The following is a 115343-nucleotide window of genomic DNA, read 5'->3' on the forward strand; positions in this document are numbered from 1 at the left end:
CAAAGCAGGACAAACATCCATAACCGTCAAAGGAAAACAAATTGTTGCGTTGCCTCCCGGCCCGCGGCACTGGACAAGAAACATAATCACCAATGCGGCTAAAAATAAAATTTACATCGCTGTTGGCTCTTCGAGCAATGTTGCGGAGAATGGGATAGACAAAGAAACACACCGCGCCAACATCCTTGAAGTTAACCTCGACGGAAGCGGCGAACGGGTATATGCAAGCGGCCTGCGCAACCCGGTTGGCATGGACTGGGCGCCCGGCACAAATACTTTATGGACCGCAGTAAACGAACGCGATGAACTGGGCGACGACCTCGTTCCCGATTACCTTACCGGCGTGCAGGATGGCGGCTTTTATGGATGGCCCTATTCTTATTTCGGCAAACACGAAGACCCGCGTCTGAAAGATAAGAACCGCCCCGACCTCGTTTCAAAAGCAATTGTACCCGATGTTTCACTGGGGAGCCATACCGCTTCTCTCGGACTTGCATTCTATACCGGCAACAGCTTTCCCGCGAAATACAATGGCGGCGCGTTCATTGGCCAGCACGGCTCATGGAACCGCTCTGTGCTGAGCGGATACAAAGTGGTATACGTTCCGTTCAAAAACGGGAAACCTTCCGGTAAAATGGAAGACTTCTTATCAGGTTTCATCGCAACCGGGAACGAAGTATATGGCCGGCCCGTGGGTGTTGCCGTTGCAAAGGATGGCTCTTTGCTGGTGGCAGACGATGGGGCGAATATCATTTGGAGAGTAAGTAAAAAGTAGGCGATTTTATTTCGTACACCGCCGTCATTACTGCAATGAGGGCGGTGTACTTATAGGAAATCCATAACCGCTTTGATGAACCGGTCAAACGCTTCTACATGCGGCAAATGCCCAACACCATCAAGCTCCACCAGTTTTGAATTTTTGATCTTTTGTTGTGTCAGCCTGCCCAACACCGGGTAATTGCCAAGCGTTTCCTTTACCCCGGCGGGCGCGGCGTCTTTACCTATTGCGGTCCTGTCTGCCTGGCCAATGATGAGCAGTGTTGGCACCTTCAGGTTTTCAAACTCATAACAAACCGGTTGCGTAAAGATCATGTCTGATGTTAACGCACTGTTCCATGCGATCAGCGGATAATCTTTGCTCAACGTCCATCCGGCCAGCAGGTTGAGCCATTCATCGTAAGCAGGTTTCCATGTGTTGTGGTAATAATTCTTGAGCTGGTATTGTTTGAGAGAGTCGTAATCCTGTTTCAGCTCCTTCGCGAATTGTTTGTCAACAGACGCATAAGGAACTTTTGTTTTCCAGTCTTCGAGACCGATGGGATTGGCGAGGATCAATTTCGCTGTTCTTTCCGGGAACATCAATGCAAACCTTGTTGCCAGCATCCCGCCCATCGAATGCCCGAGAACGGTAACGCTTTGGATCTTCAATGAATCGAGCACCGCCTTTGTGTTTTGCGCGAGTAACTGAAAACTGTATTGCAGGTGTGCAGGCTTAGACGATTTGCCAAACCTGACCTGGTCTGGAATCACCACCCGGTAACCATTTGCGGCCAGTGCCTTCGCCGTCTGTTCCCAATAAGCGCCGTTGAAATTTTTACCATGGAGCAACAAAACGGTCTTCCCGTTTGGGGCAGCAGGTTTCACATCCATAAAAGCCATCACCAGCGATTGCTTCTGGATCTCCAGTGTAATGTATTGAACAGGGTAGGGATAGGTGTAGTTGTCAAGATTCACATCCAGGCTACGGAGCTTGTCTTGCTGCGCCTGCAGCGAAACAAGGGAAGCGAGAAAAAAGAGGGTGGATAAGATCTTTTTCATAACGGGATATTTAGGGAATATCCAGCTAAATAATCATGCCTGTTTGGAAGGCCTGACGTGTTAAAGGTTCCTGGGCTTTTACAACAAAGGTTGCACGACTGGGGCTCAACGCACTCTCAAGGAAGATTCCCTTACCTGGAGCTCCACCGGCAGGATGCGTTTCTCGAATTTTGTTGGCGGGCGTTTGGTTTCGATCAGTTTGATGAGTAACTCTGCCGCGGCCCTGCCAATCTCAAATGCAGGCTGGTGAATGGTAGTGAGCTCCGGTTGAAAAACCTCCGGCGCGCTGAAATTGCTGTAACCCACGATGGCAATTTGTGAGGGGATGCTGATGTTTTTCTTCTTAAGAATAGCCAGCGCACTGATCGTGATCCTGTCTGATGCCGTGATCAATGCATCGGGCATCGGCTTCATCGCCAGCAATTGATCAATGGCTTCTTCAACTTCATCACGGTCCTTCCCGCCATGGGCGCAGTATTTCACGTAATCGTTGTTGAAGAAAATATTTTTCTCTTCAAGCGCATTCTTGTAGCCGATCAAACGCTCCTGCGTGATCGATAATTCTTTTGAACTGGTGATGTGCGCAATGCGGGAAAAGCCATTCTCCAGCAGGTGCATGGTTCCTTTGTATGTGCCATCTACGTTATCTGAAACAACCTGGTGCGTTTTTATTTCATTGGTAACGCGATCGTAAAAAACAATGGGAATACCAGACTCGTGCACTTTCTTGAAATGATCGATGGATTGTGTTTCTGCAGAAAGCGAAACAAGCAAACCATCTACCGCCCTCCAGGTGAGGTGCTCGAGGTTCTTTTTCTCGCGCTGCAAAGATTCCAGGCTTTGTGTGATGATGAAATGATAATCCTTCTGAAACGTAACCGACTCCATCCCGTTCAATACATCGCTGAAAAAATTATTGGGGATCGCACCGATGATCACGCCAATGCTCCTCCCGTTCTTGTGCCGCAGCATCTGGGCCATCAGGTTGGGGCGGTATTTGTGCTTCTCCGCGTAGTCGCAAACTCGCTGCTTTGTTGCCGGGCTGATCTCATGACTATCCCGCAAAGCCTTCGACACCGTTGCAATCGAAAGCCCCATTGCGCGGGCAATGTCTTTAAGCGTTACGGTTTGAGGACGAAGCTTCATCAATTAATAATGAGTAATTAGGAATTAGAAATTTTAGTAAGGAATAACAACTGGTGAATACATCCGCAGGGTTACCAATTCCTCATCTGCTCCTTGACTACCCGTTCGGGATCTTTGATCTTGTGTTCGCGCCAGTTGTGATCGTATTTTACAAACCAGCTCAGCCACAGTACGCGCGACATGCGCATAAGCACGGGCTGTAATGCAAAAAGCAGGGTAAAAGAAGTGGCCATCCAGTAAAAGATCCTGTTGTCGTCTATCGAAAAAGTGACGCCGATCAATACTTTCCATGCCACAAAACTCGCAACCAGCACGGCAATACTGAGTGCATAACTTACATACCCGGTGCCATAGTAAAAACCAACTTCAATTTCGGTGGGTTGTCCGCACATAGGGCACCGCTCATGCATCTGGGTGCTGTTCTTTTTATAGGCGCTGTCTTTCACAAACACTTTCCCTTCACGGCATCGTGGACAACGGTTGGTGAGCACACTCAACAGGTAACTTCTTTTCGATTGCGGCATAGGCAAAGGTAGTGATATAAGAAACAAGGCACAAGTAGACGATGTTCAGGAAGGCGATACAGGCATGGACAGCACAAAAGGGATGCTTTATCCTTTTTAATCAATCCAGTATTCTCTCCATCTTCATGCTCCTCGATCCCTTGATCAATATATGTGTGTTTGAAAAATGCTGGTTTGCATACCATTCCCTGGCCTGTAACGAATCGGCAAAGAAAATAAACCCGTGATCGATCTTTTGAAAATCGCCGCCCACGAGCACAACATCTTGCCACTTGTATTTTTTGATAAGGGCGATGATGTTTTTGTGTTCTTCGATGCTTTCATCCCCAAGCTCCATCATGCCGCCCAGCATCAGCACTTTTTTTTCTGCTTTCAGGTGCGCGAAATTTTCGATCGCAGCTTTCATGCTTGTGGGGTTTGCGTTGTAGGCATCGAGAATTATGGAATTGCTGTCTTTCTGCACCAATTGCGACCGGCTGTTGGATGGCGTGTAATTTTCGACTGCCTGTTTGATCTTCTCCTGCGGAACAAGAAAGAAATCGCCCACTGCTACCGCGCACAATACATTGGGTAGATTGTAATCGCCCACCAGTTTTGTCTGTATCGTAAACGCTTCGCCCTGTTTGATCGAAACGGAGATGGTAAGAAAGGGTTCATTCGAAACGATGTGCCCCTGTACTACGCCATTCCTTCCCGTTGTGCTGTAAGGAACAAAGGTTTGCACGTGTTTGGCCATCTCCCACAAATATTCATAATCGTCGAAGATGAATGCGATGCCATTGTGTTCGCCCAGGTAATTGTATAACTCTGCTTTTCCCTTCCGCACGCCTTCTTCACCACCAAATCCTTCCAGGTGCGCTTTGCCCGCGTTGGTGATCACGCCGTGTGTGGGTTGTGCGTACACACAATACCCTTCAATTTCTTTCTGGTGGTTGGCGCCCATTTCAATCACCGCCATTTCCGCATCCTGCTTAACGGCCAGCAATGTGAGCGGCACGCCGATGTGGTTGTTGAGATTGCCCTGCGTTGTATAGGTTTTGTAATGTGACGAAAGCACGGCATAGATGAGTTCTTTGCTTGTTGTTTTTCCATTGCTGCCCGTAATGCCAATGAAAGGGATCCTGAACTGCTCGCGGTGGTGTTTGGCGAGTAATTGTAAAGTGGTAAGCACATCGTCGAACAACAATACCCGCGGATCGCCGTCGCCCACCTTTTCATCCACCACGGCATAGGACGCGCCCATTTCCAGCGCCTGTTTTGCAAAATGGTTGCCGTTGAAACTCGGCCCTTTCAGCGCAAAGAAAATATCACCCTGTTTTATTTTCCTGGTATCTGTTTGCACCGAAGGGTGCCGGAGATAGTATTGGTATAATTCGGAGATGGTCATATGCAAAGGTAAGGAAAGCTGTAAGCCTTACCAGCTGCGAAAAGCGTTCGTTCATTCTCTAATGTATAAACAAAAAAAACCACCCCTTATCCAGGGATGGCTCTTTTGCTGTAATTCTACCTTTTCCTTATCTTATACCAGATCGCTCCGGTGTTGTTATCTTTTGTTTCTCCTGTTAGGGAAGAAGGTTCCGTTCTGTGCTTTTTTAGAAGTTGATTCTGCCGCACCAAAATGGCTCATCGCGCAGCGGAAGCCAAGTGTGCTTGTACTCAGGTCCTCTTCAAGAAAACGGCGTGCACCGGGGCTCAGCCAGTAGGCCCTGTCGTCCCAGCTGCCTCCTTTGTAAACCCTTGATTTATCAGAGATCAGTGTGGTGATACCGTAGTTGTAGACCGCATTGCTGGATGAGTCTCCATCAAGGTAATTGGTTGCATAAGACTTCTGGTAGTTTCTCCTGTTGCGCAAAGCCGAATCCGATTCAGGTACATATTTGATACGGCCCTTATCGTCTCTCAGGTTACCTGCGCCACCCGTCATATCCACTTTCTGAAACACGTTACCACGGTATGGGTTGAAATCATCATCGCCCGCATTTGTGATCGGGCGGTATACATCTGCCACCCACTCATTCACATTACCGCTCATGTTATACAAACCAAAGCCGTTTGGTATGAAGGAAGTAACTTCTGCAGGGATCGCCGCGTTATCGTTCAAGCCGCCGGCAACTCCCATGTTATCACCCGCACCACGTTTGAAGTTGGAAAGGAAAGCGCCCTGGAAAGCACTTTTCTTGGTATAACGGAGGTTATCAAAACCATCGTTCTTCCACGCATAGATCTGTTTGTTGGATATAACCTCTTCACCACGTGAAGAACCTTTCTGTTTCCTTTGCGGGTTCTGCATGATGTAACCGTATGCAGCATATTCCCACTCTGCCTCTGTTGGCAGGCGGTAATCGCTGAAGAGGATGCCGTCTTCAAATTTCACAAGCGTTCTCGGGCGGCCCTGTGCATCTTTCAACGGGTTGCTTTTTGATGTTGCGGTTTTACCCGGCGTTGCCTGGTATTCGCCCATCAGGTAAGCTTTTGTATCGAAGTTGTCCTGGCCCGCGCCGTTCAGTTCTTTCTTGATCTGGCTTTTCTTATCGAGGTAGCCTTTGTTGATCAAAGCCAGCTCATTCACACGGCCCGTTCTCCATTTGCAATACTCTGTTGCCTGTACCCAGCTCACACCCACTACAGGGTAATAATTGTAAGAAGGGTGGCGGAAATAATATTCTACATAAGGCTCGTTGAACGCGAGCTCGCTTCTCCAAACCAATGTATCGGGTCTTGCCTGGTCAACAACCGAATCCATACCCGCCTGTCCGAACACATTTTCCAGCCAGTACAAATACTCGCGGTAATGCACGTTCGCTACTTCTGTCTTGTCGATAAAGAATGAGTTAACCGTGATACGGCGCGGGATGTTGTTCCAGTCGCCCATCACATCTTCCTGGGCCGCACCCATGGTAAAGGTACCGCCCTGCACAAACACCAGGCCCGGTGCCGTGTTTACGTCTTTGGGCTTGGCAACTGAGAAATTGCCCTGGTCCTTATCATTGTAGTTCCAACCGGTTGCCGTTGATTTGTCTTTCTTTTTATGGCACGATGCTAACGATCCCGCCACTGCCAACAGCAACACAAGATTCCTGGTTGAGGTCAATAACTGCATTTTCTAGTAGATTGAATGAAGTAGAATTTCTTCAGATATTCGAATTAGTCTATGCGAATATAGAAGATTTCTGTTAATCACCTAACCCCTGTTTTGGCTTTGGTGTTAGCAAAAACCTAATTTTAAGCCCGGGTCTGCACCGCTTTCCGGCCTGGCCTCATTTTATTCACGATCTTGGCATTTATATGAAGGGTTGGGCGATTTTCCTCTGTTTTTTACCGGTTTTTGTACAAAAAGCCACCGCCCAGCGCGTGTATGCCCCCAATTCTGTGCTTGCCACGGGCAACTGGTACCGCATCGGCATCAAACAGGAAGGCGTGTATAAGGTGGATGTGGCCCAGCTCTCCGCCCTCGGTATTCCCACCGGAAACCTCCCGTCTGCATCCATCCGGCTTTACGGAAATGGTGGGGGAATGATCGATGAAAACAACGCTTCCCCGCGGCCCGACGACCTTTTTGAGAACCCGGTTGAGATGGTTGATGGCGGCGATGGCATTTTTAACGGCAACGACTATTTTTTATTCTATGCCCCGGGCCCGCACCGATGGCTCAAAGACAGCGTCAATGCAGGCTTCAGGCACAAAAAGAACCTGTACGCCGATACCTGTTACTATTTTATCACCACCGGCGGAGCCGGGAAACGCATCCCGCTCAGGCCGGTTACACCGGCCATTACGGTTTCGATAAACACATACGACGACCACTATTTTTACGAAACCGACCTCGTCAATTTCCTGAACAGCGGGAAAGAATGGTACGGCGAAGAATTTAATCTGAACGCAGGTGGCAGCGCAACAAGAAATTTCCCGGTAGAGTGGGCAGGCCTCGTTACCAGCCAGCCGGTTACGCTCGTTACCAACCTGGCCTCGAGAAGCGTAGGAGCGCCCGGTAATTTTACGGTGCGGTTAAACGGCACGCCTGTTCAGACTTACAACCTGCCCGCTGTGAATGGTGGCTTACTGGACGCTTATGCATCTGCTGCGGAACAAAGAACCGCTTCAGCCGTTTCGCAGGGTTTACTGAATGTTACGATTACCTATACACCAACAGCGGCGGGCGCGAAAGGGTGGCTCAACTGGTTTGAAATACTGGGGCGTAGAAATCTCGCTGTAAGCGGGAATGCGCAGTTGTTTTTCCGCGACTGGCAATCGGTTTCCCCAGGCGCGGTTGCAGGTTTTACGATCGCAAACGCAGGCGCCGCCACAAGTGTATGGGAAGTAACAGACCCGTTGCAGCCGGTTAAAATGAACGCTTCGGGCAACAATGCACAAACCATTTTTGAGAACGATGCGTCGCGCCTGCGGGAATACGTGGCCTTCAGCAATACAAATGCCATGGCGCCGTTGGCGATGGGGAAAATCGCCAACCAGGACCTGCACCATGGATCCGCCGCAGACCTCATCATCATTACCCATCCTTCGTTGCTCAGCGAGGCGCAAAGGCTCGCACAGTTTCACGTACAGCGGAACGGCTATCAAACCGTTACTGCAACCACCGAACAGGTGTACAACGAATTTTCAGGCGGCAGTCCCGACCCCGGTGCGTTGCGCGATTTTGTAAAAATGTATTTTGACAGGGCGGCTTCGGCGCCATCGCAGCGGCCGAAATATCTTTTGTTGTTCGGCAGCGGATCGTACGATTACCGTTACCGTACCACCGGCAATGCCAACCTTGTTCCGGTATACGAATCCGTTTCCTCGCTCGAGCCCTTGCTTACGTATACTACGGATGATTTTTTTGGATTGCTTGATCATACAGACGACATCAACCGCGACGACCCCAACGAAACCATCGATATCGGCATCGGCCGCATACCTGCGCGCACGCTGCTTGAGGCGAAAACAATGGTTGACAAGATCATCCATTACCACGATACCGCCAGCCTCGGCGCCTGGCGCAACCAGTCTGTTTTTGTGGCCGACGACCAGGATGCAAACCTTCACCTCGACGACGCGGAAAATGTTTCGGCGGCGGCCCATGTGGCCAACCCGCTGATCAATCAATACAAAGTTTACCTCGATGCTTATCCCGTTGTGAGCAGCAACGGCGGTGCGCGTTACCCGGTGGTGAACGATGAGATCGTAAACCAGGTGTTTAAGGGCGCGCTGGTGTTGAATTATACGGGCCATGGCAGTTATTCGCGGCTTGCAGAAGAAGCGGTGGTTACGCAGGAAGAACTGAACCGTTTCAGGAACCCCGATAAACTCCCGCTCTTTATTACGGCCAGTTGTGATTTTGCGCCGCACGATGATCCTTCAAAAAACTCATTGGGCGCAGGCATCTTAACAGGAAGCGCAAACGGCGCGATCGCCCTGCTCACCACTACCCGCCTGGTGTTTGCGGCCAGCAACCGCATCATCAATGAAAATTACATGCAGATCGGCCTGAAAGCCTTGCCAGGCGGGCAGTACATGACCCTGGGTGAATCGGTACGGCAAACAAAAAACTATACGTCATCCACAACGGGCGACCTGCTCAACAACCGGAAGTTTACCTTGCTGGGCGATCCCGCCATGCGCATCGCTTTTCCTGAATTGCGTTTGCGCTTAACGGAAATGAACGGATCACCGATCACTGGCTCAGACACGCTGCGGGCACTGCAGAAATACACATTTACAGGCATCGTAACCGACGGCAACGGAAACCCCGTAACCGATTTCAACGGAACGTTGCGCCCGACCGTATTCGATAAACAACAAACCGTGAAAACGCTGGGTAATAACCCCTCGAGCCCAGTTACCGGGTTTAACCAGCAGGCAAGTGTTTTGTACAAAGGAAATGCAACCGTTGCCAACGGCCGTTTCAGTTTTTCGTTTATCGTTCCGAAAGACATCAATTACCAAAGCGGGCGCGGCAGGATCTGTCTTTACGCAGACGATGGCAGGCGCGATGCCAATGGCGTGGATACCGATTTTTTTGTGGGAGGAATTGGTGCGGGTATTCCAGACAATGCAGGGCCGATTATCAAACCCTATCTTAACGACGAACGGTTTATGGATGGTGGGCTGACGCATGAGAACCCCGTTCTCCTTGTTAAACTGTCCGACACATCGGGCATCAACACCTCTGGCAACGGCATCGGCCACGATATCACAGCAGTGATCGATGGCGATGAAAGAAATGTGCTGGTGCTGAACAATTTTTATACGGCTTACCAGGATAGTTACCAGCAGGGGCAGGTGCTCCTACAGCTGCCAACCCTGTCGGAAGGGGTGCACACCATACGCATCAAAGCATGGGATGTGGCCAATAATTCAAGTGAGGTGGTATTGACCTTTACGGTAGTGAAGCAGGAAAAGCTTTCTATCACCAACGTGCGCAATTTTCCCAACCCGTTCAATGTTACCACCACGTTTGCCTTTGAGCACAACCAACCGGCTACCGACCTGTATGTAACCATCAACATTTACAACAACGGCGGGGCACTGGTGCGGCAGATCAAAAAAGTAGTAAACACGGGCGGCACACGCAATTGCCAGATAAATTGGAGCGGCGACAGCCAATCAGGTGCAAAACTGGCAAAAGGTGTATATATTTACAAAATAATAGTTGTTGCCGGCGGTGCAAAAACCGAAAACGCCCAACAACTGATCGTATTCTAAATCGTCTGAATGGTTTGATCTCTACTCATTATTAAGGTTTTTTACTTAATCGTTTTAACTAATATCATTGTATTACCTTTAGATCCGGTTTCGGGAGGGTCTGAGCAAACCAAGGCTGACTGGGAAAAGGTTCGCTATCTTTTTTCTTACGGCAAGCGGTTGTGGTAATTTGATGCTCTATTACATTATTAAATTAAAAATCAAATTCTATTTTGATGAGTCCGATCGCTAAAAAGGTAATGACAGGGTTTGCCGCCCTTGTATTTTTCGCAGGAACCGTTCAGGCACAAGATTCGATCAATATTGTTTCCACGGCCGTTCCGTTCCTTCGTATTTCGCCCGATGCCCGCGCAGGCGGTATGGGTGATCTTGCCATCGCCACTTCTCCAGACGCAAATGCGCCGTTCTATAACCTCGCAAAAGTTCCTTTCGCAAAGAAAAATGCAGCCATTGCGCTCAACTACACGCCGTGGTTGAAGGATCTGGGGTTAACGGATGTTTACCTAGCCAGTCTCGCAGCCTATTACAAACTGAGCGACCAGGATGCGATCTCAACTTCGCTTCGCTTTTTCAGTCTAGGTAACATACAGTTAACGGATTACTCCGGAAACATACTCAATACGGTTAAGCCAAGTGAGTTTTCCATAGATGCCGGCTATTCACGTGTGATCAACAGTAAACTCAGTATTGGCGTGGCTTTGCGTTACATCAATTCAAGACTGGTGGTGGGCGATGTGGGAACAGGTGTTGTATACAAGGCAGGCACATCGGTTGCCGGCGATGTATCGCTTTATTACAACGGGCTCGACGACCAGGGTTCAGGTCTCGCATGGGGCGCCGTTCTTTCAAACCTCGGCGCAAAGATTGGATATACCAACGATTCGCGTAACAAGGATTACATCCCGGCGAACCTGGGCATCGGCGCAACCTATACTTCGGCGATCAATGAAAGCAATAAGATCACTTTCGGGCTGGATGTAAACAAACTGCTTGTTCCAACAGCGCCCTCTGCTACAGGAACGTATTCGGTTGATTCGGCACGACTCGCAGAATACCGTTCCACCAGCCTGATCTCGAGCTGGTTCAAATCGTTCAGCGATGGAACCAACCAGTTGAATTCACTCACTGCATCATTGGGTGCGGAGTATGCATACAACGAGCAGTTCTTTGTTCGCGCAGGGTATTTTTATGAGAACAAAAACCGCGGAAACCGCAAATTTTTCTCAGTGGGCGCGGGCTTTAACATGGATCAACTGAACATCAATTTCTCTTATCTTGTTCCTTCCGGAAGCGGCGTAACAAGGAATCCCTTGTCAAATACCTTGCGTTTCGGAATCGTATTTAACCTCGGCGGCGCCTCGGAAAGCGGCGGAGTGGGCAGCAAATAAACCAACGGCATCTGATCATTTTTATCAAAAGAATATGGGTTTACGGATAGGCTATGGCATCGATTTTCACCAGCTTGTTACAGGGCGCGAGCTGTTTATAGGCGGCGTAAAAATTCCACACGACAAAGGCGCCCTTGGCCACAGCGACGCCGATGTGCTGCTGCACGCCATTTGCGATGCCCTGCTGGGCGCGGCCTGCCTGGGCGATATCGGTGTTCACTTCCCGGATACTTCGGCGGAGTTCAAGAACATCGACAGCAAGATCCTGCTTGCCAAAACCAATGAACTGATCAAAAAAGAAGGCTATTCCATCGTCAATATCGATTCAACGCTTTGCCTGGAAGCGCCCAAGATCAAACCTTACGTGGCGCAGATGCAGCAAACCATTGCCGGGGTGCTCGGTATTTCTGTGAAAGATATTTCCATCAAAGCCACCACCACTGAAACCATGGGTTTCGTGGGGCGCAAAGAAGGGCTCGTGGCACATGCAGCGTGCCTGATCCAATCCTGACAATATCCCAAAACCACAACCCGCCGCGGAACAATATTGCGCGCTGATTTCCGTTGTGTAGTAATCCATATCCAGGCAAACTTTCGTACGCTTTCAACCGTTATGATACAGCGGAAGACAGCACCTTATATGCCGGACTGCCGGGCCGGGAACCGTGAATCGCGGATCATGAACCGATGATCCATTTCAAGAACGATGATCCGGGGCCGGCAACAGGGCATCCAGGTTAATAAATATTATCTTACGTACCTATATTAAGACTAAATTTGAGCGGTTGATCACGACCACTTTGTGAGTGAGATAGGCCATGCCATGCCCCGTCGATAAATTTATCCAATCATTTCATTTTCAACTGTTTCCGTAGAGCGTGTATGGAAAAGGGCACACTGAAAAAATTACTGTTCATTGTTGAAAGTCCGTTCAGAAAAAAAGCGGCTGTTCTACAGGTATACCTGTTGATAGGCGTATTGTTTGAATCGGTAGGGCTTGGCCTGATCATTCCGCTGGTCCAGGTGATCATGGACCCCAAAGGTTCGGAGCAAAGTATTGTGATCAGGATCATCAGGAAAATAACAGGCGATATAGGCACACAGCAACTTGTGTTGGCGGTGCTCGTGGCTTTTGTTTTGTTCTACGTGATCAAAACCGTATTCCTTTCGTTCCTCGTTTTGAAACAGTCGGAATTTACGCAGGGATTATCCAGAAATGTTTCTTCCCGTTTGTACAAAGGATATCTATTTCAACCCTATGCTTTTTTCCTCGACAAGAATTCCGGTGTACTGATGAAGAACATCACTACCGAGATCAGCGCCTTTACAGCCTTTGTGCAGGCGGTCATGTATATGCAGGTTGAACTTTCAGTGCTCGCGGGCATTGTTGTGACCCTGTTTTACCTGCAACCCGTTGGCGCTTTGATCATCTTTGCGTTTGTTGGCGGTGTGAGCTACCTGCTGTTCAGTTTTTCGAAGAGAAGGATCTCTGTCTGGGGTAAAGAAAGACAGCTATACGATGGTCTGCGTTCCAAAAATCTATCGCAGGGGCTAACGGGTATTGCGGAGCTTAAACTCTTTCACAAAGAGAATTTCTTCCTGGGCAAATACGATGCATTCAATAAATCATTTTACAGCTCACAACGGCGCGTTCAGTTTATTCAGCAGGTGCAGCGGTTTTACCTTGAGCTGGTGCTGATCGTAAGCATCGTACTCATTGCCCTCGTGGTGATCCTGCAGGGAAAATCGGTTTCAACCATACTGCCCTCGCTGAGCGTATTTCTTTTCGCTGCGCTGCGGTTGCTGCCGTCATCCAACAGGGTGATCTCAAACCTGCAGCAGATGCGCTATCACAAACCTGCGATAGACCTGGTGTACAACGAATTCAAAACATTCGAAAAAGAAAACAGGGAAGTGCCATCCGGCTTGCCTACTGTTAAAAAGATCCATTCGGAGATCAGGTTGCAGAATATCTCTTTCGATTATCCCGGCGCAACAAAGAAAGCACTCGACGATATCAACCTCACCATTCCCGTAGGTTCTGTAACAGGCATCATCGGCCAAAGCGGTTCGGGAAAAACAACTTTGGTGAATGTGCTCACAGGATTGCTGCAGTCTTCATCAGGAAAAATAATGCTCGATGATACAGACATCACCCACAAAACATACGAACTGCAGAAATTCATCGGTTATGTTCCGCAGCATATTTTTTTAGTGGATGACACGTTGAAGAACAACATCGCCTTTGGTATCCCGGAAGAGCAGAAAGATGAACAACGCCTTCGTTTTGTGATCGATGCCGCGCAGCTTAATGAGGTTGTTGAGAATGCTTCTGAAGGACTCGACACGATCGTGGGAGAGCGCGGCATCAAATTATCCGGTGGGCAAAGACAACGGATCGGCATCGCGCGTGCACTGTACAACGATCCGTCTGTTTTAATTCTTGATGAAGGAACGAGTGCACTTGATACCGAAACAGAAAACTATATCATGGAATCGGTGGCGCATTTGAAAGGGAAACTGACGATCATATTGGTTGCGCATCGCTATTCAACACTTCATTTCGCGGACGTGGTATATAAAATGCAAAACGGTGCTATCGTTGCAAAAGGCAAACTTGAAGAACTGGCATAACAGGCTTGAGCGTTTTATAAATTCCAGTTACAGCGTACCAGTCCAATTCATACACTTTGTAATCCTGAATGAAAAAAAAGATATTATTCACCGGAGGGTCGGGTTTGCTGGCCACCAACTGGGCGCTCGCGATTGCGGACGAGTTCGAGGTGTTTGCCGGGCTCCACAACAAAATGATCGCGCTGCCGGGTGTTGAGGCATTGGTGATCGATATGGAAAGCGTAGAAGCTTTTGCTGAAACACTCAAGGTGGTCCATCCTGATGTTGTTATTCATTGCGCCAGCCTGACTACTGTGGAGGGTTGTGAATCTGATCCCGGCCTTGCAGAACACACCAATATTGATCTGGCTGTTAATGTTGCACTGGCTTGTAAGCAATACAATGTCCGGTTCGTAAATATCTGTACGGATCACCTGTTCGCCGGTAAAAAGCCGTTGGCCACAGAATCAGATCCCGTGGAACCACTGAACGAATACGGCCGTACGAAAGCATTGGCGGAGCAGAAAATACTGGAAGTGTCTGAGGACTTCCTTTCGATCCGTACCAATTTTTATGGGTGGGGAACGACGTACAGGCATTCTTTCAGCGACAGCATTCTTTCTGCATTGAGAAATGGAAAGAATATTTCTCTGTTTGACGACATTCACTATACGCCGGTGCTGATCGAAACACTTGCGCATGTTGTGATGATACTGATCGAAAAAAATGCAAAAGGAATTTACAATGTCGTTGGCAATGAACGCATTTCGAAATACGAATTCGGGATGCGGGTGGCTTCGGTCTTTGGATTGAACGACTCGCTGATCACGCCTTCCAGTTTTGCCGACAGGAAAGACCTTGTTCAGCGCCCTTTAGATCTCAGTCTTTCCAACAAAAAAGCAGTGGCCTTCGTCGGCGCAGATTTTGGGAACATCGATGACGATATCAGGAGATTGCAAAAGCAGGAACAGGATGGTTTCGCAAACACCATAAAAAACATTTGATCCTTGCCGCAAGCCGTAACCGGAAAAAAGATTGACACCTTACTGATCATCCGCGGGTTACTTGCCATTGCAGTGGTAGTATTTCATTCAGCCACGATGCACGAGAATACCACGGCATTCATCAATATCCCCGGCAGAACGGCGGTATGGATGTTCTTTGGTATTTCGGGATATGTGATCGGTTACGGATTTTTTACAGAACGTTACCAGTTCACCAAAAAAGACCTTGGCGTTTTTTACCTGAACCGGTTTTTAAGGATATACCCTTTGTTCCTACTGTTATCGTTGCTCGCATGGATAACAGGGTCGTTGGCCAGCGGACAATCTTCCCTTCATTTTAAGGATGTTCTCCCGCAACTGCTCATGTTCCAGTTCAACCACGATTACATGTTCAGCCGGGTATTCTGGACCCTGGGCATTGAGGTACAGTTTTACATCATCGCGCCTTTGCTGGCGGCTTTTATCATGGGAAGGTTCCCGTATAAATGGTTTCTGCTGGCAGGTGTATATTTTTTGTTTGTTTGCTGGGTTCCGTTTGCATTTTATTTATTCGGGCAAAGTTTCGACGGGCGCAACCTCCCGGCCAACCTTTCTCATTTTTTCATCGGCATGCTCGCATGTAAATTGATGCTTGAGAAAAAACTGCCGGCCATAAACAAGGCATTGCTTATAATAATCATATTGGCATTGCTGGCCGTTACCAATTACCTGTACGCGCACCATATCGATTATTACTGGACCGCCGGTTCCGTAACGATCGACTTTATCATCCTTCTTTGTGTTTTGCTGCACAAGGAAGTTTCAGGTACAACCTATGGCAGTAAAAATTACCTGTTGCGCGCGTTCTCATTTTTAGGGGTGATATCGTATGGTGTGTATGCATGGCACCCGTATTTTATACAATACACGCCGCAGATCGAAAGAAAAACACTAATCCTGATCCTGGTATCGGTATCCGCCGCATTTCTTTCTTATCAATTCGTTGAAAAACCGGTACTTTCTTTAAAAGGAAAAAGAAGAAAAGCAGGATTCGGCAATTGAACATTGCCAACACCAGATCATGACAGGATTGCTTGCGAAACTTTTTGGTTGTTCGTTTGATGCATTGGATGCATACAAAAAAACAGGTGCGTTTGAAGAATGGGTGAGCGCGAAAAACAAGATCAACCTGGAGATGAACACGCTGGTCTTTACGCATCTCTCCAACGCGAGAGCCGGCGAAAACGCTCAGGCGCAGCAGTTTTACGTTGATGCGGTTTCTTCGCTGCTGAAAAAACACTATACCCGCCGGCTGAAAATATACAATGCGGTAAAACAGCGGCAACTGTTTGTCATCACCTGTGTTTTGATCGCATGGGTTGATACGTTGGCCAGGCTTTTGCTGTCGCTGAGCAGGTTTCAATACCGTTTTTTTTTACAGAATGAAGTGAAAGTTGCTGAAACGGATGTCTGCATCCGATTTCCCATGCACGCTTTTTCTTATGAAGCGGGTTCGGTTTCGCATTCAAGGTCGTTTGCCGAGTTCCTGGTGTCGGTAGAATACGCCGGCCTTGGGTTTCAGCACATGTTGAGTGTTGATGAGTATGAAAGGGCGAGCAAAAAACACGAACGGGGAAGACCAGGTGATTTTGTTCAACCGGATGTTTACCCGCACGAGCCGGCGCTACTGGTAAGAACAAAACAAAGCTTTGGAAAAGCGGCCGCTGAATTTAGGTCGGTCCGCGGCTCATTCCGGAACATGATCGCGCGGCGTAATTTGTTTTTGCTGCAGGAATACTTCAGCCAGTACCATGTATCAAAAAAATATGTTTCGGTTTTTGAACAGTTGGAACAAAGGAAGGTAAGCGTACGCAGGATCTATGTCATGTCGTTTTTCGATATCGGCCTGCTGAAATACGGTTCTGTTTACAACGACCGCATCCGCGTTTTTTCTTACAGCCAGAATCTATTTGTACCGCCGGCCACCGCCATTTCTGCGGCTTTGCTAACGGGTGTGATGGATGTTACGTTAAAGCAGGCTTTCGAGGAATGCGAAACGTTGCTTTTCTCCTATTACACACACAACCACATTGGCCTTACGGAACACAGCTATGCGTTGAATTATTTTAAATCGCTCATCAACCGTGAATTTGGTTTGTCGCTCCCGGTGAATTTAAACCGTTTGAAAAGCGAGCCCGCCAATGGGAGCTATGAATCGTTGTTCAATATTGAGATCAATGATACTATCAAAAACATCATGCTATTCGATGTTCCTAATGAGTCGACTGAAAGGGGAATCGCCAGGACATCAGTGGGAGACAAGGCAGCGAGCGAAGAAATTGTCAGGGCATTTTACAACGATATCGTTTCCCTCGCGATGAAATACAATTGCAGGATGCTGTTGAAACCGAAATATTCATTGTCGTCTCCCGATTTCCCTGCATCCTACACAGCGTTGCTCAGGGAAGTGCAGGAAAAGGCAGGCGACCAGTTTGTTGTGCTCGATCCCTATGTGGCGTTGAATACAGTGGGAGGCAAGATCGACCTGGGGATCAGCTTTCCTTTCACCTCTACATTTTATACAACGGCAAGTATTTGCAAGCGTTCGGTTTTTTATGCACCCACCAATTTTGAAACAGCATTTGCAAAAGGATTGGGAACAAAACTGGTACTGGGCAAGGGCGACCTGGAAAACATCATTCAATCATTATAATCATTAAACCTTAACATATGGCAAAGGCAGGCGACAACATTACTGCAAGCAATGCAAACTGGAAATTTTCCGGGGAGATGGTGGATGCATTTGACGATCATGTATCGAAATCCGTTCCTCTTTACAACGAGGGGCATGCGCAGATCTGTCAGTTCAGTGATTATTTCATCAAGAAGGATTCTACAGTGTACGAGTTGGGCTGCTCAACGGGAACGCTCACCTTCAAGCTGTTTAACCACACCAACCACAAGCAGGCAAAATTCATAGGTTACGATATTGAAGCGGATATGGTGGCGAAGGCGAATGAAAAACTGGCGACGATCGGCGCAGGCACAAACATCAAGTTTGAGGCTGCAGACATTACGCTCGTTGATTTTGAGCCGAGCGACCTGGTGGTTTGTTATTACACGCTGCAGTTCGTTCACCCCAAAGAAAGACAGTACCTGGTGAACCGCATTTACGAAGCGCTGAACTGGGGCGGTGCATTCATACTGTTTGAAAAAGTGCGTTACCCTGATGCTCGCTTCCAGGACATCATCACCACTTTGTACAACGATTACAAACTCGAAAGAGGGTATTCATACGAAGAGATCGTTACCAAAACGCGCAGCCTTAAAGGCATACTGGAGCCTTTTTCTTCCAATGCAAATGTGGATATGCTGAAACGCGCCGGGTTTGTGGATATATGTTCGATCCAGAAATTTTTGTGTTTCGAAGGTTTTTTGGCCATCAAATAATTTCATTCTTACAATGGATAATTTCAAGGAACAGCTTGCGTATTTTATTTCAAAGTCGCCCGATTTTTTCAACGATGGCTCGCTCCCCGAGATCGATAGCAAACACCAGGGGATTGTAAGCAGCGCCTACGACCTGCTCAATTCTGATTTCTCCATCGAAAAACTCCGGAACTGGAGCGGCCAGTCTGATATGGGCATCAAACGAAAATTCAATTCGTTCTATGCGGCGATGGTGGGGATGAAGGATTACTCATGGCTCTCTAAACTGATGAGCCCCATTGCGGGTAAAGTAAATTCCCTGATGCAGGGCGGGCTCACGTTTTCCATGCACCTCGATGATATTGCCATCATCGAATCGATAGGTGGAAAGGACCTGCTGGTAGACAATCCGCAAAATGCAACACCGGGGGCGGCCGACTATCCGCTGATCAATGGCTATTCCGTTTCTACACGATGGCTGCGTTATATTTACCTGCTCACAAGAATGCGCGGGAAAAAATTACTGTCGAATGATGAAGTATGGGTCGATATCGGTTCGTTTTACGGCGGGTTGCAGGGCCTGGTAAAAAAATACCATCCGTCGGCCAGAATCATCCTCGTCGATTTTCACCACCAGTTGTTGCGCAGTTATATCTACCTGAATACCTTGTACCCGGGCAGCCAGCATTTTCTTCCATCGGAGATAGAAAATTTCAAAGATTTTTCGGAGATGCCGGAAGGTTCGTTTATGTATGTGCCGGTGAATGATTACCATAAGATACAATCGCACAGAGCCAATCTTGTTTCCAATTTTTTCAGCCTCGGAGAAATGAGGCGTGAACATTTTGAAGGTTATTTCAACAGCAGCCTTTTCCAGGGTGCAGACAAGATCTACCTGGTGAACCGGTTTGTCAGCAGCCCGTTCTTCGAAAAAACATACGACACGGACATCACGGTTAAGGATTATCTCAATACCAGCAGGAAGCAGGAATACTTTGATGTGTTTCCTGTGAATCATTATTTATCCATCCGCAGGAACATGTTCGGAAGAAATTATTTCCGCAACCTGTCTTCTTCCTATTTCGAACTGATCTACTAAAAAAGATAAAACAACACCATGACCATCGATCAACTTCAGACAAAAATATACGCCGACGGTGCCGAACTGGGCGGTATTGTTGAAATGGCTAAAAACCCGGTCATCAAAGGTTTCACCACAAACCCTACGCTCATGCGCAAGGCCGGGATCTCCGATTACAAAAAATTTGCACAGGATGTGCTGGCTGCAGTGCCCAACCTGCCGATATCGTTTGAAGTGTTTTCAGATGACCTGGAAGAAATGTACACGCAGGCCGTTGAGATCGCCTCCTGGGGAAAGAACATCAACATCAAGGTTCCGGTTACCAATACCAGGAATGAGTTTGTGGGCGATGTGATCAGACGCCTCTCTGCACAAGGCATTTTTGTAAACGTAACCGCATTGATGACGCTCGAACAGGTGAACAAGGTAATGGACAGCCTGCAGGGCGATGCGCCTGCTTATATTTCGGTATTTGCAGGCAGGATCGCGGATACGGGAAGGGACCCGATGGACATTATGTCGAAAGCCGCAGCGATCTCAAAAACAAGGGCCAACACAGAGATCATCTGGGCGAGCCCGCGTGAGTTGCTCAATATATTCCAGGCAAATGAAGCGGGTGTGCAGATCATTACCGTTGCAAACGACCTGTTGAACAAACTTCCGCTCATTGGAAAGGATCTTGATGCGTATTCACTCGAAACAGTGAAGATGTTCAGGAACGACGCCGTGAAAGCAGGTTACACCATCTGATATTTTTTTTGAATGGATCACAATTACAAAGAAGCTGTTTGCCCCGTTTGCGCCAATGCAGACAGCTACCTCATCCGGAAATACAAGTACCAAAACCCGATCTATGCAGATTGTGCGCTGGTGGGTTGTAACAGCTGCACGATGGTTTTTGCGTATCCGCTGCCGGATGCGGATGCGTTACGTAAGTACAACGAAGGTTATTTCGATAACGCACACGGCGGTATGTCTACACACCCGCTAACGGTAGCTTTTTATTCCGCGATCAGTCTTGTAAGAATGCTGCATGTACAGGCATTCCGCGATAAAAACAAATGTGAAGTAAAAACAGTGCTCGAGATCGGACCGGGTGCCGGTTATTTTGCAAAACATTGGATGGAAAGAAACCCATCCACCGTTCAATACACGGGCGTTGAATCAGACGCTACCACGCACGCAAACCTCAGGAATTACAAGGTGGATGTGTATGCAAAACTTGATGAAGTGCCCCATGACAGGGATTTTGACCTCGTGGTGATCTCGCATGTGCTTGAACATACAACGGACCCTGTCTCGTTCATTAACGAGTGCACAAAAAAATTATCGCCCGGCGGCATTTTATTCATTGAGGTTCCGTGCAACGATTACCAACACAAATCGCTTGATGAACCGCATTTGCTTTTTTTTGATAAAAAGCCGATGCAACTGCTGCTGCAGAAAACAGGTTACGGTGCCATCAAACTTTCTTATCATGGTAATACGATCACGGATCTTTCAAGGGGCGTTTCCGCGGTTGGTAAGTTCAAGAGCCGCCTGAGGAATTTTTTATTGAACAGGGGATTTGTAAAATTATATTCTGCTACGGTGAGCGGACTTGAAGCTGTTCCGGATCCGATGGAGCGGGCGGTGATCAAACCTTTCAAGGCCTATATCGAACAGAACGCGCCGGCCTGGTGGCTGCGTGCAACAGCAATAAAAAAGTAGAATTTTTATATGAGAAGTTATTTAGAGGATCTTTTTAACGTTGAAGGAAAAGTTGTTCTGCTTACCGGCGCAGGCGGACATCTTGTTGGAGAGATGTCGCGCAGCCTTGCAAAAGCAGGGATGAAAATTGTTTGCTGCGATTTCAGTAAAGAAGCGGCAGATAAAGTGGTGACCGATATCAAAGCCGCAGGCGGCGATGGCGTGGCGGTGCAGATGGATGTGCGTCTTGCAGCAGATCACCAGCGCGCATTGCAGGTTGCCCTCGATACTTATGGCCAACTCGATTGTGTGTTGAACGGTGCAGGCTCCAACGCACCTACAGACTTTTTTGAAATACCGCTTGAAGAATGGAACAACATCATTGCCGTGCAGTTAACAGGAACGATGCTTGCCTGCCAGGTGTATGGTAAGTATATGGTGGAGAGAAGAAGCGGGTCCATCATCAACATCAGTTCTGCTTCATCGGGCCCGCCGTTGTCGAAGGCCTTTACGTATTCCGTTGCCAAATCCGGCGTAAAGAACCTTACACAAAACCTCGCGCGCGAGTGGGGCACCATGGGCGTGCGTGTGAATGCATTGCGGCCCGGGTTCTTCCCTACTGAATGGTCGATGCAGCATTTCATCACACCGGAAAGGGAAGCGGCCATACTGGGCCACACCGGGATGAAACGCTACGGAAAACCCAATGAACTCGTGGGTGCGGTACTCTGGATGTTCTCCGATGCCGCAGGGTTTGTAACAGGGGCAGAGATCGCGGTAGACGGCGGTTTTACTGCAATGACCATTTAATTTTCATCAATCATTACCATGCATACCATTGTTGTAACAGGCGGATCAAAAGGATTAGGCGCAACCATCACCAAAGCCTTTCATGCTGCGGGAAACCGCGTTGCCATCGTTTCGAGAAACGATTCCGGGCTGGCCGCAGATCTGGGGGATCGTGCGAGATTCTTTCATGCCGACGTAAGCAAACCCGATCAGATCAAAACTGCTTTTTCAGAGATCATAAAGTGGTCGGGAAGCATTGATGTGCTTGTGAACAATGCGGGCTACTCGGGCTGGCAACCCCTCGAAAAAATTACGGAGGAATTTTGGGACCAGATGATCGATACGAACCTCAAAAGCATTCTCTTCACTTCGCAGGCAGCGGTGGCTGCGATGACGCGCGGTGGTGCCATCATCAATATTTCCAGCCTTGCAGGCAAAAGAGGAAGCGCAAACAATTCCGTTTACTGTGCCAGCAAGTTTGGTGTGAATGGCATCACGCAGTCGCTCGCCAAAGAACTCGGCGGCAGGGGCATCCGCGTAAACGCTGTTTGTCCGGTATACCTCCGCACACCAGGATTGGAAGAGGCGCTCCAGGAAAAAGACTCGCCCACCAAAGGTGGAGACCTTACTTCGTACCTCGATGAATTTGCAAAAACGCAAACTGCATTGGGTGTATTGCCAACAGAGCAGCAGGTTGCAGATACCTGTGTGTTCCTTGCTTCTGCGGCGGCGGGCGCCATCACGGGGCAGTGTATCAATGTGGATTGCGGTGTGTTACCTCAATAAAAAAAGTTATGGCAGATAATATTACGATCGTTATCCCGGCGCGCATGGCCTCATCGCGTTACCCGGGTAAACCATTGGAATCTATTTTGGGATTGCCGTTGGTGGAGCATGTGCGCAGGAGATCATTGCTTGCAGGAAACAACCTGGTAGTGGTGGCAACCTGCGATACATCTATCAAAGAAGCGATAGAGAATTTTGGCGGCAAGGCAGTAATGACAAAGGACACGCACGAACGCTGCACCGACCGCATTGAAGAAGCGATGGAACACCTGCCGGGTGATATCATTGTAATGGTGCAAGGCGATGAGCCACTGCTCATGCCCGAAGCCATCAATGCAGTGGCCGCGCCATTGCTGGAAGATCCGTCGCTGCCGATCGTGAACCTGTTATCGCCCCTGCAATCGCAGGACGATCACACCAACCCCAATATCGTAAAAGCAGTTTGCAAACTCGATGGAGATGTGATCTATTTTACCCGTTCATCCATTCCTTATTACAGGCAGCAGGTTGCGGTGCCGGTATACAGGCAAACGGGTATCATGGCCTTCCGGAAAGATGCATTGAATAAGTTCAGCGCGCTTACGCCAACCGCAATGGAGATCGCGGAGTCTGTAGACATGCTGCGTGCAACAGAACATGGAATGCGCATCCGTGGCGTGGTGGCAGATTATCCAACGATAGGCGTAGACAATCCATCCGATGTTCCATTGGTGGAAGAATGGATCAGGAACAACAAGGTGCAGCACGAATTATACAAATCAATTACCCGGTAAGTATACGCATGAGTACAAAAATAAAAACAGGTATTGTTGGTTTCGGTTACATGGGCGAGATCAGGTTGCGCAATGTGATGGAACATCCCGGTATGGAACTGGTAGGGATCTGCGATCCCAACCGGGAAGAACAGATCGCTGCAAAGAATGTTGCGGTTTACAAAGACTGGAAAAAGCTCGTTCACGACAGCGATGCGGTGATCGTATGCACACCCAATTTTGCGATACCCGAAGTGGCGATCTATGCAATGAACCATGGCAAACATGCATTCTGCGAAAAACCACCGGGCCGCAATTACAACGACATCAAAGCGATCCGCTACGCCGAAGTTGCAAATCCGGGTGTGAAGCTGATCTTTGGTTTTAACCACCGACACCACCCCGGCATTACAGACGCAAAAGCGATCATTGATTCAGGATCGCTGGGAAATATCCTTACCCTGCGCGGTATGTATGGAAAAGGTGGCGGATACGATTACCACACCTCCTGGCGAAACGACGAAGCGGTTTCGGGCGGTGGTATCCTGCTCGACCAGGGCATTCACATGCTCGATCTCTTCCGGTATTTTGTTGGCGATTTTGTTGAGGTGCACGGCATGCGCGCCATTACGGCGTTCGACATAGAAGTGGAAGACAATGCAGTGGTGATATTGCGCACCGCCGCAGGGCAACTCGGGCAACTGCATTCATCGGCAACATCCTGGAAGCATACGTTCCGTTTAGAGATCGGTTGTGAAAAAGGGTATGCGGTGATCTCGGGGTTGTTGTCGAAAACCGGGAGTTATGGAAGGGAAACGCTTGTGATCGGCAGAAGGCCATCGCAGAACGAAAAAATGGCTGTTGGCAACCCGCGCGAAGAAACGATCTACTACGATCACGACCCGTCATGGAACATCGAGATCGCACATTTTGCAGAATGTATTCTTGAGAACAGGCCCATTGAAAAAGGAACATCCAACGATGCATTGAAAGTGATGGAGATCATCGATAAAGTATACCAATCACCCATCATCCCTTCGGATAAAAGAAATTAATATGAAAACTGTTGTATCTGTAAACGAGATCTCAGAGTTTGAAATAAAACCCAGGGCGGAACTTGCGCAATGGAAAAATGCGGTGGCGGAAGAGATCAAAACACGCTGGGCCGGGAAAAAAGATTGGGTAAAAGTTGATTGCCCTGTTTGCGCCAGCAGCGCATCCAACCCGGCGTTCGACAAATCGGGATTTGTATACGTGGAATGCAGCAATTGCAAAACATTGTACGCAAAAGAGCGCCCTTCGGAAAATGAATTGAACTGGTGGTACAAGGAGTCGGCTTCAACGGAATTCTGGACAAATAAATTATTGAAATTAAGCGCTGCATCGCGTGATGAAAAGATCATCGAACCGCGTGCCAACTGGATCATGGATGGATTGTCGGAATACTTGCCGGGACAATCGTTTTCTGCCATTCAGTACACAGACATCTCCTTCTTCGGAAAAGCACTGATCGAAAAAGTAGCCGGTTATGCAAAAGGGATGAAGATCGTTTCCGCCGGTTTAACGGACGGCGACGTAGACTTTGAAAACAATGTTCAGAAAGCCGGGAGCAGGTCGCTGGACGACTTTTCTTCCCTGGATAAAACAAATGTATTGGTTGCAATTGATGTACTGGAAAGGATCTCGGGCATATCAAAATTTTTAGGGCAGGTAGAAGATGTTGTGCTGCCCAACGGGCTTTTGTTTGCAACATGCCCTGTTTCGAGCGGATTTGAGATCCAGTCGTTGTGGGAGCGTTCACCTTCGGTGATCCCGCCCGACAAACTGAACCTTCCCTCAGTGCAGGGACTGATCGATCTTTTTACAGCTTCCGGCAAATGGAAAATACTTGAACTCAGCACACCGGGTATGTTTGATGTGGAAATGGTAAAACAAACCATCGCTCAATTGCCCAACGAACAATGGCCGCGCAGTTTGCGCGCATTGGTTGATACGATCAGCCCGCAAGGGGTGGCGATGTTTACAGAATATTTGCAATCGCAACGGTTGTCCTCTTTCGCGCGCATCGTTCTGCGCAGGATCTAAATACAAAAACATGCTTGCAGAAAAGATCAAACAAAAGCTAAAGGAAAAAAAACCTTCTATTGGTACCTGGATGTCGATGGCCCATCCTTCCATTGCTGAAATACTGGCAATGGCAGGTTACGATTGGGTTGTGGTTGAAACAGAACACACCGCGATCGATGTTTCAGAAGTATTGCGTTTGGTGATCGCGATCGAACAGCGCGGATCCATACCATTGGTAAGGCTCGCTTCCGTTGATCCTGTACAGGCCAAGGCAGTACTGGATTCCGGCGCAGCCGGCGTGATCGTTCCCATGGTAAACACAAAAGTAGAAGCCGAACTGGCAGTCGCCATGTGCAAATACCCGCCTATGGGAACGCGGGGCGTAGGGCTTGCACGTGCGCAGGGATATGGCGTTGACTTTGATGCCTATGTTACAAAAGCAAATGAAAAAACATTGGTGATCGTTCAGATCGAACACATCGATGCGGTGAATAATATAGATGAGATCCTTTCTGTTCCGGGTATCGACGGAACATTCATCGGGCCTTATGACCTGTCGATGTCGTTGGGAATACCGGGGCAATTATCCCATCCCAAAGTGATCGAAGCAAAACAAAAAGTGCTCAAAGCCGTGCTCGCAAAGGGATTGGCAGCGGGCATCCATATGGTGCAGCCGTCTACTGCGGTACAGGATTGTGAGAACGCAGTTAAAGAAGGGTATACGTTTATAGCAGTGGGAACAGACATCCTGTTCCTGGGCGACAGTGCGCGCAAAATGCAGTCGGATCTGGAAAAATCGATCGGATAAGTGCTGTTTGACGGAAAGATAGAAATTGTGATACTTGATTTTGACGGCGTGATCGTTGAATCGAATGACATAAAAGACCGTGTATTTGATGAACTGTTCAAACGTTTCCCGGAACAATACGAGGCTGCATTGAATTACCATCGTACACATGTTTCCGTATCGCGTTTCCAGAAGTTTGATTTCCTGCTCGCGCAATTGGGAAGAACGGACGATGCGGTATTGAGGCGGCAGTTGCTGGAAGAGTTTTCTTCCCTAACGCTGGAGAAAATGAAAAATGTTTCTTTCGTGAACGGCGCAGTGGATTTTTTAAAGACGATGAAGCCGCATTATCCCCTGTACCTCGCATCCGTTACGCCGATACATGATCTCGAGATCATACTTGACCATTTGCAGATCCGGTCTTATTTCAAAAACGTATACGGTTGCCCGCCATGGACTAAGATCGATGCGGTATACGACATACTTTCAAAGGAAAACAGTTCCGCGCAAAATGCGGTATTGATCGGCGATTCGTATGGCGACCAGAGAACAGCCTTTCAAACAGGTGTTCATTTTATCGCAAGGCAAAGCGGGCTGCACTTCGACGATCCGCAACCTGAGATAAGCGTTGACGACCTTAACGGCCTTGCAAATTTATTTTTGAATTGACAGAACCAGCATGGACAATATTTTAATAGCCCTTTCCACCTTCGCTGAATTTGATGCAAAACCGTTGGAGTTGTTGAAAGCGTCGGGCATTCCCTATACCATTCATTCAACAGGGAAAAGAATAACGAAGGAGGAATTGTTGCAGGCAGGAAAAAATGCAACCGTGATCGTAGCCGGTGTTGAACCATATGATGCGGAAGTGCTTTCAGCGCTTACCAACCTGCGCTGCATCTCCCGCTGCGGCGTTGGGGTGGATGCGATCGACCTGGAAACGGCAAGTGAAAAAGGCATCACGGTTTTAAATACACCCGATGTTCCCACGATCGCTGTTGCCGAACTTGCTATCTCACTTTATTTTTCCCTGAGCCGCAACCTGCGTGTGCAGGCAAACAGCATGGGAAATAAGAAATGGGAGCGGCTTGAATCGCATCTTGTGAGTGGCAGAACCATTGGCATCATTGGGTTTGGAAGGATCGGCAGAAAGATCGCCGAGTTTCTCAAGCCGTTCAACGTGAAGATTCTCGTGGCGGATCCTTTCCTGGCGAAAGAATCTGTTGGCAACCTGGGCGCAACCCTGGTTGATAAAGAAACGTTGTTGCGCGAATCGGACATTGTTTCAGTTCACGCCGCAAAATCAAATACACCCGTGATTGGTGCCGATGATTACAGCAGGATGAAGAAAGGCGCACTTCTTGTTAACCTGTCTCGCGGCGGAATGATCGATGAGGATGGATTGTTGAAAGCCATCCGATCGAAACACCTGGCCGGTGCGGGTCTCGACGTGTTTGCCAAAGAACCCTACAACGGTCCATTGTGCGATCTTGAAAATGTGATCCTTACCCCGCACAACGCTACATCAACAGTTGAGACACGCGTTGCCATGGAAGTGGAGTGTGTTGAGAACGCCATTCGTTTCACCAAAGGTTTGGTAACAGCGGATGAGAAAGTCGTTTAAAACATTGATGTTCCATGGCGTTGCCGATGATATGAGTGAACACTGCGTGTTCATGCCAAGCAGGAACTGTTTTGTACGCACGGACGATTTTGAAAAAGCGATCGATTATTGCAGCAGCCGTTTTAAAATTCTTCGTCCCGGTGACCTGGATGCGTATTTTGATGGAACTGCTTCAGACGATGGTATATTTATTACAGTTGACGACGGGCTTCAATATTTTTTCGATCATGCTTTGCCCGTTTTAAAAAAATACAATGCGCCGGCAACGGTCTTCATTACATCAGACTGGACAAACGAGGGAATAGAGCCTGCGATATTCGCGCTTGAATATCATTTGTACAGCAAACTGCCCGCGAAACTTGTTGTTAAAAAAAACGAGCTGCATTTCGAACGACAAGTGACCGGAAAAAGCGGTATCAATGCAGTGTTGAATGAATTGTGGAACGAGCTTTTTAACAGGAAAATCTCCGCAAATTCCATCCGTGCAAACGAGATATCCCTGAATGGCGTTCCAATGAATGAATTAACGGATGAGGGCAACCCCGGGTACTGGAAACCCGCATCATGGGAAACCATTCGCGCCGCGCACCTAAGCGGCATCATCGATATTGGCGGGCATGGAAAAACGCATACCCCTTTTTCATGGTTGCGTGCGGATGAGCTGGAACAGGAGATGGCCGAAAACAAAAAAGAGATCCAAACGCATTTGAATACAGAAGCAGTTGTTTGCACATTTCCGCACGGTATGTATGATGAGAAAACACTTGCCGTGGTTGGGAAACATTTCGCTTACGGGTTTACAAACAGGGTGGTGCCGGCTGCTGTTGAAACGAGGACGTGCCTATCGCGTTACAATGTTCCATTTCAGAGGCCCAATTCAATCCCGTCGTTATTGTCGTACCCCTTTGCAGGAAAGATATTGCGCAAGGCGGGGGCGGTAAGCGGCTGGTATTGATTTAATTTCAGGAATCGTTATAAAAAAGAAACAATGACAAGAGCAGAAATCAATGACATCGTTATCGCCACTTTCAAACGGGTGATCAACGACAGCGATAAAACAATAGACAGTGAGCCAACACCGGATACGGCGATCATGGGCAGCGAAAGCATCTTTGATTCGGTAGACCTGGTAACTTTTATCGTGGCATTGGAACAGACGCTGGAAGATGACCACAACATATCGATCACGCTGGCAGACGACCGTGCTTTGGGACAAGCGGTGAGCCCGTTTAAAAGCATAGGCACGATCCGCGACTACATTGAAGTATTGGTAAACGAAAAATAATCTACTGCATGGTCATTTTGATAACAGGCACCAGCCGCGGTATCGGCAAAGAACTGGCGCAGCATTATCTTGCTGCGGGGCACGCTGTTATTGGATGCAGCCGGAAGGTTGTTGATCACGGCGATGACAAGTATACACATTACGTTCTCGATGTTACGGACGAAAGATTGGTGAAAAATATGTTCAGCGAGATCCGGAAAAAACATGGGAGGCTCGATGTACTCATCAACAATGCTGCGGTAAACCAGACCCTTGCACCTGTGTTGCTGGTATCTGTACAGGCAGCGATCAATACGATGCATACAAATTTTATCGGAACATTTCTTTTTTCTCGCGAAGCCGCAAAACTGATGATGAAAAACCATTCGGGCCGCATCATCAACCTCGGAAGTATGGCCATAAGGCATGAAGAGAAAGGTGAGGCGATCTACACGGCGTCAAAAGCAGCGGTTGTTTCGTTTACAAGGGTGTTTGCCAAGGAAGTGTTCCAACATGGGATCACCTGCAATGTTGTTTCGCCTTCGGCGATCGATACCGACCTCCTGAAAAACATAGACAGCGATGCATTGCAAAAAGTGTTGCAGCGAAATGCGATCCCTGAAATGGGTACAACGGGAGAGCTGGCGCATACCCTGGACTGGCTCATCGATCCTGCCAGCGATACAATAACCGGACAGCATATTTACCTCGGAGGTGTTTGAGAAAATGGAGATCAGGAGAATTGTAAACGGGAAATGGGAGGAGAATTGTTACATCGTTTCCGATGGGCAGGATGCAGTGATCATTGATCCCGGTGGAAATTTTGAGGAGCTGGAAGAATACACCAACGGGAATGGTTTAAAAGTATGGGCGGTAATAAACACACATGCCCATTTTGACCACATTGTTTCGGTAGCGGATGTGGTGGATGCGTTCAAGTGCCCGTTTTACCTGCATTCGGCGGATAAGCGTTTGTTGCGATCCGCAAATCTTTATATGTCGCTTTTTATGGGCGAAGCGCCGATCCGGGTTCCTGTTGTAGATCGTGAATTGGACAACACTGCGTTGCCGCTAGTATTCGGCAACTTACGAATAGAAGTGATGCATACACCGGGGCATACAGATGGCGGTGTTTGTTTCCTGATCGGCGATCACTTGTTCACGGGTGACACCTTGATGAAAGGATCGATCGGAAGGCTCGACCTTCCCGGCGGGAACAAAGAAAAAATGAAAATCTCTTTACAGAAAATCGCGTCTATGCCAAACGGGTTGAAAATTTATCCTGGCCATGGCGAAACATCAACCATCGCAGCAGAGCTTGAACACAATGAGGCTTTCAAGAGTTTTTTAAAATGAATGGAACGATCAAACATATCGAATACCACCTTCCTGCCAGGATCGTGACCAATACGGACCTGCGCAACGAGTTCCCGGATTGGGATGTAGACAAGATCGAAAAAAAATCCGGTGTGGAACAAAGGCACATTGCATCGGCTGAAGAAACCGCTTTCGACCTGTCGGTTAAAGCATGCGAAAAATTATTTGAACAGTTCGACCGGGAAAATATCGACGGCATCATCTACTGCACACAGAGCCCTGATTACATCATGCCTTCGAATGCGTTTTTGCTGCAGCGTCATTTCAAACTCAGCGAACGCGCGTTTGCTTTTGATTTTAACCATGCCTGCACCGGCTATATATATGGTTTGATGATGGCCGATTCATTCATCCGTTCTGGGGTAGCGAAGAATATACTGCTGGTGAATGCGGATACCTATTCAAAATTCATCAACACGAAAGACCGGTCCACGCGCGTATTGTTCGGTGACGGCGCAGCGGCGTCTGTTATTGGTGTTTCAGAAAACGGAACGGGCATCAAAGATGTTGTTCTTGCAACGCATGGTGATGGGTATGATAAGTTTATGATTCCCGCGGGCGGTATGCGTTTGCCAAAGTCGGCAGCCACCGCCATCGAAACCGCCGATCATGCCGGCAACATCAGGAGCGCTGATGATATCAGGATGGATGGCCTTGCCGTTTGGTCGTTCATCAATTCAAAAGTACCGCAACAGGTAAACGAATTGCTCGGGTGCAACGGCCTTGCGCTCGCAGACATCGATCTCTTTATTTTTCACCAGGCAAGCCTGATGACGATCGAATCGTTGGTAAAGAAAATGCAATTGCCGGGTGAGAAGGTTTTTATGAACATCGGTAAGATCGGTAACACGGTTTCTGCATCCATACCCATTGCCATAAAAGACGCGATGGATTGTGGTAAAATGCGGCCGGGGCAAAAGATAATTCTCTGCGGGTTTGGCGTAGGGCTTTCTTACGGAACCCTTTTGTTAAACACATGATCATGCAGGAAGAGAACAGCATTTCATTTTTGCTGGAACGATTTGACGCCCACCAACATGAGGAATCCATAATCTGGAATGACAAGTCATTTTCGTACCAATGGCTCATGGAGCGGGTTGTTTTTTTCGAGGAATATATCTCGCAAAACGACATCGCCGAAGGGACTGTTGTTGCACTGAAGGGCGATTTTACGCCAAACAGCATCGCCTTGTTCCTTGCGCTCGTTAAAAAAAATGCGATCGTGGTTCCCTTGGTTGCTACGGTAAAGAACGAAGAAGAATTGGTAACGATCTCGGGCGCCGGTGCTGTTTTTACGATCGATCAAAACGACGAATGCAGTGTTGTAAAGAACGGCCGGCAGGCCACTCATGCGTTTTACGATATCATAAGGGACCGCAGGCATCCGGGCCTGGTTTTGTTTTCGTCGGGAACTTCAGGGGAGCCAAAATGCGCGGTGCACGATTTCGCAAAACTGCTCGACAAGTTCCGCACAAAACGGACGGCGCTGCGGACATTGAATTTCCTGTTGTTTGATCATTGGGGTGGATTGAATACGATGCTGCATATTTTATCGAACGGCGGCGTAGTGATTTCCACCAAAGACCGTTCGCCGGCAAACATCTGCCGTTTGATAGAAAGATACAAGATCGAATTGTTACCCGCTTCCCCAACTTTTCTGAACCTCCTGCTGCTAAGCGAAGCGTACAATGAATTTGACCTGGGCAGCCTTAAAATTATTTCTTACGGAACAGAGCCCATGTTGCCATCAACGCTCCGGCGTTTGAAAGAATTGTTCCCGAACGTGAAGCTGCAGCAAACCTATGGCCTGATCGAATTGGGCGTGCTGCGTTCAAAATCGGAAAGCGACGAATCGCTTTGGGTAAAATTGGGTGGTGATGGATACGAACTGCGCGTGGTGGATGGGCTGCTGGAGATAAAAGCTGCTTCGGCTATGCTTGGATACCTGAACGCACCGAGCCCTTTTACAGAAGATGGATGGTTCAAAACAGGTGATGCTGTTGAAGTGAATGGAGCGTATTTCAGGATACTGGGCAGAAAGTCGGAGCTCATCAATGTAGGAGGCGAAAAAGTATATCCTTCCGAAATAGAAACGGTGATACAGGAGATGCCAAACATAGCAGAAGTTATGGTATATGGCGAAAAAAGCCCGATCACGGGGATGATCGTGGTTGCCCGCGTAAGGTTGTTTGAAGAAGAAGATAGAAAAGATCTCGCCAGCCGGGTAAAAAAACATTGCAGGCAGGTGCTTGCGCCTTATAAAATTCCGGTGAAGATAGTTGTAGACAACGAAGTACAATATGGCGACCGCCTGAAGAAAACAAGGGTGTCGTAAACAGATGAAGAGGCCGCTTTCACTTACCCAGTCACAATTTCAATACATCGTTGAACAATCGGAGGCGATCCTCGAAAAACATGCATCCGATTTTTCAATCGTTGGCAATGCATGGTTGAATGTATTACATAGCCATCCATCGATACAGGAGCGTTACGTTCGTGTGTTCCATAAAAGGACGGTACCTGAATTGATCACAGATGTGTTGCGGGGAGCAGTAAATATTTTGGCCGGCCTCATTCGGTCGCTTACCATGATTTTTAAAACCCCTGGCCTGAGTAAGATCAAACCGCAAACGGATGTGCTTTTTATATCTCATCTGTTGAATGCATCCACACCCAAACATGCGCCTGATTTTTATTTCCAGGAATTACCGGACTACCTGCAGTCGCAGGGCTACCATGTAGCAGTTGGGCTGATGAATCATGTTCCGGCTTTCAAAGGATGGGTGGATGATGAGACCGCTTCGGCGCAACCAGAGAAGTTTGTATTGCCATTGCAGCTTGCTCCTGTTGCCGAATTAAAGATCATAAGCAGGGCTTTGCGGACAGCGTTTTTTTTCTTCCGGCAATACCTCGAAGAGAAGGATCCGTTGCGAAAATCGTTCTTAAGGGAATTATCCGGGAATACACTTTCACCGCACACGCTCCGAGCTTACCGTTTGTACGAAACGCTGGTGCCCGTGATCAGACAAACCAATATAAAAACGATTGCGTTTACATACGAAGGACACTCATGGGAAAGGATGGCTTGCCATGCAGCAAAAACGGCTCCGCGTAAAATAATGGCAATAGGATACCAGCACACCATATTGTTTCCAAGTTCACATTCCATAAAAAAATCGCGTGGGGCCGCTTATGATCCTGATTTGATACTCACGGTTGGCGGAGTTACACGCGGTATACTCATGGCCTCGGGTGAATTGAGAAATACGGCCATCCTGGAATACGGCTCACCAAGATTAAAGCGGGAGCCCGTATATACACCAGTTGGGGAGACCGTCAACGCGTGCCTTGTTACACCCGAAGGTTTGGTCAACGAGTGCATGGCTTTGTTCGGGTTTGCTGTGAAAGCGGCGATAGCGATGCCGGAAACAAGTTTTATTTTCCGCACGCACCCAACGATCCGTTTTACAGACCTGCAGGAAGAAGAGCCCCTGCTTCGCGAGTTGCCGCCGAATATTATTCTTTCGACAAATAAAAACATCGACGACGATTTTAAAAGATCAAGCTGGTTGTTGTACCGTAACTCATCCGTTGCTTTTTTTGCAGTGCTTTCCGGTTTGCGGCCCCTGTACCTGCAGATAGGCGCTGAAATTTCAGATGATGTGTTGTATGCGCTGAAGAGCTGGCGCAAAACGGTTACGGATCTTAGCGATCTGGAAAAGATTTTTGCGCAGGATGCACATACTTCGTCGGAAGAGAGAACTGCAGAACGTGAAGAGGCCTTCGCGTTTTGCAGGAAGTACATGATCCCATATGACGTAAAGGTTTTCGAACAGTTCATCAAAGAAGGAGCGATGCATGCCTGATTTCAGCATCACCCATATTGTAGCGGCTGATATCCCGCGGGTATCGCAATACCTTGAAACAAAATCGGGTGGTGTTTATACAAAGCAGGATTGGATGCGCATCCTGGAATGGATCTGGATCAACAATCCAAATGTTGAAACGAGTACGATCCTCGGCTGGTCGATCACTGACGAGAACGATACGATACACGGCGTGCTCGGGAACATTGCTGCGAAATGTGTGGTTGATGGTGTTGTACATCCATCTTACTGGGCCACAAGCTGGTTTGTAGATGAGGATGCACGCAAACACAGCCTTGAATTATTTATGAACTATGTTAAACAAGGCGGGCTGCTGATGAGCAATACACCCAATCCTTCTGTTGAAACGATGCTTGTAAAAGCATTCAAATACAAACGTGCGGATTCACCTTGGTTTACGGGCTCGTTCCTGTTCCCGGTCAAGCCTTTGAAAGATTTTTTCAGTGCCAGGAAAAACAATGGGTCGCTGTTGAAACGCGCTGCGCTTACAGCGGCATCGGTTCTGTTGAAGATCCCGCAGGCATTTGTTTTTTTTAAGGGCAGGGCCAACAAAACATTCCGCGGGATTTCTGTGGCATGCGTTGATAATTTCTCGAGCGAAACCGACGAATGGTTTGAGGCGTTCAGCCGGCAACACCGTTTTGCTATGAACCGCTCGGCGGCGATGTATCGCTGGATCTTCCTTGACCGCAGCAACCGTTCTTCCTTCAAGCCATTTGAAATAAGACACGCGGGAAAGATCCTCGGTTACCTGGTCTTCAAAACAAAATACAACGCCACTTCCGGTTTTCATTACATGGAACTGGTTGATGAGGCTTTGCTGCCCATGGACGATGCACTTTTGCGGCAGGTGATCATCAAAACATATTACAAGGCAAACCTGCACGCCTCACATGAAACGTTTCTGATCATGCGTTCCAATAATGAAAAGGTAAAACAGGTGTTGCGTGGTTTGTTTGGAATAGCGGTGAACAAGGTAGAGAAGACCTATTATAAACAATCTTTTCTTAAGAGGGACGAACAACCCTTCCTTACTTCGCTGGATGGCGATAGCATTTTCTTCTGACAACTCATTATTTATCAAAAACAAAACCAAAGTGAGCAACCAATTCGCAAAACAGTACCTGCAGGAAGCCGCAGAGATCATCTCGAAAATTGATGTAGACCAGATCGATAAAATGACAGCGCTGCTGCTTGAGCTGCGCAACAATAAGGGCCGCCTTTTTTTGGTGGGCGTAGGTGGCGGAGCGGGCCATGCGAGCCATGCAGTAAATGATTTCAGGAAGATCGCAGGTATAGAATCATATTCGCCGAGCGACAATGTGAGTGAACTCACCGCACGCACCAACGACGAAGGTTGGGAAACAACCTATTCTGCATGGTTGCAGGTGAGCAATCTCAGTTCCAAAGACATGCTGTTCGTTTTTTCAGTGGGTGGCGGCGATGCCGAAAGGAACATCAGCGCGAACATTGTGAATGCATTGAAACTCGCTAAAGAAACGGGCTGCAAAATAATAGGTGTGGTTGGCCGCGATGGCGGGTACACGGGCAAGGTTGCAGACGCATGCGTTATCGTTCCAACCGTTAACAAAGATTACATTACACCGCATACCGAATCTTTCCAGGCATTGGTGTGGCACCTCATTGTGTCTGATCCACGTTTGCAGCAGATGAGCAATAAATGGGAATCGCAGAAATAATGCAGGCTATCCGCAATCGTTCCCTAGCAGGCGCAAAAAATAGATTTCTGTCTTATACAACCATGTTGATCCTGGTCAGCCTTGTTGTAAGACTGGCCGTTTACTTTCTGCTGCCGCCTTCGGCCGACCTTAACAAGTACCAGAATTCCGGCCCCTTGTATTATTCGGCGCTCACGGAACATTTTGCAGACTACCTCGCGTTCAGCACAAATATTCCGCCAGGCACATTTATCGTGCATGCAGCAGTGCTGAACATAGTGGATCTTGAAACAGCAACATCTGCCAGGATCTTCCTTATGCTTGTTTCGATACTGGATGTGATCGGGATCGTGTTGTTGTTCAGGTCGGCATTGCGCATCGGTGCCAATAAAAAATTCGCGTTTATCATCTCGTGTATTTTTTCAATCGCCCTGGTCTCTTTCGAGATCTGGCGCGACGGGATGCATTACGACCATCTTACTTTTGTGCTCACTTCCTTGTTCGCCTGGTCGTTGGTGAAGGCCATTCAAGACGAATCAAATCTGTTGAACGCATTGTGGGTGGGCATTGCAGCCGCTTTACTGGTATCTCAATCGGCCGCCAACGCTGCGATTGCGCCTTTTTCAATTGTTTTGATATTTGCATTGTTGTATTTGCCGCGTAAGCAGTTTCGTAAAATGCTGGCTGCTTTGGCAATCAGTATTTCACTTCCGCTGGTTTTGATGGTTATCATAGGCAGGAAAAATGCAGCCGAAACAAACGAGTCGCTTACCAGCAACAAGGCCGGTCCCGCGATGATGATGGTTGTTCAGCGTGCCTATGGATACGATGTTGCAGCAGTGCGATCGATCATGCAACGCGGCGGAGCACCGGGTTGGTACCTGTGGGCATACGATCATGCCACACCATCGGTAGATTATAACACCCTGCAGCCGTTTACCGCAACCATTCCATTATCGCAGGCTTTTGGCATTTGTTTCTTTGCAAAACAGGCAACGGGTTATTGGAATTTTGATTTCAATCCGTTGATCGGTTATTTATCCGCAAACGGCCCCAAAAAGCTGTTGCCGGTTGTTAAGGCTGACGCGGCCGATGCGGTTTATAAACCCTATCGCTTTTCAGGATTTTCTTCAGAATTGAGTCCGCGGTGGATCGGCGTATACGGCAGTGTTTCCAAAAAAATATATTTCAAAGCACTGCAAGACAATCCCTGGGGCATGTTGAAAGCGTTTGCAAAACAACAATCTGTTTTCGGAATTTGCGGCCCGCTGTTTATGTACAATGTTTCACAAAGCAAACCTAATTTCTTGGCACGCGGCGCTTTACGTACGATGAAGGAGAAGCTGCCACTGCATCTATTGATCGAACCCGCAGCGCTGGTTTTTGCCGGTGTCGCTTTGTTTGTTTATATATTGTCGTTGGGCGCCATTCCCTTTGCATTGATCCGGTCTGTGAAAAACAAAAGCAGGCGCTTGTTTTACCTGCAGCACCCGTTTGTACTGTTATCGATCCCGGTTGTTTGTATTGCCGTTGTCTATTCCTGTTTGGTAGGCGGAGAGAACGATCGCTATTTTATGCAGGCAACGCCTTATATATTGATCATGGCCTGTTACCTCACGGTACTGTTTAAAAGATACATCCGGAAGTTTCCAATTTTGCAGCAGTTTATTTGATAGTTCATGAACCTGATCCCCACAAACCCCAATTCGCCCCATTGCCGCATCGGTATTTTTGTGATCGCATATAATGCGGAGAGCCATATCGAAAAGACATTGAGCCGCATTCCCGAAGCGGTGTGGCAGAAGCTTACGGTGGTATACATTGTAGACGACTGTAGTTCTGACGAGACCACTTTAAAGGCGCTCGACTTCCATCACCCGCATTCCGCGAAGATCGTCGTGATCAGGAACCGCGTGAATCTTCGTTACGGCGGCAACCAGAAACTGGGTTATCAATGGGCCATCGACCAGCAATTGGATATAGTGGTTATGCTGCATGCAGACGGACAATATGCGCCGGAGTTCCTTGAGCAAATGTATACGCCGATCATGAACAACGAAGCGGACGTGGTCATTGGTTCGAGGATGATGACGGCCAAAACTGCGTTGCAGGGTGGTATGCCGAAATACAAGTATTACGGAAACAAGATCCTTACCCGGATACAGATCGCCCTTACGGGTTTGAAATTATCAGAGTACCATTCCGGCTACCGCGCATACAGCGTAAAATACCTGAAGAGTATTCCATTCTGGGAAAATTCAAACGAATGGCATTTTGATACGCAGATCCTGCTGCAGAATTACCAGGTGAATGCGCGCATCAGGGAGCTGCCGATACCAACTTATTATGGCGACGAGATCTGTCACGTAAACGGCATCAGCTATGGGCTCAACTGCGTGCTCACGTCTACCGGCTTTGCATTGTTCAAAAGCGGCATCTATTACAGCCGCAAATACGATGTGAACCTGAAGGGGCAACGTTATTTCGATAAATTTGATGATCCATATTCAAGCCACTCCATCATTTATAAATATTTACTCAATCACGGTGTTGACGGTAAAAAGATCCTTGAGCTGGGTGTTGGCGACGCATCGCTGACCAGGAGGTTAAAAGCAAATGGCGCAATGATCGATGGCGTTGAGCTCGACAAAGTTTACATTGAACAGGCAGAACCGTATTGCCGGCAGATCTTTACAGGCGACCTCAACAAAATAGAAACGCTCGGGCTCGATACCGATTACGATATCATTGTGGCCGCAGACATTCTTGAACACCTGGTTGACCCGGAATATGTTTTGTCGAAACTGAAGACCCATCTCAAAAAAGACGGGCTGCTGGTTGTTTCGTTGCCCAATGTTGCAAATATTTACGTACGGATGAGTTTGTTGTTCGGGCGTTTCAACTATCATTCCAAAGGGCTGCTTGATAAAACGCACCTGCATTTTTATACCATCAGCACCGCATCGTCTATGCTGGCAAAAACAGGATGGAAAATACAGGGTAAAAACGTAACGGCCATTCCATTGGCGATCGTGTTTCCTTTTCTGCGGTTGACTGCGTTCAGGTGGATGTTGCAGTTGTTTTACGGCCTTACCAGGATATTCAGGGGCTTGTTTGCGTACCAGAGCCTGTTCTTTTGCACCAATCCAAACAGCACCAGGTTATTATAATGGCGGAGAACGGTAATCAAAACGTGTCGGTAGTGATCGCAACATTGGGCGGCGATTTTCTACAGGGAACGATCACGGCCCTGATGCAGGGATCGTTGCCGCCAGCTGAAATATTGATCTGTATTCCCACAGAACACGCTCACAAAACGCAACACCTCGCAAACGATGTTGTAAAAAACCTGGCGATCGATATCCGGGGGCAGGTAAAGCAACGTGCCTATGGTTTTACGCAGGTACAAAACGACATGGTTCTCCAGCTTGATGATGATACCCATGTGGAAGCGCGTTCGTTGCGCGAAATGGTTGCGGTATTGCAAAAGCTGGGTAAGGGTAATGCAGTTGCCCCGATCTTTTATGGGCCACATACGAAGACCTGTATACATACATTGCAAAATGGCTTGTTGAAAAATATTTTTGATTACATTGTTTGCGGGGCCCCCTGGGGCAAAAAGAAAATGGGGGTGATTACATCCATCGGACTGAACTATGGTGTGGATGACAAATATGCAAGCACGGATCTGGTTTCGGTTGGATGGCTGCCAGGCGGATGCGTGTTGGCATATAAAGACGACCTGGTAACGGAAAACTATTTTCCTTTCAAAGGGAAAGCGTATTGTGAAGACATTCTGCACTCTTTTTTCAAAAAACAAAAGGGCACACGTCTTTGGGTTGCAACGCGTACGCGGGTTTATACTGATGAACCGGCGTCAAGATTGAGCAGGGCCATTGTTGACAAAGAGATACCAATCAGACGTTATTACGTGTCTCTGAGCAATGGACCCATGTGGCGGTTGTTTATTTATGAGACCTTTTGCAAGATCAGAAGCTTCTTCTATTCCTTTACACACAACACCGAACAATAGGCACATTGTAAATCAGAATGCTGATTCATTCATCAAAAAGAGTATTACCTGTTGTACAATGGTAATGCATACGTAAAAACATGTATAACATAGCAATCATTGGAGCTGGTCAACTAGGAAGCAGGCACCTGCAGGGTTTGATGAAGAGCACGCTTGATCTGAACATTGCTGTTGTGGATCCGCTTGAGTCTTCGCTGGCAGTTGCAAAACAACGCGCCGGGGAGATTCCGCGGGGAAAGAATAAGATCAATGTAAACTATTTTACAGTCATTAGTGAATTACAGCGGACGATCGACTTTTGCATCGTTGCAACAAATTCGGATGTAAGGTTACGGGTGTTAAAGGAAGTGGCGGATAGAAGCGATGTTAAAAACATGTTGCTTGAAAAAGTGTTATTCCAGGATTTGGCCTCTTATGATATCGCACAGGATTTGCTGACCGAAAAGAAGATCAAAGCATGGGTGAATTCCGGATGGAGGAATTTTCCTTTTTTAAAAGAAATCAGGAATGAAGTGAGGGCGCCATCGAAAATGACTTATGTTGTGACGGGGGGTAGGTGGGGATTGGCATGCAACACGATTCATAATATGGACCTGTTGAGCTGCTTGAGCGGTATCCAGGATTTTACACTGGATATTTCTGCCATTGAAAAAATCATCCCCAGCAAAAGAAATGGTTTTTATGAGATGATCGGAACATTGATCTGCCGTCAGTCGAATGGTTCAGTAATGCTCTTGAATAGCCGTGATATTGATTCGATAGATATGAACTTCCATATAACGTCAGACGACTATGAGTGGAATATAGATGGAATACGGTTGTCTGCAATCCGGACATCAATGGTATCGGCTGAACCTGTTGTGTCGAAACCTTATTCATATCCCTATCAAAGTGACACAACCAATATTCAATGCCATAATGTCTTATCAGGCAATGACCCCGATCTGCCTTCGTTTTCGTTTTCCGCAAAACAACATAAAACAATGATTACTGCATTTACTTCAGTGTTTCAAAAATTCGGCATCCCGGGATGTCCCATAACTTAATATAAAATGAATTACGATTGCTGGTTGTTGGGTGCAGGTAATATGGCGAAGGAGTATGTGAAAGTACTGCAAGAACTACAGGTGAAGACCCTCGTGATAGGCCGCAGTAAAAAAAGCGTGGATGATTTGCTCGCCGAATTTACCCTAGACGCAGTATACGGCGGGCTTGTTTCCCATAAAAACCTACTTGAATATCCGTTGCCGGAATTCGCAATTATAGCCGTGTCGAATGAGCAACTAACAGATGTTGCACTACAGTTGATCGGCTTGGGCATTAAAAACATCCTTGTGGAAAAGCCCGCAGGTTTACACTTCGATTCGGTTTTGCTATTACAGGAAGAAGCAAAAAGAACAGGCATCCGGTTATATGTTGCGTACAACCGACGGTTTTATACATCCGTAAACTACCTGAAAGAAAGAATCGCGGTTGAGGGAGGGATTGCTTCTGTGAGTTTTGAATTTACAGAGTGGGTGCATACGTTCGATACCAATCTGTATCCTCCAGAAGTATTGAGTCGTCTTTTGATCGTCAATTCAAGTCATGTACTCGATACTGTTTTTCATCTTGCGGGAAAGCCGCGTGAGTTGCATGCGCATGTAGGCGGTAACGCGGTGGTCTGGCATCCTGCAGGTTCTGTCTTTACAGGTTCCGGGCTTACGGAAAAAAATATTCCTTTTTCTTATGCGTCCAACTGGGGCGCGCCCGGACGTTGGGCTATCGAGATAACGACCCGGCAGAAACGGTATTATCTGAAACCGCTCGAGCGCTTGGCTGTGCAGGAAAAAGGAAGTGTGCAAGTGAACGAGATGGAGCTTGATTATTCGAAAGACATCGCGTTTAAACCGGGTTTGCTTGAGTTAACCAAGGCTTTTTTTAGAAACGATGCTTCGATCCTGTGCACGATCGATGAACATGTTGTGAACTTTGAGTTTTACGAAAAGATTGGAAATTACAGGTAGCATTAACAATCGCCAATGTCAGGAGCCAGGTTGCGTTATTCAGTTGTTATCCCCGTTTACAACGGGCGGCATTTTATCGGCAAAGCAATTGAAAGTTGTTTGGGGCAGACCATGCTCCCTGACGAAATAATTGTAATTGATGATGCAAGCACGGACGAAACGGTTTCCATTGTACAGTCGTTTCAATCGCCATTGATAAAAATTGAGCGAAATCAAGAAAACCGGGGTCCTTCCTTCAGCAGAAATAAAGGAATGAAACTTGCAGAATCGGATTGGATTCTTTTCCTGGATGCAGATGACCTTTTTCATCCTGAAAAGATCAGGATCGTGGACGATTGTATCAGGTCGAATGGAAAAATAAGAGCGTTCGGACATTCATATAACATTGCAGGGCTTGGCGGAGCACATCTGGGAGAATCTGTTCCGATACCGGAACGAATAACCTTGTGGCAGGTATTACTCAAGAATCCGGTGGTAACACCTGCGTTGTGTGTGCGTGCAGGGAACGATATTTTGTTTAATGAAGCGATGGGTTACGCAGAAGACCATGATTTTATCCTGCGCACGGCAGAACAATATGGCTTGTGGTTCATCGATCTTCCATTGTGTGTTTTACAAAGGGCGCCGCTTACAGGCGGCGGTATCAGCAGCCATAAATGGAAGATGAGAAAAGGTGAAATGAAAATGTATATGAACTATGGTAAAAGAAACAATCGGTATCTTTTGATTCCGTTTTTGCTGTTTTTTTCTTTGATGAAGCACGGCAGGCAAATTCTATTCAAACGAAAGCATAACGCACTGTGAAGGAAGCAGACAAAAAACTCGCCTCGGTTGCCGTGTTAATGGCCACTTACAACGGTGAGCGGTTTATAGAACAACAACTGGATTCCATCCTGGCGCAGGAGGATGTAGATGTGCATGTATTTGTGCGTGACGATCATTCTTCAGACCAAACGAGGCAACTGGTCCTGGCCTACCAGGAGCAAACGAAACGCGTTCTGTTACTAAACGACGTTCCTTACCAATTGTATGCCGCGAAAAATTTTATGAGTCTTGTGAAAGATGTGGATATCTCCGCTTTTGATTACATGGCTTATTGCGATCAGGATGATGTGTGGCTCCCGGGCAAGCTAAGCGAATCAATCGCAAAGATAAAGAAGGAAAAAAGGGATTGTTATGCATCCAATTTATTAATGGGCGATGCGGACGCGAATGTCATTCCAAACAGGTCATTGGTTAAAAAAATAGCTGCGTATCTTTTGAATTACAAGCGGAATAAAAAAATGCGTTACGACTTTTATTTTGAATCCGCTTCTGCCGGCTGTACACTGGTTTTAAACCAGCGTGCTGCGGTCTACCTCAAGAAAATATTCACCGAAGAGTTTGAACGTATCCCGGTGCGCGCATCTCATGATTGGTCAACTTATGCGGTTACGCGGCTAGGTGGATTCGAATGGTATATTGACAGCCGCTCGTTCATCATTTACAGGCAGCACTCAGAGAATGCATATGGTGCTAATATTGGTAGAAAGGCGATTGGCAAATTACTTAAGCTTTTTACTTCAGGATGGTATCGGCAACATATTTTGATGATCGATGAACTTTATAACCGTACAGGAACGCACCCTTCGTTTATAGAAGCAGTGAGGTCGTATCAACATACATCAATTCTCTCGAGATTCCGCATGGCATTCGCGGTTTCGTCTCACCGGCGCAAATGGGTTCACCGCGTGATGTTGTTTTTCCTGATCATCTTCGGTTATTGCAAATAAATTATGTACCGATTTTTTTTTAAAAGAATGGTAGATGTGCTGGTATCTCTATGCCTGTTGTTGTTGTTATTGCCTTTTTTCTTGATCATTGTAGTATGGATCCCAATAGCAACAGGCGAGCCCCCCTTTTTTTTCCAGGTGCGCCCGGGTAAAAACGGTCGCTTGTTCAAACTGGTAAAATTCAAAAGCATGAATGAAAAAAAAGATGCAGAAGGAAAATTATTGCCCGATGACCAGCGTTTTACAAGAACGGGCATTTTCCTCCGGAAAACATCGCTGGATGAAATTCCGCAGCTGCTGAATGTGCTGAAGGGAGATATGAGCCTTGTTGGCCCGAGGCCCCTGCTGGTTGAATACCTTCCGCTGTATAACTCCACGCAATCAAAACGGCACGAAGTATTACCGGGCATCACGGGATGGGCACAGGTAAACGGGCGCAACACAATCGGGTGGGAACAAAAATTTGAGTACGACGTCTGGTATGCAGAACATGTTAGTTTTGCCCTGGATGTGAAGATCATTTTCCGGACACTTGCCAGGGTTTTCAAAAGAGAAGGAATAAACGCATCGGCAACTGTTACCATGGAGAAGTTTACAGGAACAAAAAAGCCCCAATGAAAGAGATCGCATTAATCGGTGCCGGCGGACATGCCAAAGTAATCATTGAGATTATTGAAGAAATGGACGGCCGTATTGTGTTTGTAAATGATGACGAAAGCTCTGTAACAACGGTACTGGGATACTCGGTAAGCGTTGAAAAGCCGCCGGTAAATGTGGCTGCGCTGATAGCGGTAGGCAATAACCGCACCCGAAAGAAAATCGCACTCGAAGCAAAGAACCCGTTTGAAACGGCTGTGCATCCCAGGGCAAATCTTTCATCACGTTGCAAAATAGGAGAAGGCACAGTTGTAATGGCCGGGGCAACAATTAATTCAGAAACAAGAATCGGGAAGCATTGCATCATTAACACCAATGCATCCGTTGATCACGATTGTGAAATCGAAGATTTTGTTCACATAGCGCCTGGTTCCTCGGTGGCTGGAGGTGTTAGCATCGGCGAAGGCACTTTGGTGGGAATAGGAAGTGCCATTGTTCCTGGCATCCGAATAGGGAAATGGGCAACCATAGGTGCTGGATCCGTTGTTATTGAAAACGTACCCGATTATGCGGTGGTTGTGGGTGTTCCCGCCGACATAATCAAATACAACCAGTAGTTGAACATTCACGAAATAAAAACCATTCTACAGACCAATCATCCACCAGCAGATGCCAATTAGTAAGAATATATCACAGTATGTTGTTTTTTCTGAGGACAGCCTCAGTTTTGCGCTTCACAAAATAACGGATAACCGTTTCGGTTTTGTGTTTATCGTTGACCAGAGCGGGGTACTTGAAGGAATACTGACAGATGGAGATTTCCGCAGATGGCTCGTAAACACGACCAATTGGGATCTTAACCAACCCGTAACAATCGCCGGAAACAAAGAATTCCTTTCCTGCCAGGAGGATACGGCCATTGAAGAGATTGAATCACTCTTTTCGCGCGAGATCAATTTTATACCCATTGTAGACAAACGCAGGCGACTCACCGCCATCGCGATCAACAAAATGCAGGATCTGATCATCGGTAAGTTTGTGATCGCAGAGAACCAGCCTGTATTCATCATCGCGGAGATCGGCAACAACCACAATGGAAGCATTGAAATGGCAAAGGAACTGGTTGACAAAGCTTTTGAAGCCGGCGCCGACTGCGTTAAGTTCCAGATGCGCCAGATGGATAAAATGTACCGCAAAACAGGTGAGCACGAAGGCAACGCTGGTGAAGATCTCGGAGCGGAATATACACTTGACCTGCTTTCCCGCTTCCAGTTGCCCAATAAACAGTTATTTGAGGTGTTTGACTATTGCAAAAAGGTTGGCATTCTCCCACTTTGCACACCATTTGATGAAGAGAGTCTCGCACTGCTTGAAGGATATGGCCTTGAAGCGTACAAACTTGCTTCCGCAGATCTCACGAACCACGATCTGATCAAAAAAATGGCTGCAACGCGTAAGCCTATGATTTGTTCTACCGGGATGTCTTCCGAATCAGAAATACTTGCAGCTGTTGAATTAATGAAGCGCAACGGGGCGTCATTCGCTTTGCTGCACTGCAATTCTACTTACCCTGCACCGTTTAAGGATGTAAACCTGAATTACCTGCCCCATCTCAAAAAGATCGGAGGCAATTGCCAGGTTGGTTATTCCGGCCATGAGCGTGGTTACGCCGTTCCCATCGCAGCCGTTGCAAAAGGAGCGCGCATCATTGAGAAACACTTTACGATCGACCGCAATATGGAAGGCAATGATCACAAAATCAGTCTGCTGCCAGAGGAATTTGCCGAGATGGTACGCTCCATACGTGAGGTGGAGGAGTCGCTGGGATCCGGTGATATACGCCGCGTTACACAAGGCGAAATGATGAACCGCGAATTTCTCGGCAAGAGCCTCGTGGCCGCAAGGCCCGTAAAAAAAGGAAACGTCATACTTGAAGATGACCTCGATGTCAGAAGTCCGGGAAAAGGATTGCCGCCATACCGACGAAATGAACTGGTTGGCAAACGGGCGCCACGCGATTTTGAAACAGGCAGCTTTTTCTACCTGCGTGATCTGAAAGAAGAAACAGTTGTAGCGAAAAGGTACGCTTTCAAACGCCCTTTTGGAATTCCGGTTCGTTACCACGACTTCAACCAGGCAGTGAACAGTTCGAATCTCGATTTGGTTGAATTTCATTTGAGTTACAAAGACATGGAGATTGATCCTTCAAAATACTTAGACGGAAGTTACAACCTCGATTTTGTTGTGCACAGCCCCGAACTTTTCGCAGGCGACCATATCATGGATCTCTGTTCTGACGATGCTGCCTACCGGCAACATTCTATGAAAGAGCTGCAACATGTGATAGATATCACACGTTCGCTAAAAAAATATTTCAAAACCAAAAAACCGTGCATCATCATCAACGCCGGCGGCGCCACGCAGAATGAAACTATGCCACACTCTGTGAAACAGGCAAAATATGCATTGATCTCAGAAGCAATTAGGTCGCTCGATACAGAAGGAGTTGAACTTATTCCGCAAACCATGCCGCCTTTCCCCTGGCATTTTGGCGGACAGCGATACCATAATCTTTTTATGTCCGCTGAAGACATCGCTGACTTTTGCCAGGAGAACAACAGCCGCATTTGCCTGGATATATCGCATTCTAAATTGTATACCAATAAAGAACACCTGTCTTTCATTGATTTCTTAATACAGACAGCCCCATACGCTGCGCACCTTCATATTGCCGATGCAATGGGTGTAGATGGGGAGGGGCTGCAGATTCACGAAGGAGATATAGACTTTAAACTGGTGGCAAATGAGCTCAACAGGCATTGTCCTGCAGCGTCATTCATACCTGAGATCTGGCAAGGACATAAAAACGATTGTGAAGGGTTCTGGATTGCGCTGGAGCGGCTGGAGAATTATTTATAAACTGGTTAATTATAAAGTATGGACATACGTGTTGACTGGCCCATGCGGGGTCATGAGTTTACAGAGGAGGAAATTGCTGCGGTTGCGGAAGTTATGCGGGAAAGCAACAAAGCACTTACACAGGGCGCCCGTGTGCAGCAGTTTGAAAAAGATTTTGCCGCGTATCTTGGGGCGCCTAATGCTTTTTCGCTTATGAGTGCCGCACATGGTCTTGATATCGCCGCCATGTTGATTGAAATACAACCCGGTGATGAGGTGATCATACCGGCACATACCTATTGTGCCACAGCTCTTGCATTTGCAAGGCGGGGCGCAGTGATCAAATGGGCAGACATAAGGCCAGACACTTTTACGGCCTCATTAGACAATGTGAAAAGACTGGTCACAGAAAAAACAAAGGCGATCGTTTTGGTGCATCTGTACGGGTTGATGAGCCCGGAAACAGAACAGTTTGCTGCAATGGCAAAAGAAAAAAACATATTTCTAGTAGAAGATTGCGCCCAGTCGCTTGGTGCGAAATGGAACGGACGTTGTTGTGGTACTTTCGGAGACATTGGCGTCTACAGTTTTCATGCACAGAAAAACTTGACAACGCTTGGCGAAGGTGGCGTGATCAATGTTGCCAACCCGGATCTCGCCAGAAAGGTTGCCGGCCTCAGGCTTAATGGCCATGCGCCTTTTCAAAATAAAATCGAATACTGGCTGCCCGCGATGGTAAATGTGGATCAAGACATCGACGGTATCTGGCCCGTCAAATCAACCATGAATGAAGTGCAGGCAGCGTTGGGTTCGCATCTGATAGCGAGACTCGACGAGCTTACAGAACGAAGGAGAAAAAGAAGCATGCAGATCAGGGAAGCGTTGAAAGATATCCCTGAAATTATTTTTCAAAGCATTTATGCGGCGGAAGCCCACAGCCATCACCTATTGCCAGCGCGTGTTGCAAGTACAAAATGGCACAGGGACGCATTGATCAAATTGTTGTTTGATGAATACGCGGTAAAAACGATCATACAATTCTACCCGTTGTACCGCTACGACCTTTTCCGCAAAAATGGAATGGGTGCAGCCGATGTTCCTGAAACAGACCGCTTTTTCGACAATATGATCTCGTTTCCTTTCTCATTAACTATGTCAGAAACAGATATACTCTACCTCATTGAATCTGTGCGTTCGGCAGTGAACAAACTCAATAATAGATAACCTATGCGTCTTGCAGTAATACCCGCCAGGGGAGGGAGTAAAGGATTGCCTGGTAAAAATACAAAGGTGCTGAACGGTAAACCCCTTGTTGCATGGTCGATCGAATCGGCGCTGGCATCGGAACTTATAGACAGGGTGGTCGTGTCAACAGACAGTGAGGAGATCAAAACGGTGGCACTCCGGTTTGGTGCCGAAGTGATAGACAGGCCGGCCGAACTGGCTACCGATGAAGCCACAACAATTGCGGTACTCGAACATACTGCGAAAGAAGTGCCGGCCGCCACACAGATTATCGTTTTGCAGCCCACGTCGCCGCTGCGCGACAAGGGATTGCTCGATACATGCATCCGTCTTTATGAGTCGGGCGGTTATACCAACCTGGCAACCGGCTTCTGGTGCAAATACCAGGAATTCGGATCACATAACAATATGCGCAGGCAAGATTACAAAGGTTTTTTTTATGATGATGGCAACGTATATATTCTACCGAGAGAACTTGTCTTAACCGGGCGGTGGAGCGGTAGCAATCCATGCAAATTTCCAATTGAAAAACACATGAATTTCGAGATCGACGATGCAATAGACTTTATCGTTCTGGAAGCCTTGATGAAAACGGTTAAAAAGTAAAAAAATGGAAACAACCTTTCGGATTTTCAAGCAGGTGCCAAGATTGATCTTCGGCGCGGGTTCACTCAGAAGAATCGGTGAACTCGTTCCCCCCAAAAATGAAGGTGATTATTATGTTTATGTGATAGATGATGTACTGAAGAACGGAGTCGTGGAAGATTCACTATCCATCGATGAGAACGATCTGGTTGAATGGTTCCCTGCAACCAGAAAAGAACCTTCTACTATTCAGGTGGATGAATTGCGTGATAAAGTAATAAAGGAGAAAGCCGGTAAAATGCCGTTGTGCATTATTGGCATCGGCGGTGGCAGCACAATGGATGTTGGAAAGGCGCTTTCTGTTATGCTCTGTAACGAAGGTTCGTCCAGGGTGTACCAGGGATGGGACCTTGTGGCCAATCCGGGTATCTTCAAAATCGGGGTGCCTTCGATCGCGGGGTCCGGCGCAGAAGCAAGCCGCACCGCGGTATTAATGGGCGCAGACCGGAAATTCGGAATCAATAGTGATCACAGCATGTTCAACGCCATCATCATGGATAGTTCACTGATCAAAACAGTGAAAAAAGACCAGTGGTTTTACTCGGGAATGGACTGTTTTATTCACTGCGTCGAAAGTCTTGAAGGCACCATGATCAACGAACTCGCAAGAGGTTATGCAGACAAAGCACTTGAACTTTGCAAACGTGTGTTCATGGGAAATGGCGATGATGATATGCTTATGACCGCTTCGTACATGGGCGGCGTTTCGATTGTGAATTCGGAAGTGGGCGTTTGCCATGCATTGTCGTACGGATTGAGTATCGAATTGGAATACCGACATGGATATGCAAACTGTATCGCGTTCAATGTGCTCGACGAATACTACGGGAAACATGTTGCATCATTCAGGGAGATGCTTAAAAGGCACGACATACAACTTTCCACGAACGTGTGCAGCAACCTGGATGATAGTGCAATGAATCGTATGATCGATATGACACTCCGGATGGAACGTCCCCTTACCAATGCCCTCGGCGAAAACTGGAAAGCGATTCTCACCCGAGATAAGATCAGGGAACTGTATTTAAAAATGTAATAGACCGCGTTTGATGAGCAAAAAAAAGAAAACCCGTTACCAGGATTATGTGATCAAAGACGGCCGTTTGGTGGGCAGATTCGAAGAGATGTACCGTGATCACACCGATCCTTGGCACCAGAGCAGCCGGGAAATATTCTCTTCCGAGAAAGCCGTGGGCATTAATCTTATTCAACGCCTGCAACGCAATATGTATATACAGAAAGCCGTGGAACTCGGTTGCGGTTTCGGCGAATACACCGCACGGATCGCAAGAACGGGATTGCAAACGCATGGACTGGATATCTCAGAAACGGCTATTGCCAAAGCACGGGAAAGACATGCAGGCATGCTGTCCACCGGACGATTGAATTTCTCAGTGGCACGGTTTGATGATTTTGATTTCCTGGCGTCATATAAACCCGACATCATTGTGATGCCCGAAATAACATGGTATGTGCTTGATGACCTTGCGGGGTTTATTCAATTCCTGAAAGAAAAACTGCCCGACACATTTCTGTTGCACATGCTCATGACGTATGAGCTGGGAGTCCAGGCATATGGAAAAAATTATTTTACCAACCTGGAGGAGATCCTATTGTTTTTCAACATGAAATACCTCGAATCGGGTAAGGTGAACCTGATAACAGGCGGTAGCCGTACATGGTTCCTTGGAACGAATAATGAACAATACTACCAAAAGTGGTTAAAGGAGGCGGAACAGTAATTGCCGCACTACAAATAAAATCAATGGAATAGACAATGAAAAAAATCTGGTTGTCATCACCACACATGGGAAATGCTGAAAGAGCGTTTGTGGAGTCTGCTTTCGACACGAATTGGGTGGCGCCCCTCGGACCAAATGTTGATGGTTTTGAACAGGACCTGTCCTTATTTACAAATGTTCCCTACGCAGCTGTATTAAGTTCGGGTACAGCCGCCTTACACCTTGCCCTGATCCTGGCAGGCGTGGAGAAGGAGGACAGGGTGCTTTGCCAGAGTTTTACTTTTTCTGCATCGGCTAACCCGGTAGTATACCTTGGTGCAACGCCCGTTTTCATTGATTCGGAAGCGGATAGCTGGAATATGGATCCGGAACTGCTTGAAAAAGCGATCAGGGAATGCATCGGCCAAAAAAAGAAGCCGAAGGCGATCATACCGGTACACCTGTATGGTATGCCGGCAAAGATGGATGCGATCATGAGGCTCGCCCGTAAATACGAGATAACTGTAATAGAAGATGCGGCAGAAGCATTGGGCTCCATGTATCAACAAAAACAATGTGGTTCTTTGGGAGATATGGGTGTTCTGAGTTTCAATGGAAATAAGATCATTACAACATCAAGCGGTGGTGCTTTATTGTCGGCGCAGGAGACCTGGATTACGCACGCTCGTTTTCTCGCAACACAGGCCCGCGATCCTGCGCCTCATTACCAGCATAGTCATATTGGCTACAATTACAGGATGAGCAATATTCTCGCAGGTATCGGCCGCGGGCAAATGAAAGTATTGGGGGAGCGCGTCCAGCAACGCAGGCGTAATTTTGAAACCTATCGCAATGCATTTGCGCAATTTGATGGTATTGCATTTCAACAGGAAGGTCCAGACAGCTTCAGTAACCGTTGGCTTACTTCCATTATCATTGATCCGGCAAAGCAGAAGGGTATCACGAGGGAAGACATAAGGCTGGGTCTCGAAAAAGAAAATATCGAAACCCGCCCGCTCTGGAAACCGATGCACAGGCAGCCTGTTTTTGCAGACGCGCCTAGTTATACAAATGGAACGTCTGAAAAATTATTCAACAACGGCTTGTGTTTGCCCTCGGGTTCAAATCTCACATCAGAGGATCTTGATCGCGTTATAAAGGCCATTCAAAAAATCCTAAAATAGCCATGTTCAAACAGATCAACATATTACCAAGGTGGGCGATCTTCATCATCGATATCTTCATTTGCATTCTTGCATTTTTTCTCGCCTATGTGATAAAGGGAGATATGAGTTTCGATGTAATTAACAAGGCCATATTTCTGAAGAACACACTGGTCCTTATATGTGTGTGTGCACCTGTTTTCCTCATACTGAAAACATATACGGGTATTGTAAGGCTCACTACCATACAGGATGCCTTCAAGATATTGATAGCAGTGACCTTGATCAACGGGGGCTTCATTGCAATTTACATGGTTACCACTATCTTTTTTCATTCCTCTTTTATTTCTATTACCACACTCGTGATCAATGGGTTCATCGAATTCGTGCTGCTGCTTGTGTACAGGCTTGGCATCAAGTACCTTTTTTCCTATTTCAGGAACCCGCGTATCGAAACAAAACATATCGTAGTGTACGGCGCAACAGATGAGGGTATCGCTACCAAACGGGCACTCGAAATGGACACACGTATATACAATCGCGTAATCGCTTTCATGGATGACGATCGATACAAGACCCGTCTTTCGGTTGACGGTATTCCCGTTTTTCAATCATCCGATTTTGAACTGTTACTGGAGAACGAACACGTGGATGAAATGATCATCGCCTCAACATCCATATCCGCTGGAAAGAAAAATGCATTGGTAGATATCTGCCTCGATAGGAACATAAAGGCCATGCTTACGCCACCCGTGAAGGAATGGGTGAACGGGCAATTGTCGTTGCGCCAGATCCACGACATACGCATTGAAGAATTGCTGGAACGCGCGCCGATAGAAATTCACAATGATATCATCGAAAACCAGGTGAAAGGTAAACGGATCATGATAACGGGTGCGTCGGGTTCGATCGGGAGCGAGATCGTAAAACAGTTGGCCCGTTTCAAACCAGCGCTCATGGTGCTGGTGGATATCGCAGAAACACCCATGTATGAATCGGAGTTACAGTTCAGTGAATACAAGACAGAAACTGTATTCCGTTATTTCATCGCCGATGTCCGCAACCGGCGCCGGATGGAGCAGATATTTCGTGAATGCAAGCCTCACTATGTTTATCATGCCGCAGCATATAAACATGTTCCCCTCATGGAGCAACACCCTTATGAAGCGGTGGCAACAAATGTGCTGGGTACAAAAAACGTAGCCGATCTTTCATTGCAGTACGGGGTGCAGAAATTTGTTATGATCTCCTCAGACAAATCTGTGAACCCTACAAATGTGATGGGCGCCAGCAAACGGATTGCAGAAATTTATGTGCAGTCGCTGCACAATCATCACGTTGCAGAAACAAAGAAAAGTAAGGACGCAGGTCTGGCAACACAAACGCTCACCCGTTTCATCACCACGCGGTTTGGCAATGTGCTCGGATCGAATGGGTCGGTGATACCGCGTTTCCGTATACAGATCGCGCAGGGAGGGCCGGTCACGGTTACGCATCCGGATATCAGTCGGTATTTCATGACCATTCCTGAAGCCTGCCAATTGGTGTTGGAGGCAGGAAGCATGGGGAAGGGCGGTGAAATATTTGTGTTCGAAATGGGCAAACTGGTCAGGATCGTCGATCTGGCAAACAAGATGATCAGGCTGGCGGGATTGTCGCCCGGAGTAGACATCGATATCAAATACACAGGCCTTCGCCCCGGTGAAAAACTGCACGAAGAGTTGTTGACGAGCGATGAAAACACCATTGCAACTTACCACAACCAGATCATGATTGCAAAAGTGCGGGAGTATGATTATGAGCAGGTGCGGCAGGTAATCGATCGGATAATCACACTTATTGAAAACGTGGCCGACGAACTGGAGATCGTAAAACTGATGAAGGAAATCATTCCCGAATACATCAGCAATCATTCCGTTTTTGAAAGTCTGGACAAGCGCGCATCGCAATAGCACTTGTCAATAATTGTATACCTTGCAAAACTCTGAAAATAATACGAATGAAGAAAGCTCTGGTAACCGGGATCACCGGTCAGGATGGCGCATACCTCACCGAGTTCCTGCTGAAGAAGGGATACGAAGTGCATGGCATCAAAAGGAGAAGCTCGCTTTTTAATACAGGGCGGATAGATCATTTCTATGAAGATCCGCATATTCCCGGCCGGCATCTTTTTTTGCATTATGGCGATCTTACGGATTCAACCAATCTGATACGGATTATCCAGGAAGTACAGCCTGATGAGATTTACAACCTGGCCGCAATGAGCCACGTACATGTTAGTTTTGAAACGCCTGAATATACAGCCAATGCAGATGGTATCGGAACACTGCGGATACTGGAAGCAGTGCGGTTACTTGGTCTGGTGAAGAAAACGAAAGTCTACCAGGCCTCCACCTCAGAGTTGTATGGACTGGTTCAGGCAGTACCGCAGAATGAAACGACGCCTTTTTACCCGCGTTCCCCTTATGCAGTAGCCAAACTGTATGCGTACTGGATCACGGTAAATTACCGGGAAGCCTATGGTATGTTCGCTTGCAACGGAATCTTGTTTAATCATGAATCACCATTGCGCGGCGAAACGTTTGTAACCAGGAAAATCACCCGCGCAGTTGCTAAGATCGCGTTAGGATTGCAGGAGACTTTGTATCTGGGCAACCTTGATGCACAACGCGACTGGGGCCACGCCAAAGACTATGTGGAAGGCATGTGGCTCATGATGCAGCAGGAAACCCCGGAAGACTTTGTACTGGCCACCGGCATCACTACACGTATACGTGATTTCGTGATACGTGCCTTCGGGGAGGCGGGTATCGAACTCGAGTTCGAAGGGCAGCATGAGAATGAAACCGCAAAAGTGAAAGCATGCCATGGCAGGTTCGCATTACCGGTTGGTAAAGTAGTATTGAAGGTTGATCCGCATTATTATCGTCCAACCGAAGTTGACCTTCTGATCGGAGACGCAGGCAAGGCCATACAAAAACTAGGGTGGAAGCCACGTTATACACTGAATGAAATGATCGCAGAAATGGTAGCCAGCGATATTCAGTTGTTCGAACGCAGCCTGTTTCTCAAATCCAACGGGTTCAATACAAAAAACGAGCATGAGTAGAATGGAACTGAATTCAAAAATTTATATAGCCGGGCATCGCGGAATGGTAGGCAGCGCAATCCTTAGAAAACTCCGCGAAGTAGGATATTCAAATATCATTTACCGAACCTCTGCAGAACTGGATTTGCGGAACCAGCAGGCTGTGAATGATTTCTTTGCCACGGAAAAACCGGAGTTCGTTTTTCTTGCAGCAGCAAAAGTGGGAGGGATCGTTGCAAACAATACCTACCGCGCAGACTTTATCTACGAAAACCTTATGATCGAAGCCAACCTGATCCATGCGGCTTACGTTCACAAAGTGGTAAAATTGCTGTTCCTGGGTTCCTCATGCATTTATCCCAAAATGGCCCCACAGCCATTAAAAGAGGAATATCTTTTATCGGGCTTCCTGGAAGAAACCAACCAGCCCTATGCCATCGCTAAAATAGCCGGGATCGAATTGTGCGATGCTTACCGGAGACAATATGGATGTAACTTCATTTCTGCCATGCCCACCAACCTGTACGGGCCGAATGACAATTACGATCCGGAGACTTCTCACGTTTTGCCGGCTCTTTTGCGCAAATTTTTAACCGCACAAAAAAAACACGAAAAATCGGTGACCCTTTGGGGAACCGGTACGCCTCGCCGTGAATTTCTGCATGTGGATGACCTCGCCGCTGCCTGCCTTTTGCTGATGGACCGGTATGACCAAAGCGGTTTTCTCAATATCGGAACCGGTACCGATATCAGTATCTATGAACTGGCTGAAATGATTGCAGCGCTAACCGGTTTCGATGGTGAAATTGTACTCGACCGAACCAAACCGGACGGAACACCCCGCAAATTGATGGACGTGACCCGCCTCGAATCCATGGGCTGGAAACCAACTATTTCACTGCACCAGGGAATAGCCGGAGTGCTTCAGGATATACAGCACCATGGTCGTTTTGATAGCAGTTTGGGCTAATTCATTTTTTTGAAATTATCAGTCGTTATATCCATATATTTGCAATCCATAAAGCTGGTGTCCTAATCCCCCTTAAGCGCCTAAGTCTTTGATAATGACTACTCAAAAACGCTTTTTTGGTCATCGCCTGTATTTAAAAGACACGCTGTAACTAATCGTAGATGGCTGGCGGTTTAAGTAGGCTTTTTAATCTCATGTAAGTGAGGAGGGCGGAGCCCTGTCTTTTAAAATAAGTCTGTTATGCTAAAGAAATTTCTGAAAGTTACCGGGACATTTATTTTACTTTTTGTTGCAACAAACCTTTATGCGCAGGATCTTTTCAGGGGTGAGGATCTGAGTAAGCTGAAGGTTGACCAGCTCACTGAGACTGATATCTCTAAGTTCAAAACGCAGTTGACCAATATGGGTATGACCTTGGACCAGGCCGAAAAAATAGCCGTTTCAAAGGGAATGCCGCTTGGGGAATTTGATAAACTGCGCCAGCGCATTGCAGCATCTACAAACAGATCTTCAGGCCCTAATAACCCGGATCGCAACAGCAACGGTTCCGATTCAACGGCTAAACCCCAGTATCAATCCGAAAGGCCTAGATCGTTGATCGATTCATTGATATTTGGTTCTGAACTCTATACATCGGTTGCACCCAGTTTCGAACCCAACCTGAACATGGCAACTCCGTTAAATTATATCCTCGGATCCACAGATGTGGTATCCATTTCAATCTATGGCGTTCAGCAATACGAAGGGGAGCACCGGATCTCTGCGGAAGGGAGCATTCAGATACCGAATGTAGGGCAGATCAAACTGGCTGGGCTCAGCTTTGAGGAAGCGACGGAGAAACTGAAAACAGTTTTGGGCAACAGTGCATACCCTTACCTGAAATCCGGCGGATCGAAATTGGCGCTGTCACTCGCTAAAATACGTACGATACGGGTGAATGTGATCGGCGCAAACTTTCCGGGGAATTTCAATGTGTCATCGTTGACCACGGTGTTCAATGTATTATACCTTGCCGGCGGTCCATCTAAATTCGGAAGTTTCCGCGAGATCGAATTGATGCGTAACGGCAAACTTATTACCAAAATCGATCTATACAGGTTTTTGCTCAATGGAGACCAGTCTGATAACATTGGTCTTAAAGACAATGACGTGATCAGGATACCTCCTTATAAAAAACGCGTGGAACTGAGGGGCCAGGTTAAAAGACCGGGAATATTCGAGTTGCTTCCCGGCGAAAATTTTTCAAATGTGATAGAATTCGCTTCTGGCTTTACAGATTCTGCATACACCGCCAGCGTGAAGGTATACCAGCAAACCGACCGGGAAAGAAAAGTAACAGACATCACATCGGAACAATACACAACATATACACCCAAATCCGGAGACCTCTTCATCGTATCAAAAATCCTGAACCGGTTTGCGAACCGTGTACGCATCAGCGGCGCCGTATTCCGTCCTGATGTATATGCTTTAACACCGGGGATGACGGTTGCCGATCTGATCAGGAAAGCAGACGGTATACGGGAGGACGCCTATACGGGGCGTGCGCAGGTTATGCGTTTGCAGGACAACCTGCAGCCGTCCATTCTTTCCTTTGATATCAAAAAGGCGCTTTCCAATGATCCTGAACATAACTTCGTACTCAAGCGAGAAGATGAGGTGCTGATCGTTTCGGTGCAGGATCTGCAGGACAAATTCAAAATTACCATCCAGGGAGAAGTCCGGCTGCCAGGCGAATACAACTATGTCGCTAACCTTACTTTAAAAGACCTGATCCTGAAAGCCGGTGGTTTTACAGATGCGGCCTACAAAAACATAGAGATATCAAGGTTGCTGAAACGCGATAGCATCAGTTCCAATGATTTTCGTTCGGCGCAACTGATCACTACACAGATCGAGGCCGATGATCTGCAATCTGCAGCGGCGAATGTAAAATTGGAACCATACGATGTTGTAACCATAAGACGAAAAGCGGGTTACCAGTTGCCTGAGTCGATTACGGTGATCGGGCAGGTGCAGTTTCCTGGTCCTTATACGCTTAACAGGATCTCTGAACGGGTGAGTGATATTTACAATCGTGCAGGAGGCGCATTGCCGGATGCTGATCTAACCGGCGCTTATATCAAAAGGTTTCGCACGCAGATGGAAATAGAGGCGCTGAATAACAAGACGATGAAAATTCAGAAAGATGTAAAGGCCGACACCAGCAATTCAACAACTGTGGTGAAGGATTTTGATCAGATTCCATTGGATCTGCCTTATATCCTTTCGCACCCAGGCTCGATCGAAGATATTTTCATGAAGGAAAAAGACCAATTGGTCATACCAAGGTACGATGCGCAGGTGAAGGTTAGTGGTGCCGTATTGCTGCCTACCCAGATCACTTACCGGGCAGGCAACAAACTGGAGGATTATATCGATGCTGCCGGAGGTTATGCGTACAATAGCATGAAAAGAAAATCATTTGTAATCTATCCAAATGGCAAAACAGCGGTTACCAAGCATTTCCTGTTTTTCAGTTTCTCGCCTAAAGTAACTGCCGGCGCGGAGATTGTTGTTCCTTACAAACCGGAAAAACGGCCGTTAAGTACGACTGAAATAATTGGCCTTTCCAGCGTTCTGGCCAGCCTGGCAGGGGTTGTTCTCGCACTTTTACGTTTGTAGCACACACGAAGTATCCGGCCGTATTGCCATGAATGTTAACCATATAAAATGTCGCAGTTAAACGAGTTAAAACGATCAAACGGATCCGATGGCTTTTCCATCAAGGAGTTCGTACCGGTTTTAAAAGCATGGTTCCTCTACCTGAGAAGGAAATGGTACATCGTTGTATTGCTGGGTCTTACCGGCGGCGGCATCGGTTTTTACTATGCCTATAAACAGAAAACACAGTACATTGCCACGCTCAGTTTCGCGCTGGAAGAAGATAACGCCAAAGGCGGTGGCGGTATCAGCGGTTTGGCGAGCCAATTGGGTTTTGACTTCGGCGGGAGTGCAGGCGGCGCATTTTCCGGATCCAATCTTTCTGAACTGATGAAGTCACGCAGCCTGGTAGAAAAAACCTTATTGAATCCCATTACCGTCAATGGCCGTGAGATCTCGTTGGCTGAATATTACATACAGTTGTACGACCTGCGCAAAGGATGGGAAAACATTCCCGGGCTTGCCGGCCGTTCGTTCAAAGTAAATGATGACAGAAGCAAATTTACGCTGCAGCAGGATAGTGTGCTTGGGATCATTGAAAAGGACATTACCACTGAAAAATTGAATGTTGGTCCGAAAGATAAAAAGATCAACATTACTTACATCGATGTGAAATCAGCTGACCAGCTTTTTTCAAAGGTCTTTGCGGTCACATTGGCAAAAGTGGTATCAGACTTCTATGTTCAGACAAAAAGCAGGAAATCGCAGATTTCGGTGGATATTATGCAGCACCAGGTAGATTCACTCCGCGCGCAGCTGAATTCGGGTATTGCGGGTGTTGCGGCGGCATCAGACAATGTATTCAATCTCAATCCCTCCATGAATATTATGCGGGCGCCGTCTGCAAGGAGACAAATTGATGTGCAAACGAATACGGCCATGTTGATGCAGCTTGTACAGAATCTTGAAGTGGCCCGGATGTCGCTGCGAAAAGAAACACCACTGATACAGATCATCGACGAGCCGATATTGCCCCTGCCGCGCATCAAACCCAGCAAGTTAAACTACCTCATCAGGGGTGGGCTGTTAGGTGGGTTTATTGCAGTGATCGGATTGATCGGTTTTTACTGGTATAAGAAAACGTTTTCTTCATTTACATAAAAACGCTATGGCTTTGGATAACAAATTGGCGGAATACAAAATTGCTGTGATAGGCCTCGGGTACGTTGGATTGCCGCTGGCCGTGGAATTCGGCAAGCAATACCAGGTACTCGGTTTCGATATTGATCAAAAAAGAATTGCAAGTCTGAAACAAGGCTACGATGTCACCAAAGAAACATCGGAAGATGAGATCAGGTCGGCTATAAAGCTTTCCTTTTCATACGATCAGGAAGAGCTTAAAAAATACAACGTATTCATCATAACGGTTCCTACCCCGATCGACCAGTTTAAAGTACCAGATTTGAAACCGCTGTTAAAAGCAACAGCCATGATCGGTTCGGTTCTTAAGAACGGGGATATCGTTATTTACGAGAGCACGGTGTATCCAGGTTGTACCGAAGAGGATTGCGTACCTGTGCTCGAAAAAACAAGCGGACTGGTATTCAACCGCGATTTCTACTGCGGTTATTCTCCTGAAAGGATCAATCCCGGAGACAAGGTAAATACCCTTACAAAAATCGTAAAGGTTACTTCCGGCTCAACCCCCGAAATCGCTGACATTGTTGATGGATTGTACAGCAGCATCATTGTTGCGGGTACACACAAAGCGGCAAGCCTAAAAGTAGCGGAGGCATCAAAAGCGATCGAAAATGCGCAACGGGATGTAAATATCTCATTTGTGAACGAGTTGGCGCTGATCTTCGACAGGATGGGTATCGATACCAACGACGTACTTACTGCAGCCGCTACCAAATGGAATTTTCTGCGTTACAGTCCTGGGTTGGTAGGAGGGCATTGCATAGGTGTGGATCCATATTATCTTTCCTACAAAGCTGAAGCACTTGGTTATTATCCACAGGTGATTCTGAGTGGTAGAAGGGTCAATGATATGATGTCTACCTTTATTACCAACAAGGTGATCAAGTTGCTGATCAAAAATGACCATACGATCAACAAATCACGGGCGTTGATCCTTGGAATCACATTCAAGGAGAATTCGACTGATATTCGTAACACGAAAGCCGTTGATATTTATCGCGAACTCATCGAGTTTGGAGTAAAGGTAGATGTGTTCGACCCCAATGCCAATGCCGAAGACGTTATGGAAGAATACGGTGTTAGAATGATCAGCAACATAGAAGGTAAATACGATGCCATCATTGTTGCCGTGTCGCATGCGGAGTTCAGGGAACTCGATTACAACGCTTTGAAATCAAGCGCCAACTCGGTTATTTTTGATATTAAATCATTCCTCCCACGATCAATTGTTAACGCAAGATTATAATCACATACTATGGTACTCACAGATAAGTCAATTCTAATTACCGGTGGTACGGGCTCGTTTGGTAAAGCGATGGTTAAATACATCTTTACCAACCATCCGGATGTAAAGCGCGTGATCGTTTTTTCGCGTGACGAACAGAAGCAGTTTCAGATGGCTCAGGATTTTCCTGTTTCCAAGTATCCACAGATCCGCTTTTTGATCGGTGATGTGCGTGACAAAGAAAAAGTAAAAAGGGCGTTCCAGGGTGTCAATTATGTGATACATGCTGCGGCGATGAAGCATGTGCCGATTGCAGAGTACAACCCTGAAGAGTGTGTAAAGACCAACGTATTTGGTGCTCAGAATGTAATTGATGCTGCACTTGAAACAGGTGTAGAACGTGTGGTTGCATTGTCTACCGACAAAGCCTGCGCCCCCATCAACCTGTATGGCGCCACTAAACTTACTTCAGATAAACTTTTTGTTGCGGCCAATAACATCCGCGGATGGAACCCGATCCGGTTTTCGGTGGTACGGTATGGAAACGTTATGGGATCCAATGGTTCGGTCATCCCTTTTTTTATCAACAAGAAAAAGGAAAAAATATTGCCGATCACAGATCCAAAAATGACACGCTTCAATATTACTTTGTCGGCCGGTGTAGATATGGTGATCCACGCACTTGAGCACGCCTGGGGTGGAGAAATTTTTGTTCCCAAAATTCCATCATACAAAATACTGGATGTAGCAGAGGCGATCGGACCGGAATGCGAAATAAAGGTGGTGGGTATCAGGCCCGGTGAAAAAGTACACGAAGAAATGATCACCTCATCGGATTCGTTTTTTACCTATGACCTGGGTAAATATTATGTGGTGCTTCCATCCCTGCCTACATGGGACCTTGGCGAATACATCGCTGAAACAAAAGCCAAGTTGGTGAAAGAGGGTTTCCAGTATAATTCTGGCGAAAACGATGAGTGGGTAGGTGTGAAGGAACTGAGAGAAATGATCGTTGAGCACGTTGATCCTGCATTTAAGCCATAATATTATATGAAGATTATTCCATACGGGCGGCAGCAAATAACCGATGAAGATATACTAGCGGTGAACAATGTATTACGTAGTGATTTGCTCACGCAGGGACCGGCGATCCAGGCATTTGAAAATGCATTTGCTTCTTATTGCGGAAGTAACTATGCGATCGCGTTGTCTAACGGCACAACGGCCCTGCATCTTGCCGCACTCGCACTGGGTGTTAACGGGAGTTCGAACGTAATTACTTCGCCAATTACTTTTGTTGCCTCCGCGAACTGTGTACGCTATTGTGGGGGTACCGTATGGTTTGCTGATATAGATCCGGTAACCTATACCATGGATATCGGGAAAGTACGTCAGCTCATTGCATCCAAACCCAAGGGGTTTTTTCAGGGAATTATACCTGTTGATTTTGCGGGGTTTGCCGTGAACCTCGAAGAACTGCGCGCGCTCGCAGATGAGCATGGATTGTGGATCATTGAAGATGCATGCCATTCACCGGGTGGATATTTCACAGACAAAAGCGGGAAGAAACAGGTTTGCGGCAATGGAAAATTTGCCGAGATCTCTGTTTTCTCTTTTCATCCCGTTAAACACATCGCCTGTGGCGAAGGCGGGATGATCACAACGGATAACAAGGAACTGTATGAAAAAATCATGCTGCTCCGAACGCACGGTATCACCAAAGACCCGCAGCTATTGGAAGATCACCATGGCGGATGGTATTATGAGATGCAGCAGCTTGGCTATAACTACCGGTTAACAGATTTCCAGTCGGCATTGGGATTGTCACAACTCGGCCGTGCTGAGAATGGGATGGAGAGAAGGAAAGCCATCGCCCGTAAATACAATGAAACGTTCACGAACATGCCCGGTATCGTTTCACATTCAGGGCTTGTAACCGGCCACGCGTATCATCTCTATATTATAGAGGTTAACGACCGCAAGGCGCTGTATGACTTCCTGAAGGAAAAGAACATTTACACCCAGGTTCATTATATACCCGTTCATACTATGCCATATTACAAACAGTTTGGCTGGAAACAGGGTGACTTTCCATCGGCCGAACAATACTATAACAGATGTTTGAGCTTGCCGATGTATCCTGCACTGTCAGACGAGGAGCAGGATTACGTAATTACATCAATCAAGACTTTTTTTGCGTAGTAACCGAATCGTTTTCCGGGCCGATGGAGGTGAGTTAACCGGGTTGGGCCACATCATGCGGTGTGTTTCACTCAGCGAAATGTTGGGACCGGCGTTTTCATATCTTTTTATTGTGAACAATGCCGATGAAAAGGTGAAAGAGCTGGTTTCGCAACATGGAGAGGCGGTGTTCATTAATGTAGAGGATATCGAATCAGAGCCGGAAGCGATCAGCGGCATCATACGGCAGGATGATATCTTTGTTTCAGACGGCTATTTTTTTGATACCGCCTACCAGGAACAGATTAAAAAAAAGGTACACAAGCTTGTCATGATCGATGATAAGGCCATGCATTTTTTCTACGCCGATGTAATTATCAACCACGGCGGTCTTTCTGAAATCCCCAGTTATAGAACGGCTCCGTTCACCCGCGTACTAAGCGGATTCGATTACCTGATCGCAAGAAATGAGTTCATTCATGCCGCATCTTCACCAGAATTAAGAAAAATCTCACCCGTCGAAACCGTATTCATCTGCATGGGAGGTGCGGACCCATTCGACATTACGACTAAAATCATAAACGTTTGCCTATCGTTTGATTACATTCAACGCCTGAACGTTGTTACCGGCGCGGCTTATGCGCACAGGTCTTCACTCAGCAATGTACTGGCTGCTGATTCTTCTTCCCGTATACGCCACTATGAAAACCTTAATGCAAAAGAAATGGTGCAGCACATAGCAGAAAGCCAGGTTTCTTTTGCTACGGCCAGTTCAACTGCAATGGAAATTTGTTGCGTGCGTTCAGGATTGGTTTCTGGAATTGTGGTCGATAACCAAAATGCCATCCATCAACAGCTTTTGGCAAACGGATGTTGTATTTCCGCAGGCAATTTCATTACGGCGTCTGAAGCGCATATAGCAGACTGCATCCGGCAAATAGTTGATCCTGGGGTACTTGGGAAGGTGATTGCGAACCAGAAAAGAAATGTGGACGGCAGATCCGCCGAACGGCTTTTAGAAGTTTTCACAAACCTCGCTGCATGAAAAGACTGACATACGGATTACTTGTGAGCGGAGAATTGGGTGCCTTGTGCCTTTCGAATATATCCGACGAACAGGATGTTCATTTTGTGCTTACGGATAAGAAATCTGAGAAAATAGTACAAATGTGCGCCGAAAAAAACATCCCGGTATTTGCCGGTAACCCGCGAAATGGAAAAGCTGCGGCGTTTCTGTCGGAGCGAAAAGTTGATGTGATCCTTTCCATCAATTATCTTTTTATTATAGAGCGTGATGTGATTGATCATTCGGTGCAATATGCAATTAACATTCATGGTTCTCTATTGCCTAAATATCGTGGCCGTACACCGCATGTATGGGCGATCATCAACAATGAAAAAGAAACCGGTATTACCGCGCACCTCATCAACGATGGTTGTGATACCGGAGATATTGTTTACCAGGAATCGCTTCCGATTCATCAAACCAGCACGGGGTTCGATGTATTGGGTTCTTTTTTTGAGAGATACCCCATCATCGTGAAAAAACTGATCGGTATGCTGGAGGCCGGTAAATTGGTAACCACAGCGCAGGACGAAAGCAAGGCAACGTATTTTGGAAAACGAACCCCGGAAGACGGAGCGATCAACTGGATATGGCAAAAAGAAAGAATATACAACTGGGTGAGGGCACTGGCCAAACCTTACCCAGGTGCATTTACTTATTACAACGATCAAAAAATAATCATACACAAAGTGGCGTTCGATGCTGCAGGTTTTGAATATACCGACCCGGATGGATTGATCGTATCCGGTGGTGAGCAACCTGTAATCAAAACCAGCAATGGTTGTATCAGGTTGGAAGAACTTGAAGCGAATGCCGGTATTGTTTTTAAAAAAGGAGAGGTATTGCATGCAGGACATTAAGATTTACAATCGACAGATCGGTGAGAACCATCCACCTTTTGTAATAGCTGAAATGAGTGGCAACCACAACCAATCGCTGGAAAAAGCGCTTGCGATCGTGGACGCCGCCGCCGCCGCGGGCGCGCATGCGGTCAAATTACAGACCTACACACCAGACACGCTTACGATCGATGTCAGGCATGGCGAGTTCTGCATAGAAGATCCCAAATCATTGTGGTATAAGCGTAACTTATACGAATTGTACCGGGAGGCGATGACCCCCTGGGAATGGCACAAAGCCTTGTTTGACCGTGCCAAAGAAAAAGGGATCTTCTGCTTCAGCACACCCTTTGATGATACTGCGGTCGATTTCCTGGAAGAACTGGATATGCCGGTATACAAAGTGGCGTCTTTCGAAAACAATCATTTGCCATTATTGAAAAAGATAGCGCGAACAGGTAAACCTGTGATCATGAGTACGGGAATTTCTGAATTGGCGGATATTGAAATCGCGGTAAGGACATTGCGCGACAATGGATGTAAGGATCTCGTGCTTTTAAAATGTACCAGTACCTATCCCGCTACGCCTGAGAACACAAACGTTCGTACCATACCTCATCTCGCTACCCTGTTCAATTGCATGGTGGGTCTGTCGGATCACACGCTTGGGATCGGCGCTTCTGTTGCGGCAGTGGCGTTGGGTGCACGTGTGATTGAAAAACATTTTACGCTGGACCGCTCGGAAGGAGGGGTTGATTCGGCCTTTTCAATGGAGCCGAATGAGTTCCGCTCACTGGTTGACGAAACGGAACGCTGCTTCCTGAGTCTTGGTGAAGTGAAGTATGGCATCCTCCCCGATGAGCAGAAAAGTAAAACCTTCAAACGTTCTATATACGTTGTGGAAGATATGAATGAAGGGGATGTATTTACAGAGCAGAACATACGCATCATCAGGCCCGGGCTCGGTATGGCGCCGAAATACATGGAGAATGTGCTTGGGAAAAAAATAAACCGTTCCGTAAAAAAAGGGACGGCGTTGACCTTTGATCTAATTGGATAATAGTATGGTAAACTGTCTTGCGATCATAACCGCACGCGGCGGAAGCAAAAGGATACCGCGGAAAAACATCAAGCCATTTCTCGGCAGCCCGATCATTAAATACTCGATAGACGCCGCTGTGAATGCCGGTTGTTTTACCGAGGTGATGGTATCTACGGATGACAGTGAGATTGCCGCAATTGCCACTTCTCTTGGTGCTAAAGTGCCCTTCACCCGTTCCGCCGGAACATCGGATGACCACGCCACCACTGCGGATGTGATCATGGAAGTTTTGGCATCTTACGAAAAGCTCGGGCAAACATTTGACTATTGCTGCTGCATTTATCCTACCGCACCGTTTGTTACGGCGGAGAAACTAAAAACAGCATACGATAAACTCGTTTCATCAGGTGCAGAATCGGTAGTTCCGGTGGTTCGTTTCGGGTTTCCGATTTTACGATCGTTTAAGATCGTTGACGGACTGGTGAAAATGAACTGGCCTGAATATATGCAAACAAGGTCGCAGGACCTCGAGCCGGCATTTCACGACTGCGGGCAGTTTTATTTTCTGCATGTAGACAGCTTTAAAAAGAACAAGCGCCTGTTTACAGATTTTACTGTGCCTTACGAAATGCCGGAATCGGAAGTGCAGGACATCGACCATGAAGAAGATTGGAAAGTGGCAGAAATAAAATACACCTTCTTACTCGCGAGAAACAAGGTTGGAAATGCATAAAGTATTGGTAGCCGGTTGTGGCAACATCGGCGCTATGTATGACTGGAATACCGATTCTGTGCTTACGCATGCGAAAGCTTTTTCAATGCAGGGCGAAAATGAAGTTTTCTTTTTTGATATCGACAGGGAGCAGGCGACACGTGTGGCAGAGAGATACCATGGACAAATCGCGCCGGTTCAAAACGGGGAATTGAAGTTATCGGGTTATGATGTGGTTTCTGTGTGTACACCCACGGCACAGCATTTCCCTTTACTGAAACGGGCCATGGAAGAAAGTGTTCCGGTAATCATATGCGAAAAGCCCGTTTCGCTTGATGCAGGAGAGCTGGTTGAATTGCCGCAGCTGTATGCGTTGTCGGAATCGAAGGTTTTGGTTAATTACATGCGCAGGTTCCAGCCTGCTTTCAAGGAACTTAGATCATTCATAGACAAGCTCACCATAGACGAGCCAGTGACGAACATCTCCATACGATATCAACGTGGTTTTATCAATAATTGCAGTCACGCATTGGATTTACTTGCATTTCTTTTCCGCCAGCCATTTATACCGGCTTCGTTCGTTACCGCAAGAAAAGATTTCGATCATTTTAAAAACGACCCGACCCTTACGGCTTATGCGGAATGGATCGGCGCAAATGTGGGCATATTTGGCTTACAGGGTATCGGGTACGGGCATTTCGAGATTGACCTGCATTTCAAACAATATAAAATACAATTTCGCAATGCAGGAGACGTGATTGATATTTTCAAAGCGCCTGTAGCTGAAAACGGGCCGCTTGCGCCACTGCAGTTGCAGACTGAACTTAGCCGGAATGGATGTATACACAGCTACATGTTACCCGTTGTGCAAAAAGCCATTTCGCTTGTAGAAAGAGGGGGCGACGATAATTTTTTAGAAGCACTACAATTAAATACAACAATGCTTAATTTATTAAATAACCAGCACCATGGCTAAACTGGCGATCAAAGGAGGAACACCGGTACGAACTAAGTTGTTTCCTGCATATAACACCATTGGCGAAGCAGAGAAAGCAGCGGTGATGAAAGTGATGGATTCCGGTAATCTCTCTCAATACCTCGGCGCGTGGACTTCTGATTTTCTAGGCGGTCCTACGGTAAAGAAATTTGAAGCAGCCTGGTGCGAAATGTCAGGTGTTTCGCATGCAGTGTCGGTTAACTCGAACACTTCGGGCCTTTTTACCGCAATGGGAGCCATCGGTATCCAGCCCGGTGATGAAGTGATCGTGTCGCCTTATTCGATGAGTGCGAGTGCCATCGCACCCCTGGTTTATGGTGGAATACCCGTGTTTGCCGATATCGATCCTGTTACCTTTTGTATGGATCCCGCAAGCATTGAAGCGAGAATCACACCAAGAACCAAAGCCATCCTCGTTGTGCATATTTTTGGCCACCCGGCCGATATGGATGCGATAATGGCCATAGCACGAAAACACAACCTGTATGTGATCGAGGATTGCGCGCAGGCGCCAATGGGCAAATACAAAGGGAAATTTGTAGGCACAATTGGCGATCTGGGTGTGTTCAGCCTCAACTACCATAAGCACATTCATACCGGCGAGGGTGGTATGATCACCACGAACAATGCAAACCTTGCAGATCGTTGCCAGATGATCAGGAACCACGGCGAGAACGTAACCGCGCCGCGCGACATACAAGACCTGACCAACCTGATCGGGTACAACTACCGCATGACGGAAATCGAATGCGCGATAGGCATCGAGCAGCTGAAGAAATTGCCATCACTTATTGAACAAAGGTTGGCAAATGTTGCGTTTTTTGATGAACAGCTGGCTGCATTCCCAGCTTTTGAAACACAGGCGCCGCAGCCGGAGGGATCGGTACACACATATTACCTGTACCCTGTAAAATTCGATGTTGAAAAAGCAGGCATCAGCAGGAATGCATTTGTAGAAGCGTTGAAAGCAGAAGTGCCTTCCGCCATCTTGCGCGAAACTGCTCCTTTGCTGGGTGCGGGATACGTGAAACCCATCTATCTTCAACCAATATACCAGCAGAAAGCAGCATGGGCGTTCAATCCTGCGCTATATCCTGAAAATATAGATTACAGCAAAGGCATATGCCCGGTAACGGAGAAAATGCATTTCGAAACATTGTTCACACACGAGTTCATGCGTCCGGGTATGCAGAAAGAGGATATGATGGATGTGATCAATGCAATAGAGAAAATATTTGATAATAAACAAGAGCTCTGGTGATATTGTCGAAGTTAAAAGGACGCGGTCTTTTTGTATTCAGCGATCCCGGTGGCGCCAAACCATTGCTGGCACTTATAAATCAGCTCTCCGGAATACTGGAAGACCATAGGGTAGTATCCGACAGGGAGTATTCATTTTTTAATGAATTTGGCATCGTGGTATCCAGGCCCGATATGATATCGGATTTCGATGAGTTCAAACCGGAGTTTGTTTTTACCGGAACCTCCTATACATCGGATATAGAGCTTGTGTACATAAAGGAAGCTGCTGACCGCAAGATACCCTGCTATTCATTTGTAGACCATTGGTCCGAGATACTTCAAAGGTTTAAAAAAGATGATGTTTTCTGTATGCCCGATAAAATACTTGTTATCGATCAAGCAGCAAAGGAACTGGCTCTCAACGAGGGGATTGAAAGTGAGCGGCTAGAGATATTTGGAAATCCCTATCATCTTTTTCTTAAGAATTGGGAGCCGATTATCGATAGGAAATCTTTTTTCGGCTCGTACAACATTGATCCGAACGATTTCGTGATTACGTTCGCTCCCGATCCTTTATCAAATGCTGGTGGAGCGCTGCGGTTTGGAACCGATGAAAAAGAAATCGCGTCAATTTTTATCAAGGCATTGGAAAACATCAGTACCGACAAGAAAATAACTGTTATAGTGAAGCTGCATCCCAATCAGAATTACGACTATCTCGTTTCTGCATTTGACGACACTTCTATTCCATCTGTTTGTCTTAAAGAAGTTGATACTCGCTACCTTTTATACTTTTCGGATATAGTGGTAGGCATTTTCTCTAATATACTTGCGGAAGCCAGTATCTTTGGAAAAAAAATTATCCGGATACTTATCAATTGTCTTATTGATCCTTTGGAAGTACAGAATATCGGCCAGGTTTGCACGACAAAAGAACAATTGGAAAAAAACCTTCACAATAATCTACAGTGATATGAGTAAGTCTATTGATTCACGTGATATTTTCCTGTCAGGTAAACATGTTTTTCTGAAAAGCCTTACCAGGAACGATGTGATCGAAAGCAATTGGTACGGTTGGTTTAATGATGAAGAACTTAGTAGGACCCTGCAAAAACACTATTTCCCTAATACATTGGAAGCACAGATGGATTTTTGGGAAAAAAACATTGCCATACCAACCAATAAAATTCAGTTAGGTATCTGCAAACCGGGGGACGATAAGATTATCGGCATTGTGAGCCTGAACAACATAGATTACATTAACAGAAAATGTGAATTCTCGATTATCATCGGCGAAAAGAAGGAGCAAAATATTAAGTTGTTCGTAGAATGCTGCAATCTTATGTTCCGGCATGCTTTTGATACACTTAATCTGAACAAAGTGTACGGAGGAAGCATTTCCAAAGATTTGGTAATGCTCATGACACGTACGCTTAATTGTAAACAGGAAGGAATAGCCAGGGAGGATATTTATAAGGATGGCGAGTATAAGGATGCGTACCTATACAGCCTGCTGAAAAAAGACTTTACCTATAAATCTTGACCTTATGAGCAGGTACGATGAAATAAATATCGGCGACAAAGCGGAAATTATCCAAAAGATCACAGATTCTGATATTGATAAATTTGTTTCTCTAACAGGCGATGATAACAAGTTGCATATTAATAAGGAATATGCTTCTAAAACAAGTTTCAAACAACCGGTTGCACATGGCATGCTAAGTGCTTCTTTTATATCTACGATCATCGGAACAAAAATTCCGGGTGATGGGGCATTATGGTTTTCTCAATCGCTTGACTTTCTTTTACCGGTTCGTTCCGGTGATACCATTCATGTGATAGCAGAAGTGATCGGGAAAGATGATAGATTACGGGCGATAGAACTGAGGACGGACATTTACAACCAGGATAAACAAAAGGTTATAGGAGGCAAGGCTAAAGTCAAAGTTATTGAAGAAGAAGTGAAAAAACAGGAAACAACTGCAGAGTCTGACAGCCACCCAAAATGTGCCCTGATAATCGGCGCAACCGGGGGCATCGGTTCGTCGGTTTGCATGCAGTTGGCGAACAGTGGGTATGCAATAGCAGTTCATTATTACTCTAATGAACAGAAAGCAGCCGGGATCGTAAACGCAATTCTTGAAACAGGCCACAATGCCGTTGCTCTGCAAGGCAGTATCGATACAAAAGCTGCGGTTGATGCTCTTGTAGAAAAAGCAGAAAGGCGCATTGGCGAGATTAGTGTTATTGTCAATTGCGCCACGATTAAGATACCTAATATCAAATTTGAAAACTTGGAATGGCCCGATATTGAAAAACATCTCAATATCAATCTGAGAGCTAATTTTTTTCTCGTACAACGAGTCCTTCCCGGGATGAAGAACAGAAAATACGGGAGAATCATTTTCGTTACAACACAATACACCGAAGGAACACCACCACCGGAACTCATGCCGTATGTAGCGGCAAAATATTCGTTAAATGGGTTTGCAAAAGCGTTGGCGGTTGAATTGGCCGCTCATAACATTACTGTGAATCTTGTATCGCCAGGTATGACGGAAACCGACTTGCTGGCGGGTATCCCTGAAAAGGCAAGGCTCCTTGCTGCGGCGAAATCTCCTGTAAAGCGGCTCGCCCAGCCTGAAGATGTATCATCGGCAATCGCTTTCCTGGCATCTGAAAAATCGGGCTACATAACAGGGGAAACCATAAGGGTTAACGGTGGTCAAATAATGATGTAAAAATGAAATTCTCAGAAATACTGCTCCAGAATAATGTATTGGAAAAGAAGTTCACAGGGCGGACCTCGTACGAGATCGCTGTGCTGTCGAATATCATGACAAACCAGTTAAACCCTGTACTCGAATACGTTGCCAGAACCAATGATGTTTATGCGAAATGTATTTCAGGCGATTACGACAACATTATACAGGATAGTGAAAAGTATAAAGACAAAAACTTGATGGTCATTATATGGGAAGCCGCCAACATCGTAGACGGACTACAGTATCGTGCTGAATTGTTTAACGAGGAAGAGACCACGCTGCTCATAAATAACGTTAAGAACTCTATTGATCTCGTGTTGCAATCAATAAAACAGACCCCGGCTGTTGTGATCACAAAATTCAGCAGTGCCGTTTTCAATAATTATTTTATCAAAAAAAACAACTTCGACAGAATCTGCCAGGAATTGAACGGGTATCTTGAGGAGAAAATTTCAGCGAATTGCCTGTTGTTGGATATCGACAAGATCTTTGCAAGGATCTCAATCGATCGCTCTGTTGATCTGAGAAACTTTTATTCATCAAAAGCGCTGTACACGATAGAGTTTTTCAATGAGCTTTCGCAGATGATCAATCCGTACATCCTTTCAATATCCGGTAAAAGTAAAAAAGCACTTGTATTTGACTGTGACAATACTCTATGGAACGGAATCGTGGGAGAAGACGGCCCGACAGGCATCAGGATGTCTGCAACGGATACCAAAGGGGTGTTCTATGAAGAGATACAGTATATTGCAAAAGCACTCGCGAAACAAGGTATTTTAATCGGGATCAACTCAAAAAACAATGAGCATGATGTTAAAGAAATATTTGATACCCATGGCGACATGCATTTGAAAGAAAATGAGATAGCTGTAAAACGTGTTAACTGGAACGATAAAGTGACCAATCTCCGTGAGATAAGTAAAGAACTTAATATCGGCGTGGACAGCATTGTGTTTGTAGACGATTCAGACTTTGAGATCAATTTGGTTAACCAGTATCTTCCCGAAGTAAAAACGATACAGGTTCCCAAGGATACGTATCGCTATGCAGCGTTGTTGAGAAAAAACCTAAGCGTTTTCTTTGCAAACAGTATATCGGCAGAAGACAAAGGACGCGCAAAGATGTATAAGGAGCAAAGCCAGCGACTTGAAGAGCGTGGTTCATTTCAGAACCTTGATGAATACCTTCGATCTCTCGAACTCGAGATGACGCTTTTTACCGACAACCCGAACATTGCGCCACGTATCGCACAACTTACGCAGAAAACCAATCAGTTTAATCTTACTACAAAACGATACACGGAAGCTGAAATTACCGGTATTATAAACAGCCCGGATCATCATGTGTATGCATTCGGACTCAAAGATAAATTCGGTGATTTTGGGATTACCGGTATTGCAATCGTTCATATTCAAGGTGAAAAAGCTGAATTTGATTCATTTTTGATGAGCTGCAGGGTATTGGGGCGAAGCGTTGAAAAGAAATTTATACAGGAAATCATCCTTCACCTGAAGGAAGAAAGCATAACCCGAATAACCGCTTCATATAAAAGGACTCCTAAAAACGATCAGGTAAGTAATTTTTATCTTGAAGCGGGTCTAACTGAAGTGCAGAAAGAGAACGATACTGCCAGTTATGAAGGTATGATCGACGATGTCATTAAAGATGATTTTTCTTATATAAAAATGGCTTATGAAAGATAAAATAAAACTTATTATGGCGTCGGTATTCGAGCTCTCGCCTGATCAGATCGGTGATGATGCTTCGCCGGATACCATCCTCGTCTGGGATTCATTGCGTCATATGAATTTGGTTACAGTTCTTGAAGAGGAGTTTGATATCCGCTTAACTGATGAACAGATCACCGAGATGCTCAATCTCGATTTGGTCGTATTTACTGTAAACGAAGTACTCGCTGCAAAATGATCTATTGTAAAACTTGCCTGCAACCGGATACTCGTCCTGGTACCAGATTTTTTGACGGGATATGTCCCGCGTGCAGGTATCATGCGTCCCTTCAGAACGTAGATTGGGATGAGCGTAGAAAAGAACTCAATCGGATAGTTGAGTTCGGAAGACAGAATAACCGGTCTGGTTATGATTGCATAATAGGCGTAAGCGGTGGCAAGGATAGCACGCGGCAAGCTTTTTTTGTAAAAGATGTGCTTAAAATGAACCCGTTGTTGGTATGTCTGAGCTATCCGCCTGAACAGGTAACGGAAAGGGGTGTAGACAATGTATCGAATATGATCTCGCATGGGTTCGATTGCATCACGATCAATCCTGCGCCGCAACTGTGGCGAAAGTTAATGCACAAAGGCTTTTTTAATTTTACCAATTGGGCCAGATCCACCGAGCTTGCACTTTTTAGCAGTGTGCCGCGTCTGGCGATCGCTTACCAGATACCATTGATCTGGTGGGGGGAGAACGCCGCATTGCAATTGGGAGATTTGAATGTCATGGGGAAGACAGGTAGCGATGGCAATAACCTCAGGAAAATGAACACACTGGGTGACGGTGATATCAGTTGGTTGATAAACGAAGAAGTAGGTACAAAAGATATACTGCAATATTTATATCCGTCGGAAAAAGAAATGGAAGATGCCAATCTGCGTATCACATTCCTTGGCTATTTCTGGAACGACTGGTCCCTGGTAGATAACGGAAATTTTTCAGCACTGCGGGGCCTCGAGATCCGGAACGAAAAACCATGGGAAATTGGCGATCCCCTGGGTATCACTTCACTGGATGAAGACTGGGTCACGCTTAACCAGATGATTAAATACCTGAAATATGGCTTCGGACGTATTTCGGATTACGTAAATGAGGACATACGTAACGGAAAGATGACAAGAGAGGAAGGGATTGCACTTAATGAAAGGTACGACGGTAAGTGTTCGCCCGAATATATAAAAAGCTTTTCTGATTACATCGGTATTACAGTTGAAGATTTTTGGCAGCAGGTAGATAAATCGGTAAACCTGGAACTGTTTAATCGCCATTCTTTAGGAAATTATTCACCAAAATTCAAAGTGGGAAAAGGGTTATGAAAGATCCGGGAATAGTAATCATTGATTATGGTGTAGGGAACACGTATTCAGTAGCTAATGCGATACAACACTTGGGATATAAAAATCTCAGGATATCCGACGAAGAAAAAGTGATCCGTGAAGCCGACGCACTGATTCTTCCCGGTGTGGGTGCTTTTGAAGCATGTATGAGTAACCTTCAGGACAGGAATATTGTAGAGATATTGAATGAGGAAGTTCTTTCCAAAAAAAAGCCGATCCTCGGGATATGCGTGGGTATGCAGTTGCTGGCTACGGCTTCTGAAGAGATGGGAATACATGAAGGGCTTAACTGGATAGAGGGCCGCGTAAAAAAGCTGGAGCTTCCATCAGAACTTGCGGTGCCGCATGTAGGATGGAACGATGTAATGAACAATGAAGAAAAATTATTCGGACTGAACCAGCAAAACGCGAACTTCTATTTTGATCATAGTTTTTATTTCGACTGCGAGGAAAAATATGTAGCGGCCTACTGTGATTACGGCATAAAAGTTACCGCGGCAGTAAAGAAAGAAAACATTTTTGGCGTTCAGTTTCACCCTGAAAAAAGCCAGACCAACGGACTCAAACTTTTCCGGAGTTTTTTTAATTCTATATAACGTGCTTAAAAAAAGGATTGTTGCCAGCTTAGTCGTAAAAGAGGGTGTTGTAGTACAGAGCATCGGCTTTGATAAATATTTGCCCGTAGGTAAACCGGCTATTGCAGTCGAGTTTTTAACAACCTGGGGTATTGACGAAATTGTTTTGCTGGATATTTCGGCTTCACGGATGAGGCGTGGACCGGATTATGAGATGATCAGGAATGCCGCTAAGAAATGTTTTGTTCCGCTTACTGTTGGCGGCGGCATAACTGAAGTGGGCCATATCCAGGACCTGATGCATTGCGGTTCAGATAAAGTATCTCTGAATCAGTCTGCGATTTATCAACCGGGGTTGATTACCGAAGCCGCTGAGATTTTCGGTAACCAATGCGTTGTTGTTTCTATAGATGCTGTACAAACGGATAAGGGGTATCGTGTGTATGATTATATATCTAAGACCCCTCTCGAAATCTCTCCGGCTGATATGGCAAAAAAAACAGAAGATCTGGGGGCAGGAGAAATATTCATCAATTCTGTTGACAGAGACGGAAGTTACAGGGGTTATGATATGGAACTGATAAAATCAGTATGTGAAAAAGTTTCCGTTCCTGTTATCGCCTGCGGCGGCGCGAAAAATGCCGGTGATATGATTAAAATATTGAAGGACACGAACATTTCCGCTGCCTGTGCGGGTAATTTCTTTCATTTTACTGAACACAGTGTAAATACTTCGAAAGCAAACATTATTAAACAGGTGGACGTACGATTGGAGACTTTTGCAGATTATACAGACACAGATTTTGACCAGGATCTGCGGATCAGGAAGAAGTCTGACAAAGTATTGGAGGAAATGTTATACATCCGAATAGAAAAAGAAGTGATATGATCAACTATTGCAGGCGGTGCCTGTACCCGGAAAACCATCCTTTAAATATCGTCCTTGATGAAAAAGGAATATGCAGCGGCTGCAGGGTGCATGAAGAAAAAGCTATAATCGATTGGGAACCCCGTAAGGAAAAGCTTGGAAGGATTTTCGACAGCTACAGGAGCACTTCCGGCAAATCATACGATTGTATCATACCTGTTAGTGGAGCAAGGGATTCCTATTTTATTGTTCATACCGTAAAGAACGTGTATGGCATGAATCCGCTTCTTGTTACCTACAACAAGCATTACAATACCGACCTCGGTATCCGCAACCTCGCGAACCTCCGCATTGTATTCGACTGCGATATCATGACACTTACTGTAAATCCGGAGACGGTAAAAAAAATTACAAGGGCAACGATAAGGAAAGCTGGTAGTATCTATTGGCATTGTCTTGCGGGGCAAACCGTATATCCGGTTCAGGTCGCCGTGAAATTCAAAATTCCATTGATCATTTGGGGAGCGCACCAGGGAATTGACCAGGTAGGAATGTTCTCACACCTCGATGAAGTGGAAATGACAAGAAAATACAGGAAGGAACATGATTTAATGGGGATAGAAGCGGATGACCTGATCAATGAGTTCGACAATATAATTGAGCAGGATGTTATACAATTCCGCTATCCTGATGATAAAGAAATAGAAAGGATCGGCGTGAGAGGTATTTATCTCAACAACTATATGCGGTGGGATACCAAGGCGCAGCATGAACAAATGCTCGGTTTGTATAATTATGAAACGGCTCCGCAAACAGGGACATTCGATCGTTATAATGATGTGGATTGCTTCAATTATTCGGATGTTCACGATTATATCAAATACGTAAAACACGGGTATGGCAAGATCACTGATCATGCCTCAAGAGAAATCCGCTTTGGAAGAATTTCCCGCGATGAAGGAGTAGAACTGGTAAAAGAATATGGAATAACCCAACCACGTAACCTGCCCCAGTTTCTTGAATGGATCGGCATAACCGAAAACAGTTTTCATTACCTGATCGATCAGCATCGTAATAAAAAGATCTGGCATAGGAACGAAAAATGGGATTGGGAGAGGATTGATGGTACACAACTACGGAAAGAAACACCCGATAGCTTTGCTATTGCGTGTACGGATAAAGGACTTGATTTTAGAATAACGGTCCCTAAAAAGAAATCACCAGACAACAAGTATATCCTTATCGGAAAGGGCTACGTTCAATCTGAAAATCTCTAAGATCACAAAATGGCAAACGGACAAAAGGATAAGGATATGGGCTCGCTTAAGAAACTGTATATTTTGCTGGATGAAAAGCAGCGGAAGAAGATAGTTGTGCTACTGATCCTGACACTTATTTCCATGCTACTGGAAATGATGAGCGTCGGATTGGTCGTTCCTGCAATTGCGTTGCTGATGGAAAATGACATCGGTGGAAAATATCCTGTATTAAAGCCGGTGCTTGACTTTCTTGGAAATCCATCACAGAAAGCGATCGTATCCATCGGGATGGGCACACTTGTAATTGTATACCTGATCAAGAATTTCTTTCTTACTTATTATATATTCTGGCAAAACAGGTTTGTGAATGATTTCCAGGTGCAGGTTTCACAGCGCCTGTTTACCACTTACCTGCGCCAGCCGTATGTGTTTCATCTGCAACGTAATTCTGCCACGCTTATCAGGAACATCAATACAGAAGTGGTGAGTGTATTCAGCGCTGTATTGTCGATCATGAACTTCATCACGGAAATCTTCGTACTGCTTGGCTTCGTGGTGATCCTTGTTTCCGCCGAACCTGTCGGCAGTTTTCTGATGTTGCTGGTCGGCGGGATCGCCGCCTGGGGATTTTCAAGGTATATGAAAAGAAATATTGTGAAATGGGGCGAGGAACGCGTCTTTCATCTGGGCCTGGCTACACAACATCTCATGCAAGGTTTGGGTGGCGCAAAAGATGTAAAGCTTCTCGGAAGAGAAAGTGATTTTCTTCAGCAATTCCATAAACATAACAGCCGTTATGCCCATTTTAACAGGCTTAACACCACGTTACAAGCGCTTCCGCGTCTCTGGCTCGAGTTTCTGGCCGTAATTGGAATGTCTGTACTGGTACTCGCCATTGTTATGCAGGGTAAAGACATCAATATCATCCTTCCCACTCTGGGATTATTCGCAGTGGCAGCATTCAGGCTGATCCCCTCGGCGATCAAGATTTTAAACGCCATTCAGAATATCCGTTATAATCAACCTTCAATCAATATTATTTACAATGATATTACCCTCCATGCCGAAGCACTTTCCGTGTTATCGGAACATTCTGTTGGCTTACAAGGAATAGAAGTTAAAGGGCTGACTTTTTTTTACCCGGATACCGAAAAAGCAGCAGTAAAAACAGTTTCCTTCGAACTTAAGAAAGGACAATCAATTGGTATTGTTGGTCAAAGCGGTTCGGGGAAAAGTACCTTAACCGATCTTATTTTAGGACTCCTGTCGCCAACAGACGGAGATATCTACGTGAATGGGAAAAGCATTCATGAATCACCGAAAACATTGCGCGAATGGCAGAACAGCATCGGGTATGTTCCACAAAGCATTTATTTGACCGACGACACCATGCGTCGGAATATTGCGTTCGGTTTGTCGGATGAAAAAATAAACGAGGATGCGCTTTTAACAGCACTCCGTTCCGCACAGCTGGAGGAATTTGTAATGTCATTGCCGGAGGGACTCGATACAATAGTTGGTGAGAGAGGGGTTCGATTATCGGGAGGACAACGCCAGCGTATTGGGATCGCGCGTGCACTTTATCATAACCCGGATGTGCTGGTGCTGGACGAAGCCACCAGTGCGCTGGACAATGATACCGAAGAGGCGGTTATGCGCTCCGTGGAATTACTTACTAATAAAACGATCTTTATAGTAGCGCATCGTCTCACCACTGTTAAGAAATGCGATGTGATCATCCGTATGAAAGAGGGTGTGGTTGTTGAGCAAGGTACGCCACAGGAAATACTGCCGGCATAAATCAATCTTTAAATAAAAAATATACTATGGCAAGTTTTTCGATAAAAAATCGGGAGATCGGCGATGATCATCCACCCGTTGTTATTGCAGAAATAGGAATTAACCATGAGGGGTCGCTGGATCTTGCCATCGAGATGGCAGATGCAGCCATCGGCGCGGGCGCTGAGATCATCAAACACCAGACTCATATCGTAGAAGATGAAATGTCTGATGAGGCTAAGAAAGTGATCCCCGGTAATGCAGATGTTTCTATTTATGAGATCATGGAAAGATGCGCACTTTCGGAAGACGAAGAGTGGAAGCTCATGCAGCACGTTGAACAGAGAGGAGCGATTTTTATCAGTACGCCATTCTCCCGGGCAGCTGCCAACCGATTGGCTAAATTTGATATTCCTGCTTTTAAAATCGGTTCGGGTGAGTGCAACAATTACCCATTGATCAAACACATTTCAAGGTTCAAAAAACCAGTAATTCTGAGTACCGGAATGAACTCCATCGAGTCAGTACGGCCTTCGGTAGAAATCCTGCGCAATGCAGGCGTTCCTTTTGCGCTTCTTCACTGCACGAATGTATATCCGACCCCGCCGGAGATCGTAAGACTTGATGCCATATCAGTGCTGAAAGGTGAGTTTCCAGATGCTGTGGTCGGTCTTTCCGATCACACCCTTTCAAATTACCCTTGTCTTGGCGCCGTGGCGCTCGGTGCTTCTATATTGGAAAGACATTTTACAGACAGCATGAGCAGGCCGGGGCCGGATATCATTTGTTCAATGGATCCTGAGGCTCTTTCTGAATTGATCGAGGGTTCAAAGACGATTTTTAAAGCAAAGGGGAATAACAAAGATGCTGTAAAAGAAGAAGCCCCCACAATCGCATTTGCATTCGCTTCGGTGGTCGCCATCCAACCCATTCCTGCAGGCACACTTTTGACAGAAGAAAACATATGGGTAAAAAGGCCTGGAACTGGTGATTTCAGTGCGCTTGATTACGAATTATTACTGGGCAAAACAGCGGCAAGAGATATAATCAAAGGGTATCAACTAAAAAAGGAAGATGTTGAAAATGCATAATTCTGTAGATAATCCTAAAAAAGTAGTTTTTCTTACCGGTACCAGGGCAGATTACGGGAAATTGAAATCGCTGATGTCGGTGCTTGTAAAAGACAAAGCTTTTGAAGTATATGTTTTTGTTACAGGTATGCATATGCTTTCCAAATACGGTAGTACGCATATTGAGGTGGAAAGATCGGGCTTCAGGAACATTCACAAGTTTATCAACCAGAATGAAGGCGATGCGATGGACCAGATACTGGTTAAAACCATTTCAGGATTCTCAGACTACATCAAAGAAGTTCAACCGGATCTTATCATTGTACATGGTGACAGGCTGGAAGCCATGGCCGGGGCCATTGTGGGCTCGTTTAATAATATTCTCACGGGGCATGTGGAAGGAGGAGAAGTATCTGGAACCATCGATGAAATAATCCGGCACTCGGTTTCCAAGCTATCGCAAATACATTTTGTTGCCAATGAAATCGCGAAGAGAAGATTGTTGCAGCTTGGCGAGCCCGAAAACTCGGTACATGTAATCGGATCTCCGGATATTGATATCATGAGCTCCGATGAAATTCCCACAATTGAAGAAGTTAAACAACATTATGAATTTGATTTCGATCAATATGGCATCCTTTTATACCATCCTGTTACAACTGAACTGGATGACCTGAAAAGACAGGTGAAATTCCTGGTTGATCAATTGATCAAATCTGACATGAATTTCGTGGTCATTTATCCAAACAATGATCCCGGGTCTGATATCATATTGGATGAATACAAACGTTTTGCAGGCAATAAACGTTTTTCCATCTATCCGTCTATGCGTTTCGAATCTTTCCTTACGCTTCTGAAAAATGCGGCTGTCCTGATTGGGAATTCCAGTGCGGGTATACGCGAGGCGCCGCATTATGGCGTACCAAGCATCAATATGGGAACGCGGCAAAATGGTCGTGTTCGTTGTGAATCTGTTTTCGATGTTTCTATTGATAGTGAAGACATTCAGTCCGAACTAAAAAAATCACTGGCCTATAATGGTAAAACACATAACATTTTCGGTGATGGCAAAAGTGCTCCCCAATTTCACGCAGTATTAAGCTCGGCGGAGTTCTGGAAACAAAAAACGCAGAAAAAATTTGTTGATATTGATCCTGTTTAATTTTTCATCTTAAAAATATAACCCATGCCAGGATATGAATTGTTTGATCACGAAGAAAGAAACGCTGTAAACGCCATATTCGATGCAAATGGCGGTGTGCTTTTTGCGCACGGTTTTGATGCCATACGCAATGGCGTATTCAAAGTTCGCGAATTTGAAAAAACTGCTTCAGAGATGTTCCATGTGCCATACGCACAGGCGGTATCATCCTGCACTGCAGCGTTGCGGGTAGCTTTGGCTGCATTTGATCTAGGCCCCGAAGATGAGGTGATCATCCCAAGTTTCACTTTTGTGGCCACCGCAGAAGCCGTACTCGCCGCGGGCGCAAAATTGGTTGTTGTAGATATTGATGAGTCTTTCACAATGGACCCCGCCGCATTCGAAGCAGCTATCACGGATAAAACAGCGGTCGTAATACCCGTACACATGATGAGTGCACCGGCCGACCTGGATAGGATCTGTGCCATTGCCAAAAAGCATAATGTCAAAGTGATAGAAGACGCTGCATGGGGAGTTGGTGCCACATGGCAAGGCAAAGCATTGGGCACGATAGGAGATATGGGCTGTTACAGTTTCGATGCCGGAAAGTGCATCAGTACAGGTGAAGGTGGAATGATCCTGACAAACAACGAAGAGTTGTTTAAGAAAGTCCGCGCTTACCACGACCACGGGCACGAATATGCAACCAATGTCAGCCGTGGCGAAGAGGGGGCAATTGGTGTAGGATTCAATTACCGCATGACCGAATTACAGGGAGCGATAGGTATCGTGCAGCTTGGCAAACTCAATAAGATCATTTCTATGCAGAAAGCCAATAAAGCAAAACTTAAAAAGCTTTTGACAGAAGGTGGTTTTCCATTCCGGTTCAGAACAATTCATGATGAAGGAGAAGGTGGCGATGCCCTGTTCTTTATCCTCAACAACCGCGAACAAACACAGGCATTCCTGAAAAGAATGAAGGAAGAGGGTCTAGGTACGAAAAATGTACCGGATGCGATGAGATGGCATTTTGCAAAGCATTGGTCGCATATGTTCAACAAGGCAGGCGTTTACCATGATACGTATGAAACACAATGGCAAAAGTCTGCAGACATTCTGGAAAGTTCGATCGCATTGCCGGTCATGATCAAAATGACAGACGATCGCATCGCTGAAATAGCTGAAAAATTATTAAAGATCAGTAAAGAGATAGCCTAGATGTTGCTTGCAATCATTCCCGCAAGGTACGGATCGAAAGGGGTTCCACGAAAGAACGTTGTAGACCTCAACGGGCAGCCGCTGATCAGTTACACGATAGAAGCTGCCCTGCAAAGTTCATGCATTGATGAAATACTGGTAACGACAGATGATGATGAAGTGATAGCACTGGCCGAAAAAAAAGGGATTAACTGCAGATACAAACGCCCTTCCGCCTTGGCTACAGATGAAACCTCTATGTACGATGTGGTAGAACACGCCCTGGAATGGTTTAAAACCGATCGCGGTTTTTTACCGGAACAGTTTGTGCTGCTGCAGCCAACTTCTCCACTGAGATCGGCAGCAGATATAGACAATTCGATGGCAATGTTTATTGAACGGTCGGCAGAAAGCCTGATAAGTGTGCATGCATTATCGGAACACCCCTTTGAATGTATCAAAATAGACGAAAACGGGTGGAGTTTCCTGGCAGAGCCTGCCCACACTGTAACCCGCAGGCAGGATTTTAAACAGGACTTTCATTTTATCAACGGAGCCATTTACCTTATTAAGACAGAAACGTTTTTAGCCATAAAAAAGTTTTTTATTAAAAGTAGATCGCTTTGTTATGTAATGCCAAAAGAAAGGGGGATTGATATAGACTCGGTTACTGACCTTGCCATAGCAAAAGCCTTACTTCAATACCAGGAACAAGACAAAGAAAAATTGACCAATCACTAATTACAAAGGAATGGGTTTTCGTACCAATATTATTTTACTGTATTCCGATTCGCTGAGGAGGGATTTTTCGGCGTGCCTCATTATCAAGGAAATACTTCGTGCAAACGGATACAAGACATTTATTTGTTCGAGAAGAAATTTTGGCCTATTCATTAAAGTATTGAAGCCACGAAAAATATTTATCATTGGGCAGATAGATATGATTTATAATGAGCGAATCATTAAGGAGGCGAAAGCGGGCGAGCTGGAAGTACACTTTATGCCTGCAGAGGGCTTCGCTTATGATTCGGAGTATGTGGTAATGTACCCCGCGAAAAACGATTATGATTTTCTCAAGTCAGTTTTTTTCTGGGGTAAGAATTCATTGGGCTGGTTCGTAAAAAATCGCAATATAGATGACACCGAAAAATTGATACAGGCTGGATATTCCCGTCTGCCTATCGCCACAGCCTATAGTGAAGTTGTAAAGAAGGATACAAAAAAAGTCGGCTTTATCGGGCGTTTTCCTGCGGTAAATGACCTTTACAAAAGAAGTGTAATGAGCTTTTACCTGGTAGAAGAACTTGCTGAAAACCGTTACAAAACAATGGCCCGCCTCGATGCGGAATCGAAAGCGATCAATGCCTACCTTGACTTTTTTGAAAAGATCATTCAGCAAACGGATTATACGATCAGCCTGCGCCCACACCCGAATGAAAACCTTAATACCTATGCTGCGCTGAAAAAAAAGTATGGAGAACGGTTTGAGATCAATAACGATTTCGATGTGGCGGAGTGGATGTCTGAATGCAGGGCGATTGTAGGATTGGCGAGCTCATCATATATAGACGCCTACCTGGTTAAAACCCCGGTCATCTGCCTGGATGTACTCCTTGGCTCCAGCAAAAGCACGCTCCAGTTTGATCCGGGTCTCGAATGGATGTATGAAAGTTGCTATTTGCCTGAGACAATAGAAGAAGCCATGCAGTTGCTTGTCCAGGAAAACCTGCCTCCCGTGGCAAAACAAAGATTCGTTGATTTGATTGAAAACGATTTTAAAGGGAACAGCGAACTTGTGTTCGACACAGTAACCGATAAGATTATGGAGACACCCAGGAAGAACAGCCCGCTGGATGGATTGTATCTGCTGGGAATGCATGTGTTCGACATGGCCCTCGCAACAAGGCATAAAATAAAAAAGAATACGGCACTGCAATTTGATTTTTCCTATTATTATCACCCGTTATCGCTGAATCTGAAAGCGATCGCACAACGCATCAGAAAAAAATTAAGGGCTGAATGATAAGGGGAAAAAAATTAGTTACAACCGGATTTTTTCCTGAATCTGTACAGCAAGATGATTTGATTTTTGCCGCCGACTGGTGTTTCAACGGAAACCAGGAAATGGAGGAACAGTTCAAAGGAAAAGTACTTCAGTATCCGGTTAAACCCCAGGACGCCGTTGAGATCAGGGAAATTATTTTGCAGGTATACCTGGTTTTGCTTAGCAGGCTGACCTGTGTTTATAATGAACGATTCGGCATAAAAAAACCTGAAAAATATTACGAGCTGCTTTTGGGCAGGTGGTTATACCATTTCCTTCATAACGTGTATGAGCGAATGGCACTTTTGAATGCTGCGGTTAAAGAACATCATCCTGTGCGTACAGATGTTTGTGCACCATCTATCGCGTTTTCTTTCGATTCAGACGACTATAACCAGAAAACTTACCTTTCGCATACATTCAATCTTCGTTTGTTCTCTGCCGTAGCGAGGCATATTGACGGGATCAATTTCAATGTTATTGAAACACCAGAAACAGACATAGGATGGATAAGATCACAAGCTTCAGGGAGAGAAAAGCTTGCATCGGTGTATCAGAATTTTTTGTGCGCGGTCAACAGGATTTTTACAAAAAAACTGATCCTTGTTGTATCTCCTTATTATCCCAGCAACACATTTATAAACAGTCTTTGGTTTTTCTGGAAAAGTAAGTTCAGGGTGGTGCATTATAGGTTCAATCGCGTTCTTTCCACTCCCGAAGCTACAGATGCAGCGCTGCGTAATAAAATGGCTGATAAGATAAAAATGGACAATGAAGATTCGCTGCTCACAATAGCTTCCTCTATTCTTTTTTCATTTATACCGCATTCGTTTCTTGAGAATTTTCAAAAATTGCGTGAGGAAGCAATACAATGGCATAGAAAGAACCCAAACCTGCAGGTGTTGTTTACAGCAAATGCCATACATACTGAAGAGAGATTCAAATACCTGACGGCGGAGGCGCCGAAAGCAGAACTCTGGATCTCGCAACATGGTTTTGGTTACGGGGTAAATAAGGTGTTATCCAGCGAAGAATATGAAAGAAAGGCAGCCACCCGTTATTTTACATGGGGCTGGGGAAAAGATGTATTGCCCAATGCTAAACTCGTGCCTCCCGGGAACATAAGCTATAAAGAAAAATCGAGGATTCTTTTTACTTTCCCAACGATAAGCGAATATTCAGGTCTTTTGGAAACGCCAATGGTATATTCATACGATCTTCCCCACTATATTCAGCTTTCTGACTCAGTGATGGAGGGTTTGGAAAAAGAGCAGAGGGAAGCGGTTTATATACGCCAGTTGAAGCGCACTGGTCTTCGTTACCTGCCTATGCCCGCTGATCTGAAAATTGACCAGGTCCCGGATTTTCATAGCAGTCTTGTTAATGCCAGGATTCATTTATCCAATCATTTTGGAACACCTTTCCTTGAGTCGCTGGCATGGAATATCCCCACCGTGATCATACACCCACCGCTGGAAGGCTACCTTCGTGAAGACGCGATACCGGATTTTGAAAAATTGCAGCGGGCAAAAATCATCTTTACAGATCCATCCGAAGCAGCGAACCATCTCAACGAGGTATACAACGATATTGACGGCTGGTGGCAGAGCGAGAACGTTCAGCAGGCCGTAAAATCATTTATTTATAAATATGCCCGACCTCACCAGCAATGGCGATCTGTCTGGCTGAGAACATTTTTACAATAACACATGAAAGAGAAAATCCAGGAGATATACAACAACAATGAGTATATCTCTCACAACCCGGATCTGCATTCGGAAGATTCAGAATACAAGTTTTCACAGTTTGCAGATATGCTCGGTAAACTGGAAATCAAAAATGGCCGGATCAAAATACTTGATGTTGGCGGTGGGGCTGGTATTCTTGGTAAAATGGTCGCTGTTTTTTTCAAGGAGAAAGGGATTACGGTAGATTTTAACACGCTTGATCTTTCTGCAGAAATGCTCAGGATACAAAAAATCAATCATCCCGAAATCAATGAAAGCTGGAACTGTACACTGGAAGAATGCCCGGAAAACGATTTTGACCTTGTATTGATGATCGATGTGATCGAACACATACCGGATAGTGAATCGGCAGCCGATGCGCTAAACAATATCGGGAGATATATTCTTTACAACATCCCCGTGCAGTTGAACCTGTTCGATGGGCTTCGCAACATGGCGAATAAATTCAGGTACTACGCAGAACAGACCCGTATATTGGGCCATGTTCATTTCTTTACAGTGGCGTCTGCCCGTCGTTTCCTTGCAAAAAAACACAGGATCGTAACAAGCGCATTCAGACCCTACTGCTTTATGCTGCTGAATTCGACGTACCCCGGTTATGTTGAAATGAGAAAAAGTAAAACCCGTTTGACAGAGATAAAAATATCCTGCTGGATAGCCAGAAACATGAAGAGGCTGAGCGGATGGATGGTGCAGGGCTCAATGTTTGGGCTGGTAAAGTCAACAAAGAACAAATGATAGAAACCAAGGAGAGCGATTATGAATAACAGGTTCGACTATATTATCGCAGGTGCCGGCTCGGCAGGTGCTGCATTGGCTGCGCGTGTTGCGGAAAACGGCAAGCATTCTGTGCTGTTGATTGAAGCGGGTGGCAAACCGGACAACATCTGGTTTAAAGTTCCGCTGGGAATCGGAAAGTTGCTCCACCGCGAAAAATACGTTTGGAAATTTTTCACTGAAGAAATAAAGGGCATCAACCAGCGTAGGGTTTACATGCCGCAGGGCCGTATTCTCGGAGGGTCGAGTACGGTAAACGGGATGGTATATGTGCGCGGCCTTCCTTCTAAATTCGATGAGTGGGCAAGTAATGGATGTGCGGGCTGGAGTTTTAAAGACGTTCTTCCTTATTTTAAGAGAATGGAGGATTTTCCGGGTGGCGATCCTGCGTACAGGGGAGTGGGAGGGCCGTTTAAAATCACCGAGATCAAACGCCGCGATGTGCTTAGCGAAGCATTTCGTGAATCTTGCCTCCAGGCGGGTTATCCTGCCGTGGCCGATTACAATGCTGTAAACGGGGAAGGTGTTGGTTATCTTCAATTGAATACCCGCAATGGACTCCGTGAGAGCACGGTTACATCTTATCTTGATAAAGTAAGGAAAAACAAAAACCTCGAAATAAGAAGCAACACACTGGTAGAAAAAATCCTGGTAAAGAATAAACAGGCCATAGGAGTGCGGTTGAGCACAAAGGGTGGCAACGCTTACGAAGTATACGCAGATAAGGAAGTGATCCTTTCTGCGGGCGCCATCAATACACCCAAACTGCTGGAGTTGTCTGGTATCGGCAATGCAGCTTTGCTTACAAAACTTGGCATACCGGTTGTGCACGACCTGCCCGGCGTTGGCGAAAATTTCCAGGATCATATCAATGTACGCGCCGCTTACGAATCAAAAGGCTCGTTAACCATTAATGATGCACTGAACAGCAAATGGAAAGGGTTTCAGCTCGGTCTCAGGTATATATTACACCGCGATGGATTGCTTGCAACGCCATCTGCAACCATACAGGCAATGTTGCGAAGCGATTCTTCACTCAAAGAGCCGGACATAAAAATACAACTGGTGCACCTGAGCGAACAAGGGCGTTTCGGCGTTGCGCACAATTCGGGCGTAGATAAATTCTCCGGATTTTCAATCGGGGCATACCAGCTCTTTCCTAAATCAGTGGGAACGGTCCACATCAAATCTGCCTTGCATACCGATGATCCGGCAATACGCCCCAATTATCTTGATCATCCTGAAGATGTAGACACCATGCTCAAGGCAGTGAAAGTGGCAAGACATGTAGCCACGCAACCTGCGCTCAAGCGGTTTGTATTGCAGGAATTAAGGCCGGGCGTTAACATGACCAACAACGAGGAACTGGTTTCCTATATGCGCGAAGTTGGACAAACCACTTATCATGGAATCGGTACTTGCAAAATGGGAAATGATCCAATGTCGGTGGTGGATCATAAACTGCGTGTTCATGGCATCGGAAATTTGCGTATTGCCGATGCTTCGGTTATGCCGATACTCGTGGCATCTAATACCAATGCAGCTGCGATCATGATCGGAGAAAAAGCTGCTGACATCATTCTGGAAAAAAGTTTGTGATACCGGCCATGAAGAAATTATTATTTGCCATCTATCGTTGGCCTGCACAGATTGCTTTTGTACTGCATAGCAAAAAAATGCGTTCAAGATGCCAGGCAAAAAAAAGCAGCCTACTTTATCCCAGCTGTATAATCAATAATCCGCAAAGCAACCGCAATGCGATATCGATCGGGGAGTATACGGTTGTTCTCGGGCAGTTGTTGGTTCTTACACACTCCGGCAAAATTAGTGTAGGTGATTGTAGTTACGTCGCAGATAATACAAAAATATGGTCGGGTAACTCTATCAGTATCGGCGACCGGGTTTTTATCTCATTTGGCGTGAATATTCACGATTATGATGCGCATTCAATTTCCGCAAAGAACCGGCACGAACAGTTTAAGGATATTTTTATAACAGGTAGATTGTTGCCATTGGGTGATATCAAGAGCAAACCAATTGTTATTGAAGATGATGCCTGGGTGGGCTTTAATGCCAGCATCCTGAAAGGCGTTACGATAGGGAGAGGGGCGATCGTGGCTGCGGGCGCGGTGGTTACGCATGATGTTGAACCCTTTACAATAGTAGCCGGAAACCCAGCGCGCACGGTTGGCAAAGCAAGCGAATAGTTTTTGATATGAGCAGGTTGATTTTTTTTGTAGAAAGCTATACCGCCGGCGGCTCAGACCAGGTTGCACGGGTACTACTGGAGAACCTCGCATGCGAAAAGATATACCTGATTGTAAACAGCAGCATCGACAAAAGGATCATTCTCGCACCCGGTTTGCCCGATCATGTATCCGTTTACACATACCATTTGGTTACGCCAATGGATATCGGCCTTTTTGCAAACAGGTTCCGGCACAACAAACTGATCTTTTTGACGCTGAAAGCATTTGATTATATTGTACGTTACCCCTTGTTACTGTTTTCCTTTTTTTACTTCCTGGTTTTTATGATGCGGTTTCGCGCCCATACCTTTATCGCTCACAATGGAGGATACCCGGGCGGCCTTTTTTGCGGAACAGCGGCTATGGCGTCTTACTTTTTACCCTCTGTAAAAAAACGGTTCTACGCTTTTCACAGCATGCCAAGACCGGTCGCAAAAAACCAATATTGGTTTGACCGGTTTTGGGACCATACGCTCGACAAACTGGTGACCTTCATTGCGGTTTCGAAAAAATCTGCTGAACAGATGAATGCGGTCCGGATGGTAAAACAGAAACCCATTTGCATTTACAATGGGTTAAAGCCCTCACCCCGAAAGGAATATGCCCATACACCGGTACTGAAGATCTTACACGTAGGATATTTTGATTACAACAAAAATCAGATGTTACTGGTAAAATGCATAGCCGGGTTGGTTCAATCAGGTATCATGAATATCGCGGTAACTTTTGTAGGAGATATTGACGAGCCGGCCGCACGAAAGGAAATAGACGAATATGTTGCCGCCACCGGCATCAGCAATTACCTGACGTTTACCGGTTTTCAGAAAAATGTCACGCCCTTTTATTTGTCGCACGATATTCTTGTGTCCACTTCAAAAATCGAAAGCTTTCCCATCGTGATACTCGAAGCGATGCGCGTGGGGATGCCCGTTGTGGCTACGAAGGCGGGTGGTGTTGCAGAACAGGTCAACGATGGAATAACCGGTTACCTGGTAAATTCCGACGACATTGCGGCAATGATGCTTTGCCTGCAGTCTTTCATAGACAACAGGCACCTGATACAAACGATGGGAAGTGCAGCGCATCATTTGTTTGAATCACAGTTTACAGTGAACCATATGATCTCGGAATATGATCATTATCTTGGATTAAAAAATTAACTATACAGATATCCTCCGTTATGAACGAATTAGAAAAGATCTTTAAAGGAAAAGTTGTCGTTATTACCGGCCATACTGGCTTCAAAGGAAGTTGGTTATCGCTTTGGCTGCATTCACTGGGCGCATCTGTGGTGGGGTTGGCAAATGGTGTTCCCGGAAATCCGGCTCATTTTGATGTGATTGGCCTGCACAAAGACATCAAAGATACAAGGGCCGACGTGCGTTGCGCAAAAGATGTTGAAAAGATCATCGTGGATGCGCAACCGGATTTTGTTTTCCACCTGGCGGCGCAGGCACTCGTCCGTGATTCTTATACCAATCCCGCTGAAACCTGGGACACGAATGTAATGGGCACCTTGCATGTGATGGAAGCATTGCGCAAGCTGGACAAAAAATGTGTAGCCGTGATGATCACAAGCGATAAATGCTACGACAACGTAGAATGGATCTGGGGTTATCGTGAAACGGATGCGTTGGGCGGCCCCGATCCGTACAGCGCCTCAAAGGGAGCTGCCGAATTGGTAATCAAATCTCAAATCAAATCTTTTTTCTCTCACAAAGACAACAAAGTGATCATCGCTTCAGCCAGAGCGGGTAATGTGATTGGCGGAGGTGACTGGGCCGAAAACCGCATAGTTCCCGATTGTGTAAAAGCCTGGTCGAAGGATCAGACCGTTGAACTTCGCAACCCGTCTGCAACCAGGCCATGGCAGCTTGTTCTCGAACCACTAAGCGGCTATCTTACGCTCGCGGCGGCTATGTGGGGCAATGCGGCATTGCATGGGGAAGCTTTCAACTTTGGCCCATCGATTCTCCAGAACCATAGTGTTGGCGACCTGGTTGATCACATGGCTACCTTTTGGAAGCAGGTAAAATGGAAAGACATCTCGCAATCACACGAAGGGCCGTATGAATCTACCTTGCTGAAACTCAACTGCGATAAAGCATTGCATCACCTGAAATGGTGGGCGGCATTGGGATTTGAAGACACCGTGAAATTTACATCGGAATGGTATAAGGCATTTTACGAAAATGCCAAGGATATCCGGCAGGTGTCGTTGGATCAGATAAAATTGTATTCTTCCACAGCAAAACAAATGGGGCTATTATGGGCTCAGTAAAAGACAACATCATAGTAACGCCTTTAAAACAGATAGAAGTAAAGGGAGGTGATGTATGGCATGCATTTAAAAGGAGTGACCCCCAGTTTCGCGAATATGGTGAAGCTTACTTTTCCTGGGTAGAAGAAGGTGCGGTCAAGGCCTGGAAAAAACACAAGCGGATGACACTGAACCTGGTCGTTCCGGTAGGAACTGTCCGTTTTGTAATGATGACAGGGCAGAACGAATTTGTAACAGAAGACATCGGCGAGGCCCGCTATGCGCGTCTGACCGTTCCGCCGGGTTTGTGGTTTGGTTTCCAGGGATTGGGGCCGGGTAAAAGTCTTGTGCTTAATATTGCAGATATTGAGCACGATCCAGACGAAGTAGAACGAAGTTCTGTTAACGATATAAACTATAATTGGTAAACAATATGAAAGTAATACTACTCGCAGGTGGTTTTGGAACCAGGTTGGCCGAATATACCGGGCTTATTCCCAAACCTATGGTGCCTATCGGCGGCAAACCTATTTTATGGCACATCATGCAGACCTATTCAAGCTTCGGGCACAAAGATTTTTTTGTAGCCCTGGGTTATAAAGCGGAAGTGATACGCGAATATTTCTATAATTATAAAGCCCTCAACTCCGATTTTACAGTTGACCTTAAAACGGGCAGCGTAGACTCGCATCACCAGAACGATGTGGACTGGCGGGTTACTCTGGTAGATACAGGCGAAAAGACAATGACCGGCGGCCGTGTAAAACGGCTGAAGAATTTTATAGGCGATGAACCGTGTATGATTACTTATGGCGATGGCGTAGCGAATATCGATGTGGATGCGCTTTTGAGATTCCATAAGAACCATGGAAAAATGGTAACGGTGAGTGCTGTTCGCCCTGTTGCCCGTTTCGGAGAACTGGAGATCAATGGAGATACCGTGATCAGTTTCCAGGAAAAACCGCAGCTGCAGAAAGGCTGGATCAACGGCGGATATTTTGTTGTAGAGCCGGGATTTTTCGACCTGATTAAAGACGACCAGACCCTGCTTGAGCGTGAACCACTTGAAACGGCGGCCGCACAAGGGCAACTCATGGCCTACAAACACGAAGATTTTTGGCATTGTATGGATACCAAACGTGATCATGAGTTGCTTGAATCATTATGGTTATCCGGTAAAGCGCCATGGAAAATATAAACGCACCCCGCAAGCATGTTCTCGTAACCGGCGGCCTCGGTTTCCTGGGTGCGCGTATTGCGCAGTATTTATCTGCTGTTTATGAAATTACCCTCGCCACTTCCCGTACCGGGCAAGAGATCACTCCGCCGTTTTCTTTGCGGTATGTAAACTGGGATGACCCTGCATCGCTCGAAAGAGCTTGCGCCGGTGTTGATTATGTAATTCATACGGCTGGCGTTAATGCACCCGACTCAATGGAAAACCCGGAACTCGCGCTGCTGATCAACGGTGTTGGTACACTTCGGTTGGTAAAGGCCGCAAAAAAAGCCGGAGTACAAAAGATCGTATATTTTTCTACTGCACACGTATACCGCCAACCACTCACCGGCACAATAACCGAAGATACCTGCACACTGAATCTCCATCCTTATGCTACAAGTCACCGGGCCGGAGAAGACGCAGTGCTCGCTGCCTCAGAACGAAATTTTACAACTGTCGTAATCCGGCTGTCCAATTCGTTTGGCGAGCCGGTATATGCCGCTAACAACTGCTGGTCGCTTCTTGTCAACGGACTTTGCAAACAGGTGGTTGAAACAGGCCTGTTACAATTAACATCAACAGGCTTGCAGGAAAGAGATTTTATATCGATATCCAATGTTACCCGCGCCGTTTCGTTTTTGCTCGGTTCGGATCGCGTACAGGGAATCTATAACCTGGGGAGCGGTTCATCCGTTTCCGTTTTACAAATGGCACAACACATAGCCAGGCGTGTGAAACATGTATTGGGCTTCGATCCAATACTGCAGGTGCCCGCGGGTTCGAAGCAGGAACAGGTGGCGCCGCTGCAATTTAAAATAGAAAAATTGCGCGGTAGCGGTTTTGTCGTACAACACGATGTCGATGAAGAGGTTGACAAGCTGTTGCAATTCTGTGCGGCTCATTTTAAAAAAGCAGAATGATGAAAGAACCGCTGGTTTCTGTTGTTATTCCCACCTATAATCATGCACAGTTTATCGGCAATGCGATACAATCGGTGCTGGATCAGAAATATCAAAACTTCGAGGTCATTGTCGTTGACAATCATTCCACTGATCAGACCAACGAGGTGCTTCAGGCATTTGGCAACGCGGTGCGAATGATCAAAGTGCACAACAACGGCGTTATCGCAGTTTCCCGAAATGCCGGCATACGTGCCGCGCAGGGAAGCGTTGTTGCGTTTTTAGATTCTGATGATTGCTGGACAGCGGATAAACTGCATCGCTGTATAGAAAAAATAGATGTCGGCGCCGACATCGTTTTTCACGATATGGCCATAGAAGGAGAACGCAGCTTCTACCATCAGAGACGGTTGAAAGGCAGGAAAATGCTGAGCCCGGTGCTTACCGATCTGCTTGTGAACGGGAACGCTATCATCAATTCGACAGTAGTGGTGAAAAAAGACCTTCTCGAACAAATAGGGTATATATCCGAAGATGCGGAAATGGTAGCAGCGGAGGATTTCAATACATGGATTCGTATTGCAGCTGTTACCGAATCGTTCGTATACTTGCCGGTCATCCTGGGTTCATATAGGATACACTCTTCCGGGATGTCGAGAAAAGATATGTCGCAGCCCATGAAAAAAGCCACCGCCGCTTTTATGGACAGGCTCAGCGGAAAGCAACGCAACAAAGCAGAAGCAAGGATCGGTTATGCCCATGTAAGGTCCCTGTTTGTAAATGGAAAAGCGGCCAGGGTATCAATGACGGAACTGATGTTTATCGTACGCCATGGGCCATGGGCCATGAAAATAAAATCATTGTACATGATGCTAAACAGGTTGAGGCACAAGGAAGCCGTTAAAAAAGGGAAATGAGCAGGCGTATAAACGATTTTACAACCCTTTTTATCGTTCCGCTGATGATTCTCGTAGTTATGCTTGCAGGCACCACAATGAGTTTGTTACAGCATGCGGCAGAATTATTATTGCTCATCATCCTTGCCATTGGCATCTACTCTTACCGGCTTACGCGGGCCGAGATCATTTTGCTCATTACCTTTTGTTTTGCGCAAACAGGTTCTTTTTTTGTTAACGATCTTTCGATCTTCCTGCTTAATGCCAAACAGTTTGGACTCGGTATACTGTCACTCATTTATTTCAGGCGCAATGCTAAAGGTTCTGTTTTTTTATCGGCGGCCGTCGTCGTTTGTATATTTCTTGTTTTTTTTGAAAGCCTTACCGGCGCCTTCCCATTCGATATACGACCGATATTGTCTACAATGCGTGATTCCTATGGATCGCGGGCTATTGGCCTTTTCCTGAATTATCATTATACTTCATTTTTTCTCGGGATATTCTTTGTTGGATATACGATCAGGCGGAGGGCTTATTTTATCGATTTCCTTTCGTTGTGGTTCATCAGCGTTAAAACAAATGTGATCGGTTACGCACTGCAAAAAATATTTTCTTTCGCACAGAAACGTATAAAATTCCTGCAGTCGACCAAAGCAGTGGTGCTGCTGGCAATTGGCTGTATCATCTTTCTTATTACTTCTGTACTCGCTATTCTTGAACTTTTCAAAGAATACAATTACGGTTACAACAGTGCGTACGTAGTATTGACACAGTTCGTTGATCCCAGGTCATACCTGCAGGCCTTTTATATATTTCCTACAGATGTAGTAAAATACCTCGGTGAAGTGGCACTGTTCGATTACCCGGAACTTACAGATGTATCTTTCTCCGATCACGGAAGCGAATTGTCGATCGTGCGATTTCTCGTACAGGGCGGCGTATTTCTAGCAGCTTCTTTCCTGTACAATGTATTCAAAAACTTTACAAGGTTCCGGGTGTTTATTTTCATCAGCTTGTTCCATTACAGTTTCATATTGAGCCCGCTCATTGTTTACGTGATGTCTGTTTACGAGTTCGAAGGCGAACATGAAATGGAGCGGGAACTAAGGCTGCAGCAAGCCAGCATTTGATAAGTCTTCAATCAACCATAAATAAATTTACATGAACAAACATGCGATCATACTGGCTGGTGGAAAAGGTACACGTCTCAGGCCCTATACATGGGTGTTGCCAAAGCCGTTGATGCCTATTGGCGAACAACCGATACTTGAAGTGGTGATCAGGCAACTGGCGCATTATGGTTTCACAAAGATCACTATGGCGGTGAATCATCAGGCGGAACTGATCAAGGCTTTTTTTGGCGATGGCAAACGCTGGAACGTTGAGATCAGCTATTCGATGGAGAATGAACCACTGGGCACGATGGGGCCGCTACACCTGATCGATAACCTGCCCCAGAATTTTCTCATTATGAACGGCGACATCCTTACCGATATCGACTTTGCGGGGTTGTATAATGACCACATCGCCAATACAAGCCTGTTTACCATCTCGGGCTATCGCCGCCGGCAGAAAAACGATTATGGGGTATTGGATATCAATGAAGAGAACAGGCTGATAAACTTTAAAGAAAAACCCATAACCGATTTTCTCGTCAGCATGGGTATTTATGTTGCCAGCAAAGAAATACTGGAACACATACCGCGCAACCGGCCTTATGGGTTTGACCACCTTATGCATGATCTTATTGCTGCCGGAAAACCCGTTACCGTAAATGAGTTCAGCGGTTACTGGCTTGATATCGGCAGACCAGATGATTACATACAGGCGATCGAGGAATTTGAAACGCTGAAAAGTAAGTTCATACATGAGTAAAATACTGGTCACAGGCGCTTCCGGATTTATCGGTAAACGTCTGCTGGAAATGCTGAAGCAACACAACGACAACGAGGTGGTTGAATCGACCATCGATGTTTCGGATGCCAGGGCCTGGGAAGCGCTGCCTGCCTGCGATACAGTGATCCATCTCGCCGCAATGACCTTCGTTCCCGCCAGTTGGGAAAATCCTGTTTCCTTTTTTCAGACCAATGCCGCCGGAACGCTGCATGCATGTGAGTATTGCCGTAAACAAAAAGCCAGACTAATCGTAACAAGTGCCTATCTATATGGCATTCCGTCTTCCCTCCCCATTGCAGAAGATGCACCCATACACCCTAATAACCCCTATGCCTTCAGCAAAAAAACAGCAGAAGACATTTGTGGGTTTTACAATGAATTTTATAAAGTGCCCATCGTAATTGTCCGGCCTTTCAACATCTACGGGTACGGCCAAAAAGACATGTTCCTGATACCTTCCATTATCAAACAGTTGAAAGCGGGGGGAGCCATTTACATAAAAGACAAAACACCGCGCCGCGATTACATTTATGTAGACGATGTGGTGGCAATGATGCTTCAACTGCTGAATAAGCCAGTGTCATTCAATATTTTCAACATAGGCTCAGGCGAAAGTCATTCTCCGGAAGACATCATTGGCCTGATGCAGGAAATCGCAGGCACCGACCTGCCGGTTTTTTCTGAAGAGGTAGTAAGGCAGAACGAAATACCTGATACCATCGCAGACATGAGTAAGGCAAAAGAACTGCTGAACTGGGAACCTTCTTTTACGATCCGCAAGGGACTGGAAGATTATCTATCAAAAGAAAACATGTTTGCAAAACCGCAGAACGACCGTTGATGACCTCTACTAAATTTATCCTGGTTGGCGCCAGGCAGGACAAACATAACAAAAAGCATCCAGGAGGTGTTCTCACCCTGTCTGCCGGGCTGATCGATTATGCAACAGCGCATGGTTTTGAAATCGAGGTGATCGACACATACAGGTCGAGTTTCGACAAGTCAATCTCTTTTATTGATAACATGAAACAAGGTTTGCGAAGGATCAAAAGCCTTGTTCGACTTTTCAGGAACGAAAGCTTTGCAGGTGTGATCATTTTTTCGGGTGCCGGCGTGGGATTTTACGAGCGAATCGTGATGTCGCTGGTTTGCCGCTGGTATAAAACAAGAGATCTTTTCGTGATTGTAGACGGTTGGTTCTTGCAGGTAGAAAAGGCAGGATTTTTCAAACGTTCGGTGGTTAAATTACTCCTTAAAATTCCTTACAAACTGGGTGCCAGTGGAAAAAATTGGGCACGTTTTTTCCGGTCTTTGGAAGTACCGGACCATAAAATATTGGAGGTGAAATATTGGCTGCCAGCTTCGTTCACTGTTGCCGCTGTGCCCAAAACTGCACTGCCACAAAAACCGCTGAAATTTATTTTTATCGGGTGGATGATCAGGGAGAAAGGATTGAATGAAATTATTGGTTCGATAAGCGCCCTGTACAATAAGTATCCTTTCTCGTTTGTACTCATCGGAGGTGGCACGATGCTCGAAGAGGTCAGAACTGTCATCACCACGCAGCATTGGGAAGAAAGGGTCAGCGCACTGGGGTGGGTAGACGATGCCAAGTTTGAAAAAGAAATTTCATCTTCAGACATATTTGTGCTGCCAAGCTATGCAGAAGGGTTTCCAATGTCGCTGATCGAAGCGATGTCGAAAGGATTGCCAGCCATCTGTTCAAACGTGGGTGGAATATCGGACTCGGTCATTCATAAAGAAAACGGCTACCTGGTAACGCCCCGCAGTACAGAGGAACTGATTAGAGGGATGACTTATTATCTCGAATCGCCCGATCTGCGCCTTGAGCAGCATTCCCGCAAAACTCTTGATATTGTAAAACAAAACCACGATTGCGAAACCAATTGCCGACTTTATTTTGATACGTTCCGCTAACTTTTTAACATAAACACATGTGCGGTATTGCAGGTGGTATTGCCACCGAAAAAATTGATCTTGCAAAAGTTGTCTCCTGTATATCACACAGGGGGCCAGATTCCAGCGGTTGTTACCAGGATGACAAATTATTCCTTTGTCATACACGTTTGTCGATACAGGACCTGTCGGCCAACGCAAATCAACCGATGCATTCGAAAGATGGACGGCATGTGATCATCTTCAACGGAGAAATATACAACCATATGGAGGTGAGGGCCGGGTTAATGGGATCATACGAGTTCCATTCAACCGGTGATACAGAAACCGTTCTCTACGCATACATTCACTATGGGGCCGACTGTCTTAACAAACTCAACGGCATTTTTGCTTTTGCAGTGTATGATACCCATACCAGGGAACTGTTTGTGGCACGTGACCAGTTAGGTGTAAAACCGTTATACATCTACCATGATGACAGGATGCTCCTGTTTTCGTCGGAGATAAAAACATTTCTATCGTTCGATATAGACAGGAAAGTGAATGTTGCGTCATTTGTCAACTACCTTACTTTCCTTTGGTCGCCTGGAGAATTAACACCTTTTACCCGGGTAAAAAAGCTGTTACCAGGCCATTATTTTAAAACAGCTGTTAACCAGGCAATGGTTAACCCGGTAAAATATTACCAAATACCGTTCAACGGCGATTACAGCAAGGCTTCAGAAAGCGAGTTGATTGACCTGTTACAGGAAAAATTACGATCGGCTGTTAAAAGGCAGATGCTCTCTGATGTTCCGGTAGGTTTCTTTCTTTCGGGTGGCCTTGATTCGAGTATTATTGTGGCGCTTGCAAAAGAATTGTATCCTGATAAGAAATTTGCATGTTTCACGATAGACAGCAATGGCTGGAGCGAGGGAGTGGAAGATTTTGCGGATGACCTCGCATATGCGAAAAAAGTAGCCGGACACCTCGACGTGGACCTGCACATCGTAAAAGGAGACATCGATATTGTTAAGGATTTCGACAAAATGATATGGCACCTGGATGAACCACAGGCCGATGCTGCTCCCCTCAACGTGCTGAATATTTCCAGGCTGGCAAGAGAAACAGGGATCAAAGTGTTATTGGGCGGCACAGGAGGCGACGATGTGTTTTCCGGCTACAGGAGACACCAGGCGCTTGGGTATGAAAAGATGTTCGGGTTGCTTCCCGGGTTTGCGGGCAGGCTGTTGAAAGGAGTGCTGAAGTTTTTACCGGTATCGAATGCAAAGTTAAGGAGACTTAAAAAAATGGGTGAGGGACTGGGTAAAACGAAAGCTGAGCGTATGGCCGGTTACTTTAGCTGGCTACCTCTTACTACGGTAAAAAAATTGTTTAATAAAAAACAAAAAGACATCGTCGGTTCCTTTGATCCGCTCGCATACCTTACCGCACTCAATGCGGATATACCCCAGGAAAAAAATGACCTCAACCAAATGCTGCATTGGGAGTTGCGCAGTTTTTTGCCAGACCATAACCTGAATTATACCGATAAGATGGGCATGGCCGTAGCAGTGGAGATCCGTGTACCGTTTCTCGATCTTGAACTCATTTCCTTTGCAGCATCTTTGCCGCCGGAACTTAAGATGAAGGGCAATACGACAAAATACCTGCTGAAAAAAGTTGCTGAAAGGTATTTGCCGCATGATGTGATCTATCGACCCAAAACGGGTTTTGGCGCACCTGTCAGAAAATGGATAACGGAGGATATGGACGCGATCATCCGATCCCGTCTTTCTAAGGAAAACATTGACAGACAAGGTATTTTCGATTCAGATGCGGTATGGAGGCTGATAGAACAGAACAAAAACAAAAAAGTCGATGCATCGTATGCCATATGGTCCATACTCGCCATCGACAGTTGGCTTACCCAGTTTGCCGCGAAGGACGGGCATTAGACCGGTATACGTTATTTACAATTTACAAACACAACTATGTTACAGATCATACAGGACCTTAAAAACGGAAATACAATATTAGAAGAGATTCCGGCACCGCTCGTGAGAAAAGGAACGGTGCTGATCAAAACGCATCGCTCGCTGGTGAGCCTAGGTACCGAAAAAATGCTGGTGGAGTTCGGCAAGGGTAATATCATCAGCAAGGCGCGTCAGCAACCCGAAAAAGTAAAACAGGTATTGGATAAGATAAAGACAGAAGGATTGTTCCCAACATTGGAAGCTGTATTTAACAAGCTTGATGAACCTATGCCGCTGGGTTATTGCAATGCAGGTGAAGTGATCGCAGTAGGTGAGGGCGTATCGGGGTTTGCAGTTGGCGACAGGGTGGCGAGTAACGGGCACCATGCAGAGATCGTATGCATACCGCAAAACCTCGTGGTAAAAATACCAGACAACGTATCATATGAAGACGCTTCTTTTACTGTAATAGGAGCCATCGGTTTGCAGGGGATAAGACTTGTTAATCCTTCTATGGGAGAAACCGTAGTAGTGATTGGGTTGGGATTGATCGGCCTCATCACTGCAGAACTCCTGCTCATGAACGGATGCGAAGTGGTCGGTTTTGATTTCGACAACAAGAAGGTAGACATAGCAAGGGAAAAAGGAATAAAGGCTTTTAACGCCGCGCAGGTTGATCCCGTAAAAACAGTGGAATCACTTACTGCCGACATAGGCGCAGATGCAGTCATTATCACCGCGTCAACCAAAAGCAATGATGTCATCAGCCAGGCGGCGCAGATGAGCAGGAAAAGAGGAAGGATTGTGTTGGTTGGGGTAATCGGGCTGGACATCAAGAGAGCGGATTTTTATAAGAAGGAACTCAGCTTCCAGGTATCCTGTTCATACGGCCCCGGGAGGTATGATGAGGAATACGAGCAGAAAGGCATCGATTATCCTATCGGCTTTGTGCGGTGGACCGAGAAAAGAAATTTCGAAACCGTTCTTTCGGCCATCTCGAAACAACAACTCAAGGTAAATCCGCTGATTACCGAGCGGATAGCGCTGCCGGATTACCGCGTTATCTATGACAATATGGGGGGCGGATCCATTGCTTCCATACTTGAGTATCCAGTAACATCTGCATGTGTCTCACCAGTTGTGGCGGTTAAGTCGTACGGGCAAAAGCCTTCAAGCGGTATCATCGGTATAATCGGCGCGGGAAATTTCACAAAGATGACCGTAATGCCTGCCCTTAAAAAGGCAGGGGCGCACTACAAGTACATTTCCAGTGCAGGAGGCTTAACGGCAAAAGCGCTTGCTAAAAAATACAATTTCGAATACAGCACAACAGACTACAGGGAAATATTGAAAGATTCGGAAGTGGATCTCGTGATGATCACCACACGCCACAACCTGCATGCATCGATGGTAAATGAATCGCTAAAGGCAGGAAAAAATGTATTTGTAGAAAAACCGCTTGCCATAACGAAAAACGAACTGGAAGAAATTATAAACACGTTTAAAACACTGCCACAACCGCTGTCGGTAACAGTGGGTTTCAACAGGCGTTTTTCACCATTTGTACAAAAAGCAAAAAAATTGATTGGCGATGCGCCGGTGAACATGATTGCGACCGTAAATGCAGGATTTATTCCGCCTGAGGTGTGGGTGCAGGATTTGCTGGTAGGCGGCGGGCGGATCATAGGCGAAGCCTGTCATTTTATTGATATGATGATATTCATGGCCGGTAGTAAAGTGAAAGCGGTTGTAATGAGCGCCTTGGGGAAGAACCCTGCCGGCAATACCGATAATGCGATCATTACATTGCAGTTCGAGAATGGCTCCCAGGGTGTGATCAATTATTTTTCAAATGGGAACAAAGCCTATGCAAAAGAACGCGTTGAGGTCTACAGCCAGGGCCGGATCCTGATCGTTGATAACTTCAGGAAATTGACAGGATTCGGGTTCAGCGGCTTTTCGTCTATGTCCGGCACACTCGATAAAGGACACAAGGCGCAATTCGCACAATTAATCGACTCGGTAAAATCAGGCGGAGCCGTGCTCATTCCGTTTGAGGAATTGGTAAATACCACCCGGGCATCTTTTGCAGCGCTGGAAAGTTTACAAAAAGGCTCATGGATAAAAGTTGATACCACCATATGAAAATAACATTGATCGCGGGTGCACGCCCCAATTTTATGAAAATAGCGCCCATTATCGACGCACTGAAAAAGCACAATGCTGCAGCCGCTGAAAAGATTGAGTACAGGCTAGTACATACCGGGCAGCATTATGATAAAAACATGAGTGAAAGCTTTTTCGATCAACTGGGCATCCCCCATCCCGATGCCAACCTCGAAAGCGGCGGTGGTACGCAGGCAGAACAAACCGGCAATATAATGGTACGCTTCGAAAAGGAGCTGATGGAAAATCCGGCAGATGTGGTACTGGTGGTGGGAGATGTTACTTCTACACTCGCCTGCTCCATTGTTGCTAAAAAACTCGGTATAGACGTGGTGCACGTGGAAGCCGGCATCCGCTCGTTCGACCTTAGCATGCCAGAAGAAATAAATCGGATGGTAACGGATGCTATTTCCGATCATTTCTTCACCACCTCCGAAACAGCAAACAACAATCTTAGAAAGGCGGGAGTGCCGGAAAACCGGATCCATTTTGTGGGTAACACAATGATAGATACATTGCTGACACACCAACCCAATTTTGTGCAACCTCCGTTTTGGAATGCATTCGGACTAACAAAGGGGAAATATATTGTAACCACACTGCATCGTCCCGCAAATGTGGATGGTGAACAGAAATTGAAAACACTTGTCGATACAATTATCGAGTGTGCGGGTGATCTTCCGGTTGTGTTTCCTGTACATCCACGAACGGCGAAGAACCTGCAGAGCCTTGGTATCCAGACTTCAAATCTTTTCATGGTTGAACCGATGCCCTACCTCGAATTTAATTACCTGGTGCAGTATGCTAAAGCGGTGATCACCGACAGCGGCGGCATCACAGAAGAAACAACGGTGATGCATGTACCGTGCATTACACTTCGTAACAATACTGAAAGACCAGAGACGATCGAAGTTGGTACCAATGAATTGATCGGTACCGATCCACAGAATCTTTACCCCGCTTTCCAAAAACTGGTGAGCGGAAACTGGAAAAAAGGCTCGATCCCTGACCTGTGGGATGGAAAGACTTCCGGTCGGATCGTTTCAACATTGGTAAACATTTACAGCAAGTGACTGCATCCGTGCTGCGCCTTTTTCAAACGCTGCGTCACCTCCGGATTCGCCAGGTGTTGTACCAGTGCTGGTATCGGGCCAGGCGGCCTTATATTAAGCTGATCAGCTATACGCACTATCTGGATCACCCGATATCTCCGCTCCCTTGCTGTGATACCGGAGAACTGATCCCCTACCGCAACAGGTACCAGGGCCTGAATAAATTCTGTTTCCTTTCGCTTGGACATTCTTTTGAGGGCAACATCGATTGGAATTTTTCCGGGCACGGAAAATTGTGGAACTACAACCTGCAATATTTCGATTACCTGCACGATCCGTTGATAACACACGAGGAAAAGCAGCGACTGATCCTTTCTTTTTGTGATGGATTGCTTTCAGGTGCAATCCCGCCCGAACCCTACCCGGTATCTTTGCGTATTGTTAACTGGCTTTTTTATTACAGTAAAACAGGATGGAAGAATGCGCTGTTTCACAAGTGCATAAGACTGCAGGTAGGGTACCTTGAAAATAACCTGGAATTCCACATCCTCGCAAACCACTTGCTTGAAAATTATATTGCATTGTATTTTTCAGGCATCACGCTTGGCGATGTCAAACTCGTGGAAAAAGCTTCGAAGGGCCTGGACGAACAATTAGATGAGCAGGTGCTTGCGGATGGCGGTCATTACGAAAGTTCACCAATGTACCAAAGCATTCTTTTGTCCAAACTCATCCTGTTGTACAGGCAGGCCGGGGCGCACGGTCGTGAACGACTTTTTAACCCGATCCGCAACATGTTGGGTTGGTTACAGACCTTTGTTTTCCGGGACGGGAAATGGGCGCATGTAAACGATGCAACAGAAGGAATCGCACCAGAAGCTGCGCAACTCATAGAAGCCGCCCACGATTCTGGTCTCGTGCCCGCGCTAACAAAAATCGAACATTCGGGTTATCGGCGTTACAATTGCGGGCATTTTGAATTGGTTTTCGATGCGGGCAATATCATGCCGCCTTATCAACCTGGTCATGCGCATGCCGACATGCTTTCCCTGTGTTTACAATACAGGAACAAACCCATACTTGTTGATACGGGCTTAAGTACTTACCAGGATAATCAAAGGAGAAACACGGAACGCGGAACGCCGTCGCACAATACCGTTTCGATAGGAAACAAAAACCAGTCGGATGTTTGGTCGGCTTTCCGTGTCGGCCGCCGCGCAAAACTCACCGTCCTGGAAGAAACGGAACGCAGCATTACCGCTGCGCACAACGGGTACCGGGCACTGGGGATCACCCATACCCGGCAGCTTCGCTTCGACGAACAGCAGGTATCTGTAGACGATCGTCTTTCTGCTGCCAGTGAAAACGCTATTGCATTCTTTCACTTCGATCACAACCTGAAGATCGAAGTAGTAAACAACCGTGCAACGGTTGCGGAGGGCGGGCCGGTCTTTGAGTTTTCGGGCCACAGCTCTATCCAAATATTATCTTACAAACAATCGCTCAGGTACAATGAGTTTGTTGACGCCCCATTGCTCGCAATAAAATTTGAACAGAACCTCCGCACGTTGATCAGGACATAATGCCTTCAACGAAAGCTTTCACAGCGTTCGCAACCAACATATGAGCAACCACGAAATCACAAGTAGAAAAAGCTACATCAATAATTTTGACCTGATCCGTTTGTTTGCGGCCATGCAGGTTGCGTTCGCGCATTCAGTATCACACCTGTCGCTCGATTTTCCTCTTGTAGCATCCATGCTCAATTATTTCCAGGGTGTTCCTATCTTTTTTGGGATATCGGGATTTTTGATCACCTCATCGTACATCCGCAATCCATCCCTAAAAAAATACGCACGCAACCGGGCAATTCGGATATTCCCCGCAATGTGGGTCTGCCTTGCAATGACCATCGTATTGCTGCTGGTTTTTCATATCATCGATTTCCACGCACTCTTCTCGTTTCCCATGATAAGGTGGATAGCGTGTCAGGTAACCTTCCTGCAATTTTATACCCCAGACTTCCTAAGAAGCTGGGGAACAGGTACGCCCAACGGCAGTTTATGGACCATCGCTGTTGAGTTACAGTTTTACATACTGCTTCCATTGTTACTGGTTGCGGAAAAAAAACTCAATGTAAAGGCCTGGATAGCGCTTCTGCTGACTTTAATGCTCATTTCCATCCTTGCAGGCAATCGTTTTGAAACGATGGATCAGGAAAATGTATATACTAAACTGTTCCATGTAACCATCGTTCCTTATTTTCATTTCTTCTGTCTTGGCATACTTTCAGCGCTGTATTGGGAAAAGATCAAGAAGTTTTTCGAGAACAAAGCCTATCTGTGGTTCGCGGCGTACGTCCTTTTTTGCGCCTTTTTTGGCGCATGGCTGAAATGGTTCAACCCTAGCTATTATTTAAATTTGTACGGATGGATCGCTAATTTGCTGTTGTGGGGATGTATCGTTTCAGCAGCTTATACACGTATACATCTTTCGGATAAGTTACTTAAGAGAAACGATATTTCTTACGGAGTGTATATTTACCATATGCTGGTGGTCAATTCCCTGATAAGCATGAACATTGACAACCTACCGAAGATATTCGTCCTTGCCATCGCCCTGGGAGCCACCGTATTGCTGGCCCTGCTCTCATGGAAACTAGTGGAGCAGCCGGTATTGAGGAGAAAATAATAGCGGGCCCGACCTACTGAAAACTACAACATAAAATTTAACCGATGAACACTGACAGGTTTATACAACAGTATCTGGGACGAAAAGAGAGCATGTTCGCTGCGGATCTCCGCAATCAGCACGAGGTACTTTCCAGCAACATCAAGGGGAAAAAGATAATGGTGATCGGCGGTGCGGGCACCATCGGCTCTTCCTTTATCAAAGCTGCGCTCGTATTCGAACCAGCGATGGTGGTTGTGATCGATAGCAATGAAAATGGACTGACCGAACTGGTGCGCGATCTGCGCAGCACCGCCGGCCAGTTCGTACCCGCGGATTTTTATACCTACCCGCTCTCGTTCGACCAACTTGCCTTTACGAAATTATTCCGTTTTTATGGCCCCTTCGATATTGTTGCCAATTTCGCCGCACACAAACACGTGCGAAGTGAAAAGGATGTGTTTTCAATAGAGGCGCTGCTGGAAAACAATGTGATGAAAGCCAAGGGTCTTCTCGACCTGCTATTGGAAAACCCACCCGCGCATTTTTTCTGTGTGTCTACCGACAAGGCAGCCAACCCGGTCAACATCATGGGTGCGAGCAAAAAAATGATGGAGGAGCTGATCCTTTCTTATTCGGATGCCTTCAAAACATCCACCGCGCGTTTTGCCAATGTTGCGTTCTCAAACGGGAGCCTACTGGACGGATTTTTAAAACGGATCGAGAAAGAACAACCGCTTTCCTGCCCGCAGGATGTAACCCGGTTTTTTGTGTCGCCGCAGGAGTCGGGCCAGATTTGCCTGATGGCATGCATTCTTGGAAAAAGCGGCGAAATATTTTTCCCAAAACTGGATATGGAAAAGGACCTGGTCAATTTTGCCGACATACTTCCTCCCCTGCTGAAACAACTGGGGTATACACTGCACACCTGTGCAACCGAAGAAGAAGCGCGCTTTTCAACCTCATTGATCGCAGAAGGAAAATATCCCGTTTATTTTTTTAAAACAGATACATCGGGAGAAAAACTATACGAAGAGTTTTATACAGAAGCAGAGGTGTACGACCTTAACAGGTTCCATGCATTGGGAGTGATCGATAAAAAAACGTTTCACGACAGAATCAGTTTCGCCTCGGTTATCACTGAATTGAAGGAATTACTGGCGAGACCGGATACACAGAAAACTCATATTGTAGCCTGGCTGAAAAAATACATACCCGAATTCGATCATATCGAAACGGGACTTGGCCTCGACAAGAAAATGTAAAGGCTTCAACAACAACATCTATTGACAATTAAACAAAAGACTGCTTGAGAAGGATACTTTATTTTACGTTTTATTTTGAACCTGATCTTTGTGCAGGATCGTTTCGTAACACGCCGCTTGTTTATGAACTGGCCAAACAGTTGAATGAGGATGATGAGATCACAGTAATCACTACCTATCCCAATCGTTACAACACGTTTAAAGTATCGGCACCTTTGTTCGAAAAAAAAGCAAACATCACCATTCACCGCATTACGATACCTGAACACAAAAGCGGTTTTACTGATCAGATCTTTTCTTTCAGGACATTTTACCGTGAGGCGAAGAAGATCGCGAAAAAAGAGCATTACGACCTGGTGTATGCCTCGTCGAGCCGCCTTTTTAGTGCGTTCTTGGGATACAGGATAGCCAGGTCGCGGAAACTTCCCCTTTACCTTGATATCAGGGATATTTTTATTGATACTATGGATGATGTGCTCGGCAACCGGCTTCTCAAATTTTTTATAATGCCCGAACTTCGCTGGATCGAGCGAAAGGTGTTTTCCTATGCAACACACATTAACCTCGTATCCGCAGGTTTCATCTCTTATTTCAATAAATACAAAAAGCCCGCTTATTCAGTGTTCTCAAACGGGGTGGATGATGAATTCGCATCACTGCCGTCAAGCCCTCCATCGGATCGTGTGATAAAAAAGATCCTGTATGCGGGGAACATTGGGGAAGGACAGGGATTGCACATCATCATTCCCCAGGCGGCGCGCCAACTGGAAGGGAAATATGAATTTGTAGTGGTGGGCGATGGCGGTACGAAAAATAAATTGGTGGAGGAACTGGAGCGGCTGCAGGTAAAAAATGTACGGCTCTTCGCCCCCGTGAGACGAAAGGAGTTGATGGAGATGTATCTCGACAGCGATTTTCTTTTCATCCACCTTAATAACTACGAAGCATTTAAAAAGGTACTGCCGTCAAAAGTATTTGAAATGGCCGCTTATGATAAGCCTGTGATCGCCGGTGTTGGCGGTTATGCGGGCGAATTTGTAAAAGAGCACGTAGCCAATTCAATCGTGTTTGAACCAGGCGATTGTGCTTCACTGGTTGAGCAGCTTTCGCATTATACGTACCGGCATGAAAAACGCGATGATTTCATTGCACGGTTCCGGAGATCCAGGTTGATCCGCGAAATGGCCGCGTCGATTGCCAGCTATCTGCCTCCCAGGAGTTAACGATTCATTGAGATACGTTATCTTATGGTAAGTTAATGACTAGCAATGGCTTTTGTGTAATATATTTGGTGAAAATGGTTTGAGGACCGCTCAGCGGATCCTTTCATAAAAAAATGTCGAGCATATGCAACCTTCCATCCTGATTGGACTGAATGAGATCAATTTTGCTTTCATTGAAAAATACATAGCGAAGGGTGAATTACCCACCTTTAAAAAAATATTTGAGGAGTACGGTTATGCGCGTACAACCTCAGAATCACGGTATGAGCTGCTCGAACCCTGGATCCAGTGGGTAAGCATCCATACAGGTAAAGCTTATGATGAACACGGGGTATTCAGGCTTGGAGACATAGTAGACCGCCCCGATCTGAAACAACTGTGGGAAATAGCCGAGGAAAAAGGGTTGCGTGTAGGCGCCGTTTCACCATTCAATGCACGTAACAGTTTAAAAAAACCTTGCTTTTTTGTTCCCGATCCATGGACGGTTACAGATGCCTCTGGAACCAAATTGGTCAGGGAGTTGTCGGCAGCAGTTTCAAAAGCGGTCAACAACAACGCGAATAACAAACTCGACAAAAAGGCGGCCATCGTGCTGTTGAAAGGATTTCTGTCTTTTGTTCCGGTAAAGCGTTATCCCGCGTACCTCAAACTAATGCTCAACATACGCAGGAAAGCCACCAGAGCCGCGATTCTCGATAACATCCTTTCAGATGTATTCATCGCTTTATGGAAAAAGTATAAACCTGATTTCTCATCGCTGTTCCTTAACTCCGGTGCGCACGAACAACATCATTACATGTTCAATTCAGGCGTATACGAGGGCCAGTTGAAAAATCCTGACTGGTATATAAAAAGCGATGAAGACCCGGTGCTGGATATCCTGAAAGAATACGATGCGGTCATGGCAAAAATGCTCAAGCTGAACTGCAGGTTGTTCGTTGCCACGGGGCTCCACCAAAATCCGCATTTGCACGATACCTATTACTGGAGACTCAACGACCACAAAGCATTCCTGGATTTACTGCAGATCCCGTATGCCGAGATCAATCCACGAATGTCGCGCGACTTCCTTATCGTTTGTAAGAACAATAAATCAGCTCTTGAAACGCAAGAAAAGCTGCAGAAAGTAACCTTGAATGGAATACCGGTATTTACGATCGATAACAGGGAAAGTTCGCTCTTCGTTGAACTTACCTACGACCGGAATGTTTCGAAAAATGATATGATACAACTGGATGGAAAAGACACGAATGTTGACCTGCATGATTACGTGTCGTTTGTTGCCATCAAAAATGGTGAGCACGACCAGGAAGGGTACTTTATCGATACTGCAAAGAAATACAACCGCGATGACGAGATGAAAGTGACGAAGGTATTTGATGAGATTACCGCCTCTTTCAACTGAGTTCGGCCGTGGGGAGATCAGTTGTTTTTGCCAAAAGAGGATAGTTTTTCATCGTGGCCGATCTTCTCATCGATGGGAAGTACATTGGCATTCCTTCGTTCAGACTTCGAGAGGTTCCAGAAGAAAAAGTTCGTAATAACGGAAAAGAGGACCAGGAAACTGATCAATTGGGCGTTGCCGATGTTTTGGAAAACAAGTGCTGCCGAAATAAAAATGATATTGGTGAGTACGATGATGCCGGTGGTCTGCATATGTGTAAAGCCCATATTAATAAACCTGTGATGGAGGTGATTGCTGTCGGCCACAAAAGGTGAGCGGCCTCTCAGCGCGCGGAACATGAAAACCCTGACTGTATCAACAATAGGAACCAGTAGAATTGCGAAAGCGATAGATGGGGCGGCAGGGAAAAAAGAGCCCGGACCTTTGTTCAATTCCACGAAACGTACGCAGAACATAGATAACATAAAGCCCACCAAAAGCGAACCCGTATCGCCCATAAACGTTTTGGCAGGGGAGATGTTGTAATACAGGAAACCGATCAATGAACCTGCAAACCCGATTGCCAACAGGCATTCGCCCTGGCGCTTCATCATAAAAAAGAAAACAGCAAAGGCCAGGGATCCTATCAATCCCAATGAACCCGCAAGTCCGTCAATTCCATCTATAAGATTGATGGCATTGTAAATAAAAATATTTATTAGTATGGTCACGAGAATGCTTAATGGATAGCTGATTTCCGTAACGCCGAACAATCCATGGAAACTCGTAAAACGCAAATCGCCCAGGAAAGCAAGAATAGCGGCCGCGGCGATCTGGGCAAGGAATTTTTTGGTGGGTCCGAGGCCAACCAGGTCATCTTTTAAGCCGATCGCAAAAATGATGAGGCTTGCTGCTACGAAACAATTAAAATAGGGCAGATCTCCTAAAGGGATCACGAGCGAGGCCGAAAACATGAACGCGCAGTAAATACCTACGCCACCCAGGTTAGGCGTTTTATAAATATGTATCTTTCTTTCTTCCGAAGGTTCATCAAATAAATGCTTTTCCCTCGCTATAGAGATAACGGAACGGATACATATCATTGTTCCCAATAAGGCCGTCAGAAATAGTATTACAGCAATGATCAGCATACGGTAAGATTGCACTCTTTTGATTACGTCCTGGTAAGCAACCGTGCAAAAGTATTAAAAATTAGGCACCGGATGCTAAAGCAGTTAAATTTACTTGCATATTACCCCGCCTGATTTTAAAATCCGGTTAAACATTGCTTTCTTTATTAAAAAGAGCTGTTAAGTTAATATTGGTCCGATCGTGCTAATCCTGCTAAAAAGAAGTATTAAACGGCCAGCGGGAGATACAGTAACAGAAACCCTTCAACTTCGCTATCTTTGCACCCAAAAATCCGGTAATGAAATGTGCTTTTAAAGGTTTAATGGTGGTTCTATTGGTGGCAATGCAGTTCACGGCCGGTGCCCAATTGCCCGTAAGTGTTGAAAATCTGACCGACGAGCAGCTGATGCAACTCGTCTCCAAATACCAGCTCAGCGGTCTTTCTGAAGTAGAGCTGGATGCAAAGGCCAGGGAATATGGCATACCCTCAGACCAAGTATTGATTCTGAAGAAAAGGCTTGCCGTATTGCAGGGAAGTGGTGGGCTTACGGGCGAAAACACCTCGTTCAACAACAAGACAAATTCTTATGTATTGCGCGACAAAGTATTTACAAAAGGCCCATCCCGCAAGGAAGACTCACTGGGTATCCTCAATGTTTTCGGGTCTGAGATCTTCGATAACGCAGACCTGAGTTTTGAACCCAACCTAAATATCGCTACACCTGCCAATTACGTGATTGGGGTGAACGACCAGCTGGTGATCGATGTTTACGGGGTTTCTGATAATACCTCAAAACTAAAAGTGACCACGGAAGGAGATATCCGTTTCCCAAAATATGGGCCGATCAAAGTAGCGGGACTTACCGTTGACGAAGCGCGGGTAAAGATCAAAAATGCGCTTACGCGTATATATCCGGGCATTGCAAGCGGGTCGGTACACGTACAGGTCGCGATCGGGCAAACCCGGAGTATCCAGGTAAGTTTGATTGGAGAAGTAAGGAAACCCGGCAGGTATACATTATCGGCGTTGGCTACCTTAATGACTGCTTTGTATGCTTCGGGCGGGCCAAACGATATAGGCACGCTGCGGAATGTAGAACTGGTACGAAACGGCAAATTGATCGTTAGCTTCGACCTGTATGATTTTATCATGAAAGCAGACCTGAGCAAAAACATTTTGTTGCAGGATGATGATGTGATCAGGATAAAACCTTATGAGACCCGTGTTGCCCTGAGGGGGGCAGTAAAAAAACAGGCACTCTTCGATGTGAAACCGGGTGAAAGTGCAGCAGACATCCTTGCCTATGCAGGAGGCTTCGCCGACATCGCATTTAAGGAAATGTTACGGGTAACCCGTCTCGGCCAGTCCAGCAAGGAAATCATTTCGGTGAAGGGAAACGCCCTTGCCAAATTCATCTTTCAATCGGGTGATACACTTGCTGTAGACAAGCTCTCCAATTTATATGCAAACAGGGTAATTGTTACCGGTTCGGTGTACCATCCCGGTGCGTATGGCATTGCACAAATACCCAGCCTCCAGGAATTGTTAACGATCGCCCGGCCGCGTGAAGAAGCTTATTACGACAGGGCCCTGTTGCGCCGCTATAAACCTGATTATACTTCCTCTATTATCAACTTCAATGTGCGTGATGCATTGAATGGAACATTTACGCTAAAGCTCGAAAGAGAAGATTCCATTCATATTTATGTGCGTGATGAGCTGCGCGAGAAATATACCGTAACGATAAACGGCGAGGTGAACAACCCGGGCGTTTATGCTTTTTCGGAAAATATGACCGCACAGGATGTCGTACTGTTAGCGAATGGTTACCGCGAAGGAGCATCATTGCAGAAAATTGAGATATCCCGTCGTTTAAAAACAGATGGGAGGGACAGCGATACATCCCTTTATTCAGTGATCAAAGAGATCAATCTTGCAAACGCAGGCACTTCAGATCTCGAATTCAAATTGAACCCATTTGATGTTATTTCGGTACGGAAATCAAGTACCTATAAAGAACAGATCAACGTAACCGTTGAAGGAGAGGTCCGCTACCCCGGTAAATATACATTGTCTGCAAGCAATGAACGCATCTCGGATATCATTAAACGGGCCGGCGGATTAAAATCCAATGCATTTACGGATGGTGCGCGGTTGATCAGGAATGTTTATGTAGGCATCTCACAATCTGATGCTTCGCTGCTCGCTACCAAGGCAAACCTGATTAACAAACAAAGCGGACGCGTAGTCGCGCCAAGCGCTGTCAACGACAGCGTACTCGTGAATACGCTTTCAGACCAACAGCAGCTGGTGAGTATCCGCCTGACAGAGGCCCTGACGAACCCGGGCTCGAAAGATGACCTGTTCCTTGAAGAAGGCGATATACTTAAGATCCCGAAAACGATCCAGACGATACAAACCTTCGGGATGGTGAATGTTCCCAAACAGATCATTTTTCACCCCGGTTTAACGTTCAAGGATGCCATATTGGAATCAGGTGGATTTTCTGTAAATGCATCGCGCAGGCACGCTTATGTTGTTTATCCGAATGGTGAAGTAACACCTACGCGTAACTTCCTGTTCTTTCGCTCCTATCCACGTTTAAAAACAGGCGCTGAAATATATGTGCCGGCAAAATCGGAACGAAAAAAACTAACTACGGGCGAAACAATAGGACTGATATCCGGATTAACCTCAGTTCTGGGACTTGTGGTAATCCTGGTCAACACTAAATAACAAACATCATTGTTGCACGAAACCGGTGCGATGATTTTTAGCCCGGCTGATTCATTCAATAGAAGCAAACCTTTATGCAAACAGTTAAAATGTCAGATCTTTTGGATGCCATCGGGCGTATGGTACGTTTTGCAGCCAGGCATTTTTTTAAGGGGGTCTGCATTCTGATCGCTTTTGTTCTTTTGGGAACTGGGTACTATTTTATTCAGAAACCGGCTTATAAGTCGACGGTTAATTTTATTCTCGATGAAAAAGGCTCATCCATGGGTGGAGGGCTTGCCGGACTGGCATCACAGTTCGGGCTTGATCTTGGCTCGATGAGCGGTAGTTCGGGTATGCTGGCGGGCGATAATATTCTTGACATTTTAAAATCACGTTCCGTGATGGAGACGGTGCTGCTGACAAAAGTGGACAGCACAAAAGGGCAGGAGTCAGAAACGCTTGCAGACCGTTACCT

103 protein-coding genes (2 of these 103 cut by a window edge) are annotated in these 115343 nt (G+C 46.2%); 97 read left to right on the forward strand and 6 right to left on the reverse strand.

Annotated features, from left to right (window positions below):
* Nucleotides 1-775, forward strand: partial view of a PQQ-dependent sugar dehydrogenase gene (locus GWC95_RS03695; RefSeq protein WP_161817310.1) — the 3' portion only. The gene continues 518 nt to the left of window position 1, outside the view; 775 of the gene's 1293 nt are visible here — the last part of the coding sequence; its start codon lies off the left edge, out of view; it ends in the stop codon at nucleotides 773-775.
* Between the two features lie 50 nt (nucleotides 776-825).
* On the opposite strand, the gene GWC95_RS03700 is transcribed toward GWC95_RS03695, so the two are convergent.
* From GWC95_RS03700 to GWC95_RS03720, 5 genes are all read right to left on the reverse strand, one after another.
* Nucleotides 826-1818: an alpha/beta fold hydrolase gene (locus GWC95_RS03700; protein ID WP_161817311.1), complete on the reverse strand. Its 993-nt coding sequence runs from the start codon at nucleotides 1816-1818 to the stop codon at nucleotides 826-828.
* Nucleotides 1819-1923: 105 nt separating this feature from the next.
* Nucleotides 1924-2964 carry a LacI family DNA-binding transcriptional regulator gene (locus GWC95_RS03705; RefSeq protein WP_161817312.1) on the reverse strand — a complete coding sequence of 347 codons (1041 nt, stop codon included), beginning with the start codon at nucleotides 2962-2964 and terminating at the stop codon, nucleotides 1924-1926.
* A 71-nt stretch (nucleotides 2965-3035) separates the two neighbouring features.
* On the reverse strand, nucleotides 3036-3488 hold the full coding sequence (locus tag GWC95_RS03710) for a DUF983 domain-containing protein (RefSeq protein WP_161817313.1): 453 nt from the start codon (nucleotides 3486-3488) through the stop codon (nucleotides 3036-3038).
* Nucleotides 3489-3588: 100 nt separating this feature from the next.
* Nucleotides 3589-4875, reverse strand: coding sequence for a UDP-N-acetylmuramoyl-tripeptide--D-alanyl-D-alanine ligase (locus tag GWC95_RS03715; RefSeq protein WP_161817314.1), 1287 nt, complete (start codon nucleotides 4873-4875; stop codon nucleotides 3589-3591).
* A gap of 156 nt (nucleotides 4876-5031) precedes the next feature.
* Nucleotides 5032-6588, reverse strand: coding sequence for an SUMF1/EgtB/PvdO family nonheme iron enzyme (locus GWC95_RS03720; protein WP_161817315.1), 1557 nt, complete (start codon nucleotides 6586-6588; stop codon nucleotides 5032-5034).
* A 251-nt stretch (nucleotides 6589-6839) separates the two neighbouring features.
* Between GWC95_RS03720 and porU the strand changes: the two genes are divergently transcribed.
* The 94 genes from porU (at nucleotide 6840) to GWC95_RS04190 (ending at nucleotide 111039) form a co-directional block, all read left to right on the forward strand.
* Nucleotides 6840-10190, forward strand: coding sequence for a type IX secretion system sortase PorU (porU, locus tag GWC95_RS03725; RefSeq protein WP_161817316.1), 3351 nt, complete (start codon nucleotides 6840-6842; stop codon nucleotides 10188-10190).
* 215 nt (nucleotides 10191-10405) lie between these two features.
* Entirely contained in the window at nucleotides 10406-11578 is a 1173-nt protein-coding gene (gene porV, locus GWC95_RS03730; RefSeq protein ID WP_161817317.1) for a type IX secretion system outer membrane channel protein PorV, read from the forward strand.
* Nucleotides 11579-11612: 34 nt separating this feature from the next.
* Complete coding sequence (gene ispF / locus GWC95_RS03735; RefSeq protein WP_161817318.1) at nucleotides 11613-12089, forward strand: 2-C-methyl-D-erythritol 2,4-cyclodiphosphate synthase; 477 nt, start codon at nucleotides 11613-11615, stop codon at nucleotides 12087-12089.
* A gap of 371 nt (nucleotides 12090-12460) precedes the next feature.
* Nucleotides 12461-14212, forward strand: coding sequence for an ABC transporter ATP-binding protein (locus GWC95_RS03740; protein WP_161817319.1), 1752 nt, complete (start codon nucleotides 12461-12463; stop codon nucleotides 14210-14212).
* A gap of 68 nt (nucleotides 14213-14280) precedes the next feature.
* Entirely contained in the window at nucleotides 14281-15195 is a 915-nt protein-coding gene (locus GWC95_RS03745) for an SDR family oxidoreductase (protein ID WP_161817320.1), read from the forward strand.
* 3 nt (nucleotides 15196-15198) lie between these two features.
* Nucleotides 15199-16236, forward strand: a complete 1038-nt coding sequence (locus tag GWC95_RS03750) for an acyltransferase family protein (RefSeq protein WP_161817321.1) — start codon at nucleotides 15199-15201, stop codon at nucleotides 16234-16236.
* A gap of 19 nt (nucleotides 16237-16255) precedes the next feature.
* Nucleotides 16256-17887 carry a hypothetical protein gene (locus tag GWC95_RS03755; RefSeq protein ID WP_161817322.1) on the forward strand — a complete coding sequence of 544 codons (1632 nt, stop codon included), beginning with the start codon at nucleotides 16256-16258 and terminating at the stop codon, nucleotides 17885-17887.
* A gap of 17 nt (nucleotides 17888-17904) precedes the next feature.
* On the forward strand, nucleotides 17905-18624 hold the full coding sequence (locus GWC95_RS03760; RefSeq protein WP_161817323.1) for a methyltransferase domain-containing protein: 720 nt from the start codon (nucleotides 17905-17907) through the stop codon (nucleotides 18622-18624).
* Between the two features lie 13 nt (nucleotides 18625-18637).
* Nucleotides 18638-19702, forward strand: coding sequence for a putative sugar O-methyltransferase (locus GWC95_RS03765; RefSeq protein ID WP_161817324.1), 1065 nt, complete (start codon nucleotides 18638-18640; stop codon nucleotides 19700-19702).
* A gap of 18 nt (nucleotides 19703-19720) precedes the next feature.
* Nucleotides 19721-20434 (forward strand): transaldolase, encoded by a 714-nt coding sequence (locus tag GWC95_RS03770; RefSeq protein ID WP_161817325.1) that lies wholly within the window; start codon nucleotides 19721-19723, stop codon nucleotides 20432-20434.
* Nucleotides 20435-20446: 12 nt separating this feature from the next.
* The gene (locus GWC95_RS03775) at nucleotides 20447-21394 is read left to right on the forward strand and encodes a class I SAM-dependent methyltransferase (RefSeq protein WP_161817326.1); all 948 of its coding nucleotides are present in this window, start codon (nucleotides 20447-20449) and stop codon (nucleotides 21392-21394) included.
* 9 nt (nucleotides 21395-21403) lie between these two features.
* Entirely contained in the window at nucleotides 21404-22183 is a 780-nt protein-coding gene (locus tag GWC95_RS03780; RefSeq protein WP_161817327.1) for an SDR family oxidoreductase, read from the forward strand.
* Between the two features lie 18 nt (nucleotides 22184-22201).
* Complete coding sequence (locus GWC95_RS03785) at nucleotides 22202-22948, forward strand: SDR family NAD(P)-dependent oxidoreductase (protein WP_161817328.1); 747 nt, start codon at nucleotides 22202-22204, stop codon at nucleotides 22946-22948.
* 8 nt (nucleotides 22949-22956) lie between these two features.
* Entirely contained in the window at nucleotides 22957-23721 is a 765-nt protein-coding gene (kdsB, locus tag GWC95_RS03790) for a 3-deoxy-manno-octulosonate cytidylyltransferase (protein ID WP_161817329.1), read from the forward strand.
* Between the two features lie 8 nt (nucleotides 23722-23729).
* A complete protein-coding gene (locus GWC95_RS03795; RefSeq protein ID WP_161817330.1) occupies nucleotides 23730-24755 on the forward strand; it encodes a Gfo/Idh/MocA family protein in 1026 nt (341 codons plus the stop codon).
* A gap of 1 nt (nucleotide 24756) precedes the next feature.
* Nucleotides 24757-25785: a class I SAM-dependent methyltransferase gene (locus GWC95_RS03800; protein WP_161817331.1), complete on the forward strand. Its 1029-nt coding sequence runs from the start codon at nucleotides 24757-24759 to the stop codon at nucleotides 25783-25785.
* A gap of 10 nt (nucleotides 25786-25795) precedes the next feature.
* A complete protein-coding gene (locus tag GWC95_RS03805; protein WP_161817332.1) occupies nucleotides 25796-26575 on the forward strand; it encodes an HpcH/HpaI aldolase family protein in 780 nt (259 codons plus the stop codon).
* Complete coding sequence (locus GWC95_RS03810; RefSeq protein ID WP_161817333.1) at nucleotides 26576-27223, forward strand: HAD family hydrolase; 648 nt, start codon at nucleotides 26576-26578, stop codon at nucleotides 27221-27223.
* A gap of 10 nt (nucleotides 27224-27233) precedes the next feature.
* The gene (locus tag GWC95_RS03815; protein WP_161817334.1) at nucleotides 27234-28178 is read left to right on the forward strand and encodes an NAD(P)-dependent oxidoreductase; all 945 of its coding nucleotides are present in this window, start codon (nucleotides 27234-27236) and stop codon (nucleotides 28176-28178) included.
* The gene (locus tag GWC95_RS03820; RefSeq protein ID WP_161817335.1) at nucleotides 28162-29133 is read left to right on the forward strand and encodes a polysaccharide deacetylase family protein; all 972 of its coding nucleotides are present in this window, start codon (nucleotides 28162-28164) and stop codon (nucleotides 29131-29133) included. The genes GWC95_RS03815 and GWC95_RS03820 overlap by 17 nt, the downstream gene beginning before the upstream one ends.
* Before the next feature lie 33 nt (nucleotides 29134-29166).
* Nucleotides 29167-29463 carry a hypothetical protein gene (locus GWC95_RS03825; RefSeq protein WP_161817336.1) on the forward strand — a complete coding sequence of 99 codons (297 nt, stop codon included), beginning with the start codon at nucleotides 29167-29169 and terminating at the stop codon, nucleotides 29461-29463.
* Between the two features lie 8 nt (nucleotides 29464-29471).
* On the forward strand, nucleotides 29472-30164 hold the full coding sequence (locus tag GWC95_RS03830) for an SDR family NAD(P)-dependent oxidoreductase (protein WP_161817337.1): 693 nt from the start codon (nucleotides 29472-29474) through the stop codon (nucleotides 30162-30164).
* Nucleotides 30157-30798, forward strand: a complete 642-nt coding sequence (locus tag GWC95_RS03835) for an MBL fold metallo-hydrolase (protein ID WP_161817338.1) — start codon at nucleotides 30157-30159, stop codon at nucleotides 30796-30798. Before GWC95_RS03830 ends, GWC95_RS03835 begins: the two co-directional genes overlap by 8 nt.
* Entirely contained in the window at nucleotides 30795-31799 is a 1005-nt protein-coding gene (locus GWC95_RS03840) for a ketoacyl-ACP synthase III (protein WP_161817339.1), read from the forward strand. The genes GWC95_RS03835 and GWC95_RS03840 overlap by 4 nt, the downstream gene beginning before the upstream one ends.
* Nucleotides 31800-31801: 2 nt before the next feature.
* Nucleotides 31802-33154 (forward strand): ANL family adenylate-forming protein, encoded by a 1353-nt coding sequence (locus GWC95_RS03845; RefSeq protein ID WP_161817340.1) that lies wholly within the window; start codon nucleotides 31802-31804, stop codon nucleotides 33152-33154.
* 4 nt (nucleotides 33155-33158) lie between these two features.
* On the forward strand, nucleotides 33159-34685 hold the full coding sequence (locus GWC95_RS03850) for an HU family DNA-binding protein (RefSeq protein WP_161817341.1): 1527 nt from the start codon (nucleotides 33159-33161) through the stop codon (nucleotides 34683-34685).
* Nucleotides 34678-35772, forward strand: a complete 1095-nt coding sequence (locus GWC95_RS03855; RefSeq protein WP_161817342.1) for a hypothetical protein — start codon at nucleotides 34678-34680, stop codon at nucleotides 35770-35772. The genes GWC95_RS03850 and GWC95_RS03855 overlap by 8 nt, the downstream gene beginning before the upstream one ends.
* 31 nt (nucleotides 35773-35803) lie before the next feature.
* The gene (locus GWC95_RS03860; RefSeq protein ID WP_202630199.1) at nucleotides 35804-36406 is read left to right on the forward strand and encodes an SIS domain-containing protein; all 603 of its coding nucleotides are present in this window, start codon (nucleotides 35804-35806) and stop codon (nucleotides 36404-36406) included.
* Nucleotides 36407-36468: 62 nt separating this feature from the next.
* Nucleotides 36469-38058, forward strand: coding sequence for a hypothetical protein (locus tag GWC95_RS03865; RefSeq protein ID WP_161817344.1), 1590 nt, complete (start codon nucleotides 36469-36471; stop codon nucleotides 38056-38058).
* Between the two features lie 6 nt (nucleotides 38059-38064).
* Nucleotides 38065-39555 carry a bifunctional glycosyltransferase/class I SAM-dependent methyltransferase gene (locus tag GWC95_RS03870; RefSeq protein WP_161817345.1) on the forward strand — a complete coding sequence of 497 codons (1491 nt, stop codon included), beginning with the start codon at nucleotides 38065-38067 and terminating at the stop codon, nucleotides 39553-39555.
* A 23-nt stretch (nucleotides 39556-39578) separates the two neighbouring features.
* A complete protein-coding gene (locus tag GWC95_RS03875) occupies nucleotides 39579-40418 on the forward strand; it encodes a glycosyltransferase (RefSeq protein ID WP_161817346.1) in 840 nt (279 codons plus the stop codon).
* A gap of 80 nt (nucleotides 40419-40498) precedes the next feature.
* Nucleotides 40499-41464, forward strand: coding sequence for a Gfo/Idh/MocA family oxidoreductase (locus GWC95_RS03880; RefSeq protein WP_161817347.1), 966 nt, complete (start codon nucleotides 40499-40501; stop codon nucleotides 41462-41464).
* 6 nt (nucleotides 41465-41470) lie between these two features.
* Nucleotides 41471-42424, forward strand: a complete 954-nt coding sequence (locus tag GWC95_RS03885; RefSeq protein ID WP_161817348.1) for a Gfo/Idh/MocA family protein — start codon at nucleotides 41471-41473, stop codon at nucleotides 42422-42424.
* 15 nt (nucleotides 42425-42439) lie between these two features.
* Nucleotides 42440-43228, forward strand: coding sequence for a glycosyltransferase family 2 protein (locus GWC95_RS03890; protein WP_161817349.1), 789 nt, complete (start codon nucleotides 42440-42442; stop codon nucleotides 43226-43228).
* A complete protein-coding gene (locus tag GWC95_RS03895) occupies nucleotides 43225-44196 on the forward strand; it encodes a glycosyltransferase (RefSeq protein WP_161817350.1) in 972 nt (323 codons plus the stop codon). The genes GWC95_RS03890 and GWC95_RS03895 overlap by 4 nt, the downstream gene beginning before the upstream one ends.
* 27 nt (nucleotides 44197-44223) lie before the next feature.
* On the forward strand, nucleotides 44224-44814 hold the full coding sequence (locus GWC95_RS03900) for a sugar transferase (protein WP_317164086.1): 591 nt from the start codon (nucleotides 44224-44226) through the stop codon (nucleotides 44812-44814).
* Nucleotides 44811-45410, forward strand: coding sequence for an acetyltransferase (locus tag GWC95_RS03905; RefSeq protein WP_202630200.1), 600 nt, complete (start codon nucleotides 44811-44813; stop codon nucleotides 45408-45410). The genes GWC95_RS03900 and GWC95_RS03905 overlap by 4 nt, the downstream gene beginning before the upstream one ends.
* Nucleotides 45411-45462: 52 nt before the next feature.
* Entirely contained in the window at nucleotides 45463-47712 is a 2250-nt protein-coding gene (locus tag GWC95_RS03910) for an N-acetylneuraminate synthase family protein (protein WP_161817352.1), read from the forward strand.
* An 18-nt stretch (nucleotides 47713-47730) separates the two neighbouring features.
* Complete coding sequence (locus tag GWC95_RS03915; protein ID WP_161817353.1) at nucleotides 47731-48915, forward strand: DegT/DnrJ/EryC1/StrS family aminotransferase; 1185 nt, start codon at nucleotides 47731-47733, stop codon at nucleotides 48913-48915.
* 3 nt (nucleotides 48916-48918) lie between these two features.
* Nucleotides 48919-49542 (forward strand): acylneuraminate cytidylyltransferase family protein, encoded by a 624-nt coding sequence (locus GWC95_RS03920; RefSeq protein ID WP_161817354.1) that lies wholly within the window; start codon nucleotides 48919-48921, stop codon nucleotides 49540-49542.
* A 4-nt stretch (nucleotides 49543-49546) separates the two neighbouring features.
* Nucleotides 49547-50617, forward strand: a complete 1071-nt coding sequence (locus tag GWC95_RS03925) for an iron-containing alcohol dehydrogenase family protein (protein ID WP_161817355.1) — start codon at nucleotides 49547-49549, stop codon at nucleotides 50615-50617.
* Nucleotides 50618-50630: 13 nt separating this feature from the next.
* On the forward strand, nucleotides 50631-51323 hold the full coding sequence (locus GWC95_RS03930) for a class I SAM-dependent methyltransferase (protein ID WP_161817356.1): 693 nt from the start codon (nucleotides 50631-50633) through the stop codon (nucleotides 51321-51323).
* A gap of 35 nt (nucleotides 51324-51358) precedes the next feature.
* On the forward strand, nucleotides 51359-52486 hold the full coding sequence (locus GWC95_RS03935) for a DegT/DnrJ/EryC1/StrS family aminotransferase (RefSeq protein WP_161817357.1): 1128 nt from the start codon (nucleotides 51359-51361) through the stop codon (nucleotides 52484-52486).
* Nucleotides 52487-52488: 2 nt separating this feature from the next.
* Complete coding sequence (locus tag GWC95_RS03940; protein WP_161817358.1) at nucleotides 52489-54417, forward strand: polysaccharide biosynthesis protein; 1929 nt, start codon at nucleotides 52489-52491, stop codon at nucleotides 54415-54417.
* Between the two features lie 47 nt (nucleotides 54418-54464).
* Nucleotides 54465-55574, forward strand: a complete 1110-nt coding sequence (gmd, locus tag GWC95_RS03945) for a GDP-mannose 4,6-dehydratase (protein WP_161817359.1) — start codon at nucleotides 54465-54467, stop codon at nucleotides 55572-55574.
* Nucleotides 55567-56523 (forward strand): GDP-L-fucose synthase family protein, encoded by a 957-nt coding sequence (locus GWC95_RS03950; RefSeq protein WP_202630201.1) that lies wholly within the window; start codon nucleotides 55567-55569, stop codon nucleotides 56521-56523. The genes gmd and GWC95_RS03950 overlap by 8 nt, the downstream gene beginning before the upstream one ends.
* Nucleotides 56524-56763: 240 nt before the next feature.
* Nucleotides 56764-59187, forward strand: coding sequence for an SLBB domain-containing protein (locus GWC95_RS03955; protein WP_161817360.1), 2424 nt, complete (start codon nucleotides 56764-56766; stop codon nucleotides 59185-59187).
* Between the two features lie 48 nt (nucleotides 59188-59235).
* Complete coding sequence (locus tag GWC95_RS03960; RefSeq protein ID WP_161817361.1) at nucleotides 59236-60327, forward strand: lipopolysaccharide biosynthesis protein; 1092 nt, start codon at nucleotides 59236-59238, stop codon at nucleotides 60325-60327.
* Between the two features lie 7 nt (nucleotides 60328-60334).
* Nucleotides 60335-61612 (forward strand): nucleotide sugar dehydrogenase, encoded by a 1278-nt coding sequence (locus tag GWC95_RS03965; RefSeq protein WP_161817362.1) that lies wholly within the window; start codon nucleotides 60335-60337, stop codon nucleotides 61610-61612.
* Between the two features lie 9 nt (nucleotides 61613-61621).
* Nucleotides 61622-62635 (forward strand): UDP-N-acetylglucosamine 4,6-dehydratase (inverting), encoded by a 1014-nt coding sequence (pseB, locus tag GWC95_RS03970; RefSeq protein WP_161817363.1) that lies wholly within the window; start codon nucleotides 61622-61624, stop codon nucleotides 62633-62635.
* A gap of 6 nt (nucleotides 62636-62641) precedes the next feature.
* Nucleotides 62642-63793: a UDP-4-amino-4,6-dideoxy-N-acetyl-beta-L-altrosamine transaminase gene (pseC, locus tag GWC95_RS03975; protein ID WP_161817364.1), complete on the forward strand. Its 1152-nt coding sequence runs from the start codon at nucleotides 62642-62644 to the stop codon at nucleotides 63791-63793.
* Nucleotides 63786-64817, forward strand: coding sequence for a UDP-2,4-diacetamido-2,4,6-trideoxy-beta-L-altropyranose hydrolase (pseG, locus tag GWC95_RS03980; RefSeq protein WP_262886285.1), 1032 nt, complete (start codon nucleotides 63786-63788; stop codon nucleotides 64815-64817). The genes pseC and pseG overlap by 8 nt, the downstream gene beginning before the upstream one ends.
* A complete protein-coding gene (locus GWC95_RS03985; protein ID WP_161817366.1) occupies nucleotides 64814-65698 on the forward strand; it encodes a methionyl-tRNA formyltransferase in 885 nt (294 codons plus the stop codon). The genes pseG and GWC95_RS03985 overlap by 4 nt, the downstream gene beginning before the upstream one ends.
* Nucleotides 65685-66737 carry a pseudaminic acid synthase gene (pseI, locus tag GWC95_RS03990; protein ID WP_161817367.1) on the forward strand — a complete coding sequence of 351 codons (1053 nt, stop codon included), beginning with the start codon at nucleotides 65685-65687 and terminating at the stop codon, nucleotides 66735-66737. Before GWC95_RS03985 ends, pseI begins: the two co-directional genes overlap by 14 nt.
* A 4-nt stretch (nucleotides 66738-66741) precedes the next feature.
* On the forward strand, nucleotides 66742-67452 hold the full coding sequence (pseF, locus tag GWC95_RS03995; RefSeq protein ID WP_161817368.1) for a pseudaminic acid cytidylyltransferase: 711 nt from the start codon (nucleotides 66742-66744) through the stop codon (nucleotides 67450-67452).
* Nucleotides 67445-68407, forward strand: a complete 963-nt coding sequence (locus tag GWC95_RS04000; protein WP_161817369.1) for a Gfo/Idh/MocA family protein — start codon at nucleotides 67445-67447, stop codon at nucleotides 68405-68407. The genes pseF and GWC95_RS04000 overlap by 8 nt, the downstream gene beginning before the upstream one ends.
* Nucleotides 68400-69689 carry a DegT/DnrJ/EryC1/StrS family aminotransferase gene (locus tag GWC95_RS04005; RefSeq protein ID WP_161817370.1) on the forward strand — a complete coding sequence of 430 codons (1290 nt, stop codon included), beginning with the start codon at nucleotides 68400-68402 and terminating at the stop codon, nucleotides 69687-69689. Before GWC95_RS04000 ends, GWC95_RS04005 begins: the two co-directional genes overlap by 8 nt.
* A 2-nt stretch (nucleotides 69690-69691) precedes the next feature.
* Nucleotides 69692-70642: a hypothetical protein gene (locus GWC95_RS04010; RefSeq protein WP_161817371.1), complete on the forward strand. Its 951-nt coding sequence runs from the start codon at nucleotides 69692-69694 to the stop codon at nucleotides 70640-70642.
* Nucleotide 70643: 1 nt separating this feature from the next.
* Complete coding sequence (locus GWC95_RS04015; RefSeq protein WP_161817372.1) at nucleotides 70644-71213, forward strand: GNAT family N-acetyltransferase; 570 nt, start codon at nucleotides 70644-70646, stop codon at nucleotides 71211-71213.
* Nucleotides 71214-71217: 4 nt separating this feature from the next.
* Nucleotides 71218-72411, forward strand: coding sequence for an SDR family oxidoreductase (locus tag GWC95_RS04020; protein ID WP_161817373.1), 1194 nt, complete (start codon nucleotides 71218-71220; stop codon nucleotides 72409-72411).
* A gap of 2 nt (nucleotides 72412-72413) precedes the next feature.
* Nucleotides 72414-74141: an HAD-IIIC family phosphatase gene (locus GWC95_RS04025; RefSeq protein ID WP_161817374.1), complete on the forward strand. Its 1728-nt coding sequence runs from the start codon at nucleotides 72414-72416 to the stop codon at nucleotides 74139-74141.
* The gene (locus tag GWC95_RS04030; protein WP_161817375.1) at nucleotides 74131-74364 is read left to right on the forward strand and encodes an acyl carrier protein; all 234 of its coding nucleotides are present in this window, start codon (nucleotides 74131-74133) and stop codon (nucleotides 74362-74364) included. Before GWC95_RS04025 ends, GWC95_RS04030 begins: the two co-directional genes overlap by 11 nt.
* Nucleotides 74361-75488, forward strand: coding sequence for an N-acetyl sugar amidotransferase (locus tag GWC95_RS04035; RefSeq protein ID WP_161817376.1), 1128 nt, complete (start codon nucleotides 74361-74363; stop codon nucleotides 75486-75488). The genes GWC95_RS04030 and GWC95_RS04035 overlap by 4 nt, the downstream gene beginning before the upstream one ends.
* Nucleotides 75485-76105, forward strand: coding sequence for an imidazole glycerol phosphate synthase subunit HisH (gene hisH, locus GWC95_RS04040; protein WP_161817377.1), 621 nt, complete (start codon nucleotides 75485-75487; stop codon nucleotides 76103-76105). The genes GWC95_RS04035 and hisH overlap by 4 nt, the downstream gene beginning before the upstream one ends.
* Before the next feature lies 1 nt (nucleotide 76106).
* On the forward strand, nucleotides 76107-76973 hold the full coding sequence (gene hisF, locus GWC95_RS04045; protein WP_161817378.1) for an imidazole glycerol phosphate synthase subunit HisF: 867 nt from the start codon (nucleotides 76107-76109) through the stop codon (nucleotides 76971-76973).
* Entirely contained in the window at nucleotides 76970-78229 is a 1260-nt protein-coding gene (locus tag GWC95_RS04050) for an N-acetyl sugar amidotransferase (protein ID WP_202630202.1), read from the forward strand. Before hisF ends, GWC95_RS04050 begins: the two co-directional genes overlap by 4 nt.
* A 9-nt stretch (nucleotides 78230-78238) precedes the next feature.
* A complete protein-coding gene (locus GWC95_RS04055; protein ID WP_161817379.1) occupies nucleotides 78239-80011 on the forward strand; it encodes an ABC transporter ATP-binding protein in 1773 nt (590 codons plus the stop codon).
* A 26-nt stretch (nucleotides 80012-80037) separates the two neighbouring features.
* Nucleotides 80038-81081: an N-acetylneuraminate synthase family protein gene (locus tag GWC95_RS04060; RefSeq protein WP_161817380.1), complete on the forward strand. Its 1044-nt coding sequence runs from the start codon at nucleotides 80038-80040 to the stop codon at nucleotides 81079-81081.
* Nucleotides 81074-82222 carry a UDP-N-acetylglucosamine 2-epimerase gene (neuC, locus tag GWC95_RS04065; RefSeq protein WP_161817381.1) on the forward strand — a complete coding sequence of 383 codons (1149 nt, stop codon included), beginning with the start codon at nucleotides 81074-81076 and terminating at the stop codon, nucleotides 82220-82222. Before GWC95_RS04060 ends, neuC begins: the two co-directional genes overlap by 8 nt.
* Nucleotides 82223-82246: 24 nt before the next feature.
* Nucleotides 82247-83419 (forward strand): DegT/DnrJ/EryC1/StrS family aminotransferase, encoded by a 1173-nt coding sequence (locus tag GWC95_RS04070; protein WP_161817382.1) that lies wholly within the window; start codon nucleotides 82247-82249, stop codon nucleotides 83417-83419.
* Nucleotides 83420-84139 (forward strand): acylneuraminate cytidylyltransferase family protein, encoded by a 720-nt coding sequence (locus tag GWC95_RS04075; RefSeq protein WP_161817383.1) that lies wholly within the window; start codon nucleotides 83420-83422, stop codon nucleotides 84137-84139.
* A gap of 199 nt (nucleotides 84140-84338) precedes the next feature.
* Nucleotides 84339-85421 carry a glycosyltransferase family protein gene (locus GWC95_RS04080; RefSeq protein WP_394351242.1) on the forward strand — a complete coding sequence of 361 codons (1083 nt, stop codon included), beginning with the start codon at nucleotides 84339-84341 and terminating at the stop codon, nucleotides 85419-85421.
* Nucleotides 85418-87148, forward strand: coding sequence for an LIC12162 family transferase (locus tag GWC95_RS04085; protein ID WP_161817385.1), 1731 nt, complete (start codon nucleotides 85418-85420; stop codon nucleotides 87146-87148). The genes GWC95_RS04080 and GWC95_RS04085 overlap by 4 nt, the downstream gene beginning before the upstream one ends.
* Nucleotides 87149-87151: 3 nt before the next feature.
* Nucleotides 87152-87928, forward strand: coding sequence for a class I SAM-dependent methyltransferase (locus tag GWC95_RS04090; RefSeq protein WP_161817386.1), 777 nt, complete (start codon nucleotides 87152-87154; stop codon nucleotides 87926-87928).
* Nucleotides 87929-87949: 21 nt separating this feature from the next.
* Nucleotides 87950-89566 carry a GMC family oxidoreductase gene (locus GWC95_RS04095; RefSeq protein ID WP_161817387.1) on the forward strand — a complete coding sequence of 539 codons (1617 nt, stop codon included), beginning with the start codon at nucleotides 87950-87952 and terminating at the stop codon, nucleotides 89564-89566.
* Between the two features lie 8 nt (nucleotides 89567-89574).
* Entirely contained in the window at nucleotides 89575-90174 is a 600-nt protein-coding gene (locus GWC95_RS19950) for an acyltransferase (RefSeq protein WP_161817388.1), read from the forward strand.
* Nucleotides 90175-90182: 8 nt separating this feature from the next.
* Nucleotides 90183-91376 (forward strand): glycosyltransferase, encoded by a 1194-nt coding sequence (locus tag GWC95_RS04105; protein WP_161817389.1) that lies wholly within the window; start codon nucleotides 90183-90185, stop codon nucleotides 91374-91376.
* 20 nt (nucleotides 91377-91396) lie between these two features.
* On the forward strand, nucleotides 91397-92497 hold the full coding sequence (rfbG, locus tag GWC95_RS04110) for a CDP-glucose 4,6-dehydratase (protein WP_161817390.1): 1101 nt from the start codon (nucleotides 91397-91399) through the stop codon (nucleotides 92495-92497).
* Nucleotides 92485-92904 (forward strand): dTDP-4-dehydrorhamnose 3,5-epimerase, encoded by a 420-nt coding sequence (locus GWC95_RS04115; RefSeq protein ID WP_161817391.1) that lies wholly within the window; start codon nucleotides 92485-92487, stop codon nucleotides 92902-92904. Before rfbG ends, GWC95_RS04115 begins: the two co-directional genes overlap by 13 nt.
* Nucleotides 92905-92909: 5 nt before the next feature.
* A complete protein-coding gene (rfbF, locus tag GWC95_RS04120; protein WP_161817392.1) occupies nucleotides 92910-93674 on the forward strand; it encodes a glucose-1-phosphate cytidylyltransferase in 765 nt (254 codons plus the stop codon).
* The gene (locus GWC95_RS04125) at nucleotides 93662-94615 is read left to right on the forward strand and encodes an NAD-dependent epimerase/dehydratase family protein (RefSeq protein WP_161817393.1); all 954 of its coding nucleotides are present in this window, start codon (nucleotides 93662-93664) and stop codon (nucleotides 94613-94615) included. Before rfbF ends, GWC95_RS04125 begins: the two co-directional genes overlap by 13 nt.
* Complete coding sequence (locus tag GWC95_RS04130) at nucleotides 94612-95511, forward strand: glycosyltransferase family 2 protein (RefSeq protein WP_161817394.1); 900 nt, start codon at nucleotides 94612-94614, stop codon at nucleotides 95509-95511. Before GWC95_RS04125 ends, GWC95_RS04130 begins: the two co-directional genes overlap by 4 nt.
* Entirely contained in the window at nucleotides 95508-96620 is a 1113-nt protein-coding gene (locus tag GWC95_RS04135; RefSeq protein WP_161817395.1) for a hypothetical protein, read from the forward strand. Before GWC95_RS04130 ends, GWC95_RS04135 begins: the two co-directional genes overlap by 4 nt.
* 31 nt (nucleotides 96621-96651) lie before the next feature.
* Nucleotides 96652-97365: a nucleotidyltransferase family protein gene (locus tag GWC95_RS04140; RefSeq protein ID WP_161817396.1), complete on the forward strand. Its 714-nt coding sequence runs from the start codon at nucleotides 96652-96654 to the stop codon at nucleotides 97363-97365.
* Nucleotides 97358-98227 carry an NAD-dependent epimerase/dehydratase family protein gene (locus GWC95_RS04145; protein ID WP_161817397.1) on the forward strand — a complete coding sequence of 290 codons (870 nt, stop codon included), beginning with the start codon at nucleotides 97358-97360 and terminating at the stop codon, nucleotides 98225-98227. Before GWC95_RS04140 ends, GWC95_RS04145 begins: the two co-directional genes overlap by 8 nt.
* Entirely contained in the window at nucleotides 98227-99324 is a 1098-nt protein-coding gene (locus tag GWC95_RS04150) for a glycosyltransferase (RefSeq protein WP_161817398.1), read from the forward strand. The genes GWC95_RS04145 and GWC95_RS04150 overlap by 1 nt, the downstream gene beginning before the upstream one ends.
* A 17-nt stretch (nucleotides 99325-99341) precedes the next feature.
* Nucleotides 99342-101240 (forward strand): asparagine synthase (glutamine-hydrolyzing), encoded by a 1899-nt coding sequence (gene asnB, locus GWC95_RS04155; RefSeq protein ID WP_161817399.1) that lies wholly within the window; start codon nucleotides 99342-99344, stop codon nucleotides 101238-101240.
* Nucleotides 101241-101276: 36 nt separating this feature from the next.
* Complete coding sequence (locus GWC95_RS04160) at nucleotides 101277-103403, forward strand: bi-domain-containing oxidoreductase (RefSeq protein WP_161817400.1); 2127 nt, start codon at nucleotides 101277-101279, stop codon at nucleotides 103401-103403.
* Entirely contained in the window at nucleotides 103400-104497 is a 1098-nt protein-coding gene (gene wecB, locus GWC95_RS04165) for a non-hydrolyzing UDP-N-acetylglucosamine 2-epimerase (protein ID WP_161817401.1), read from the forward strand. The genes GWC95_RS04160 and wecB overlap by 4 nt, the downstream gene beginning before the upstream one ends.
* Nucleotides 104437-106059: an alginate lyase family protein gene (locus tag GWC95_RS04170; protein WP_317164078.1), complete on the forward strand. Its 1623-nt coding sequence runs from the start codon at nucleotides 104437-104439 to the stop codon at nucleotides 106057-106059. The genes wecB and GWC95_RS04170 overlap by 61 nt, the downstream gene beginning before the upstream one ends.
* A gap of 40 nt (nucleotides 106060-106099) precedes the next feature.
* The gene (locus GWC95_RS04175) at nucleotides 106100-107167 is read left to right on the forward strand and encodes an acyltransferase family protein (protein ID WP_161817403.1); all 1068 of its coding nucleotides are present in this window, start codon (nucleotides 106100-106102) and stop codon (nucleotides 107165-107167) included.
* Nucleotides 107168-107211: 44 nt separating this feature from the next.
* Complete coding sequence (locus GWC95_RS04180) at nucleotides 107212-108411, forward strand: UDP-N-acetylglucosamine 4,6-dehydratase (RefSeq protein ID WP_161817404.1); 1200 nt, start codon at nucleotides 107212-107214, stop codon at nucleotides 108409-108411.
* Between the two features lie 44 nt (nucleotides 108412-108455).
* Nucleotides 108456-109634, forward strand: coding sequence for a glycosyltransferase family 4 protein (locus GWC95_RS04185; RefSeq protein WP_161817405.1), 1179 nt, complete (start codon nucleotides 108456-108458; stop codon nucleotides 109632-109634).
* Between the two features lie 124 nt (nucleotides 109635-109758).
* The gene (locus GWC95_RS04190) at nucleotides 109759-111039 is read left to right on the forward strand and encodes a hypothetical protein (protein ID WP_161817406.1); all 1281 of its coding nucleotides are present in this window, start codon (nucleotides 109759-109761) and stop codon (nucleotides 111037-111039) included.
* Between the two features lie 17 nt (nucleotides 111040-111056).
* Here the strand turns inward: GWC95_RS04190 and GWC95_RS04195 are convergent, their stop codons facing one another.
* Complete coding sequence (locus tag GWC95_RS04195; RefSeq protein ID WP_161817407.1) at nucleotides 111057-112169, reverse strand: MraY family glycosyltransferase; 1113 nt, start codon at nucleotides 112167-112169, stop codon at nucleotides 111057-111059.
* Nucleotides 112170-112447: 278 nt separating this feature from the next.
* Between GWC95_RS04195 and GWC95_RS04200 the strand changes: the two genes are divergently transcribed.
* Entirely contained in the window at nucleotides 112448-114886 is a 2439-nt protein-coding gene (locus tag GWC95_RS04200) for a polysaccharide biosynthesis/export family protein (RefSeq protein WP_161817408.1), read from the forward strand.
* 89 nt (nucleotides 114887-114975) lie between these two features.
* On the forward strand, nucleotides 114976-115343 hold the beginning of the coding sequence (locus GWC95_RS04205) for a hypothetical protein (protein ID WP_161817409.1). 679 nt of this gene lie beyond the right edge of the window; only the first 368 of its 1047 coding nucleotides appear in the window; its start codon is at nucleotides 114976-114978; its stop codon lies off the right edge, out of view.

Origin of the sequence: Sediminibacterium roseum (genome assembly GCF_009939005.1) — a bacterium.
In the GTDB taxonomy this organism is placed as follows: Bacteria; Bacteroidota; Bacteroidia; order Chitinophagales; family Chitinophagaceae; genus Sediminibacterium; species Sediminibacterium roseum.

Coding starts and splice junctions, on each gene's coding strand:
- GWC95_RS03890 (WP_161817349.1), top strand. CDS start 42,440: ATGTCAGGAGCCAGGTTGCGTTATTCAGTTGTTATCCCCGTTTACAAC.
- GWC95_RS03965 (WP_161817362.1), top strand. CDS start 60,335: ATGGCTTTGGATAACAAATTGGCGGAATACAAAATTGCTGTGATAGGC.
- GWC95_RS03840 (WP_161817339.1), top strand. CDS start 30,795: ATGAATGGAACGATCAAACATATCGAATACCACCTTCCTGCCAGGATC.
- GWC95_RS03955 (WP_161817360.1), top strand. CDS start 56,764: ATGCTAAAGAAATTTCTGAAAGTTACCGGGACATTTATTTTACTTTTT.
- GWC95_RS03815 (WP_161817334.1), top strand. CDS start 27,234: ATGGACAATATTTTAATAGCCCTTTCCACCTTCGCTGAATTTGATGCA.
- GWC95_RS03850 (WP_161817341.1), top strand. CDS start 33,159: ATGAAGAGGCCGCTTTCACTTACCCAGTCACAATTTCAATACATCGTT.
- GWC95_RS04050 (WP_202630202.1), top strand. CDS start 76,970: ATGATCAACTATTGCAGGCGGTGCCTGTACCCGGAAAACCATCCTTTA.
- GWC95_RS03785 (WP_161817328.1), top strand. CDS start 22,202: ATGCATACCATTGTTGTAACAGGCGGATCAAAAGGATTAGGCGCAACC.
- GWC95_RS04200 (WP_161817408.1), top strand. CDS start 112,448: ATGAAATGTGCTTTTAAAGGTTTAATGGTGGTTCTATTGGTGGCAATG.
- GWC95_RS03845 (WP_161817340.1), top strand. CDS start 31,802: ATGCAGGAAGAGAACAGCATTTCATTTTTGCTGGAACGATTTGACGCC.
- GWC95_RS04080 (WP_394351242.1), top strand. CDS start 84,339: ATGATTTATAATGAGCGAATCATTAAGGAGGCGAAAGCGGGCGAGCTG.
- GWC95_RS03775 (WP_161817326.1), top strand. CDS start 20,447: ATGGATCACAATTACAAAGAAGCTGTTTGCCCCGTTTGCGCCAATGCA.
- pseC (WP_161817364.1), top strand. CDS start 62,642: ATGAAGATTATTCCATACGGGCGGCAGCAAATAACCGATGAAGATATA.
- GWC95_RS03800 (WP_161817331.1), top strand. CDS start 24,757: ATGAAAACTGTTGTATCTGTAAACGAGATCTCAGAGTTTGAAATAAAA.
- GWC95_RS03715 (WP_161817314.1), bottom strand. CDS start 4,875: ATGACCATCTCCGAATTATACCAATACTATCTCCGGCACCCTTCGGTG.
- GWC95_RS03825 (WP_161817336.1), top strand. CDS start 29,167: ATGACAAGAGCAGAAATCAATGACATCGTTATCGCCACTTTCAAACGG.
- GWC95_RS03870 (WP_161817345.1), top strand. CDS start 38,065: ATGAACCTGATCCCCACAAACCCCAATTCGCCCCATTGCCGCATCGGT.
- rfbF (WP_161817392.1), top strand. CDS start 92,910: ATGAAAGTAATACTACTCGCAGGTGGTTTTGGAACCAGGTTGGCCGAA.
- GWC95_RS04105 (WP_161817389.1), top strand. CDS start 90,183: ATGAGCAGGTTGATTTTTTTTGTAGAAAGCTATACCGCCGGCGGCTCA.
- GWC95_RS03865 (WP_161817344.1), top strand. CDS start 36,469: ATGTTGATCCTGGTCAGCCTTGTTGTAAGACTGGCCGTTTACTTTCTG.
- GWC95_RS04115 (WP_161817391.1), top strand. CDS start 92,485: ATGGGCTCAGTAAAAGACAACATCATAGTAACGCCTTTAAAACAGATA.
- GWC95_RS03885 (WP_161817348.1), top strand. CDS start 41,471: ATGAATTACGATTGCTGGTTGTTGGGTGCAGGTAATATGGCGAAGGAG.
- GWC95_RS04135 (WP_161817395.1), top strand. CDS start 95,508: ATGAGCAGGCGTATAAACGATTTTACAACCCTTTTTATCGTTCCGCTG.
- pseI (WP_161817367.1), top strand. CDS start 65,685: ATGCAGGACATTAAGATTTACAATCGACAGATCGGTGAGAACCATCCA.
- GWC95_RS03925 (WP_161817355.1), top strand. CDS start 49,547: ATGGAAACAACCTTTCGGATTTTCAAGCAGGTGCCAAGATTGATCTTC.
- GWC95_RS03920 (WP_161817354.1), top strand. CDS start 48,919: ATGCGTCTTGCAGTAATACCCGCCAGGGGAGGGAGTAAAGGATTGCCT.
- GWC95_RS03905 (WP_202630200.1), top strand. CDS start 44,811: ATGAAAGAGATCGCATTAATCGGTGCCGGCGGACATGCCAAAGTAATC.
- ispF (WP_161817318.1), top strand. CDS start 11,613: ATGGGTTTACGGATAGGCTATGGCATCGATTTTCACCAGCTTGTTACA.
- GWC95_RS03900 (WP_317164086.1), top strand. CDS start 44,224: ATGGTAGATGTGCTGGTATCTCTATGCCTGTTGTTGTTGTTATTGCCT.
- GWC95_RS03910 (WP_161817352.1), top strand. CDS start 45,463: ATGCCAATTAGTAAGAATATATCACAGTATGTTGTTTTTTCTGAGGAC.
- GWC95_RS03755 (WP_161817322.1), top strand. CDS start 16,256: ATGACAGGATTGCTTGCGAAACTTTTTGGTTGTTCGTTTGATGCATTG.
- GWC95_RS03830 (WP_161817337.1), top strand. CDS start 29,472: ATGGTCATTTTGATAACAGGCACCAGCCGCGGTATCGGCAAAGAACTG.
- GWC95_RS03855 (WP_161817342.1), top strand. CDS start 34,678: ATGCCTGATTTCAGCATCACCCATATTGTAGCGGCTGATATCCCGCGG.
- GWC95_RS04015 (WP_161817372.1), top strand. CDS start 70,644: ATGAGTAAGTCTATTGATTCACGTGATATTTTCCTGTCAGGTAAACAT.
- pseF (WP_161817368.1), top strand. CDS start 66,742: ATGGTAAACTGTCTTGCGATCATAACCGCACGCGGCGGAAGCAAAAGG.
- GWC95_RS03930 (WP_161817356.1), top strand. CDS start 50,631: ATGAGCAAAAAAAAGAAAACCCGTTACCAGGATTATGTGATCAAAGAC.
- GWC95_RS04020 (WP_161817373.1), top strand. CDS start 71,218: ATGAGCAGGTACGATGAAATAAATATCGGCGACAAAGCGGAAATTATC.
- GWC95_RS03985 (WP_161817366.1), top strand. CDS start 64,814: ATGAAAAGACTGACATACGGATTACTTGTGAGCGGAGAATTGGGTGCC.
- GWC95_RS03940 (WP_161817358.1), top strand. CDS start 52,489: ATGTTCAAACAGATCAACATATTACCAAGGTGGGCGATCTTCATCATC.
- GWC95_RS03745 (WP_161817320.1), top strand. CDS start 14,281: ATGAAAAAAAAGATATTATTCACCGGAGGGTCGGGTTTGCTGGCCACC.
- GWC95_RS04140 (WP_161817396.1), top strand. CDS start 96,652: ATGAACAAACATGCGATCATACTGGCTGGTGGAAAAGGTACACGTCTC.
- GWC95_RS04180 (WP_161817404.1), top strand. CDS start 107,212: ATGAACACTGACAGGTTTATACAACAGTATCTGGGACGAAAAGAGAGC.
- GWC95_RS03770 (WP_161817325.1), top strand. CDS start 19,721: ATGACCATCGATCAACTTCAGACAAAAATATACGCCGACGGTGCCGAA.
- GWC95_RS03820 (WP_161817335.1), top strand. CDS start 28,162: ATGAGAAAGTCGTTTAAAACATTGATGTTCCATGGCGTTGCCGATGAT.
- GWC95_RS04175 (WP_161817403.1), top strand. CDS start 106,100: ATGAGCAACCACGAAATCACAAGTAGAAAAAGCTACATCAATAATTTT.
- GWC95_RS03880 (WP_161817347.1), top strand. CDS start 40,499: ATGTATAACATAGCAATCATTGGAGCTGGTCAACTAGGAAGCAGGCAC.
- GWC95_RS03960 (WP_161817361.1), top strand. CDS start 59,236: ATGTCGCAGTTAAACGAGTTAAAACGATCAAACGGATCCGATGGCTTT.
- GWC95_RS03765 (WP_161817324.1), top strand. CDS start 18,638: ATGGATAATTTCAAGGAACAGCTTGCGTATTTTATTTCAAAGTCGCCC.
- GWC95_RS04190 (WP_161817406.1), top strand. CDS start 109,759: ATGCAACCTTCCATCCTGATTGGACTGAATGAGATCAATTTTGCTTTC.
- gmd (WP_161817359.1), top strand. CDS start 54,465: ATGAAGAAAGCTCTGGTAACCGGGATCACCGGTCAGGATGGCGCATAC.
- GWC95_RS04030 (WP_161817375.1), top strand. CDS start 74,131: ATGAAAGATAAAATAAAACTTATTATGGCGTCGGTATTCGAGCTCTCG.
- porV (WP_161817317.1), top strand. CDS start 10,406: ATGAGTCCGATCGCTAAAAAGGTAATGACAGGGTTTGCCGCCCTTGTA.
- GWC95_RS04075 (WP_161817383.1), top strand. CDS start 83,420: ATGTTGCTTGCAATCATTCCCGCAAGGTACGGATCGAAAGGGGTTCCA.
- GWC95_RS03740 (WP_161817319.1), top strand. CDS start 12,461: ATGGAAAAGGGCACACTGAAAAAATTACTGTTCATTGTTGAAAGTCCG.
- GWC95_RS04005 (WP_161817370.1), top strand. CDS start 68,400: ATGGCTAAACTGGCGATCAAAGGAGGAACACCGGTACGAACTAAGTTG.
- GWC95_RS03950 (WP_202630201.1), top strand. CDS start 55,567: ATGAGTAGAATGGAACTGAATTCAAAAATTTATATAGCCGGGCATCGC.
- GWC95_RS04070 (WP_161817382.1), top strand. CDS start 82,247: ATGCCAGGATATGAATTGTTTGATCACGAAGAAAGAAACGCTGTAAAC.
- pseB (WP_161817363.1), top strand. CDS start 61,622: ATGGTACTCACAGATAAGTCAATTCTAATTACCGGTGGTACGGGCTCG.
- GWC95_RS04055 (WP_161817379.1), top strand. CDS start 78,239: ATGGCAAACGGACAAAAGGATAAGGATATGGGCTCGCTTAAGAAACTG.
- GWC95_RS04035 (WP_161817376.1), top strand. CDS start 74,361: ATGATCTATTGTAAAACTTGCCTGCAACCGGATACTCGTCCTGGTACC.
- kdsB (WP_161817329.1), top strand. CDS start 22,957: ATGGCAGATAATATTACGATCGTTATCCCGGCGCGCATGGCCTCATCG.
- GWC95_RS04195 (WP_161817407.1), bottom strand. CDS start 112,169: ATGCTGATCATTGCTGTAATACTATTTCTGACGGCCTTATTGGGAACA.
- wecB (WP_161817401.1), top strand. CDS start 103,400: ATGAAAATAACATTGATCGCGGGTGCACGCCCCAATTTTATGAAAATA.
- GWC95_RS04085 (WP_161817385.1), top strand. CDS start 85,418: ATGATAAGGGGAAAAAAATTAGTTACAACCGGATTTTTTCCTGAATCT.
- GWC95_RS03795 (WP_161817330.1), top strand. CDS start 23,730: ATGAGTACAAAAATAAAAACAGGTATTGTTGGTTTCGGTTACATGGGC.
- GWC95_RS04160 (WP_161817400.1), top strand. CDS start 101,277: ATGTTACAGATCATACAGGACCTTAAAAACGGAAATACAATATTAGAA.
- GWC95_RS04090 (WP_161817386.1), top strand. CDS start 87,152: ATGAAAGAGAAAATCCAGGAGATATACAACAACAATGAGTATATCTCT.
- GWC95_RS03780 (WP_161817327.1), top strand. CDS start 21,404: ATGAGAAGTTATTTAGAGGATCTTTTTAACGTTGAAGGAAAAGTTGTT.
- GWC95_RS03805 (WP_161817332.1), top strand. CDS start 25,796: ATGCTTGCAGAAAAGATCAAACAAAAGCTAAAGGAAAAAAAACCTTCT.
- hisH (WP_161817377.1), top strand. CDS start 75,485: ATGAAAGATCCGGGAATAGTAATCATTGATTATGGTGTAGGGAACACG.
- GWC95_RS03935 (WP_161817357.1), top strand. CDS start 51,359: ATGAAAAAAATCTGGTTGTCATCACCACACATGGGAAATGCTGAAAGA.
- GWC95_RS04000 (WP_161817369.1), top strand. CDS start 67,445: ATGCATAAAGTATTGGTAGCCGGTTGTGGCAACATCGGCGCTATGTAT.
- GWC95_RS04125 (WP_161817393.1), top strand. CDS start 93,662: ATGGAAAATATAAACGCACCCCGCAAGCATGTTCTCGTAACCGGCGGC.
- GWC95_RS03705 (WP_161817312.1), bottom strand. CDS start 2,964: ATGAAGCTTCGTCCTCAAACCGTAACGCTTAAAGACATTGCCCGCGCA.
- GWC95_RS03760 (WP_161817323.1), top strand. CDS start 17,905: ATGGCAAAGGCAGGCGACAACATTACTGCAAGCAATGCAAACTGGAAA.
- GWC95_RS03700 (WP_161817311.1), bottom strand. CDS start 1,818: ATGAAAAAGATCTTATCCACCCTCTTTTTTCTCGCTTCCCTTGTTTCG.
- asnB (WP_161817399.1), top strand. CDS start 99,342: ATGTGCGGTATTGCAGGTGGTATTGCCACCGAAAAAATTGATCTTGCA.
- GWC95_RS19950 (WP_161817388.1), top strand. CDS start 89,575: ATGAAGAAATTATTATTTGCCATCTATCGTTGGCCTGCACAGATTGCT.
- GWC95_RS04095 (WP_161817387.1), top strand. CDS start 87,950: ATGAATAACAGGTTCGACTATATTATCGCAGGTGCCGGCTCGGCAGGT.
- neuC (WP_161817381.1), top strand. CDS start 81,074: ATGCATAATTCTGTAGATAATCCTAAAAAAGTAGTTTTTCTTACCGGT.
- GWC95_RS04150 (WP_161817398.1), top strand. CDS start 98,227: ATGACCTCTACTAAATTTATCCTGGTTGGCGCCAGGCAGGACAAACAT.
- GWC95_RS04145 (WP_161817397.1), top strand. CDS start 97,358: ATGAGTAAAATACTGGTCACAGGCGCTTCCGGATTTATCGGTAAACGT.
- GWC95_RS04060 (WP_161817380.1), top strand. CDS start 80,038: ATGGCAAGTTTTTCGATAAAAAATCGGGAGATCGGCGATGATCATCCA.
- GWC95_RS03720 (WP_161817315.1), bottom strand. CDS start 6,588: ATGCAGTTATTGACCTCAACCAGGAATCTTGTGTTGCTGTTGGCAGTG.
- GWC95_RS03915 (WP_161817353.1), top strand. CDS start 47,731: ATGGACATACGTGTTGACTGGCCCATGCGGGGTCATGAGTTTACAGAG.
- GWC95_RS04130 (WP_161817394.1), top strand. CDS start 94,612: ATGATGAAAGAACCGCTGGTTTCTGTTGTTATTCCCACCTATAATCAT.
- GWC95_RS04025 (WP_161817374.1), top strand. CDS start 72,414: ATGAAATTCTCAGAAATACTGCTCCAGAATAATGTATTGGAAAAGAAG.
- GWC95_RS03710 (WP_161817313.1), bottom strand. CDS start 3,488: ATGCCGCAATCGAAAAGAAGTTACCTGTTGAGTGTGCTCACCAACCGT.
- rfbG (WP_161817390.1), top strand. CDS start 91,397: ATGAACGAATTAGAAAAGATCTTTAAAGGAAAAGTTGTCGTTATTACC.